This window comes from Oceanobacillus sp. Castelsardo, assembly GCF_001659985.1.
Classification (GTDB): domain Bacteria; phylum Bacillota; class Bacilli; order Bacillales; family Amphibacillaceae; genus Oceanobacillus.
This window is the reverse complement of sequence record NZ_LYCS01000011.1, coordinates 1-104981: the sequence shown is the minus strand read 5'-3', so window position 1 is coordinate 104981 and position 104981 is coordinate 1. Positions and strand designations below refer to the sequence as shown.

Sequence of the window (104981 nt, the reverse complement as noted above, 5' to 3'; positions counted from 1 at the left end):
AGCTGGGTAGCTACGTGTGGAAAGGATAAGTGCTGAAAGCATCTAAGCATGAAGCCCCCCTCAAGATGAGACTTCCCATCATTTTAAATGAGTAAGATCCCTCAGAGACGATGAGGTTAATAGGTTTGAGGTGGAAGCGTGGCGACACGTGGAGCTGACAAATACTAATCGATCGAGGACTTAACTAACTTCTTTTGATGTCTGATTCACTCTTATTTAGTTTTTAAGGTATAAACCTTAATTTAATATTATTGTCTGGTGATAATGGCGGAGAGGTCACACCTGTTCCCATACCGAACACAGAAGTTAAGCTCTCCAGCGCCGATGGTAGTTGGGGGTATCCCCTGCGAGAGTAGGACGTTGCCAGGCAAAATTGAAAGACAGGACATGATAGAAAAATCATATCCTGTCTTTTTTTTGCATAATGGATATAGCATATCATTCATCTATACATCAATAAAAACGGCTTAAAAAACATTACATTAAAGTGATAGTGTAATAATTTAAGCCCTTCAAAATAATTTAAATGAAGGGCCTAGCTTAGTGTTGCTTTTGTAGATAAGTATTTTCATACAAAGATATTTATTCTGTGATATTAATTTCATAATTAGGCAAAATTAGTACTTCTACGCGTCTATTTTTCTCCCTGTTTTCTGCACTTGTATTTGGAACAATAGGTTTGTTTTCACCATATCCTTTCGCACTGAACAGGGCAGGATTTAATTTTTTATTTTCTAGGATAAACTGCATAAAATTAATTGCTCTCATTACACTTAGATCCCAATTTGATGCATAGCTAGAATTATGAATTGGCACATCATCACTATGTCCACTAATTACAATCTCATGTGGTGGGTCGGCAACAAGTAATTCAGAAACCTCCCTTGCCACCCTTTCTCCATCTTTTTTCACTTCAGCACTACCTGAGTCAAAGAAGACATTATTTACAATCGTAATTAATAGTCCTTCATCCGTTAATTTGGTTTCTATATCCCCTTCAAGATGTTGCTCCTGGATATAGGCATTAATACTTAACTGAATTCCTTGCAACTTTTCAAGCTCGAGTTGACTATTTGTTTTACTTTTTTCCTTATTCTCATCATTTTCTTCGTTTTCATTGTCTTCCTTTTGTGTTGTAGGTATCTCAGTAGGTTGCTTATTCTGTTCTAGAATTCCAATTCCACCAGCAGAAAATTCGCTTTCAAACACTTGGGAGAGTCGTTCATATTTCTCAGCATTAATATCACTCATGGCAAAAAGTACAATAAATAATGCAACCAATAATGTCAATAAATCAGAATACGGAAGGAGCCATGACTCGTCGATGTGGTTACCTTTCTTTTTCTTTCTACGCATCATTATCCTCCGACTGATTATTTCCTTTCTTTAGTTCTTCAAGTTCCTTTGTTTCGATAAAAGCTCCTAATTTATCTCTCACCATCATCGCAGAATTTCCATTTGCAATGGATAGAATTCCCTCAACAATTAGCTCTTTTTTTCGAATTTCTTGTTTTGACTTTTCCCGTAATTTATTAGCAAACGGATGCCACAAGACATATCCAGTAAAAATTCCTAATAACGTTGCAACAAAAGCAGCAGAGATTGCATGGCCTAGCTTCTCAATATCCGTCATATCCCCTAATGCAGCAATCAATCCAATTACGGCTCCTAATACTCCAAGTGTTGGTGCATAGGTCCCTGCTTGCGTAAAGATTGCCGCACCTTCTTCATGCCTTACTTCCATTGCATCGATTTTTTCTATCAACACTTCTTTAATATAGTCTGGGGACTGCCCGTCTACAATAAGTTCAATCCCAGACTTAATAAATGGATCCTCCATGTTATTTAATTGACTTTCCAAGGACAGTATTCCTTCTTTACGAGTTTGATCTGACATCTCTCCAAACGTTTGAATTAATTCTTTATTGTCAGTTTGCTTGTTCTCCGTAAATAGTATCTTCAAGAGTGCTGGTACCTTCTTTAAAGTGTTCATTGGAAAAGCAATAGTAACGGCTGCTATCGTTCCTAAAAGGATAATTAAAATGGCAGCTGGATTGATTAAGGCACCTAGACCAACACCTTTAAGTACCATCCCAACACCAATTGCAATGATCCCTAAAATTAAACCAATGACCGATGATTTATCCATTAGTTGTTATACCTCCTTAAAGTTTGATAATAGGTTAATTTACATTAAAAACCTATCACTTAACTTATATATCGGTAAAAATAACAGGATAGTTGATAATAGGATTATATATTTTTCGGAAAGTCTATCGTTATTCAGATACCATATTCCATATTCCGTCTATAATTTTCCTTCAGCCAACACATTTTCAGCAATGTCCGTTCTCCCATGCAAAGATCTGTTCTATACGTTTATTAAATCCATCAACATTCTCTGGAACATATTTTTAGTAAATTTTTCAACCTCCATTTTGAACAAGCACTTTTAGATAAAAGCTACTATTAACAAAAGTTAACATGGGCTTTAAATCTAGTTAATAGTTATCTGTTACATTAATAATTGTATTATGGTGCGATTAGAGAGAGCTCAAAATAGGATGAATGGGCATCGTGTAGACATTACAAACATGGAGGCCTTTTTGAGTGTAAGAAACGGAGGGATTCATGGAGAAAATGCATTCCATTAATAGGTAACTAGAATTTCAATTTAAAAGCAATGGAGGAATGGGGATATGAAGAAGTTTTCTTATATATTACTATTCACTGCGATGATGTTTTTACTTGCTGCTTGTGGTGATGCGGCTAGTTCAGAAGAAAGTTCGGAATCAAGTTCTAAAGGTGATGGCCCGATTGAAATTACATATTGGTATGCATGGGGAGATAAAATAGGAGAAAACAATGAAAATCTGGTAAAGCAATTTAATGAAATGCAAGACGAAATCCGTGTTACTGCTGAATTCCAAGGTAACTATGACGAGTTACATTCGAAGACACAAGCAGCACTTGCAGCCGGTAATGCTCCAGAAGTAACACAAAATGAAATTTCTTCGATTGAAACATTTGCAAGGGCTGGTATGACTCAAGAGTTAACAACATTTGTGGAGCAAGATGCGGAAGAAGTTAATATGGAAGACTTTAACCCTGGTTTAATGGGGAACTCTTATGTAGATGACAAGCTTTATGGTCTTCCTTATTTAAGAAGCACACCGATTGTTTATATTAACAAAACCATGTTTGAAGAAAAAGGGATTGATCTAGAGTCTATCCAAACTTGGGAAGATTTTAAATCGGCAGCTGAAAAATTAACAGATAATGAACATGTTGGGATTTCGATGCCGGTAGATATTTGGTTCTATGAGGCATTTGTTGCTCAAGCTGGTGGGGAAATGTTCACTGAGAATGGCAAGGTCGCTTTTAACGGTGAAGGGGCAGTAGAAGCTTTAAACCTTTGGAAGGAAATGGTTGTAGATGGGACGATGCGTGTTCCTGGTGGAGAGCCGCAACAAGCATCTGACATGGCAAGACAGGATTTTGCTACGGGTCGTGCGGGAATGTTTTTCTCCTCTACAGCTGACTTAACCTTAATGATGCAATTAGCGGAAGAAAATGGCTATGAATTAGAAACAATCATGTTTCCTGAAAATGAAAAACGCAGTGTTCCAACTGGTGGAGCGAACTTAGTAATGACTTCTGGATTAGATGAGGAAAAACAACAAGCTGCATGGGAGTTTATTAAATTTATGACAGCTACGGAACAGACTGCTTATGCCAGCGCGTATACCGGATACTTACCAAGCAGACTTTCTGCAGTAGAGTCAGACACGATGCAAGAACTTTATAAAGAAAAACCTCAATTTAAGGTTGCAGTAGACCAATTGCAATATGGGAATGCTCGTCCAATGGTAGAAGGATATCCAGAAGTACAAAAAATTCTTATCGAAGAAATTCAACGTTTAATGCTTGATACAAGCTTGGATGCACAGGACGTGCTAGACCAAGCTGCAGAACGTTCAGCCAGTGTGATTAAATAAAAAATAGTTTCACATAGGAACGTGGTATTTCGTGTCACGTTCCTATGAATTAATTTCAACTTTAAGGAGTTATATCATGACTAAAATCCAATTGAAAAATGTCTCGAAAGCGTATGGGAATAGTAAAAAAGTGATTGATAACATGAATTTGGAAATTCGAGATGGGTCGTTTACTGTTTTGGTAGGACCGTCTGGTTGTGGGAAGTCAACGACACTCCGAATGATTGCTGGTCTGGAAGAAGTTACTTCTGGTGAAATATGGATTGGAGATCAGTTAGTAAATGAGGTGGCGCCTGGAAAAAGAGGAATCTCCATGGTTTTCCAAAACTATGCATTGTACCCAACGATGACAGTAAGAGGGAATATTGAATTTGGGTTAGAAAATATGAAAATACCAAAAGTGGAACGAAAAAAGATGGTAGAGGAAATTGCGGAGATTGTGGACCTTACTGAGTTTTTAGATAAAAGGCCACAAAACTTATCTGGTGGACAGCGCCAGCGTGTGGCATTAGCCAGAGCAATGGTGAAAAAGCCAAAGGTCTTTATTTTTGATGAGCCGTTATCTAATTTAGATGCAAAATTACGAGGGCAAATGCGGACGGAGTTAATTCAACTGCATAAACGCTTAGGAACTACTTTCATCTATGTGACCCATGACCAGGTAGAAGCGATGTCGATGGGAGATGAGATTGTCATTTTAGATAAAGGTAATATCATGCAGCAGGCGGCCCCGATGGAAGTTTACCACAATCCAGAAAATCAATTTGCAGCAAAATTTATTGGTATCCCAGCGATGAATGTTCTGCCAATAGCAATGTTAGAAAGAAATATTGGAAAGATGACAGATGGGCGAATTTTCCATGTAGGTTTCAGACCAGAACATGCGGAAATACAAACGGCAAAGCAAACGACTTCTGGAGTACACCTTCCTTGTGAAATCATGACGATGGAAACACTTGGTTCAGAGACATTATATTTGGTGAACAGTGATGCAGGGCAGTTTCAAGTGAAAAGCTTCCATAACCCATTAATGAATACGAAGAAAGTTCATGTCACCATTCCATTTGATAAATTATACTTCTTTGATACGCAAGGTAATCGAGTTTATACGGATGGGCTTCCTTTTGAATGGCGAGACGAAAAGGTTAGGGAAGAGGTGCTTGTATGAATTTAGCGAAGTCAAGTTATATAAATGAAGTATCGGAAGGGGAAAAACCAAGATCTATAAAGCTAACAAAGTGGCGCCCATATCTTCTCATTGCGCCCGCCATCATCGTTTTTCTAGTGTTTTTCATTCAACCCATTTTTTACATGATTTATTTAAGTTTTCATGAATGGAATTTCATTAGTCCTGATAAAACATTTGTTGGGCTTGAGAATTTTATAGTATTGCTGTCTGATCCAATGTTTTTACAAGTGATTCGTAACACGCTAATGTATACCTTCTTCACGGTGTTGCTTTCTATTAGTATTGCGCTTCTCATGTCTATCTGGTTAAACAGACAAGGGTGGATGTATAGTTTTGTTCAAGGGGCGGTTTTCAGTCCACATATTATTTCGCTCGTATCGATTGCGATGCTATGGATGTGGATTATGGATGCTGATTATGGTTTGTTAAACTGGGTTTTGAGTTTGGTGGGGATTAATAAAGTGCCGTGGCTAACAGAACCAAATATAGCTTTAGCTTCTCTCATTATTATCGCAGTTTGGAAAAATATCGGATATTATACATTGATTATTATTGCTGGATTGCAAAGCATTCCAAAACATTTATATGAAGCGGCTGCCTTGGATCAAACTAGTGGCATTCGACGATTTACAAAAATCACATTTCCTATGTTATCGCCCAGCTTATTTTTCTTAACGATTATTGGGATCTTGGATTCCATTAAGGTTTTTGAAACGATTAGTATTATCACAAAGGGTGGACCACTTAATTCAACGAATACTCTTGTATATTACATATATGAAAATGGCTTTATCTTTTTTAAAATTGGATATGCATCGGCGGCCGGTGTGATTTTATTAGTTATTTTAGGTATTCTAACATTGATTTATTTTAAAGCTCTGAGTAAGAGAGTTCATTACCAATAGAAGGGAATGTGTACGTTGAAAACATCCTTGCCTTTAAGATTATTGAATGTGATTGGTTTAATTATTGTTGTTGCTATCTTTGCTATGCCGTTTATTTGGATGATTTCCACAAGTTTAAAAACTTTAGGAGAAACGATGATTTTTCCACCAAAATGGATTCCAGATGAACCTATTTGGCAAAACTTCATGGATGCATGGAATTCTGGGCCGTTTCTGCAATATTTCATCAATAGTGTTATTGTCTCGGTTGGGATTTTAATCTTTCAATTTATTACGGTAATTCCTGCTGCATATGCGTTTGCAAGGTATGAATTCCGCTTCAAAAATGCCTTGTTTGGTTTAGTTATGGTGACAATGATGATTCCAGCTCAACTTATTTTCTTGCCAGTATTTCTAAATTTAAGTGAGTGGGGAATTCTTGATACGTTGTGGGGATTGATTTTACCGTTTGCGACAAGTGCATTCGGAATTTTCATGTTGCGTCAAACATTTAAGCAAGTTCCAGAAGAATTATTAGAAGCTGCACGTTTAGATAATTCGACTGATTTAAAAATTATGATGAAAATTATGGTTCCAATGGCTAAACCAACGTTGATTACATTAGGATTATTCAATTTTATTACACACTGGAATGATTATTTCTGGCCACTTGTAATGACAACAACAGAAAAAGCACGTACCCTTCCTGTTGGAATTGCACAACTACGCCAAGTGGATGGTGGGGTCGCATGGAATATTCTGATGGCCGGTAACGTTATTCTAGTCATACCAATCTTGATTATCTTTTTCTTTGCACAGCGTCATATTATTAGGGCGTTTACGTATACGGGTGTTAAATAAATACATAACATAGGTTGAGGAATGGGTTTCGGTGGGAACTCATCCTTTTTTTGTAGAGAGGAAAGTATAAACTTTATTAACATATAAAAAAGGCCCCAAGTAGGAGCCTTGTCTTAAACATATGCAATTTTTTTGATAACCTTTTCTCGGTTTGGTGTGGAGCCAATCCCGTGTGAATTCAATTGAAAGTGATTAATGTTTGAACCAATTATTTGTGCAAGACCTTTTAATTCTGGATTTCCAACACGAATGGATTGAATAGATATTTCGTTATCGTCTATTTCCAATACGCGTATACTTTGATCATCTAGGATGGCACTTGCCTGAACAAAAGTCCAATTATCTATCGTTTCAATCGAATCTATATGATTATGCCCATTTATGTAGATGCCGTTACCTTTCTTTTTGCGTAAAATATCAAGAATTGGTACTTCCGGGACAATTGATAAATATGGAAAATTTGAATTAGCTGTAGTGTCGTAAACTGGATGATGTGCAAAGATAACTACAAGTTTTTCCTCACTTTGTGCAATTTCACCTTCTAACCATTCTAATTGCATGTCACTTAAGAAACCGCTATGGTCTTCGTGATTGTGGTCTCGTGCTGTTTCTAAGGAGATAAGATTTACTTGATCGGTTTCAATGGAAATATTTTGTTTTCTGTTAGAAATGTTTAACACTTCTTTTCTTGGAATACCATATAAATCATGATTGCCAAAGGTGTGAATAAATGGTTTATCGTATTTTTGAATGATTTGATAGACTTCATGTAACTCGTCCTCTTTACCAAAATTGGTTAAATCACCGATAGAAACATAGTAATCAGCCTTTAGTTCAAAAAAAGAATGAAGAAATCTAGTATAAAATTTATTTCTAGCTTCTTTCACTTCGTTACTTTTGCCAACCATAGACGGGTAATGTAAATCTCCGATAAAAGCAATTCTCAAAATTATCATCTCCTTAATATTTGTTATCCTCATTATACTGGTAGAATATTAACGCAAAGTGGAGAGCCTGTTAAGATTGGTTAAATTTAATGTAGTCTGGAATCAGTTTCTAAGTACATACCTTTAAAAAGGTTGACGGAATAGTTAACGTTATGTTATTCTAATCTAGTCATATTTGAATAAAGAACCTTAAAATAGTGTACATGCTTAATTTAATATTTCTCTTATATCGCGGGGTGGAGCAGTCTGGTAGCTCGTCGGGCTCATAACCCGAAGGTCGTAGGTTCAAATCCTGCCCCCGCAACCAAAGAATTATTTCAATTAACTTCATCGGATTATCACCTTAAGCTAATTGAAAATTAGTCGTGCTGTAAAGTGCAACCAAGATATTCATCATACCTTTTTTAAACATCCCCTTGTAGTTGAAATTAAAGGATACTGTGAAGGAAATGAATGGTCCGGTAGTTCAGTTGGTTAGAATGCCTGCCTGTCACGCAGGAGGTCGCGGGTTCGAGTCCCGTCCGGACCGCCATTTATTTAATAAGATTACTTTCAAATACACATGATTTATTAATATAATCATGTGTTTTTTAGTATTCAAAATATACTTTAAGCTATTTTCTTTTTTAGAAAACTTGGCATTCGCCAAGCCTTTGGGTGAATGCCTTAGTTGCACTTATGCATATCTTTACGGTGGGGCGAGTAACCGGATCCCCAGACGGGAAAGATTTTATACTTTCCTTACTGCTAAAAAACATAAAACACCATTTCTTATCGCGTTAAATTTTTTCTTTTTTATTCTTTTTGCTATCATTATGTTAGTTTGAATAAAATACTTTATAGCCCTAAGATAGGGTTAAAGTTATAAAAAAGTAGGTGAATAATTGAGTAAACACCAAATTGTTTCGAATAGTGCGGAAGAAACAGAATTAATAGGAGAAAGATTAGCTTCATTACTTGAAGCAGGTGACGTTTTAACACTTGAAGGCGACCTTGGAGCTGGAAAAACAACATTCACAAAAGGGATTGCTAAAGGCTTAGGGATAAAACGTACGGTAAATAGTCCAACCTTTACGATTGTGAAGGAATATGAGGGTAGACTTCCATTGTATCATATGGATGTGTATCGATTAGAATATTCCGATGAAGATATTGGATTTGACGAGTATTTCAATGGTGATGGCGTATCTGTTGTTGAATGGGCTCAATTTATTGAAGACTATTTACCAATAGATCGACTAGATATAAGAATAAAATATAATGGGGATTCGAGGCTTTTAGAGTTTTTAACAAATAGTTCCCATTTTGAATCTAAAATTAATGAGTTGATGAGTTAGGAGTTACAGTATATGAACGTTCTTGCAATTGATACGTCTAATCAAGTAATGGGTGTTGCTCTATTAAAAGATGAAGAGGTTGTTGGAGAAATAGTTACAAACATAGCAAAAAATCATTCCGTTCGATTAATGCCTGCAATTGAGAAATTAATGGCAGAAGTTTCTCTAACGCCAGCCGATCTGGATAAAATTGTGGTAGCTAAGGGTCCGGGTTCTTATACAGGCGTTCGTATCGGTCTTTCTATAGCTAAATCAATGGCTTGGGCTTTGGGAATTCCAGTGGTGGGTGTTTCAAGTTTGGAAGTTCTAGCCTATCAAGGCCGATTTTTTGATGGATACGTGTTCCCATTTTTTGATGCAAGGCGAGGATTGGTCTATGCGGGTGTTTATGAATTCAAGGATTCTAAATTAAGATTAGTATACGAAGAAAAGAATTTGCCAATGGAAGATGCTTTATTAAAATTAAAAGGTGATAACAAAAAGGTTTTATGTTTAAGTCCGGAATTGATCAAACATAAGGATACTATTCAACATGTTTTAGGGGACTTAGCAATTATTCCAGAAGGGCCTTTTCATCTAGCGAATCCTGGATTTTTAGGTTTATCCGGCTTATATAAAGAAGGGGATAATACACATACATTAACACCTAATTATTTAAGATTAGCAGAAGCTGAGGCAAAATGGCTACAAGCGCAAAAGGAAAATAAATAAAAATGGCAGAAATGGTTATTCGAGAAATGATGCTTGCTGATGTGGAACAAGTAATGGTAGTAGAAAAAGCATCGTTTACAACACCATGGACAACGGATATCTTTTATAAGGAAATAATAGATAATGCTCATGCATATTACTATGTTGTGGAGATAGATAAGAAAATTGTCGGGTATGTTGGAATGTGGATTGTAATAGATGATGCGCAAATTACAAATATTGCTATTCTACCGGATTATCGTGGGAAAAAACTAGGTGAAAAACTATTCAACTTTGTGATGCAAATGCTTCAAAGTGTGCAAGTGAAAAGACTTTCTCTGGAAGTACGTGTGTCAAATATAGCTGCGCAAAGGTTATACCGTAAGTTTGGCTTAGTCCCCGGTGGAATTCGAAAAAATTATTATACGGATAGCGGAGAAGATGCTATTGTCATGTGGGTGAATATAGTATGAGTAAAGACACAATTATATTAGGAATTGAGACAAGTTGTGATGAAACAGCAGTTGCCATTGTAAAAAATGGGAAAGAAATCATTTCAAACGTTGTTTCTTCCCAAATTGAGAGTCATAAACGGTTTGGTGGAGTTGTACCTGAAATAGCCTCGAGACATCATGTGGAACAAATGACACTAGTGTTAGAGCAAGCATTTGATGAAGGACAGATTACATGGGATGACATTGATGCTATTGCTGTTACAGAAGGTCCAGGTCTAGTAGGAGCTCTGTTAGTAGGGGTAAATTCAGCAAAGGCTTTAGCTTTTGCAAAACAAAAGCCTTTAGTTGGTGTTCATCATATTGCGGGTCATATATATGCAAATCGCCTAGAACAGGAATTTGAATTTCCTTTATTAGCTTTAATTGTCTCTGGAGGCCATACTGAGCTTGTTTTGATGAAAGAACATGGACAATATGAAGTTATAGGAGAAACTCGTGACGATGCAGCTGGGGAAGCCTATGATAAAGTTGCACGTATGCTAGGACTTGCCTATCCGGGTGGTCCACACATTGATCGACTAGCACATGAAGGAAAAGAAACGATTGATTTTCCCCGTGCATGGTTAGAAGAAGATAGTTATGATTTTAGTTTCAGTGGATTAAAATCAGCAGTTATTAACAAAATTCACAATGCCAAACAACGTGGAGAAACTTTAAAAGATGAAGATATTGCTGCTAGTTTTCAGGCAAGTGTAATAGAGGTACTTACTAAGAAGACATTAAGAGCAGCAAAAGAATACAAGGTAAAACAGGTAATTGTTGCAGGTGGGGTTGCGGCGAATAAAGGGTTAAGAATAACTTTGATGAATGCTTTTTCGGAAACTAACATCCCTTTATATGTGCCTCCATTATCATTATGTACGGATAATGCAGCGATGATTGCAGCAGCTGGAACGGTTAATTTCTGGAACGGTAAACGTACTGGTCTTGATTTAAATGCTAATGCATCATTGTTACTAAAATAATATAAGTTATCAACATAATTGTGGAAAAGTTGTGTAAAACTTATTATTAAAGCATTTTTCATGTGAATAACATCTGTGGGTAATTTATTTGAAACCTGTGGATACTGTGCATAAATATGTTTATAACTGATGTTTTCAAGGAAAAATTAAGCTAAATCGTTGTGGATAAACAAAATACCTTACTTTTCGACAAAAAGTTATCCACAATTTAATGAATAGTAAAACTTTATAGGGTTATTTTCGTCTTATAGCTTGAACACACTTCGATTTAGATTAGAAATTTGGTGATTGTTAAATGAATAAGAAACAATCTTATTATATGCAGACAGATTTAATTATGTTATTTATTCTTTTTGTCTGTGTTAGTTTATTAGCAATTTATAATGCACAGCAATTAGAACAATATGGTGGGGAAAACTTTGTCCTTAAACAAATTGTTTGGTTTACAATTGGTGCATTATTAGTAGCGGCAATACAGTATTTTGATTTGGAACAGATCTATAAAGCAAGCCTTTATATTTATATGGCTGGGGTAGCTCTTTTAGTTATATTGTTAATAAGTCCAGAATCGATAGCAAAGCCTGTCAATGGAGCAAAAAGTTGGTTCACCTTACCTGGCCTATCGTTGCAACCTGCAGAGTTCGTAAAAATCTCGACAACTCTATATCTATCTCGTGTTATTAGTCATCATAAAGACAAATATGAAGCTAGTAATTTTAAAACGGATGCTATGTTATTGTTGAAATTAATTATCGTTACGGCTATCCCTGTACTCCTAATTATGAAGCAACCTGATTTTGGGACAGCAATGGTGTATTTATTCATATTAGGAATGATGATTATCTTATCAGGTATTAGTTGGAAAATTATATTGAGCTTAATTGCGACAGGGCTTGCAGTGGGTGGGGCTTTGCTCGGATTTATAATAAAATTCCCAGAGCTTGCACAACATGTGATAGGTATCCAACAATATCAGGTAAACCGTATACTTACCTGGTTCGATCCTACACAAACGAGTAGTGATGCAACATGGCATTTTGACCGTGCCCATATGGCTTTGGGGTCAGGACAATTATTAGGAAAAGGACTTAATGGTGTGGAAGTTTATTATTCCGAAGCACAGACAGACTTTATCTTTTCCGTAATTGGAGAGAGCTTTGGATTTATCGGAAGTGCACTTGTTATTTTCCTATATTTTATTCTTTTATATAAGTTAGTTACGTTAGGTTTAAATATAAACAAGCATTCTTCATTTGGTTCTTATTACTGCTTCGGATTTCTTAGTTTAATTCTAGTTCATGTTTTTCAAAATATTGGGATGACATTAGGGATTATGCCGATTACCGGTATTCCGTTGTTGTTAATAAGCTATGGAGGAAGTTCGGTTTTATCCACAATGATAGGACTGTCTGTTATCTATCGCATTTCTGTGGAACAAACGATTCAAAATGATTATTTATTTAAATAAACAAAAGCGGAGGCGCCCGAGTTACTGGGTGCTTCCGCTTTTGTTTATAGATAAGAAAGTATAAAAATTTAGCTCATTAAATCTTGTCATAAGGAAGGCCGCGTCCGGCTCCAGCGCCCAGTGACTAGTAGACTTCCTTCACCTCCGTACGATAAAGAAGACTTGCCGATTGGTGAAACAAGAGGCTTAGTCGCACTTATACCCTTGCGGTGAAAGTCAACATCGGTTCGGTGTTTAAGGAAGGCCGACTAAGATCGGCCTTTGCGGCCAACGTCGGCACACCTCTATGAAGAGGCGTGTTTCCTTTATCTCCTACGGCAGTGGAATGTCCGATTAAAACCGCCGCTTTGCGCGGCAACATCGGACCACCTGGCATGGCCAGGCGCAGTCTATACGTCACTAAACGGACGCTTGCGCCTTTGTTCTTATATTTCCTCTTGTAATGTAGTCCATTCTTCCATATATTCTTCCACGTTATTTTTTAATGCTATTATTTTTTCGTTTAATTCATATGATTTTTCGTGGTCTTGGAAGATTTCTGGTTTCGTCATTTTTTCCTCTATTTCTGTGATTTCTAGTTCTAACGAATCGATAAGTTCTTCTAATTCTGTAATTCTTCTTTGTTTTTTTCGTAACAAACTTTGCTGTTGCTTATCTAATTTGAAATTACGCTTCTTCTCTTTCGTCTTTTGAATCGGTTGTTTTTCTTTTTCTAATCGTTCGTGTTCGGCTTCTTCAGCTTTCTTATCTAGGTAGTAGTCGTAATCACCAAGATAGATAGAAATACTATCTCGATTCATCTCAGCAACTTGATCGGTTATTTTATTAATAAAATAACGGTCATGCGAAACAAAAATAATCGTTCCCGGAAAATCGGTTAATGCAGCTTCTAACACTTCTTTGCTATCGATATCTAAGTGGTTTGTTGGTTCATCAAGTATGAGTAGATTTGCTTTTTGCATCATGAGCTTAGCAAGAGCAAGGCGTGCTTTTTCTCCACCACTTAATGTTTGTACTGATTTTAATACTTCGTCACCGCTAAATAAGAAGTTTCCTAGAACGGTACGAATGTCCTTTTCATTAATCGTTGGGTATTCATCCCACAGCTCATTTAAAACGGTTTTGGTTGAAGATAATTCAGCTTGTTCCTGATCATAATAGCCAATTTGTACGCCAGTTCCGATTTGGATATCACCAGAAGTTTTTTGTAATTTATCTAAAACAATTTTGAGTAACGTTGTTTTTCCAACGCCGTTTGGACCAACAATAGCCACTCTTTCACCACGATTGACATCCAAATCAATATTGGAAAATAAATTCTTATTTTCCCCGTCATAATGGAAAGAGAGGTCTTTAATTTTAAGTACGTCATTTCCGCTTCTTTTTGCGATTTGGAAAGAAAAGGAAGCGGATGATTCATCCCCAAGAGGTCTGTCCATTCGTTCTATTTTTTCAAGTTGTTTTCTTCTGCTTTGCGCTCGTTTCGTTGTGGATGCTCGTACAATATTTCGCTGTATGAAATCTTCCATTTTTTTAATTTCACTTTGTTGCTTTTCAAATGCCTTCCATTCTAGTTCATATTCCTGGCTTTTTTGATCAAGATATTTACTGTAGGAACCAAAGTATTTCTTCGTCTTATGTCGAGATATTTCATAAACAATGGAGACTGTTTTATCCAAGAAATAGCGGTCATGGGACACAATTACTACGGCACCAGGATAACTATTTAAATAAACTTCTAACCACGATAATGTGTCAATATCTAAATGGTTGGTCGGCTCATCTAGTATAAGTAATGGTGGTTTTAAAAGTAGTAGTTTTCCTAATGCTAGTCTTGTTTTTTGACCACCGCTTAACTCAGTGATTGGCGTATCATAGTCATAGTTTTGGAAGTTTAATCCATTTAAGACTGCCTTAATGTCAGATTCAAATGTGTAGCCACCATTTGTTTGAAAATCAACTTGTAATCGATCGTATTCCTTTAACAAGTTGTTATAAGCTTCACTAGTAAAATCTGTTACTTGTTCCATCTTCTTTTCGACTAATCTTAATTGTTTTTCCTGTTCTAATAATGGGTTAAATACTTCAAGCATTTCATCCCAGATGGTTTTTCCAGATTCTAAAGACATATGTTGCGAAAGATAGCCAATCGTCACATCTTTAGGTTTAATTAACTCCCCTTCATCGTAGGAGAGTTCGCCTGCCATTATTTTTAATAATGTGGATTTTCCAGCACCATTTCTTCCGACAATGGCGATACGTTCCTTATCTTTAACTTCTATTTTTATATTGGACAAAATTTCTTCTGCACCAAAAGATTTTGATAGTCCATTCAGTTGCATCAGTATCATTGTGATTTCACCCCAATACTTCTAATTTTACCTTACCTGTAAATATAGAAGCAACATAATTAATTTGTGAAAAATATCACGACTTTTTGTTGTAATTCTGCTAAAATGAAAGAGACTATAGATAAAGATGATTATGAATTGAAGAGAGGAAAAGCGATGGATCAAAACAAAATACCACAAGCTACTGCTAAACGCCTGCCATTGTATTATCGTTTTTTAAATAATTTAAATCAGCAGGGGAAAAGACGCGTATCCTCAAAAGAACTGAGTGAAGCGGTGAAAGTTGATTCTGCAACCATACGTAGAGACTTTTCTTACTTTGGAGCTCTAGGTAAAAAAGGTTATGGATATAACGTAGAATACTTGCTAGGCTTTTTTCGGAGTACATTAGATCAACATGAAGTAACAGAAGTGGCATTGATTGGTGCAGGTAACCTCGGTACGGCGTTTTTAAAATATAGTTTCTTAAAAAATAATAATATACGCATTACAAAGGCATTTGATGCGGATGCTTCAAAGGTTGGAAAAGATATTGATGGGGTTCCTATTTATCATGTAGATGATATCGAGAAAGAATTAGATAACATTCGAGTTGTTATCTTAACAGTACCTGCTTCAGAGGCTGAGGAAATTGCGGAGAGGTTAGTCAAAGAAGGTGTAAACGGAATTTTAAATTTCACCCCGGCAAGAATTACTGTCCCAAGCCATGTTCGTGTTCATCATATTGATTTAGCTGTTGAATTACAATCATTAGTTTATTTCTTAAAACATTATCCATTAGAGGTAGAATAGAAGGAGTAGCGAATTCGCTACTCCTTCTTAATGTTTACATAAGAAAAATCATTTGTAATTGATCAAGCTGTTGTTGGAATTCCTCTGGTGTTAAAGAATATTGGGCAATGACGGTCGTTGTATTTAAGGCAGCATGGACAATGATAGGTGTTAAAATTCGTTTTGTTCTTACGTATAAATAGGCGAAAACAAATCCCATGGATGAATATACAAGCAAGTGTTGAAATTCTCCATGAATTGCGCCAAAGATGAAAGCGGAGAGTAAGGCTGAAATAAAAAAGTTTAACCTTTTATATAAGCTTCCAAAAATAATCTTTCTAAAAATAACTTCTTCCAGAATCGGCGCAATGATGGCAGGGATAATCATAAATAAGGGAATTGCTCTAGAGATATCCATAATATTCTGTGTATTATCTGATTCTGGTGAAATCCCTAAAACATTCATTTCAATCAAGGATGCAACAACATTTACAATATTCGCTAAGAAATAACCGATGATCGACCAAAAAATGACATTCCCTATCGTGGAAGCATCCCGGTGGAGTGGCATTTTCATATCTGTTTTAAGAAGTAAGAGTGTAATGAGTAATGCTAAACAGAAACTGAATATACTCCAATAAATGACTACTTCCGTATAGTTATCAGGATAGTAATTTAGGGCAATCATTGCTGCGGGGAAGCTCGATAATTGTGTAACAATATACGTCAATATGATATACCAATATCTTTTAGGCAATATAAAACGACTCCTTTTAATTAGTGTGAGGATGATATCTATTAGTAAGTATATTAACAACTTCCAATAGGTATAATGAGAAAGTTCATTTTTAAAGAAAAAGAGAAATTTACATCCTTCTATACATAATTGTTATTTTAACATAGGTATTTTTTTTACTATACTCAGAGGTATTCTATTAATAAAGTTTTATAATTTTTTATAGATACATTGCTTGCAATTTTTTATAGAATTCATTATTATATTAATTGGGATTAGCACTCGTGAATGTTGAGTGCTAATAATCAAAATAGATAAAATAAAAAATGAAATAGTCAAGGAGGCTAATGTACATGATTAAACCACTAGGAGATCGTGTTATTATCGAGCTTGTTGAACAAGAAGAAAAAACTGCAAGCGGTATCGTACTTCCAGACTCAGCGAAAGAAAAACCGCAAGAAGGTAAAGTTGTAGCGGTTGGTACTGGTCGTGTTTTAGACAATGGTGAAAGAGTACCTCTTGAAGTAGCAGAAGGTAACCAAATTATCTTCTCTAAATTTGCAGGTACAGAAGTGAAATACGAAGGTACTGAATACTTAATCTTACGTGAAAGTGATATCTTAGCTATCGTAGAATAAGTTAAGATTTAAAAATACTTAATAGATTATTTAAGGAGGATGTTTCATGGCTAAAGAAATTAAGTTTAATGAAGACGGACGTCGTGCAATGCTACGTGGAGTAGACACATTAGCTAATGCTGTAAAAGTAACTTTAGGGCCAAAAGGTCGTAACGTTGTTCTTGATAAAAAATTCGGTTCCCCTTTAATTACAAATGACGGTGTTACGATTGCTAAAGAAATCGAATTAGAAGATGCATTTGAAAACATGGGTGCTCAACTAGTATCTGAAGTAGCATCTAAAACAAATGATGTAGCTGGTGACGGTACAACAACTGCTACAGTTCTAGCTCAAGCAATGATTCGTGAAGGACTTAAAAACGTAACTTCTGGTGCAAACCCTGTAGGAATTCGTCGTGGTATTGAAAAAGCTGTTGCAACTGCAGTTGAAGAATTACAAAATATTTCTTCTTCCGTTAATAGCAAAGAAGAAATTGCACAAGTTGCTGCTATTTCATCTGCTGATGATGAAGTAGGTCAATTAATCGCAGAAGCAATGGAACGTGTTGGTAACGATGGTGTTATCACAATTGAAGAATCTAAAGGTTTCTCTACTGAATTAGATGTAGTAGAAGGTATGCAATTTGACCGTGGATATGCTTCTCCATATATGGTTACTGACCAAGACAAAATGGAAGCAGTTCTAGAAAATCCTTACATCCTAATTACAGATAAGAAAATCGCTAACATTCAAGAGGTTCTACCAGTGTTAGAACAAGTAGTTCAACAAGGTAAACCATTACTTATGATTGCTGAAGACGTTGAAGGGGAAGCTCTTGCTACGTTAGTAGTGAACAAACTTCGCGGAACATTTAATGCGGTAGCTGTTAAAGCTCCAGGATTCGGTGACCGTCGTAAAGCAATGCTAGAAGATATCGCTATCTTAACTGGTGGAGAAGTAATCACAGAAGATCTTGGTTTAGATCTGAAGAGCGCTGGCATTGAACAACTAGGACAAGCTGCTAAAGTTGTTGTAACAAAAGAAAATACAACAATCGTAGAAGGTTCTGGTAACCCAGAAAATATTTCCGGACGTGTAGCTCAAATCCGTGCTCAAGTAGAAGAAACTACTTCTGAATTTGATAAAGAAAAATTACAAGAGCGTCTTGCTAAGCTTTCAGGTGGAGTGGCAGTAGTTAAAGTTGGTGCTGCAACTGAAACAGAATTGAAAGAACGCAAACTACGTATTGAAGATGCATTGAACTCTACTCGTGCTGCAGTTGAAGAAGGTATTGTAGCTGGTGGTGGTACTGCATTCCTAAATATCTACAACAAAGTTGCTGAATTAAACGTTGAAGGTGATGAAGCTACTGGTGTGAGCATTGTACTTCGTGCGATTGAAGAGCCGGTACGTCAAATTGCTGAAAATGCTGGTTTAGAAGGTTCTGTAGTTGTAGAACGTCTAAAAGGCGAAAAACTTGGTATTGGATTTAACGCTGCAACAAACGAATGGGTAAACATGGTTGAAGCTGGTATCGTAGACCCTGCTAAAGTTACTCGTTCAGCACTACAAAACGCTGCATCTGTAGCTGCGATGTTCTTAACTACTGAAGCGGTAGTAGCGGACATTCCTGAAGAAGGCGGCGGCGGAATGCCTGATATGGGTGGTATGGGCGGTATGCCAGGAATGATGTAAATCATTGCCCCGTATACACTGATCTATCAAAGCTCGTGTGTTTTGAAAAACATTATAAAGAGGCTTCTATCAATTATTAAATTTGATGGAAGCCTCTTTTTGTGTTATTTATTCGAAATCGGGAAGTGACACTGCTTAACTTTTCCTTAAATAGTAATTATAAGCCGTAAAGTTACGAGAAGGGATAACCTATTTGTTATACCGTTTTTGCGTAAAATTCCCTATAGTCTGTCAATAATTATTGCTTTTCATGTGTATTACTGATAAAATAGACCTAGGTAATGACGATTAGTTAGAAAGGTTGTAAGCCATTGTTAACCCCGTCTATTATATTAGAAGACAAGCCAGCTTATACAGACCATGATCGCTTATTTAAAGAGCTCATTCAAACATTCTTCCCACAGTTCATCGAAGCATTTTTCCCCGAGTTGTTTCAGGAAATTGATTTTACCGCCGTGAAGTTCCTAGAACAAGAGGTTTTCACAGATATTTTAAAAGGTGAAAAGAGGAGAATAGATATACTTGCTGAGGTGAAATTGCAAAAAGAAGAACAATTTATCCTCATTCATATTGAGCCACAGGCAAGTTATCAAAAGGAATTCCATGAACGAATGTTTATTTCCAGCTCCCGCCTCTATGAAAAATACCGCAAACCAATCCTTCCAATTGCCGTCTTCAGTTATGATGACAAGAGAGAAATAACCGACATTTTTACTTCAAATGTTTTCCATTTTCAAGTTTTCCAATTTAATTATCTTCAAATTCATTTAATAAAAACGAATTGGCGAAAGTTTATTAAGATGGACAATCCTATAGCAGCGGCTTTATTAAGTAAAATGGGGTATACTGAGGATGAACGCGTGCAAGTCAAATTAGAATTTCTAAAAATGATTAGTAGAATGGAATTAAATCCAGCTAGAACGAATCTCTTATATGGTTTTTTCAATACTTACTTATATTTAAGCAATGAGGAGGAAAAGCGAATGAGTGAAGAAATTGCAAAACTTCCAAGAGAGGAAGCTAATCGGGTACTACGACTTCCGAACTCGTATTATGAGAAAGGAAAGAAGAAAGGGATTGAGGAAGGCATAGAAAAAGGTATAGAAAAGGGCATAGAAATAGTAATCTATAATATGCTTCAAAAAGGATTACCAGAAGAGTTAATTGCGGAGGTATCTAATGTACGAATGGAAGAAATCGTAAAGATGAAAGAAAAGATGGAACTTTGAACAGGAATAAAGGTCGCCGATACCATAGTATTTGAAATCACGAAAAAATGAAAACAACTAATGAATTATGCCTCTGTATTTTGAACTACTCCTTAATTTAACCTTGATTTATCCCCCCCTTAACACCCTTTTATTTTCCATACTGTTTTAAACAAAAAATGTTCAATCAACTATTAAAAATAAACCTGAAAGGAGTGATAAACCCCAAAATACTAATTTTTATGAACTTTTAAGGCTATGTATATTGTTTCTAGTTACTAGATTTAAATTTAAAAAGGAGGACTATTAATGGGTCATGATATTTTAGGATACAATAAAGCTGGAGAAGCAATTGCTTATGCACGTTTTAGCATGGGAAATGATAATGCCACTATATTGTACAGGTTACTTGATGCAATTGATTACCATGCAGGAGTTAGTGGATCAGGTAACAGTACTACTTTTTCAATACAGCAAATTGAAGAAGCTTTGAATGCTTATAAACAAAAATGTAGTAAGGGTAATCCAACTCTACCAAAAAATAATTTCCTAATTGGGGATCAAAAGCAAATCCAGGATTTTCTATTAAACTGCTTAGAAACAGCACAAAAAGAAGAGAGTGTAACAGTGTTTTTTGGATGATGTTTATCATCAAGGTTGTTTATTCAATCCCTCCATATTCCCTACTTTCTTTATAACTTCTACAAATAAACTTCCGTAAAATCACAATTGTCTTAGGATATGGTGTCAGTCACCTGCTACTTTGTTAAAGTGGTGGGAGACTGGGGCCATAGCCATTGGCACTGATACTCAAAAGGGAAAGCACTGTCCCGCTTTTCAACATAATTCTACTTTGATAGTACTATCTGACAATTTCGCTCATCACACATCCACTCAATGGATTGGAGATACAGGCGGGAGATAAGTGTCGCCAAGCTTCGAAATAAGGGCGACTAAGTTTCAGGTGGAATTAAAACCCTACCTGAACCAAGTCTTCTTTATCAGATAACTATCTTAAGAAATTAAGATTTTCAACAGTAAAGGATAAATTTCTATAAATGTCTTATAATAAGTCTAAATTTAGATGAGGACATATTAGATAGGGGAATTTCAATGGATTATAAAAATATTACTGTAGCAGGTAGTGGTGTTTTAGGAAGTCAGATTGCTTTCCAAACAGCTTTTAAAGGATTTAATGTATCTGTATATGATATTAATGATAAGGCATTAGAAAAAGCAAAAGAAAGATTTTATCAATTAAAATCGGCTTATCAAGAAGACTTAGGAGCAACAAAAGAAGAGGTGGATACTGCTTATAACCGATTGTCTTTTTATTCCGATTTAAAACAAGCAGTAAAAGAGGCAGATTTAGTTATTGAAGCTGTGCCTGAAGTTGAAAAAATTAAAACAGACTTTTACACAAAATTGGCAAAAGCAGCACCAGAGAAAACAGTATTCGCATCAAATTCTTCCACCTTGTTGCCAAGTCAATTTGCAGAAGTAACAGGTCGTCCGGAAAAAATTCTTAAATTTACACTTTGCTAATGAAATTTGGAAAAACAACACGGCTGAAGTTATGGGACATTCGGGAACAGATCCGAAAGTATTTGAAGATGTTATTGAATTTGCAAAAGCAATTGGAATGGTCGCTTTACCATTGCATAAAGAACAACCGGGATATATCCTAAATTCTTTGCTTGTTCCACTTTTAGATGCTGCTCAAGAACTATTGGTAAAAGGAGTTGCTGCCCCGGAAACCATCGATAAAACTTGGATGATTGCAACTGGAGCACCAAAAGGGCCATTTGCTATTTTAGATGTCGTTGGTATTAATACACCTTATAATCTTTCTCTTGCAAAAGCTAAAGCTGGAGATAAGGGTGCTGCTGAGATTGCGGAGTATTTGAAAACAGAGTTCTTAGATAAAGGAAGACTTGGGAAACAGAATCGAAAGGGATTTTATGACTATCCAAATCCTAAATTTGAAGATCCTGATTTTCTAAAATAATAATGGAACAATGGTGGGGACTATCTAAGTGTTAATAATTGGTTGAAGTAATCTTCCCTTGAAGCCTTGAAGTGTAGGATTTTATGTAAGCTAAGAGTGAAATAATAACTTTTGTTAATATAAAGGATTTAATGGAGGCTTTCATAAGTTCACTCAACTTATGAGAAGCCTCTTTTTAATATTCTTAATGTCTCCTTCTAGTCATCCATAACGACATTTGTTTGGCAATATATTCAGAGCTATAATGCTTACCGTCACGAATCCACCACATTAAAATACCTAGAATAGAAGATGCGATAATATCCTTTGAAACAGCATCTTCTGTTACTATTCTTTGTAGATCGCGCCTAGCTTGAACGAATTCCACGATAAAGTTATGGAGCTTCTTTTGGAAGGCCTTCTCTTCGAATAACACTGATATGTATTTTCGGTGTTGATAAAAATAATCCAAAAAGGTAAGCAGCTGTTCATCTAAATCTACTGGTTCTAGCTGTAGTAATGGTGACAATTTCTTAGACAAATCATTGAAGATATCATAAACTACATGCTTCAATAAATCCTGCATATCTAAATAATGCAAGTAGAATGTAGCGCGATTTAATTCTGCTTTTGCTGTTACTTTTCGAACAGTTAATTCCTGTAAATTTTGTGATTCAATTAATAATGATTTAACAGATTCTTTCAATAAACGTTTAGAGCGAATAGCACGTGGATCTTCTTTCTTTGCAGACAATTTAACCTCTCCTTTGTCTATTAAACTGATATTTTAACAACACACCTAAAAAAACTGTTGTATAGTTGACGTTCTATTAAAAACTGTTGGTGGTTTCTTCATTTAAAACTTGTTACAATTCATTTTATCGTCACCGTGTTGATAAAGTAAAGAGGAGGTCCATTCATTTCTATGGCTCAACAAATAAATAAGAAAGTATTACTGTTTGTGTTACTACTTGGAGGTTTTTTATCGATATTAAATCAAACACTTTTAAATGTTGCATTAAGTAAATTTATGGAAGTGTTCGATGTTAGTGCGACAACGGTACAGTGGTTAGCGACAGGATTCATGCTCGTTAACGGTGTATTAATTCCCGTAACGGCTTTTTTAATGAAGCGTTTTTCAACGCGTCAATTATTTATTAGCTCGATGCTATTATTATTAATTGGTTCTATTTTTTGTGCAATTGCGCCAAATTTTACGATTTTATTAATAGGACGTATGATTCAAGCAGCGGGTGCAGGTATTATTATGCCGCTCATGATGAGTGTCGTTATGTTTATCTTCCCACCTGAAAAACGGGGAAGTGCAATGGGCTTATTAGGGCTTGCTATGATTTTTGCCCCAGCGATAGCACCAACATTATCTGGCTTCGTTATTGAATATGTATCATGGCGCTGGTTGTTTATTGGGTTAATCCCTCTCGTAGGAATTATTATTTTATTAGCATTCAAATATTTAATTAACATATCTGAGGGATCACAAGCAGAATTGGATGTGTTAAGTGTTATTCTCTCAACAATTGGATTCGGACTAGTATTATATGGATTTAGTAATGCTGGTAGTCATGGCTGGGGTGATCCGATAGTGTTAACGACAATTATCGTGGGGATGTTAGTGTTAGTGTTATTTACAAGACGTCAATTACGTGCAAGTGATCCGTTTTTAAATGTACGTGTGTTCCAAAACAAGACGTTTACAATGACGTCTCTCATTAACATTATCGTAACGATGATGTTATATGCCGATATGATCTTATTACCAATCTATTTACAAGATGGTCGCGGATTTACAGCATTTGATGCCGGACTATTATTATTGCCGGGGGCTATTATCAATGCGGCCTTATCCCCTGTTACTGGAAAATGGTATGACCGATTCGGCGCGAAGCCATTATTCATCATCGGTTTAATTTTTGTTATTCCTTCAATGTGGGTTGTAACCGACTTAACAGAAACAACGACATTTACTTTCTTAATGATTCGTACGATTTTCTTACGCATCGGTTTAAGCTTTATTACAATGCCGCTGAATACGGCAGGTTTAAATGCATTACCGAAGGAACTTGTTACACATGGCACAGCCGTAAATAATACAGTTCGCCAAATTGCAGGCGCGATTGGTACAGCGATTGTCGTAACCATTTATACATCAAAGGCAACAGACTACGCAGGTGATTTAGCTACCCAAGGTGTGACAGAGGGAATTGAGGAACTGACATCTATTTTTGCCTCAAGTGATGCATACTACTTTATGATGATTTTAGCGGTTATTGCATTGGTGATAACAATCCTAACACCACTGGAAAGACCTATGTCACCTAAAAAAACGGATGAGGTGCAATAAAAATATTCAACTAATCCGACTATAATAATGTAAAGGGAACAACTTTTTCTCAAAAACAAAAAAGACAAAATAGGCAATAAATATAAATAGTTCATTATATGCGTTTTTGGGGGAGATAGCCTTTTCAACAAACTTTATTATTGGAGAAAAATAAACTATCACTGTTCATGGTAGAATATATATAATGAATACAAGTGAAGAAAATGTGAGATAGGAAGGTGCATTCTATTGGAACTTTGTTCAGAGGTATTAAACAGAATTAGTGAAAAAATATCGGATACAAGTTTTGCCACTTGGTTTAAAAAAACGTCGGCAGAAATAGAAAATGACACAATTATAGTATATGCAGATAATGAGTTTGGAAAGGACTGGCTGGAACATAACTATGATGGATTAATTTCTGAAACAGTAAAAGGAATAACTGAAAAATCATATAGCATTCAATATTGTTGTAAGTCCCAAGAATCACACACATATTCAACCAGTAATTTTTATTCAAAACAAGATAGCATTATTAATCAATTACTAAAGAGAATCGAACAACTAGAAGCTAGAGTTGGTCGGTTAGAAGATAAAGGTTAGATTTTCCTGATTTTATCGCAGGTTAAAGGGGGGAACCCATTTGCCAAACATGACAGATCCTTTATAGTTGAATTTGGACAGGGTGCCACCTTCCTATTTCAATTATAAAGGATCTTTTTATCGACAAAACACTATTTATCCACTCCCTTGTACTATAAGAATATCCTCTCACTTTTCAAATGAATAAAATATAAAACGTCCTTTAGATATCATCGAAGGCAGATTTGTTCATATATTGCGAAGGCGTTAAAGAAGTTATCTTTTTAAATACTCTTGTAAAATAATTGACGTCATTGAATCCTACCAAAAAGGCAATTTCTGTAATGGTTTTATTCCCTGTGCGCAAATATAATTTCGCCTCTTCAATCCTTTTATAATGAATGAATTGGATCAAATTCATCTTTGTTTCTTCTTTGAATTTTCGTGAAAGATAGGTGGAATTAACATGAATAGATTTAGCAACTTCTTGCAATGTTAAGGATTGATCCAAATGTAATAGAATATAATCGATAGCCTTTTTTACGATAGGATTATAGTGGCGAGTTGAACTGGTTACAACTAAATTACAGTACTCATATGGCATACTGGCTCCTAACTTATTTAATTGACGAAGGGTTGTTGCTCTTTCAATCCAAATAGCATATTTCTCAGAAATGTGATGAAGATATACTGGATGCACACCCCCTTTTTCCGTAGCGATTCTACACAATGTATTAAAAACAAGTAGAATATTCTTTGTTACACGTATCGGACTTTCTGGGAATCGATTAGAAAAGTCAAATAAATCTCTTGAATCAACAGATAACTGGGCAATTGCTTTTTTATCCCCTCTTGAAATAAGATCCATTAATTTTTTTTCACCTTCATATCTTCTTTCAATAATATGCTGGTCATCTTCTGTGACTGTCTTACGATTTCCTTGTTCGATGGAAGATACATCTAATTTCGGGGTTACTTTTTCTACGTTAATCGGTTCATGATGACAGAGTGTGACTAAAATTTCACCAATAGATTCGTATTCCTTTTTAGATATAGCTGGTAATGACTCATAGAAATGCGAAAGCTGTTTTCTTTGGCTAACGGGTAGGTGGTTATTAGCAATAATATCACTTATAAAATTGGTCTCGGAAACCCTTGAAATAAAGGGACCAACCAGAATGGACCCCTCTAAAACCTCGTTATTCCAAATATCTGTTGCGATATATTCGAGATCGTATGAATTCATGAAGTAATAGTAGCTATTGGATGTTTGATGACTTTCCAAAGGTATATTATTACTATTGTTGCTCTGTAAAACAGTAGGTATAGAATGATGAACTAACTGTAGTCGTGGGTTCCCAAATAAATCAATGAATTGGACATTTATTTTCGTTACATTATATATTGTATTGCAAATTTTATTTAACCTATTTAATAATACGTTATTCATTACAAAATCCTACTTTCGTTAAAATTAGCCAAATAATGTGCTATATAAGAAAAATATGTACGGAGTTTACCTTAAATAATATTTTATAATTGTTCGTAAGCGATATCAAATACAGATTATTTATAGGAGGCTTTTTCATATGAGAAAAGTAATGAACCTGAATCAAGATTGGAAATTCACCAAACAAGATGAAGAGAAGTCCGTTAGTTTTTCTTATCAAGATGACAACTGGGAGTCCATTGATGTTCCGCATACATGGAATGCAATAGATGGGGCTAATGGTTTTGAATATTACAAAGGCGCTTGCTGGTATCGTAAGGTATTTAAAGTGGATACCCTTGAGCAGAAAAATCGCGTTTTTATTGAATTTAATGGTTCAAATAGTATTACAGATGTTTATGTAAATGGAAAACATTTTGGTCAGCATCGCGGGGGATATTCCATCTTTCGTTTTGATATTACAGAAGCAATTGAATTTGGGAAGGAAAATATCTTGGCGGTAAAAGTGGACAATACCGTAGTAGATGATGTTTATCCACAAATGGCGGATTTTACTTTTTACGGGGGAATCTACCGAGATGTCAATTTGGTAATTGTGGATTCAACTCACTTTGATTTATTGGATTATGGTTCACAGGGAATTTATATCATGCAGGAGGAAGTTTCCAATAAACAAGCCAAATTAATGATTAAAACAAGGATAGCGAATGATAATGATGAAGAGAAAAAGGTAAGGTTATGGGTTGATGTCCTTGGGAAAGATGGAAAAACGGTTACTTATGCGGCAAAAGAAGTGGTTCTATCTGCTAATGAGACAAGGGAAGTAGAGGTACCTGCTACAATTGAACAACCAATATTATGGAACGGACGAAAAAATCCTTATCTTTATGAAGTAAAAGTATCCTTAACTAGCTATAACGATACGGTTGATGAAGTTTCTATCCCATTTGGTGTACGTTATTTCAACGTGGATCCGGAAAGTGGCTTTTTCTTAAACGGCGAACATCTTCCTTTGCATGGGGTAGCAAGACATCAGGATCGAAAGGATAAAGGATGGGCTATTACGAAAGATGATCAAGAGGAAGATATGGAATTAATTAAAGAAGTCGGTGCAACTTCCATTCGACTGGCTCATTATCAGCATGATCAATATTTCTACGACCTTTGTGATAAAGAAGGTATGGTGGTCTGGGCTGAAATTCCGTTTATTTCCATTATGTCAAAAAATGAACTAGAAGGCACGAATGCTAAACAGCAGATGATTGAGTTAATCCGCCAAAACTTTAATCATCCATCTATTATGTTCTGGGGTATCCAAAATGAAATACAAATTGGTGGAGACCGCCCGGAAGTAAGAAGGCTCGTAAAAGAATTAAACGGATTAACGAAAAAAGAAGATCCAACTCGTCTCACAACAATGGCTAACGTTATGTTCGTCGAGGATGATGATGAGTATAATTACATGACCGATATTGTTGGTTACAATAAATATTATGGCTGGTACACAGGGGAAGCAGAGGAATTCGCTGATTGGCTTGATGGTTACCATAAGCTAAATCCGAATGTAAGCGTTGGAATTTCAGAATATGGTGCAGAAGGTATTATTCAATACCATAACAATACACCACAAGTAAGGGATTACTCCGAAGAATACCACGCACTATATCATGAGAAGGTTTGGGATATCTTTTCAAAACATCCGTATATTTGGGCAACTTATTTGTGGAACATGTTTGATTTCGGGGCAAATATTCGTGATGAAGGTGGAGTGAAGGGGAGAAATAATAAAGGTTTGGTCACCTATGATCGCAAAATTAAAAAAGACGCCTTCTATCTATACAAAGCGAATTGGTCTGATGAAAAGTTTATCCATATTACGAGTAAACGATTTGTGGATCGTCCGGATGATGCCATTACTGTAAAGATTTACTCTAATTGTGATGAAGTAACGTTGTTTTCCGATGGAGAAGAAGTAGCTTCAAAAACAAGTGATCATCATGTTTTTGTGTTCGAAAATGTTTCTTTAAAAGAAGGTTTTAATGAAATCAAAGCTGTTTCCAAAGAAGAGGACATGGAGGATGTGGCAATATTTAATAAAGTAGTTGAACCAAATCCAAGCTATGTCGTTCCAAATCAAGGGGAAGGAGCGGCTGAAAACTGGTTTGTACAACCCGATGATTTGGATGACGGTACGGAATACGAAGAAATAGTGATCACCGACGATGTTTATTCCTCGCGTGATAAAATTGAAACGTTGATGGAAAATAAAGAAACTCGTGCAGTGCTTATCAAACATTTGGGGGATATTTCAGAGATGCCAGCCTACAGCATGATCAAATCAATGGATTTAAACATGGTGGCTTCCATGGCGAAAGATCAGTTCCCTGGAAAAGTAATGTATTTACTTAATAGAGATTTAACGAAGATTAATAAATAAGTTATTTTTTCCAGATAAACCTTTTGTGAACTGGAATGGCATAAACATCACATGTTCTTTGTCTTTTATTAATTTTATCTAGAACCTAGAAGTTTGTGATTTCTTCTAAAACAATAACCGTGTATTAAAAAAAAGGGATGCTAATTTTTTTACCATTTGCATCCCTTTTAAGTGATTTTTATTCCTTTTTAACTGTACCAATTCTTTATGAAAAACCGTTATTCAGTTAATGAACAGCGACCTGCTTATCATGTTTGTCGCCCAGGCATTTCTCTAATAATTTTTGGCTATATCCTAGAGATACCTGAATAATGGGACCGAGTGCGAAGGCCATAACAATGGTTCCAATTCCAATAGGCCCACCTAAGAAATAACCTACTATCGCGACAATTACTTCCATGGCGGTACGCGCGACTGTAATACTGCATCCAAATTTTTTTACAAAGAATAACATTAAACTATCCCGCGGGCCTGCACCTAAATTAGCCGAAATATAAATTCCTGCACCGATGGCTAGCAATACAATGCCAAGGACAAATTCGATAAACTGTACCGAAAAGGTATGTGGATCTGGTATGATCCAATTAAAAAAGTCGATAAATAAGCCGACAAAGATCATATTCATAAAGGTTCCGATTTTTGGGAACTCATGTAAACCAATGGAAGAAATAGTAATAATGATGACTCCCATAATAATAGACCAAAGTCCAATGGATAATCCAAAGTTTTTAAACAAACCTATGTGCAATACATCCCATGAACCTACACCAAAACGTTGGCCCTTGACTGTCAGTGCCACCCCAAGTCCCATAACCATAAGACCTACAAAAAAGAAAAGCCACTGAATGCCAATTCCCTTTTTCATCTAAACCCCTCTTTCTTTTTATGAAACAGAAAAGCCACATTATGTAAAACATAAATGGCCTCTTAATCAACAATCTATTATAACAGTTTTCTACTAATTTACGAATAGAAACACTTAAGTTGAAATATCCAATTCCTTCATATCGAAAATTTAGACGTTATTAAAGAAATTTAGTTGAAGAGTAAAACGGTGTGATAGTTCGAAATTAAGAGGTTGAAATACTAATAAACTAGTGATGGATGTTCATGAAATGATCTTAAGACCATCAGCGTTTCTAGTTATAAAAGCATTTGTAGCTTGAAATGTTGGAAATAACCTGTTATGATTTCTCTTGTGTGAAAATTTAGGACATATTATATGAATGTATTTATTTGAATTTTCTGAACAGTTATAATCTTAAAGTGAGTGTTAATATCGTAAAAAAATAAAAGGTTTTAATAACACTTAAGTCTATTAATCTTTGTTTTCAAAATTTTAATCGAAAATATATTTTTCGCAAATTATTGGAGGAACTTATTATTATGGCAAAAGAGAAGAAAGGGAAAAAAGGACTGTTTCTACGATCCTTAGATAGGATTGAATTAGTTGGAAATAAACTGCCACATCCGGCAACGTTATTTGCAATTTTGGCACTTTTCGTTATTCTGCTATCGGCAGCTTTACAACCACTGGGAATTAGTGTTGAACATCCTGGTGAAGAAGGAACAATGGTGGAAATCAAAAATCTATTAAGTGCAGAGGGAATTCAATATATATTCACAAGCATGACGGATAACTTCATCGGCTTTGCTCCTTTGGGTGTTGTACTATTAACGATGTTGGGGATAGGAGTAGCTGAACGTACTGGGCTTATTAGTGCACTATTGCGAGGATTTGTATTATCTGTTCCTAATAGATTCATTACGTTAGGATTGGTTTTCGCTGGTATTATGTCTAGTGTGGCTTCTGATGCAGGGTATGTTGTATTACCACCACTAGGAGCACTTATATTTGCGGCACTTGGTAGACATCCGCTAGCAGGATTGGCAGCAGCGTTTGCTGGGGTGTCTGGAGGATTTAGTGCTAACTTATTATTATCTGGTACGGATGCTATGCTAGGGGAGATGACTATTGCAGCAGCTGCAATCATTGACCCTGCTTATGCAGAATCAATGAACATAGCGATGAACTGGCTGTTTATTGCGGTTTCGGTGTTTGTATTAACCATTCTTGGTGCTTGGGTAACCGAACGGATTGTAGAACCTCGACTTGGCGCGTATAAAGGCGATCAAAAAGAAGAATTGGAAGTTCTTCAACCAATTGAGAAGAAAGGTCTTATCTGGGCTGGAATAGCAGCAGTTGTTGGTGTTTTGCTTGCATCATTGCTTGTATTACCTTCCAACGCACCGATGCGTGGTACAGAAGGTGATGCCATGGCCCAAATTATTCAATCACCATTTATGAGTTCATTAGTTCCGATTATCGCTATTTTATTCTTTATACCCGCCCTTACTTATGGAATTGTTACGAAATCCATTCGCAGTGATAAAGATGTTGCAAACCAAATGTCAGACACGATGGCATCTATGGGAACATTTATTGTTTTGGCATTTACTGCAGGACAGTTTGTTGCATTTTTTAATGAAACTAATATGGGACTAGTATTAGGAGTATATGGTGCGGAACTATTAGGTAGTGTTAACTTAACTGGTATTCCGTTAATACTGCTATTTATTCTAATTACAGCAGTTATTAACTTGTTTATCGGAAGTGCTTCCGCTAAATGGGCGATGATGGCGCCTGTCTTTGTACCTATTATGATGCAACTTGGGTATTCTCCTGAGCTGACACAAATGGCGTATCGCATAGCGGACTCTTCTACAAATATTATTTCGCCATTGATGACTTATTTTGCGATTATTATTGCTTTCGCACAGAAATATGATAAGAAGATGGGTATCGGTACCTTGATTTCTACGATGGTTCCATATTCTATGTTCTTCCTTATAGGCTGGACGATTATGCTCATTATCTGGATGCTATTTGGTATCCCACTTGGACCAGGTGGCCCATTGCATTATAACCCATAAACTTTTAAAAGCATTGCTTCATATGAGGCAATGCTTTTTTGTGATAGTCCATTGACATTTTACCTCCTGGGGTATAAAATGGTTGTGTAAGCAAGTTATCAGATAATGAAAAGTTGTGTTTTTTTATCCATAGATATACCCATTGGGGTAAATTGGAAGAGGTACTACAGTAAAAGAACTAAACAATATCAGCAAGTGAAATAGAGGAGAGATGAATATGGGTAAAAAGGTATTAGTTGTAGGTGAATTTAGACAAAGATTAGATGAAATTCCAAAAGATCAACCGGTTTATATTCATTGCCGCTCCGGTCAAAGAAGTTATAATATGGTAATGGCTTTACAAAATCTTGGGTACCAAAATGTGTATAATATCTCCGGTTCGTATTTAGGTGTGAACTTATATGAGTATTATAGCGATTTAGTGACTGGAAGAGATAAAATCGTAACGGAATATAATTTTAAATAAATTATTATAAAGCGCAATTTTAATAGAATAAACATGGACATTATACCCTATGATGTATAATGCAGATATTGTTTCATTCGGGGGGTGTGTATGAGTACTTACATTATAAGCACAGCTTTAATTATATTTTTCACCATATTATATAGAAGGTATTTTCCTGTATTAGGTATTCCGTGTGGGAAACCAGCTAATGGAGGGACTCAAACAGTTATTTTAGACATTAGAGATTATAATGAAGTTAGGAATAACCATCATAGTAAAGTCTGGATACCTTATGCGTACTTAAAAAGATTCAAAGAAGAGATACCTAGTGATGGGCTATTGCATGTTATCGCAAGAGACCGTCTTGAACTTAATTTAGGACTACGGTATCTTCTAAGCAAGGGGTATCAAGTGAAAAGCTATGAAATTAATAATTGCCCTTGCAAGAAAGAGGAGGAAAAATAGATGGAATACGATAAATCGGTTGTCAATCGGCTAAAACGTATCGATGGTCAGATAAAAGGTGTTTTAAATATGATTGAACAAAACAAAGATTGTAGGGATGTCATTACCCAACTGTCAGCTTCCCGAAGTGCCATTGACCGTACCATTGGTGTCATTGTTAGTATGAATTTAGAACAATGTGTGCGTGAAAATATGGAAAAAGGGGAAAGTACTGAAGATCTTGTAAAAGAAGCGGTAAATTTATTAGTAAAAAGTAGATAAAAGTTCAGGTAACTTTATAAAAGAAAAAGTTACCTGAACTTTTTCTTTTATATCACACCATACTCGCACAGGTAGGATGTGATTTTTTATCTGCAGGTAGGAATGTAAAACCACTAAAAGCCTGGCGGATATAGTTACCAAGAGAAAGGTTATAATATAAAAGATTAAAGGGACAATTTACCCATATTAATGATAATATCTATGCGATTTTACTATTCAATCCGTAGATTCTTCTCCAGGGGAAGGAGAGTTAATTGACATTAGCCCAGAAGGAGTAAGTTTTAAATACGAAAGGGAATTCCTTCTAAAATAGGTCATCACCCATTTAACCCAAATCAACTCACCGATTATAGGCGCCAGCGTATGATGGAATTGTAATAAACTTTTCTCAAAAGGAGAATCAGGATATGTACCATCATACAGGGAATTACTGGCCTGGACAAAACTATAGGTATGGAAGAAATCATGGGACATTTTATCGAGAAATAACAATCGTGGAAGCGATGGATATTGCCATGCAACAAGTTCCAGGACAGGTGGTTAAGGTAGAGTTAGATATGGAAAAGGGACGTAAAGTATATGAGGTTGATATTGTAACTTCACAAGGGATAAAATATGAGGTTTCAGTAGACGTAAATACTGGTGAAGTGGTGGAAGTTGAACTGGACTAAAACTAAGCTTATTGAAGCAATTCACCATATAGGTAGCGTCATATAAAAACTACCTTCTATAACAATGCTTTAAAGGTCATGAGTTCATTCATGACCTTATTCTTTGCATGTACGTTTCATCCTTCTCCCTTTAATTTTTATCCCCTTCCCCATTTTTATCGGAGTCAACAACAATAAAAGGCCGCATCATATCATAATCCTCATGTTCTAGAATATGACAGTGCCATACATAATACCCTGTATATGGGGCGAATCTCATGATAACACGAGTTATTTCTGCTGAAGGTGCTGCCACCGTGTCCTTCCAGCCCCGTTCATTTGGCTCGGGAGGTCTTGCATCTCCTGTATAGACGATTTTCCCGTTCGACTGATAAAGTTCCAAATCGAAAGGACGTCGGTCTAAAATTTGAAATTGGATTAAATGAATATGAATAGGATGAGTGAAATTTGTAATATTCATAAGGGACCAAATTTCTGTCGTTCCTAATTGAGGGAATACTGTCACAGGGTCCATCCATTTTTCATTATTAAGGAGAAGTAACGGTCTTCCCCATTCATCTGTTGTTCCATTTAACTTTAATGTTCTAATTGCCGTAATCTTATTGTTTTTTAAGGAAGGAATCCGTGTCAGATGCATTGGAATACGATGTAGGTCTACTTCTGAAAGTGGCAAACGCACTCTGAATTGCATAATGTCATCTGTTTCGTCTTCTGGATTGGCATTCGGTCCTAAATCATTTTTTAGAGTAATCGTCTCTCCATTATATTTCGAAAAATCAATGATAACATCGATACGTTCTGCAGGTTCAACGGATATTTTATCCATTTCTATCGTTTTTGAGAGTAACCCTCCATCTGAACCAATTTGATTAAAAGGCTGCTCAGAGTCGAGATACAATTGATAGGCTCGAGTATTTGACCCGTTTAAGATACGAAGCCGGTATTTTCTAGGTTCAACCTCTAAATATGGCCATACTTTTCCATTGACGACTATTTTATCACCGAGGAAAAATGGTGTAATCGATGGATTTGGTAAATTTTCCGGAGGGTCATCTGGTTGGCTAGGATAAAAGAGAGAACCATTATCCTGAAATGATCGATCCTGAATGATAAGTGGGATTTCGTATTTTCCTGAAGGTAAGGTAAGGGATTGTTCTTTTCTATCTCGAATAATATACATGCCTGCAAGTCCTGCATAAACATTCAGTCTTGTAATTCCCATCGCATGGTCGTGATACCATAATAAAGATGCCCGCTGATGATTCGGATATTCATAGACTTTCCTTCTAAAAAAAGGGCCAACCTCCTCAAAACCATTGGTAAACCAGGCTTCTGGGTAGCCATCACTGTCAGGCGTTGTTTCACTGCCGTGTAAATGAGTGACAGTCCGTACTTCCGGTAAATTTTCTTCATGAAAGAAAGACTCATCAACGGGTAGTAGATGTTTATTCGGAAGATTATTGTTCCATTTGACTTGAATAGGTTCGTTTTGATGAACTTCAATTGTTGGTCCCGGAAACTGACCATTATACCCCCACAAACGCGTTGGTGGTAAGTCGCGATGTAGCTTTTGACTGAATTCTTCCATGGTTACCTCATAATGAGCACCGTTTTTATCTTGTTTAATCGGCTTTAACGTTTCTGGTATTGGAAGTGAATCAACAAACTTTGTAAGCTTAGGACTCATTGTACTATCTCCTTTTTTATTTCTATACATATTAGATTATGATAAATGCCCTGTAATGGGATAGGCAGATATAATATAGTTCAAATAAAAATTTAGGAGGATAGATTAAGTCCAAGAATCAGATGGTTCCCTATATGTAGTTCATTTAAGAAACCATTAATGAGATAGCACCCACATTAAGGGTTGCTATTTTTCTTATCCGAGTTGTTTGTTTTCTAATTATTTGCTATTCTATCTGTAGTAATATGCCTCAAAATCCCCACATATTAGAAAGGATGTGCTTGAAAATACCACTAAAACCACTTTTACAAGATCAATCTTCGGAGTACGCCGCACTAACTAAAGTAATGGAAGACCCAAGTAATTATAAACCAAAATCAGACAGGAAGAATAGAAGAACAACATTACTCAGACAAATACCATTTCAGCGACTGATGGATTTGAAAGTAGATTATGCCTTCAAACAGCTTTTTGGAAATGAAAAGAATAAAGATATTACTGTTGTATTTTTAAACGCTATTTTACAAAAGACCGGTCGGAATTGTATAAAAGATATTTCCTTTTCAAACATAGAAACAGGTGGTGAGTATGTTGATGATAAACAATCAAGATTAGATTTGTTAGTGACTACTGAAGCTGATGAAAGAATTAATGTAGAAATTCAGTTTACTAATAAGTACGATATGATTAAACGCTCCATTTACTATTGGTCTAGAGTATATCAAAATCCACTACAAAAAAAGATGAGTTACAAAGGGTTGAAACCTGTAATTGCAATTAACGTCATGAATTTCAGCCTATTCGCTCAAACAGAACGATTTCATACTATGTATCATTTGTACGAGGATGAAGAGAAATTCAAGTTGACAGATGTAATAGAATTTCACTTTATTGAAATGCCTAAGTTAATGAAGGCTTGGAAAGAAGAAAAACTAGATCCATGGAATGATGTCTTAGTTAGATGGTTATTAATGCTCGGCATGGTTGATTACAGAAAAAATAAAATTTATGAAGACATTTATCATGAATTGGAGGGAATTACCATGAAGGATAAGACATTACGTAACGCTTTTCAAAATTGGGAAGAATTAAGTATGACGCAAGAACAGTATCTTGCATATGAGTCACGTTTAAAACGAATTAACGATGAAGAAGCTGCCGAACGTGACGCGGAACTTCGATTACAGGAGGCAAAAGAGAAAGCGATAAAAGAAGGAAGGAAGCAAGGGATTGAAGAAGGAATAAAGGAAGGAATAAAGGAGGGAATAAAGGAGGGAAGAGAGAAGGGAAGAGAGGAAGGAAAAGAGGAAGGAAAAAGAGAAAAAGAAGCAATAGCCAGTCGTCTTTTAGCAAAGGGAATGACGATAGAAGAAGTTGTAGAGATAACAAGGATAAGTAAAAATAAAGTTATTGAAATTCAATACTGTTTAGTAAAAAATAAGAAGTAAATATCGGAAACATGGCGGATGAAATAAAAAATGCTATTTAAAAACTTCCTTTCTTTTATGTAAAGAGTAAGGAAGTTTTTATTTGGTAAATTTTAAAAGGAATTTTATTCATGGGTAGTTCAAGTCTTGATAGGTGCAGTCGATGCTTGATTATTCGTTTCGATTGTTTCGATAAATGTTTCGATTGTTGAAGTTAAGAAAGTATCGGCTCTTCTTATAAAAACAGTTTTAACCTTACTATACTGATTTGGGAGGGAATGGCATTGGATAAGTCCGCTTTTTTCTAATTGGGTGACTGCGGATTTAGGGACAAATGTAACACCAAGTCCTACGGCAACACTACGTAGGATGGTCTCTAACGTACCGAACTCCATTACCTTTTGAGGTTTAATGTTTTGATCTTTATACCAAGCTTCTAGGCGTGCTCGGTATCCACAGCCTTTACTAAAGCATAGGAATGGTTCTTCCTTCAACTCATCCAGTGTAGATGCACGCATATCTGAAATTAAGACAAGCTCCTCTTGAAACACTTCATGTGAAATAAGATCGGGGTGGAATTCTGATTCTGTCACAAAAGCTCCGTCCAATTTATGATTTAATACTTTTTCTTCTAATGTTTCTGTGACTCCAGTAATCAACGACAAATCGACATTTTTATATTTCTTTACATAGTTAGATAAGATTTGTGGCAAATGAATGACCGTTTCAACGGTTCCGATTTCTAATTTTCCAGACGGCTCTTTTTTACTTTGAACAGCTTTTTTCATTTCATCTGTTAACAATAGGATTCTTTTGCAATAATTTAATAGCTTTTTGCCCTCAGGTGTCAAACTCATACCGCGCCGATGTCGGTTAAACAAAGGGGTATTCAGTTCTGTTTCAAGCTTATGAATTCTCGATGTAACATTCGATTGTACATAATTAAATTCTTTGGCGGCAGCCGTGATCGTACCTTTTTCAGCCACTTTCTGAAAAATCTCTAAGTCCTTAAACTCCACGATATTATCCCCTTTCCTATTTTCATATTCTAATTTTATGATATCACTTTTTTTGATGTAAATCATTATTTTTATTCGTTTTACAAGATACTAAAAATGGTAGATTATGAGAATAGATTATTTACATGAAGGGAGCTGAGGATCATTGAAAAATAGTGTATGGTTAGGAGCTTTTTTGTGTTTTATATCTGCAGTTTCATGGGGGGCAATGTTTCCTGTAGCGCATGGGGCTTTCAAATATATTGATCCTTTCTATTTTACAATTTTTCGCTATGTATCTGTTACGATTATCTTAATACCTATACTTCTATGGAGAGAAGGAAAGAAGGCCTTTCGATTGGAAGGAAAAGGCCTTAAATTATGGTTTTTCGGAACAGCGGCGTTTGTGGTCTATAATCTATTCATCTTCTGGGGAGAGGATTTATTAGGTGAACCGGGCGTAATGGTGGCATCCATTATGGAGTCATTGATGCCGATGATATCTATTGTGATTGTATGGATGCTTTCTAAAAAGAGCCCCCATCGATTCACATTAATGTGTGTACTTCTGTCCTTTATTGGTGCAGTGTTGGTCATTACGAAAGGGGATATTCGATCATTTCTTGGTGCAACGAGTGATATTATTCCATCCTTGCTTATTTTCATTGCTGTAATTGGATGGGTTGTATACACGATGGGTGGTAAAGAGTTTAGTGGTTGGTCTGCTTTGCGGTATTCGACATTAAGTTGTTTACTTGGAACGGCTACAGCGACTGTTATTGTAGTAGGGGCAACGTTGTTCGGATATATATCTTTTCCAACCGTAGAAACCATCCAAGCAACAACTCCACATTTATTGTTTATGATTATATACCCAGGTGTTATTGCGTTAGTTGGTTGGAACATCGGTGTGAGCATATTATCACCATTAAATTCGCTGTTGTTCATTAATTTTGTACCTGTCACAACACTTATCATTTCAGCGTTTCAAGGTAATCAAATAACGATATTTGATATTCTTGGCACTGTCTTTATCATTGTTTCACTTGTATCCAATAATATCTTTGTAAGAATGTCACAAAAGAAGGAATCAAAGAGATATATTCAAACCCATTTGCGTGAGCAGGAAGTTTAGAGATAACCATCAACTAAATAACGTATGAAATAGCAGGTTGAGAACAAAAATTCCCAATCTGCTATTTCTATTTTGTAGACTAAAAGACTTGGTTCCTTTAATATCTGAAACTTTTCTTTTAAAATTCCGTATATATAGATACTATTAACTTATAGAAGGTGGAGCAGTCATGAGTATCTTTAAACGAATACGTATCATTTTAGCAACTGACAACTCCCACAGCTTAAGCGGTGGGGTTCTAGGATGCGATAGATACACTGTATCTAGCACACTTCTCAATGGTACCCTTATCTTTCGTTTCGGAAAGAGTTTCTACCAAAGCACTGGTGCACTTTCACCTAAAACATTAACGGACGTATTGCGTATAGCAAGGCACTTCATTAAGCCGGCCTAAAAAGACCTCTTATGTGCTTTTCGTTCCGCTTTCTCTTGGGCGTTATCATGACCAATCAGGTTTGTTGTTACGTGACAAACCAACGTATTGTTTCACTTGCAGAATGTTTTAATCGTTCTATTTCACAATTATGCAGTTCTATAAAGTTATTCCAACCAGTATTACATAAATCAATATCAACAGAGTCAAACGTTTCATTTGTGTTCCTTATTAAAAAAGCGCTATATAAATCACGTTGGATATGAAACTCACCAAAGTCATTCCAACGTTCCGAAAGTTGTTTCTTCTCGTATTTTCCTGTTAAATGGTTAAACTGACTAGCTTTTGTGGCATAGGTATCTATCTTTTTTATCAATCTTCCTTGATAATTTAATTTTCGATCCATAATTTCGATTAGCATCGCAGGAGCACGATTGGCGATTGATTTTCCAAACCGTTTTTTTCGGTTAATCCTACCGTTTGTATGGTTTCTAGTAGTGTTTTTCGCACGTCTTTTTAGTGATTGAAATCGCATTGTTTCTACTCGTATATTCGAACCTAAGGCAAGAATATCGTTTGCTAATTTTTCATGGGACATTTTCCGTTGTACAGCCACTTTGCGATAGAGCTCTCTGTGTTTTTGACGCAACTTTTCATAACCCTTGGAGTATGTCCACGTTAATCTACCTTTTTTGATTGTTCCATTTTCGTTAAAGTTGTTGGGATTGGTACTTCGTTTAGACCTATCCATTTTACGTTGTATGATTCTTATTTCTTTTTCATCATTATGACACTCTGGAGCAAGTTCACGAAGTTCAACTCTACTTTCACTGCAAATCGCAATGGTGGATGTACCAATATCTAACCCTATACGTTTTGTTTCGTCATTAGCAATTTCGCGATTTCTTTTTACTGGTGGGCAGCCTTCTTGAATTAGTTGAACAAAATAACGAATTTTCCCTCTGACTTCCCGTTTTAAAATACGCACATACTTTGTCTTGTCTAATAAAGCTAAATGAGCATATTCATCATCATCTTTGGGTGAAATTGGCATACATAGCCAATTTTTCGGTTTGGGATTTTTCTTGGTTGGTTTGTCGCCCCAAAGAATATTTCCTTCTATATATCTCAATCCGGTTTTGTTTGATTTGTTTTCTACTGAGATATCATCATTCGAATTTTTGAAATGTACTTTTTTTGATTTTCCAAAATGAAGCTTCTCGACTGTTTGAAAAGCCCTTGTTGCAAGTTTTTGTGCCTCTAAACTACCAATATGTTCCTTGAATTTGCTTTGGACTTCCTTTACAAAGTGATGTATTCCACATTCAGAAAAGTCATAATTTAAACGAATATCCGCTAACTTTTTATTACGTTCTTTTGACTTAGTCTCACGAAGCAATGCACGATATAGCTTATCTGTTTTCACAGCTTTGTGTCGTTTCAGAGTTTCACCTAGACAAGAATTGTAGACCATTCTTGCGATTTTGAATTCTTTTCCAAGCGATGTTGTTGCCAAGCAGGAAGGTACAAAGGAAATTCCCCAAATCAAGAACAAGTACCACGGTCAACTCAAAATCCATCTTCTAGTGGAATAGATAAAGCACCGAACTTCTGTCCAAACTGTGGAGAAAAGACAAATGGTGCTAACTTTTGTTCCAATTGTGGGCAGAAGCTGATATGAATTAGAAAAGGTGCTTAAAATGAAAATATATTATGATGTTTATTAGTATAATATAAGGGGTATAGAATAATGCTCGTTTGTGTATGGGCATTCCCTTACATACCCTACATAATAATGATGTTCGAATACTTTTCCCTAAATGTCGATTATTAGGGGTTATTAGGGGACAAATGGATGTAAATTAATCGAACCAGGTGTGCTTATTTCCATTCAAACATTCATGCGCAAATAGCAAACATTGAGGCTGGGACAACTAGAGTGTTTAACCCTAAAGACGAACAATTCGCTATCTAAGCGAAGTATATTTCTGGAGCGATTATTCGCTCATCATGTTCGGTTTTCAAGTGGTTAAAATACTTTTGTCCCAGCATCTTTTTGTGTTCACTTGTATCTATGCTAATATATAGTAAAATGTTCTCGTAAGGTAAAGAAAAATAGGAGATGAATTTAGATGAAGAAATTATTTTCTATTGCTTGTATAGTATTTGTTTTTACATTAGTCGGTTGTAATGATAGTGCCCAAGAGGAAATGAATGCACAGGAAATAAAGGAATTGGTCCATGAATATAGTATTGGGGACTTCGAAGATGTGTCAGCTTCGATTACATCGGATGAATTAATTGTGATGGATAGTGATGAAAAAGAGACTTCTTATTCACTTCCAAAGGATGAATTCTTTGTTTCGATTGCACCATTTGTTAAAACAACACATCCATGTGCTGTCCACAGTTTAACAGGATGTCAGGGAGAATTAGTGAACAAGGAATTTAATGTATCTATAGAAGATAAAGATGGTAAAGTCATAGTGGACGAAACGCTGACAACCTTAGATAATGGTTTTATTGACATTTGGTTACCAAGAGATAATACATTTCACGTAAAAATAGAACATGAAGGAAAAGTATCTGAATCGGAAATTTCTACCTTTGAAGGCGATAATACTTGTATTACAACGATGCAATTAATATAGATAGAACTTTACTTTTTAAAATAAAGGCCTCTCCGATATTGGGGAGGTTTTTTGTTTTCTAAATACCCCGAACCGTTTGCTCTCTGGTTGAAGACCTTTTGGGAAAGTCAAGAACCTGGAGAGCGGTTCTTGGTATATATTTTAACTAAAATCCATCTAATGATTGCCCCGATTCCTAAACCAATTGGCAGGAATAAAAACCCTGACCACATTGGACCAATTAAGTGTCCGAAAATGGTAAGACGAGCGGAAAATATGACACCTACTGTAACAAAATAGGCTGAAAACACAAGCGGTAAATAGGCAAATGGTTTCCCATCTCCTCCACCAGCATGTTTATATGCATCCCATATGGCAAAAAAGTATAAACAAGGATAAAATAAGAGCCATAGATAGTTTGTTTCCTGAATTGCATCTTCAATTTGTAAATTAAAGCTTAGAATGATAATTGTATTAAAGTTACCCTTAACATTAACCAAAAACTCTAAGAAGACCAATAAAAAACCTTTTAGAAATTGCCTACTTAATAGTTGGTAAAAACCCGGAAGTGCTATACTCCACAGAACAGCCTCTAGCTTTTTACTTTTCTTTTGTAAGTTAATATCCATAATCTAACCTTATTTCGATAAAATCTCACGGTTAGGTGTGATTGGTGGCTGCCCAGTCCATCCGTTTTTAATTATGGGTATTGCTCTATTTCCTGCATAGTTGGCTATTTCTGATGTAGCAAGTTCTATGTTTCCATTCATTTATTTGCCACCTTTCGTTTTGATGAGTTCTCCTCTATCCACCATTCTTGGAGGCTCTTCTAACCATCCATGTTTAATCATTAAATTTGTCCCATCTTCCGCGTATAAGGCGATTTCTCCACTTAAACGGGCATAATGACTTGCAATATCCCTTCTCGTATTGGTTGAAATACTTAACCCATAAAAGCCTATACCTAAGCCAATCATTCCAGTGGTATGAAGCATCATCAGTTTATCAGAAGATACTCCAGTATCCGTTAACTCAGTTACAAGAGCGTCTGATCCCATTGGTACAGGTACATCACTGCTTTCCAATACATCTGAAAATATTTCTACATGTTTTTTTGCTATTTCAATTCCCCTCAAGAAAAAGTCTCTTACCTCTTTTTTCTCGGCTACTTGACCGAATCCCGTTAAGGTTGCAGCACCTAGGGAATTTCTTTGTAAGTTCCCGAATAAATGGGAGATTTCCACAGATAGTAATGGTCTTTTTTCGCCAAACCAACCAGTTAAGAAGTTTTGTTTTTTTACAAAGTCAATCTCTTTAGGTGCTGGAATGGTTGGGGACTCTGATAACACTCCTTTAGCTTTCATGACAGCTAATGTTTTGTGATGAAATTGATTATAATCGTTTAATACTTTTGTGAAAAAGTCATAAAGGTCTTCACGTGTAGTCATAGTTACAGCAGCTGTTGCGGCTTGCATGCCTAGCATTCCAAACTGTAAGCAATTTTGTAGCATATAATTATCTGTATATAACCTCCCTTTTGTTATATCAACATCTTCCTTTGTTATTCCGGTGGGGAGAGGTCTTTTTTCTTCATGAAAAAAGGGTTTGATGGATTCAAAGTGCTTTCTAGTTAGTTGTAATGCATCTGAAATAATCTCCTTTATTTCAGGATCCTCTACTTTTTGATTGAAATAACTCAATACAGCTATTGACAAACTATCGTTTACATATTTCCCCCATATATCTGCTAGTTCTGATGCGGTTAAGGGTTTCTTTTGCTCCATTCTAATGGTCTACCTCCACTATTCATATTGGTATCCATAGTTTGTCATTATCTAAACAAGATATACTTTTTCTGTAAATATATTTTTGTATAAAAGTGGATACATTTGGGAGATTAAAAAGGAATATTATTATTTCCTTGGGGGATAAACATGACGAGACCTTCATTGTTTAACCGGTTATTAAACAGAAAGCAATCAAAAGAAAAATCAAAAACTAGTTTTAGTACAAAAATAACGAAGAACTTAGATGATAATTTACATAATATGAAGCAATTACTTGGTGACCCCGGTGATTTAGTTATACGTGAATTAATTATTGGTGGTTTAGTAAAGAGAGCGGCTATTGTATATATAAGTGGGATTACGGACGAACAGCTAATCAACAACAATATTTTAAAAACAATCCAGTTAAATTTAAAACAAATCGATTCCAAACAAATTTTAGATCAGATTCATAAAGAAGTTGTTGCTATTACAGATATACAAAAATCAAATAATATGGATGATATTTCTTTCGCGGTTTTGAATGGGAATACGGCTTTTTATTTAGATGGTTATGAAACAGTTCTTTTAATGGGAACAACCGGTGGGGAAACACGTTCCATCGAACCCCCTGATTCCGAGACATTAATCCGTGGTCCAAAGGATGGGTTTGTTGAAAATATTGCAACAAACATGGCATTAATTCGCCGTGATATCAAAGACCCCAATTTACGATTTAAGCAACATGAAGTGGGAAAGCGATCAAAGCAAAAGCTAATTCTATGCTATGTTGAGGGCATTACGAATCCTGATTTGGTAGATGAGGTAAATCGAAGGCTGGAGACGATTGACATGGATTTTGTTTCCGATTCCTCGTATGTAGAGCAATGGATTGAAGATAGTTTTCTTTCTCCTTTTCCACAAATATTAAATACGGAGCGACCTGATAATGTATCTTACCATTTAGTGCAAGGAAAACTAGCTATTTTAGTGGATGGGACCCCATTTGCTCTAATTGCACCTGCTACTATTGGGGATTCTTTGCAATCAATGGGGGATTACAATCAAAGATGGCTAAGTGCAACATTATTAAGATTACTACGGTATTTATCCGCCTTTTTTGCATTGTTTTTGCCAGCATTATATATTGCACTCGTTTCCTATCATCCTGGGATGATACCAAGTACATTGGCGTTTTCTATTGCTGCGTCAAGGGAAGGGGTACCATTTCCAGCAGCCATTGAAGCGATACTTATGGGAATAACGTTTGAAATTTTACATGAAGCGGGGATCCGTCTGCCTAAAGTTATTGGGCAAACGATTGGCATTGTCGGTGGGTTAGTTATTGGTGATGCTGCAGTCAGTGCGGGGATAGTTAGTCCAATTATGGTCATTGTTACGGCATTAACTGCTATCGCATCCTTTAGTATACCTACCTATAGTGTTGCCATTGCCTTTCGAACGGTTCGATTTGCATTTATGATTGCAGCATCTTTCTTGGGATTATATGGAATCATTTTAGTGTACATTATGGTTAATATTCATCTTGTTAATTTAAAGAGTATTGGAGTTCCTTATAGCACTCCTTTTGCTCCTACTTTTATAAAGGATTGGAAAGACCTAATACTTAGGGCACCAATTACAAAATTAACCCAGCGTCCGACTTATCTAAGACCAATGGATAACAAGTCGGGAGACATTAAAACAGAAAAAAGGAAGGAATAGTCATTATGAGTACGTTTAAATATGGAGACAAAATGATTAAAACCCGAGATATAATGGTTCTCGTTCCTTCCATGCTTATTGCTGTCGTAGTATTGAGTTTGCCACGAATGCTAGCTGGAGTAACAAACGCGGCAGATGGTTGGATTCCTATCGTCGTTTCGGGTATAGTCGCTATCCTTTTAGCTTGGTTTGTGGCTAAATTAGCTTCTTTTTTTCCGAATCAGTCCTTTTTGGAGTATGCTTCATCATTAGTATCAAAGCCTATAGCAGTTATATTAACCTTGCTATTTGCACTCGAAGGTATATTAATAACTGCATTTGAAGTGCGTGCAATTGGGGTGATTTCTGAACAATATCTTTTCAGAAACACACCAATCGAAATTATAACGTTATCCTTTTTGTGGGTTGTTGTATATGCTGTTTCTGGATCAAGAGCTGGAATTTTTCGTTTAAACTCCTTGTTTTTACCTTTTATCTTTATTGCAGTCATTATTTTAGTCTTTTTTTCTATTGGATATATGGAATTAAGTAATGTGCTACCGGTATTTAAGACAGATGTACAAGGATACATGCAAGGAACGATGAAAAGTGCGTTATCTTATTCAGGAATTGGTGTTTTATTTTTTTACATAGCGTTTGTTAGGCAGCCAAAGAGGGCACCGGGTATGGCAGCTGTTGGAATGGGCTTTGTAGTTATGCTCTATGTTCTTATTTATTTCACATGTATTGCTGTATTTGGTTCAGCCACAGAAGTGCTTCGATTACCAATTATTGATTTAGCTAAAGCCATCGAGATTCCTGGAGGATTTTTTGAGCGAATTGAATCCGTTTTTTATGTGATATGGATTATGGGGATTTTTACAACAACAGCAATCTCATTTGACATTGCTGTTTTGGCAATAACGTTGGTCTTTCCGAAATTAAACAAAATAAAAGTGACGCTTTGTCTTACCCCGTTGATTTTTATCATTACTACAATGCCGAAAGATTATATAGAGGTCGAACAATTCGGTAATTATGTGAGTTATTTGGATCTAGGTTTAATTTTCTTTGTCACCATCTTATTATGGGGAATGTACCTCATAAGAGGAGTGAAAAAACGTGAAAAGTAGAAAAGGTATATTATTCCTGGTGGTGTTGCTACTCTTTCTATCAGGTTGTTGGGATAATGTTGAAATTGAAGAAAGAGGATTTTTATTTGGGGTTGCTATTGATTTAGCTGAGGAACAAGGTGCAAAATTTGAAATGACGGAACAATTTGTTGTTCCAGCTGGGTTAGGTACGCCTACCGAGGCCGGGGGAGGAAAGGCCTATCGGAATTTAAGTGGGGCAGGGGAAACCTTGCAAGAGATTAACGGTTATATCGGTAGGCAAGCAAATCGTGTTGTAAATATAGAACATTTGGATTTCGTTATTATTTCAAGGGAGGTTGCTGAAAAGGAGGGATCATTTGGTAATGTCATGGATGTGTTTCTTCGGTTACCGGATATGAGGCGTGGAATATTATTGGCAATTGCAGACGGCAAGGCAAGTGATTTCCTGGAGATTGAACCCGAACAAGTGAAAATCCCATCCCAATATATTAGTGAGTTAACGGAAAATAAAAGATCCTCTATTACGATAGGACCAATTAGTATGGGGAATATTCAAGAGTTAATGTTAGATGACCGAAGTTTTATGATTCCACTATTGTCAATCCTTAAAGAAAATAGTGTTGAATATGACGGCTTTGCAGTGTTTCTTGGGTACACCGATCAAATGGTGGGTATACTTGAAGGTGATGAAGCAAGGGGGGTTAATTTTATCATTGGTAAGAATCAAGGAGGAACAATTACGACAGAAATTGCAGGGGATCAGGTAAGTTTTCTAATTTTAAAAGGGAAAAGTAAGGTTCAATTAAAGAATAAAGATAAGGATGGTTTAAGGTTCCATGTGAATATAGGATTAGAGGCGCAAGTTGCCGAGTATACCGGGTCACGAGATTTAGATACTGAGAAGGAAGTAAAAAGGTTTGAGAAAGTATTAAATGAAGAAGTTAAAAAAAATGTTGAAGATGCAATTAGTTTAGTAAAAGATGAATACAAAGTGGATGTCCTTTCTCTTCATGATCATTTGCGCATGTACCATTACGATTTATGGAAGGAAGTAGAGGATAACTGGGATCATGGTGAGAATTATTTTTCGAAAAGTGATATTACCATTGATGTGAAATCCGCATTATCCAGGCCAGGGTCTTCAGCACGAACGAAAGGTAAACACGGGGAGGATTAATTCATGTGGGATTCAATCCTAGAAAGATTTCCAACGCTATTAGAGTGGTTTTATACATTGCTTGCTTTTATTGTCCCGTTTCTTGTGTATAAAGTGAATCAAGTGCTTCATGAAGCGTTGGATCCTCCGTGGAAGAGGGAAGAAAAGAAGAATAAAGAAGGTCAAGAGCAACCATCACAATGATTGGTTGCTTTTATATTGGTTTCTCAACTAAGATAGAAGGAGTGGGGAATATTACCAAAAGAGGTGTACCTATGAATATTGAAACGTTTTTATCACTTGATGCTACAGAGATGGCAACCCTTATTCGGAAAAAAGAAGTATCTGCCAAGGAATTAATGGAAATCGCCTTTAAGCGGTTGGAAGAAGTACAACCAGCCCTAAATATTGTTACACATACTAGGAAAGAACAGGCGTTAAAAGAGGCGGAGAACTTATCTATTGAAAATGCGCCATTTAATGGCGTGCCAATTTTAATGAAAAATATTAGTCAGTCAATAGAGGGGGAACCGTTGACAGCTGGTTCCAAGCTTTTACAAGGAAATATGTCAAAAGTCGATTCCTATTTTGTGAAAAGGTTTCGTGATGCTGGTTTTCATTTTATGGGACACACGAATACTCCAGAATTTGCATTGAAAAACATAACAGAGCCAAAGCTTTATGGACCTACACGAAATCCATGGAATAAGGAGTTTTCACCTGGTGGATCAAGTGGGGGTGCTTCAGCAGCAATTGCATCTGGAGTGGTTCCTCTAGCGGGTGCAAGTGATGGTGGTGGTTCGATTCGAATTCCTGCTTCATTTACAAGCCTATTTGGTTTAAAACCAACAAGAGGACGGACTCCAGTTGGACCTGGAGTTGGAAGACAATGGCAAGGGGCATCGATTGACTTTGTTTTAAGTAAAAGTGTAAGGGATAGTGCTGCAATGCTTGATGTATTGCAAGTAGTTCAGCCAGAAGCAGCTTACCAAACACCATTATTTACGGAGAATTATAAGGAAACAATGGTTAAACCTTTTAAAAAGCCATTGCGTATTGCATTTTCAACGAAGTCCCCCGTTGGAACTCCGGTCTCAAAGGATGCAAGAATAGCGGTCGAGAACTTAGTGAAAGTCTTAGAATCAGAAGGGCATTATGTGGAAGAGGTGGATGGTCCTGTCGACGGTGTGCAGCTAATGAAGGACTATTACCTAATGAACAGCGGGGAAATGAACGCAACAATTATTGGGATGGAACACGCACTTGGTAGAGAGTTGACAGCAGAAGACATGGAAATGGAATCTTGGGTACTTAACCAAGCAGGTAAGTCCGTTTCGGCGGCAATGTATTCTGAGAGTCTAGCGTCTTGGGATAAAGCAGCGGAACAAATGGTGAATTTCCATAGAATGTATGATTTATATATAACTCCTACTACAGCTTCTACCGCTCCAAGTATAGGAGAGCTCACACCAAATAAAGAAAAACACAAGAGATACGTAGAAGAAATTTCGAAAGTGAGAAATGTAGAAGAACAACAACAAATCGTCTATGATATGTTTTTACCAAGCTTAACGTATACACCATTTACTCAACTAGCGAACCTTACTGGCCAACCAGCCATGTCTGTGCCAGTTTATTTATCTGAGAATGGGTTGCCGCTTGGAGTGCAAGTGATGGCACAAAAAGGGGAAGAACATTGTTTATTACAACTAGCCTACCAATTGGAGCAGTCTGATTTATGGGTAGGTATGAAGGGTAATCCGTATTTTCAGTAATCATATTATTGGTTTCGTCATCATGACGAAACCTTTTGTGATGGATTTAAGTTGATGAAGGACAGCGCAAGTCAGGAAGACAATTTACAAATACTTCTACTGTTTTTCGCTTTGTTATTTCATGTATAGTTGATATATAAAATCTATTCGAGAGGGGCGTAGAAAAAGGTGCAAGGAATAACAGTTTATAATGAAAAAGTTGAAAAAGTGTTAACGAATATCAATAAAGTAATGATTGGAAAAGAGGATGTTGCAACACTGAGTTTAGTAGCTTTACTTGCTGAAGGCCATGTGCTTTTGGAAGATGTTCCAGGTGTTGGGAAAACTATGCTTGTAAGGGCATTAGCGAAATCACTAGATTGTGATTTTAGAAGAGTTCAATTCACCCCAGACTTACTTCCATCAGATGTAACCGGAATTTCAATTTATAATCCGAAAGAATTAGAATTCGAATTTCGACCTGGCCCAATCTTAGGTAATATCGTTCTTGCTGATGAAATAAATCGTACCTCTCCGAAGACGCAATCGTCACTCCTTGAAGCAATGGAAGAGAAGAATATTACCGTTGATGGAAATACGATCCCTCTCCAAAAGCCCTTCTTTGTTATGGCAACCCAAAACCCAATTGAATATGAAGGAACCTACCCATTACCAGAAGCGCAATTAGATCGTTTTATTTTGAAGTTAAAAATGGGGTATCCTACATTTATGGAAGAGTTAAAGATTTTAGAGCGCACCTCTAGAAACCATCCAATTGAGGGAATACAAGCTGTGATGACAAAGGAAGAATTGATTCAAGTACAACAAGAGGTAAAAGAGGTTTATATCGATAAAAGTATTCAAGAGTATATCATTCATTTAGTAACGAAGACACGTGAAGATATTGCCACCTATTTAGGGGTAAGTCCAAGGGGAGCCATTGCTTTAATGAAAGCAGCGAAGGCTTATGCATATATTTATGGTCGGGATTATGTTTTGCCAGATGATGTGAAATTTTTAGTTCCGTTTGTTTTCGGTCATCGTATTATTCTTACTTCAGAAGCAAGATACGAGGGAATGACAAGTGAAGAGGTTATTTCCCAAATTGTAAAATCAACACAAATTCCCATTCGAAAGGAATTTTAGTAAATGAAAAATTCACTAAAATTCCTTTTCAATTTATTTTTTGTTTTCATTCTAATCTCGATTTTATTTTCCTATGCCATGTTTCAAGGTGGATTTGTAAGCTGGTTTTTATTTTCTGGCTTTCTACCGATTTTTGTCTATCATATAGGTTTTCTAATGTATCCAATTAGAAATTGGCAAGTTTCTAGAAGCTTATCGAAGAAAGTGGTACATGCGGGGGAATCTATAACCGTTTCGATAAATTTGAAGCGAAATATACCATTCCCTATCTATTACTGTCTGGTAGAAGAAGTGTTTTCTCATTCTTTAAATCGGCTGGATAATGGTCAACGAAAATATGAATCAATGAATCAACCCAATAACTTAAAGCGGGATAGAAAAGTAAAAAAAGCTGTTTTGCCTTGGTTTAATCGTAATATTGAAATCACGTATACCCTTGATCAAATTCCAAGAGGGAAACATTCCTTGCAAGAAATTCGCGTGAAGACTGGAGATGTCTTTGGGTTTGTGAAAAAGGAGCATATATTCCAAGTGGAAGATGAACTATTCGTACATCCAAAACCATTATCCGTTCGAAACCTTCATTTCTTAAGTAACTCGGAACAAGGAAAATTGGCTTCCGAAGCAAATCATTCTGTAGTAAATACAAACATAGCGGTTGGGGTGCGTGAATATGAACCTGGCGATCGTTTCACTTGGATTGATTGGAAGCAGACAGCGAGAAAAAATACGATGATGACGAAGGAATTTGAACAAGAAAAAAGTTCAAATATATTGCTTGCTTTAGATAGCTGTAATAATCCATCATTAAACCCACTTGCCTTTGAGGGATCTATCGAATTAACACTAGGTCTAATAGAAGCATTCCGAAAGCAACATACGAGAGTTAATTTAATAACCATTACAGGGAAAAAAGGGAATAATTATTTTACCCTTAATAAAGAAGTCGGTTTAAGAAATAGAGTGATAGAACATTTGACTACGTTACAACCAACTGGAATGGAGTCATTTGGATTATTATTAAAAGAACAAATGCTTCGAATGAACAATGGAGATATTGTTTTTGTGATGACGACTTATATGGATGAAACATTCAAACAAACGATTGATCAAATGAGTAAACGAATGAAACAAGTGGTGGTCGTGTTTATACAATCCTCTACTTTGATCACGGAGTCTGATCGATTAACGTTACACCGATTTAAAAGGGAAGGAATAGGAACACAAATTATTACGGAAGAAAAATTAGTGAAAAAGCCAATTGAGGTGGATATAAGATGAAAGCCTTATTAAAAAGTAAATCTACGGTTATCTACACCTCACTTCTATATTTATGTGGCTGCTTCTTGTTTTTGGAATGGTTATATCCTTTACAAGATATAACAGATACGGAAAGTATAAGCGTGTTTATCTTTTATGCTTTCTTTTGTTTTCTAACTAGTTTCCTGCAATTAAAGTGGTGGCTGTCATGTCTAGTTAAGGGCATAGTCCTTCTATTTCTCATACATTGGCTCTATTTTGATCAATCCCTTTTGAATCTTGGTTGGGTGGCGCAACTGATTAAAGATTTTTCTATTAATATGGATGCCCTTATTTCTCGGGACTTATATACATTGACTCCAGTTTTTCGTAGTTTCTTATTTTTTATTTTAATCGCTTTAATGAGCTATTTGCTACATTATTGGTTTGTCCAAATGAAGCGAATCTTTCTATTTATTTTATTAACCTTCATTTATATTACAGTACTAGATACATTTACAACGTATGATGCGGCGTTATCCATTGTACGAGCATTTATTATTTCTTTAGTTGCGTTAGCGATTGCGAATCTGCTAAAAGAATTCAATCCTGCTTCTATTGGGTTTGAGTGGATGAGGAAAATAAAATCTTGGCTACTTCCACTTTTGGCCATCATCGCTTTTTCCACCCTAGTCGGGTTTGTTGTACCGAAAATTGATCCGCAATGGCCTGATCCTGTTCCTTTTATATATAGTGCGGCAGAAGAAGCAGGGGGAGGATTTGGTAATACTATTCAAAAAGTAGGATATGGAGAGGATGACTCAAGACTAGGAGGGTCATTTGTACAAGATAACACTCCAGTATTTACTGCTTATGTTCATGACCAACATTACTGGCGAATCGAGACAAGGGATATCTATACAGGAAAAGGCTGGGAGTTATCGGAGAAGCCAGACTATAAAGAACAATTAAATGGTCATATAGAATTAGAAACGTATACAGATCATGTCGAAACTAAAGAGTTAACAGGAATAATAGAAGTTCAAAATAAGTCAATCGGGAAATTGATGTATCCTTATGGAATTAATCAAGCAGAAGTTTTAACCGGTGCACAAACGGTATTTTCATTAGACTCTAATTCCGGTGCAATTCAAACAGAAAACGATTCGACTTCCGACTTGATTTATCAAATACAATATGACATACCATCCTTTGCCATTAGTCAATTGAAAAATAGTTCAGAAGAATACCCTAAAGAGATTTTAGATAAATATACACAATTGCCATCAACATTGCCAAATAGAGTAGTAGGTTTAGCGGAGGAAATAACTGCAAATGAAACGAATCGCTATGATAAAGCGAAAGCAATTGAACAGTATTTTAATCAAAATGGGTATGAATATAAAACAGAAAATATCCCAGTGCCTCAAGGAAATGAAGATTATGTGGATCAATTTTTATTTGATTCAAAAATTGGGTATTGTGATAACTTTTCAACGTCTATGGTCGTGATGCTTCGAACACTTGATATACCAGCGAGATGGGTAAAAGGATTTACTAGTGGTGACTTAATAGAAAGTAACTTTGGTAGTGAACCTGATAAGTACCAAATTACAAATGCTAACGCTCATTCTTGGGTAGAAGTATATTTTCCTGAATATGGTTGGGTGCCGTTTGAACCAACTCAAGGATTTTCTAACTTATCGGATTTCTACTTTGGAGAATCTCAAGTAGACACGGAAGCGGACGATGATGAATTAGACACTTCGGCAGATTCCGAAGAAGAAAAGGAGCAAGTAACAGAAAAACAGGAAGAGGAAGAAGCGGAAACAGCTTTTAATCTATTGCCGGAAAATCGTGACACGAATCCATTTAGTAATTGGAGTTGGCTTTTTCTTATTGTCTTTGTTGTTATTACGATAGTCTTTCTATATCTATTTAGAAATCAATGGCGGACGAAATTGGTTTCTTATAAAATGGATAAAACTGCGGACGCTAAAACATTCCAAGAAGCGTATCATCATGCCATGAAGCTTTTACAACGAAAAGGTCTTGTAAAAGATCCAAATCAGACGTTAAGGGAGTTTGCTAAAATGGTAGATGACCATTATGGAACAAGTGAAATGGGTAAACTGACAGGCTACTATGAACAACTTCTTTATAAAAATGAGTTTCCTAAGAAACATTCCGTGGAACTAACGAAATTATGGAAAGATTTAATTAATCACATAATGGGTTGACCAAGTAAACGTTGATTAGTAGAATAAAAGAAATTGTAATTGGCCTTTCGTATATCCTCGATAATATGGTTCGAAAGTTTCTACCAGAGTACCGTAAATACTCTGACTATGAAGGCGGAAAATCTAAATGGTTTGATGAAAAACTTGGATTTCTGCCTTTTTCTAGTTTTTTTACTATGAAAAGGAGAAATTCAGGTTTTTTTGTGATTAACTTCGCTTTTCATGGAATAATAACTGTAGAATGATGATGTAGTATAGTAACCTTTATAAATAGATTTAGATAGGAGTAAAATTTATGGGAAATGAAGAAATGATTTTAGTACTTGATTTTGGTAGTCAGTACAATCAACTAATTACTCGTCGAATTAGAGAATTTGGAGTGTACAGTGAATTACACTCTCATAAATTGACAGCAGAAGAAATTAAAAAAATAAATCCAAAAGGAATTATCCTATCTGGTGGACCACATAGTGTATATGGAGAAAATAGTTTTCGTCCAGATGAAAAAATTTTTGATTTAGATATACCTATTTTAGGTATTTGCTACGGAATGCAATTAATGGCTCTTCATTACGATGGAAAAGTAGAAAAATCCAAGAACCGTGAATATGGAAAAGCGCTTATCGATTTGGAAGGACAACCCGTTCTTTTCAAAGATACTCCAGCGAATCAAACGGTTTGGATGAGTCATGGAGATAAAGTAACTGCTGCTCCTGAAGGATTTCAAATTGATGCGACAAGCTCATCGACTCCAATTGCAGCAATGAGTAATCCAAATGAAAAATTATATGCCGTACAATTCCACCCAGAGGTAAGACATTCTGAATATGGAAATGATGTTCTAAGAAACTTTGTATTCGATGCATGCGGAAGTACTGGGGACTGGACGATTGAAAACTTTATCGAACAAGAAGTCGCAAACATCCAAGCTCAAGTAGGCGATAAAAACGTACTTTGTGCTCTAAGTGGTGGAGTAGACTCTTCTGTTGTTGCTGCTCTTATTCATAAAGCAATTGGCGATCAATTAACATGTATTTTCGTTGACCATGGTTTGCTTCGTAAAAATGAAGCGGACGATGTGATGAAAGTATTTGCGGATGATTTCCATATGAATATCATTAAAATCGACGCAAAAGATCGTTTCCTATCTAAATTAAAAGGTGTAGACGATCCAGAGAAGAAACGTAAGATTATTGGTAACGAATTTATTTATGTCTTTGATGATGAAGCAGCTAAACTGAAAGATATGGACTTTTTAGCTCAAGGTACGCTTTATACAGACATTATTGAAAGTGGTACCGACACAGCTCAAACGATTAAGTCACATCATAATGTTGGTGGACTTCCAGAAGATATGCAATTTGAATTGATTGAACCATTGAAAACGTTATTCAAAGATGAAGTTCGTGAACTTGGAACGCAATTAGGGATTCCAGATCACATCGTATGGCGTCAACCTTTCCCAGGTCCAGGACTTGCTATTCGTGTACTTGGAGAAGTGACGGACGAAAAGTTGGAAATCGTTCGTGAATCAGATGCTATTTTACGTGAAGAAATCGCAGCTGCAGGTTTAGACCGTGACATTTGGCAATACTTCACTGTTCTACCTAATATCAGAAGTGTTGGGGTAATGGGAGATGCGAGAACATACGACTACACCATTGGTATTCGTGCTGTTACATCTATTGATGGAATGACTTCGGATTGGGCTCGTATTCCTTGGGATGTATTAGAAAAAATTTCCACACGTATCGTAAATGAAGTAGACCATATTAACCGTGTCGTTTATGATGTAACAAGTAAGCCACCTGCTACTATTGAGTGGGAGTAATTTACTAAGAGTACTTGAAGTGAAAACGTTGATTTGACTGCATTTTGATGATACGAAAATGGATGAAACAATCAAAAATGAATAGGTTCTCCGCCAAAATTATAACAAAGGACGAGGCGGAAAAAGGGATATTGCACAAAAGCAATATCCCTTTTTTGGTGTGTCTGTGCAGGTTTTTAATACAACGCCAGTGGCTATTTTGTACAAAGCTAAACGATTACTGCTAGTATAGGGTATAAAGCAACCAATAGATGGATATTAATTTTCTACCTAGAATACTTTATAAAAATGGTACTACTCTGAATATTGTTGGAGGTATGTTATACACTCTACTTAAAAATGCTAATGACATACAGGAGGAAACTAAAATGAGAAGTATTCGGAGCTGGATTGTAGAACGTTTGCTCAAACGACTGAGTAATAAAGATAACTTTACCGATGAAAGATTATACGCTGAATTTCTTAAAGAAAAACAAATTGAAAATGAGAAACCTTATGTATTACCAAAATATATTCAGAAGAAGTTTAACATTGAAAAACAACATTTTGATGGAATGGACTGTTACATCTTTAATAAAGAAAAAAAGCCTTCAGAAAAATCCATACTCTATTTGCATGGAGGAGGTTATATAAAACAACCGTCGGTATACCACTGGAATTTTCTTTGGAAAGTAGCAAAAGAAACCAATGTTAACATATACGTTCCCATTTATCCTAAAGCACCGAATCATCAATATAAAGAGTCTTTTGACAAAATTCTTCCAATATATGAATGGATTTTAAAAACCTTGGATAAGGAAAATGTTATCTTAATGGGTGACTCTGCTGGAGGAGGATTTGCATTAGCATTAGCACAATTGCTCTTGGAAAAGGAGTTACCACAACCCCGAAAAGTCATTTTACTTTCACCTTGGCTTGATATTACGATGAAAAACCCAGATGCTTATCAATTGGAGCATAAAGATCCAATGTTAGGGATTTATGGTTTGATTCAAATGGGGAAAGCATATGCAGGAGACACTGATGGAAATAATTATTTGCTCAGCCCAATCAATGGAAAACTAAATGGATTGGGGGAAATCACTTTATTCATAGGGACACATGAAATTTTTTTACCCGATGCTAGGAAGTTCAGAGATATTGCTATTTCTAAAGGAGTTAGAATGAACTATTTTGAATATCCGAAAATGAATCATATCTTTGTGCTTTACCCAATTCCAGAGGCTAAAAAAGCGACTAAGAAAATCGTAAATATCATAAAGAATATGTAAATGGATAACCTCTTCTTGTCAGTTTTAAAAAAGTAAGTACCATTGGTTAAAGTAAAATGGACGACTTAACGATGAATCGAGAGCAAATATGAGGTAAAATAGGGTACAGAAAAGATTCAGTACATATAGAGGTGTTCAACAATGGATGAATGGTACAAACTTGATAATGCAGGGAAATTGTTTCATGCTGTATCGGAGCAAACAAATTCATCGGTCTTCCGGGTTGCTGCTATTATGAAGAAAACAGTACAGCCGGCTAAACTTCAACTTGCGCTGGACGATGTTATCAAACGCCTCCCAATGTTTGCAGTAAAGCTTCGTAAAGGTGTTTTTTGGGATTTTCTTGTAGAGAATAATGAAAAGCTTTATGTTCAGCTTGAAAGCCAATATCCATGTGCACCAATCGATCCATTAGAAACAAATGGATTCTTATTGCGTGTTACCTATTATAAAAAGCGTATTGCTGTGGAATTTTTCCATTCCGTAACAGATGGGACAGGTGCTTTGGAATTCATTAAAGCGCTTATTTATCATTATCTATCTTATCTTGGGGAAGACGTGGCCTATGAAAGTACACTAATCGATATTCATAATCAGCCAAGCTATTATGAAAGAGACGACAGTTACCAAAACTATAGGACAGATGAAAAGGCAGAGAAATTCAAAGAAACGCCTTCTTATCAGATTCGCGGCACTTCCATCGATCAAACCATTGCTGTCCATGGAAAAATGAGCGCAAGTAAAGTGCATCAGCTTGCCAAAGAGTACGGAACAACGATCACCGGTTTTGTCACTGCCATTTTAATTGCTGCTATCTATAAAGAACGATTACGGTACCGAGCATATAAAGAGGAGATAAAGATTGCTGTCCCAGTTAACTTACGGAGCCTTTTCCCTTCCAATACCCTGCGCAATTTCTTTGGTGTTGTCAATATAGGGATGTCCGTGACGGAGAAGATGACATTAGAAGAAATTATTGAAGAAACATCGAGGCAATTACGTGAGAAAATAAAAAAGGAAAGCTTGCAGAAAAGTATTAACGATCGGGTAAAATGGCAAACGAGACTGACAGCAAGATTTGTTCCGCTCCCGATTAAATACCATGCCATTCGTTATGGTTATAGGAGCTTTAGTGAGCGTACCAAAGCGATGACCTTGACAAATATGGGAAAAGTACGACTACCTGAATCCATGGAATCACATATTTCCCATATGGAAATGGTTCTCTACCCGACAAAGAAAAGCCCAATCAATGGAGGGATGATCGCGGTGGGGGATGAACTCGTAATCACATTTGCAAGAATGATACAAGAAGCGGATATTATCCGTACTTTCTTCAGAGAACTTTCCAAGACATATAATTTGGAGATAGAAGTATACTCCAATGACAGCAGGTGAAAACAATGCAACATTATTGCACAAATTGCAGTATAAATACTAAACAACCATATTGTCCGCTATGTAAACACAAGCTTTCTGAGGAATTGGAAGATGACGCGTATTATCCTGCCTACGAAACCAAAATTCAACGGCGTCGCTTTGCACAGCGCCTTGTTTTATTTATTGCGATTTTCGCAATTAGTACAAGCTTATTAATCGATTTATTAACGAAACCGAATCAATCATGGTCCTTGTATGTGCTAGGTCCCGTATTATATGGTTTATTATTGATTAATCATACCATACTCTCTAAAGCCCATACAGGTTCCAAAGTAATCTTTCAAGTTATCGCACTCTCTACTATGTTTTTTATCTTGGATGCAGCATCTGGAAGTTCAAAATGGTCGATCCATTATGTTATCCCTTTTCTCGTTATGCTTGCTACCCTGTTTGTAACCATCATTGTATTGCGAAAACCAATGAAATGGCGGGAATACATCGGGTACTTGTCAACCATGGTTATTTTAGGCTTTCTTCCTGTCATTCTTTTTCTAAGTTCCTGGTCAACGGTCTTATGGCCAAGTGCTGCAACTGCCTTATATGCCCTGCTAACGCTGATTGGGATGGTCCTATTTTCAGAAAAAACGATGAAGAATGAAATTGTGCGGAGGTTTCATTTTTGATGATGAAATATATGTGTTAAGTAGTAAAAACAAAGCATGGGAACTAAATCATTTGTAATCTTGAGTGGGAAGCAAAAATAAAACCTTAGAATCCTTGTTAAAAGGGATGCTAGGGTTTATCCTTTTGGTTAAGTTTGATTGCTTGGTTAGCGTGATTATGATAAAGTTATGATAAGTTAATTTATGATGAAGGAGTGATAATATGCCGCATATTAGACCAATTTCAGATTTGCGTAATAGTTTTGCAGATATTTCAAGGATGGTACACGAATCGTCAGAACCCATATTTTTGACTAAGAATGGTTATGGTGACATGGTGGTAATGAGCATCGAAGCATACGAAAGGAAATTGTTTGAAAGTGAAGTTTATTTTAAGTTAAAAGAAGCAGAACTGGAGGCCAAGTCTACGGATAAACGATATACACATGAAGAAGTATTTTCAGATTTAAGGTCAAGGCTTGCCAACAAGTTTGAAGATGATGTATAAACTGAAATATTTGCCTTTGGCTTTAGATGATTTAAGGGATATAACAGACTACATTACTGAGACTCTTAAAGCTCCAAAGGCTGCAATGGATTTACTGGATACTTTGGATGAATCCATATCTAGGCTTGAGCAGTTTCCCTATTCTTGCAAAGTATATCAACCTATCAAGTTCACGGATAATGAATACAGACTTTTACCAGTTAAGAATTATGCTGTTTTCTATGTAGTTAATGAAGAAGTGATTGAAATTCACAGAGTTGTTTATGCTAAAATGGATTTAACAAAGGTTATAAAGTAATCATGAGTGAAAATGAAAATAAGAACTTATCAAGAGAATATTCACCAGCCATAATTTGAAAATCCTTTAATATAGCTTAATTAAAACTTCTTTAAAATTGCTTTACTATCGTTTCTTCTCTAATCTTTCCTCTTTTCCTTTTGTATTTGGTGCTTAAATATGAAGTACGCCACAATTATTAATAGTATGACACCTATCAATTTTCTCCAATCTAATAGAATGACTTCAGAACCAAAGAGACTAAAATGATCAATAATCACACTCGACAATAATTGACCGATAATAACCATCACCATCCAATTCATCATACCAATTCTTGGCACGACAACGGCATAATAGATAAGAAAAACACCAAAAACTGCTCCAATTAGTTGACTGAAAGGTGCATCAAATGGAAGCTCAGAATGGTCGGTCCTTACGTTATTCCTTCTCTTGTTATGTTTGCAACACTGCTTGTAACCATTATTGTACTGCGAAAACCAAAATGGCGGGGCGGGAATACATTGGGTATATGACAACCATGGTTATTACAGACTTTCTTCCTGTCATTCTTTTTCTAAGCTCCTGATCAACGGTCTTATGGCCAAGTGCTGCAACTGCCTTATATGCTTTATTAACGCTGATTGGGATGGTCCTATTTTCAGAAAAAATGATGAAGAATGAAATTGTGCGGAGGTTTCATTTTTGATGATGAAATTTATGTGCTAAAGTGGTGAAACATCGCCTAATTGCACTATATTATATTGGCCAAGTAATGAGTAGAAGTAATGAATAAAGGCTATAAACCCTTAATTGATAAGGTTTACAGCCTTTTGTTTTTTAGATGACTCCTGTTTGGCTTAAAAGATGCTGGATTTGACTAATTAAATTGATTATGAAACGCATGGGAAATTACGTGTTAAGTACAAGCCTGGTATTTATACATGACAACTATATAGAAATCATTTTGTAAAAATGGTAAGGATTTGGGGTCTTTTGCTGTAAATCACCTAAAATAAACGAATGGGAAAAATAATATAAAATTCGAACAATACAAACTTTAAATTAAAAAATGTACGTTTCCTATTGACATAAATCCATTGTGTTAGTAATATAATCATGTAATTTAAATAAAAAAGCGTATAATCTCGGGGATATGGCCCAAGAGTTTCTACTAAACTACCGTAAATAGTTTGACTACGCAGAGATAATAGGAATGAAAAGATCTTTCATTGCTTTTTTTCTGTCGTAGCACTCTTGGTAACATGAGTGTTTTTTTGTTGTTTAAGTGCGTGTTCAAAAAGGAGGATAAAAAGGACCGAGAAGTTCGAGGCGGCGTAGCTTTGAGTACCGGAACGTATGCAGTTAATACGTGAGGAACGGAAAAGCAAGCCAACGAAGAAATGCGACGTGTCATTTTTACCGGACTTTTTGAACATCCTTTATAAGAAAAGCTATGAGGAGGAAAATGAATGAAAGAGTATTTTCAATTTGAAAAGCTTGGTACTAGTTATAAAACAGAGTTTACAGCTGGTTTAACGACATTTTTAGCGATGGCGTATATATTATTTGTTAATCCATCCGTCCTATCAGACGCCGGCATGGATCAGGGTGCGGTTTTTGTTGCTACTGCTGTGGCTGCTGCGGTCGGTACTTTGTTTATGGGACTTATTGCAAAGTATCCAGTAGTTCTTGCGCCGGGAATGGGATTAAATGCATTTTTTGCTTATACGGTTGTTTTAGGTTATGGAATTCCTTGGGAAACGGCGTTATCAGGAGTATTAGCTTCAGGACTTATTTTTATTGTTTTAACGTTGACAGGACTTCGGGAAATGATCATTAACGCAATTCCTTCCAACTTGAAGATGGCGGTTGGGGCTGGTATTGGTCTGTTTATTGCTTTTATTGGTCTAACAAACTCGGGGATTGTCGTAGCTAATGAAGCAACCTTTGTAGGTATTGGAGATATTACATCCCCAACTGTATTATTAACTATTTTTGGGCTCGTTATTTCTGTTATTCTTTTAACAAAAGGGATTCGGGCTGGAATATTTTATGGAATGATTATTACTGCGATTGTTGGAATGATCTTTGGTTTAGTTCCTATTCCAAAAGGCATCGGTGATATTGTAGGTGCCGTTCCAAGTATAGCTCCTACATTTGGTCAAGCATTCACCCATTTTGGTGATATCTTTACAATTGAAATGCTTGTTGTAATATTAACCTTCTTGTTCGTTGATTTTTTCGATACGGCGGGAACATTAATGGCTGTTGCTTCACAAGCGGGATTAGTAAAAGATAATAAATTACCACGTGCAGGTAAGGCATTATTTGCTGACTCTGCAGCAACGGTTGTGGGATCTGTCGTTGGTACTTCTACTACAACCTCTTTTGTAGAATCTACGGCAGGTGTTGGGGTTGGTGGTAGAACTGGGTTCACAGCAGTTGTGGCGGCAGGATTCTTTGTACTAGCGTTATTCTTTTCCCCATTACTAGGGATTATCACGACAGAAGTAACGGCACCTGCATTAATTATTGTCGGTGTGATGATGGCAAACCAGTTGAAACAAGTAGAATGGGATAAATTCGAAATTGCGGTACCTGCATTCTTTGTTGTTCTTATGATGCCATTAACATACAGTATCGCAACAGGGATTGCGGTTGGATTTATATTCTATCCCATTACTATGATTGTAAAAGGACGCGCAAAAGAAATACATCCAATTATGTATATCCTTTTCGTAATATTTGTTTTGTATTTTGTTTTCTTAAGTTAGATGTTTGCGTTGGAGCTAGACCGTTTTAAAAAGAGGTAGGACTATTTGAGTAGTTCTACCTCTTTTTGGTTATTATTTTGTAACAAAAGTCACAGAGGTTTTTGTCATATTATGGTATGATATGTTGGGGGTGATTTAGCTATGAAAAAGAGATCATTAACATGGAACTTAGGAATCATTATATTAGGTGTCATTATAGCTACTGTTATTATTAATGGCTTTACTACATATAAAACAGCTTATAATAGTCTCTATCAAGCAGCTGGTATTGAAGCCTATGGCTGTGCGAATATCACAACTGGACTATTAACGTCGGATGATATTGAGGATTTAAAAAACGGAAACCAAAATGAAGAAATCGGTGAAACGCTAAACTGGACCGTAGATCATAAGGAAATTTTTGAAAGTCATTATATTCTTAGTTTGGACGGTAAAATTCTAGCATTAGATGACAATCTAAAAGCAGACGGATTTCAAATTGGGGATAGCTTTCCAATGGATGAAAAGGCTATAGAAACTTTAAAGGAAATGAATCATTCCACCTATTCGGAAATTTATGAATACGGCGGGATTGAAAGAATTTCTGGATATGCCCCTATTTATGAGGATCATGACTCAACAAAAGAATTGGTTGCTATAAGTGTGATTGACTTCGATGCTAAAATTGTGACAGATCGTACCTGGGATGTGGTAAAAGAAGGGATTCTAGTTGGAATGATCCCTTTATTACTTGCAGCTGTTATTACTATCGTTCTAATTAGGAAGAAAACAAAACCTATTTCTAGTTTGATTGAACAGACAAATAGAATAGCTAAGGGTGATATTACGAAGCGAGAAGTAATAGTAAATAGTAATGATGAAGTTGGCGACTTAGCTCGTAATTTAGATCATATGTCAGATAATTTAAGAGAGATAATGGTAACTTTAAAGGATACATCAACCCATTTATCTAGTAATGCAAATGATACATCTATTTCTATGCAGGAGATAAAAATGGCGCTTAGTCATGTTTCTCAAAATATGGAGGAAATTGCTGCAGGCACTTCAGAAGGGGCGGACATGACAACAGATGTTTCGAGTTCATTAATGAGTTTGGCTGAGCTAATTCAATCATCGAGAGAAAAAGCGGAACTAAGTGTGAAAAGTGCAGAATACACAATGGAAACAGCGAAAACAGGGATTCAGAAGGTAAATGAAATAGTAGAACAAATGAATTCGATTAAACGTTCTTCTTCTGATACGAAACTAGCAATAGAAGAATTAAATGCCTATACAAGTGAGATTCAACAAATTACAGAAACCATTACAAGAATTGCGGAACAAACGAATCTTTTAGCCTTGAATGCCGCAATCGAGGCAGCACGGGCCGGTGAGCAAGGAAAAGGATTTGCTGTTGTCGCAAATGAAATTAGAAAACTAGCGGAACAATCAAATAAGGAAGCTTCTGAAGTGGAAAAGGTTATTTCCAAGATCACTTCTAATATTGTTGGCACGGTTGAAACGATTGAGGATAACCACAAAAATGTTGAAGCAGGTGAGAAGTCCGTTGTGGAAACGGGAGAGGCTCTTGAGAATATTCAAACTGCTGTTCTGAATATTGCAGAAGAAATAAGCGGATTGTCAGAACTAACACATGAAGAAGCAACAACATCTGAAACTATGATTCAACATGTTCAACGTTTAGAGCAGACGAATGAATCCATGGCTTCAAATGCACAAGGTGTATCTGCAGCCTCAGAAGAAACAACGGCTTCCATCGAGGAAACAGCTGATCGATCTACAAATCTTGTTGATTTATCAAATGAACTGAATAAGATTGTGAATAAATTTAAATTATAATTTAGCTGGCTAAACCGGAAATTCCATCATGGGGTTTTCGGTTTTTAAAATATAAACACATTTCATAAATAGTTGGATAAAATACACAAAAGGATAATTGCCTAAATAAAATATATAATATCTTAATGGAATCATCGATTGGAAGGAGGAATTCCATTTGAAACCATTCATTGGTGTGACGTGTTCGATGGAAGCGGACCGTTCGTATTATATGACGAAAAACGATAACATAAAGGCAATTGTAAGAGCTGGTGGTATTCCGGTTATTCTACCGTATGTATCAAAAGAAATAGATATCGTTCAAATTGCTAAACAAATCGATGGACTTTATGCAACCGGCGGATATGATATTGATCCGACCTTATTTGGGGAAGAACCTCATCGAAAACTTGGAACCATTATTCCTGAACGGGATCACTTTGAAATAGAATTAACGAAGAACATACTATCTATGGATAAGCCAATTCTTGGAGTATGCAGAGGAAGCCAAATATTAAATCTTGCAGCGGGTGGGGATATGTACCAAGATATTTATGCACAAAAGAATGACGAATTACTTCAGCATACTCAAAACTCTCCGCGTGACCACGGTTCGCATTTTGTACAGGTGTTTAAAAATTCATTGCTTTATCGTTTAACAAACAAAGAGGAAATTAAAGTGAATAGTTTTCATCATCAAGCTAATCGACTAGTTTCGAAAGAATTTCAAATAAGTGGCATAGCAAATGATGGGGTAATTGAAGCGATAGAAAGTAAAAACCACACTTTTGTATTAGGGGTACAATGGCATCCGGAATCTATGACAGATGAAGTGTCCATCAATATATATAAACACTTTATTGCTGCATGCAACCGCCAGTAAGAAAAAAAGGGTTTTGCCTTATTAATGAAGAATATATGATTATATTATATTCTTAAAATGAGGTGTAATAATGCTGCGAAATAAAGTAGCTGAATTATTTGGTATTACGTATCCTATTATTCAAGCACCAATGGCCGGTGGAATTACCACTCCAGAATTGGTATCTGCGGTTTCGAATAATGGTGGCTTAGGAATGATTGGTGCAGGATATATGAATCCGGAAAAACTAAGAACATGTATTCATGAAATTAGACAAAAAACAGAAAATAAGTTCGGTGTGAACGTCTTTGTGCCTAATGATTTTCATGTAACAGAGGAAACAATCGAAGTTTCAAAGAGATCATTAAAATCAATATATAATACTCTATCAATTGATGAAAATATGCTTTTAGAAATCCCGACACCTAAATGTATCCTTCAAAAGTATGAAAAACAATTGGAAGTCATTATAGAAGAACATGTTCCAATCTGTTCTTTCACTTTTGGGGTACCATCTAAGGAAACAATTACTAAGCTAAAAGAAAATGATATTATTTTAGTAGGAACAGCTACCACAGTAAAAGAAGCCATTTTAATAGAAAAGTTGGGAATGGATGTTGTCGTTGCGCAAGGGTATGAGGCGGGCGGGCATCGAGGTTCATTTTTAAATGACTCTGAGAATGGCGCCATTGGAACGATGTCACTTGTCCCTCAGGTAGCGGATGCAGTAGAGATTCCAGTCGTTGCTGCTGGTGGGATAATGGATAGTCGGGGGTTAAGGGCAGCGATGTTTCTAGGAGCAAAAGCTGTGCAAATGGGAACTGCATTTTTAACATGTAAGGAAAGTGGAGCGAATGAACTCCACAAGAAAGCGATTTTAAATGCAACAGAAGATGAAACGACCTTAACTCGTTGCTTTTCTGGAAAAACGGCAAGGGGTTTAAAGAATCAATTTATCCAAGAGATCAAAGAGAAGGAAACAGTACTTCCTGATTATCCGGTACAAAATTACTTAACAACGCCGATTCGGAAAGTTGCGAATGAACAGCAAAACAAGGAATATATGTCGCTTTGGTCTGGTCAAAGTCCACGACTTGCTAAAGGTCAGACTGTAGGCGAGTTGATTAACCGAATGATGGAAGGTGTTTTCTAACTAACATTCGATATGATTTAATAACTGATGTCAATGCAGAAGGATTTCAAAAAGCGGTTGAATTTAGAAGATACATGAATTGTCACGGCTTGAAACCAAAAGTAGCTGAAACACTTGCTAAAGTGTTTCAGCTGCTTCAAATAGGCATAGAAATTCATACCGAAAATAAAAGTCTAATTCCAAACCTTTTCAATGAATTCATCTCTACCCGACTTTGCTCGATCTTCTTTATATTCCTTTTCATTTTTTCTGTAAAAGTCCTGATGGTATTCCTCTGCTGGATAAAAGGTTTTCGCTGGAAGAATTTCTGTAACAACAGGTTTTGACAACATTCCACTTTGATCAAGCGTTTGTTTGGATTTTTGGGCTAATAATTTTTGTTCGCTATCATGATAAAAAATGGCTGTACGATATTGGTCGCCACGGTCATGAAATTGCCCCCCGTCGTCTGTTGGATCAATTTGCTTCCAATATAAGTCAAGTATTGTTTCATAACTAATAATAGCAGGGTCATAGGTTATTTCAACTGCTTCAAAATGACCAGTATCCCCATTTTTAACTTGTTCGTAAGTTGGATTTTCAACACACCCTCCAGTATAGCCAGAGATGACCTGATGAACACCATCCCATTGATCAAAGGGTTTAACCATACACCAGAAGCAGCCACCGGCAAATGTTGCTTTTTTTACCTTTTCCATTTATTCCCACCTCATTAATATAAATCTAGTTTACTTAGATAACTATTAAAGTATAAATCTCTTAATCACAAAGTCTTGGCTAAGACAAATTTTTCTAATAGAATAACTATATCATACCCTAAAAAGAAGGTGAAATAATGGAAGAACCTTATGTATTTAAAATCTTTTCAAACGAAAGAAAGGAAAAAAAGAAAAGATTTAGATTACTAGAGACTGGCTTCTCAAAAGATAAAATAAAAGATGAAGCAATCTTCGCCTATCCTATTAAGCATTATTCGGAATTGGAAGAAGGGGAGAGAGCTGATAATATTGGAATGATGGAGGAGAACTTCTCGGTACTGGAGATGGATGAATTTACAGTTTCCGTTGGGGATACGTTTCGAATGGGAGAGGCGATTATCCAAGTTTCACAACCAGGTAAAATACGGAGAGTAGGCAAGAAAGTAAACTTCCAGACAGGATGGTACTTTCGAGTGATTGAGGAAGGGAAGATTAAGGAGCGTACAGATTTAGAATTACTAGATAGAGCCTATCCGCAGTGGTCGATTACTGCTTGTAATGAAATCATGTTCATTAAAAAGCATGATTTGCGGAGAGCGGACGAACTTTATGAATGTGAATTACTAAGTGAGAAATGGCGGCATGTCCTTCGAAAAAGAGTTCGGGGATATTAAAAGTGTAAAAATATAGTGTGAAAGGATAAGAACCGTGGTAGTATATAATCCACGGTTCTTTAATCATCTTCTAATAGCTGAATGTCAATCTTATTTCGTCTACTTGATTCATCTATGAAACGATGAAGTTGAATGAAGACTAGGCCATTTTTATACGTTGCACTTATCTTGTCGGATCGAACCGGAAAAGGAAGGGTTATTTTACGATCAAATACACCTTGTAAAATTTCCTCTTTTATAACCGTTCCTCGTGCATGTTCTAAGTCAATGCTTCCCTTGAGTTCTAAAGTAGCGTAATTCACATAAATATCTAATTGCTTCAAATCTTTTAAACCAGGTATGTTGCCGATGCATAGGATTTCATTTTCCGTTTGATACATGTTGATTTGGGGAATATTAGGTTTAACCATTCCTTCAAAATCTTTCCAAAAGTTTTCACCAAAGAAATGATCCATGTTCTTTTTCCAGTCAGCCATTTGTTTGAAAGGATCCATTATTACACCACCTAAAAGTATGTTGTATTTAATAACATATGCATATCATTCGGGTTAGGTGCCTAGAAGGAATAGATATGATATAAAGCTATACATAGTATAAAATTAATTTGGTTAGGGGGATGTAAAATTGCTCACAAATGCTTTAATAATGGTGGCGATTATTTTTGCGGTCAATGTTGTCTACGTATCACTTATGACGATACGTATGATATTAACGCTTAAAGGTCGTACATATATTGCTGCCTTCGTAAGTATGTTTGAAGTGGTCATGTACATTGTTGGGTTAGGTCTTGTACTTGATAATTTGAATGAAATCCAGAATATAATTGCTTATGCAATCGGTTATGGGACTGGTTTAATTGTCGGATCCATCATCGAGGAAAAACTTGCACTAGGTTACATTACGGTAAATGTAGTTTCATCTAATCCGGATTTAAAATTTACGAAACGGATTCGTGACAAGGGGTATGGCGTAACTAGCTGGTCTGCATACGGAATGGACGGAGATAGATTATCCATGCAAATTCTCACCCCAAGAAGATATGAATTAAGACTTTATGAGGTAATTAAAGAAATTGATCCTAAGGCATTTATTATATCTTATGAACCGAAACGAATTCATGGTGGCTTTTGGGTGAAGCAAGTTCGTAAAGGTAGGTTATTTAATCCGAAAAAAAGGGAAATTAAACCTCAGGAACAGGTTAAACCTGAAAAAGAAAAGTAGATTGAAATTGTAAATATTTCACTTGCTGTGGAGAAGTTCTTAACAACTAAATTGATTTTGCACGACTAAACGCTTGAATTCTATTCAAGCGTATTTTTTTGTCTAAATATTTGATTGTTAAACTAAATCTAACATTTAAGATGAGTGCCCGCTGAGCATCATTTATCGTTCAAATGGTAACCCATTGGTCTAATGAATATTTGTTCCCAATAATTTCTATCACGAATGGTATTCTAAATGAAGGAGTGAGAGGATTATGCTGTTCACTTGTTCATATAAATTTTTTCATCCAATGTGGATACTAAATAAAAATAGCTAAATAATCTTCAAAAACGATAAAATGAAAAGGAAAACGGAATTTAAATGACAAAACCCGAACATTATTAAAAAACAACATTAAATTGTTCGATATTTTATTGACATTTACTATTTGGATTGGTATGCTTAAATCATCAAAAATACGATCATATTACCTCATATATTTCTGGAATAAGGCCAGAAGTTTCTACCTAGCACCGAGAATGCTGGACTATGAGGGGAGATGAAATAAATCTAGACTTTTGCTATACACTACGAGTCTATTCATCTTTCCTCATACGGGAGATGAATAGACTTTTTTTGTTTCGATAAAGAAATAGTATTAGATTTAATTAAACTTGGACTATCACCTAAAACGGATGGTATGTAGCTTGAGTTTTCTAAATAGTTACTTAAAGGGAAAGTCGAAAATTAATCTAATTTAAAATAACGTAGAGAGAGGGATTTCATGGTTCAAGTTGGTATTATAATGGGAAGTATTTCGGATTGGGAAACGATGAAACATGCTTGTAATGTTCTCGAGCAGTTAGAAATTCCATATGAAAAGGATGTTATATCTGCTCACCGTACGCCGGATAAAATGTTTGATTATGCTAAGTCGGCACGAGGCCGCGGGCTAAAGGTAATCATTGCTGGTGCTGGTGGGGCAGCTCATTTACCTGGCATGGTGGCTTCTCAAACTACTCTGCCAGTTATTGGCGTTCCTGTTCAGACGAAAACATTAAATGGACTTGATTCCTTGTTATCCATTGTTCAAATGCCAGGTGGTGTTCCAACAGCAACGGTAGCGATTGGAAAAGCCGGCGCTACGAATGCAGGTGTTCTAGCTGCCCAAATTTTAGGAACATTTGATGAAAAAGTTGCAGAAAAGCTTCAAAAATATCGCGAGGAAATGCAAGATAAAGTGGCAGAAATGAGGGAAGAACTTGCAAACAAATAAAACAATCATTCCAGCACAAACAATAGGTATTATTGGTGGCGGTCAGTTAGGAAGAATGATGGCGATGGAAGCACGTTATATGGGGTATAAAATTGCTGTACTAGATCCAACCCCTAATTGTCCTACTGCTCAAGTGGCTGACGTTCAAATTACGGCACCTTATGATGATATGGATGCCATCAAGCAATTGACCGATATAAGTGATGTGATTACGTATGAATTCGAAAATGTAGACCTTGAAGCAGCGACTTACATCGAAAGTAAAGGGAAACTTCCACAAGGTGCTTACGCTCTGGAAGTGACGCAAAATCGTGAAAAAGAAAAAACTTTAATGAGAAATTTGAATTTATCTACACCAAGATTTGCTATTGTGAGAAATGCTGAGGACTGTAAGCAGATTTTAAAAGGATTCACTTATCCTGCAGTTATTAAAACATGTCGTGGAGGTTATGACGGTAAGGGACAGTTGAAGTTAAATTCTGAAGCTGATTTAGAGGAAGCTTTAGATTTTGCTGAAAAAAATGGACATTGCATTATTGAAGATTGGATCACCTTCGATAAGGAAATCTCTGTTATTTTCACAAGATCTGTATCAGGCGATATGACGTACTTCCCTATTTCTGAAAACGAACATCGACAACATATTCTCTATAAAACTACTGTTCCGGCTGATATCAATCTTGATCTTCAACTAAAGGCAAATGAAGCGGCTCGTATCCTAGCAGAAGACATGAATATTGTAGGTACTTTTGCAATTGAAATGTTTGTCAAAGGGGATGAAATTTATTTAAATGAGATGGCTCCAAGACCGCATAATTCGGGACATTATACGATTGAAGCATGTAATATTTCACAGTTTGGGCAACACATCCGTGCTATTTGTGGATTGCCTTTAGTGAAAATTAGACAATTAAAACCAGCAATTATGGTGAATATTCTTGGTGAGAATATGAAGAAATTATTGCAAGTCATTCCAAAAAATGATGTCGGTTTTGTACACCTTTATGGTAAGGAAGAAGCAAAGGAAAAACGAAAAATGGGTCATATTACGTTTATAGGAGATACGTTAGACGAGATATTGGCTCAGATGGGGAAATTCAAGGAAGCAATTCATAAATAACGGTTTACGAGAGAATACAGCATATTAGGACATATGGAGGGGAAAGCAAATGACTAACCATACAATCAAACCTGAACAAATTGAAGAAGATAAAATCTACCAGGAAATGGGCTTAACAGATGCTGAATTTAGACTTGTTAAGGATAAGATGAACCGTTTACCAAATTATACAGAAACAAGCATTTTTTCCGTTATGTGGTCGGAGCATTGTAGCTATAAAACATCAAAGCCCCTATTAAGAAAGTTCCCGACAGTAGGCGAACATGTTCTGCAAGGTCCGGGTGAAGGTGCTGGTGTTGTTGATATCGGTGATAATCAAGCAGTTGTGTTTAAAATTGAAAGTCATAATAGTCCATCGGCAGTAGAACCGTTTGAAGGCTCGGCGACTGGTGTAGGCGGAATTCTGCGTGATGTTTTCTCTATGGGTGCTAAACCAATTGCTTCATTAAATTCTCTGCGCTTTGGAAATTTAGATAAAGATCATACTAAATGGCTTTTCAGTGAAGCTGTAAGAGGAATCGCTAGTTACGGGAATGTAGTTGATGTTCCAACTGTTGGTGGTGAAGTACAGTTTGATGAAACCTATGAAGAAAATCCGTTGGTGAATGCAATGGTTGTTGGTTTAGTTAACCATGATGACGTACAAAAAGGGGTAGCAGCAGGTGTAGGAAATACAGTAATCTATGCAGGTGGAGACACAGGAAGAGATGGAATTCATGGTGCCACATTCTCTTCTGATGTAGTAGAAAGTGAAAAGGATAATAGCTCATCCGTAGCAATTGGTGATCCAAAAATAGGGAAAAAATTAATTGCGGCTTGCTTAGAGGTTATTCATTCTGATGCACTTGTTGGCATTCAAGATATGGGAGCTGCTGGACTTACATCTTCTGCAAGTGAGATGGCAGCAAAAGCGGGTACCGGATTAGTAATGAATCTTGATCTTGTTCCACAACGTGAGGAAAATATGGATGCGTATGAAATCATGCTATCAGAGTCACAAGAAAGAATGCTCTTAGTCGTTAAAAAAGGAAAAGAACAGGAAATCCTTGATATTTTTAAAAAGCACGATGTCGATGCTGTAGCAATCGGTGAAGTAATCGAGGAACAACTTTTCCGAATTGAGCAGCATGGTGAAATCCAAGCTGAAATTCCAGTTGCGGCATTAACAGATGAAGCACCTGTTTATGAACTTCCTACGAAGGAAGCAGCTTATTATACAGAATTTCAAGCACAAGAAGAAAACGTTCCAGCAGTAGATAATCATCAAAAGATGCTTCAAACCTTATTGAAACAGCCAACAATTGCATCGAAGGAATGGGCTTATACACAATATGATGCAAAGGCGCAGGGCAATACGTTGGTCGGACCGGGATCAGATGCAGCCATCGTTCAAATCGAAGGAACGGATAAAGCAATTGCAATGACAACCGATTGTAATTCTCGCTATATATACTTGGATCCAAAAGTTGGCGGCAGTATAGCAGTTGCGGAAGCAAGCAGAAATATTATTTGCTCAGGTGCTACTCCATTAGCTATTACGGACGGGCTTAACTATGGAAACCCAACAAACCCAGAAACATTCTGGCAAATGGAACAAAGTATCGAAGGGATTCGTGAAGCTTGTTTACAATTAGAAACACCGGTTATTAGTGGTAATGTTTCACTTTATAATGAATCAAAAGGGCAAGCGATTATGCCTACACCGATTATCGGGATGGTTGGTTTATTGAAAACAACAGAACATGTAACAGCAAATCATTTTCAATCAGCTGATGATGTTATTTATCTCGTTGGAGAAACAAAAGTGGAATTTGGTGGTAGCGAGCTACAAAATGTTGTAGATGGTAAGTACTCAGGTAAGGCGCCAAGTATCAATCTCGGGGTGGAAAGTCGTCGTCAAAAACAAATTCTTGAAGCGATTCAAGCAGGTGTTGTTGCATCGGCACATGATATTTCGGAAGGTGGATTAGCTGTTGCCCTTGCAGAATCTACTTTTGGTACGAAAGGTTTGGGAGCAAAGGTGGAACTAGAAGGTAATGCAACCACTCTTTTATTTAGTGAATCACAATCCCGATTTATCGTAACAGTGAAAGCAGAAGATCAAGAGGAATTTGAAAGTATTGTGGACGATGTAAAACAAATCGGCAAGGTTACTACAGAGAGCACATTGCAAGTTTCTGTTAACAATGACGTTGTTATCGATGGAAATGTGAAAGAACTCGAGGAACTTTGGAGAGGTGCCATCCCAAGCTTGCTGAAATCCAAAGAATAAGTGAGGAATGTCCAGTGTTCGGAATTTGGGGTCATGAAAAAGCAGCAGAATTAACTTATTATGGTCTTCATGCTTTGCAACATCGTGGCCAAGAAGGAGCCGGGATTGTTGTAAACGTAGGTGGAGAATTGAAGGCCCATAAAGGTTTAAATTTAGTCAATGATGTGTTTAAGGATGTAGAATTTGACCAATTGCAAGGACGTTATGCAATTGGTCATGTAAGATACTCCACTCAAGGTCAAGATGGAATCGAAAATGTTCAACCATTATTATTCCATTCCCAAACAGAGAGCATGGCTTTAGCACACAGTGGTAATATCATCAATGCATACGAACTTCGTGGGCAACTAGAGAAGCAAGGCAGTATTCTTCAGACATCGTCAGATACCGAAATTTTAGCCCATTTAATTAAACGAGATGGTCAAGATATTAACGAAAGATCCATTAGTAAGGCATTAAATAAATTACACGGTGCTTATACGTATATTATCTTGACGAAAGATAAACTGTACGCAGCACTTGATCCACATGGTATTTTCACGCTATCTATTGGATTATTAGGAGATTCCTATGTTATTGCATCAGAAACATGTGCGTTTGACCAAATTGGTGCCACTTTTGTACGAGATGTTTTACCAGGAGAATTAATTACAATTGATAATAATGGTTTAAAATCATCCAGATTCGCCAAACAAGAAAAGCGCACTTTGTGTGCAATGGAATATGTGTACTTATCTAGACCAGATAGTAATGAAAATTATGTGAATGTTCATGCTTCACGTAAACAAATGGGAAAAGAGTTAGCTAAAGAGGCACCTGCCCCTACAAATGCAGATATTGTCATTGGGGTACCAGACTCAAGTATCTCGGCTGCTATTGGTTTTGCTGAAGAAAGTGGTTTACCTTATGAAATGGGTATTATTAAGAACCGTTATGTTGGTAGAACATTTATTAAGCCTTCGCAGGAGCTACGAGAACAAGGCGTAAAAATGAAACTTTCTCCAGTTCGCGGGATTATTGAAGGAAAAAGGGTCATTATGATTGATGATTCCATTGTCCGTGGAACAACGAGTAAACGTATTGTTCAAATGCTAAAAGATGCTGGAGCAAAAGAAGTGCATGTTCGTATTGCTTCTCCTTCCATTGAGCATCCATGTTACTACGGAATAGATATGTCAACATATGAGGAGTTAATCGCTGCTAACCATACTGCTGGTGAAATTGCAGAAATTATCGGAGCGGACAGTATTGCATTTTTATCAGAAGATGGGTTAGAAAAGGCAGTATTGAAAGATCGTTCTATTAACCAAGGATTATGCACAGCATGTATGTCTGGCGGTTATCCTATAAAGGAGAAAGAAGAAAAAAATTTTCATTTCGTGTGATTTAGAAATAAGGAAGGATGGTTTCGGCCGTCCTATTCTAATCTGAATATGAATATCTAGAGGATGTGTAAAATCAACGATGTCAGATGTATATAAACAAGCTGGAGTAGATGTAGAAAAAGGGTATGAAGCAGTGGAACGTATGAAAAAGCATATTGCAAAAACGACACGTCCCGAAGTATTAGGTGGAATTGGGGCATTTGCGGGGCTTTTTGATTTATCCAACTTTAACTATAAAGAACCAGTCATGGTTTCAGGAACAGATGGTGTTGGAACGAAATTAAAACTTGCATTTCAATTAAATAAACATGATTCTGTTGGGATCGATTTAGTTGCCATGTGTGTGAATGATATTGTTGCTCAAGGTGCACAAGCCTTATTTTTCCTAGATTATATTGCATGTGGAAAAAATGATCCCGAACGTATTGAGCAAATTGTAGCAGGGGTATCGAATGGTTGCGTGAATGCTGGAGCAGCACTTATCGGTGGAGAAACAGCAGAAATGCCTGGTATGTACAATGATGAAGAGTATGATTTAGCAGGATTTGTTGTTGGTATAGCGGAAAAATCTAAATTGATTACTGGAGAGGCGATTCAAGAAGGAGATGCTATTATTGGTCTTGCATCAAGTGGTATCCACTCGAATGGTTATTCTTTAGTGAGAAAATTAGTAGAAGGTTTAGATTTGAATGAAACACCTGAAGAATTATCAAAGTCTTTGGGAGAAACGCTACTCACTCCAACCAAAATCTATGCAAAGTCAGTTGCTAGAGTAATAGATAAACATGAAATCAGAGGGATTTCCCATATTACTGGTGGCGGATTTTTCGAAAACTTTCCAAGAATGATGCCTAAAGGATTAGGGGTAGAAATTGTATCGAATAGCTGGGAAGTACCTGAAATTTTTCCTTATTTACAAAAGCTCGGCTCTATTCCAGATGCAGAAATGTATGGTGTATTTAATATGGGTGTTGGTATGGCCTTAGTTGTAGAACAAGGTAAGGTAGAAAATGTACTCTCTATCCTTCAAGAAAATGGAGAAAAGGCATCTGTAATTGGTAAAGTTATAGCCGATGAAGGGGTGCATTTCCAATCATGAGTAAAAGAAATGCAGCCATTTTTGCCTCTGGTACAGGTAGTAATTTTGAGGCGATAATGGAAGCTGGTGATCTTTCGTGTGACATTGTCCTACTTATTTGTGATAAGCCTAAAGCAACTGTTATTCAAAAAGCAGAAAAATACCAAGTTCCTACTTTTGTCTTTAACCCAAAAGATTATGGTTCTAAAGAGGAATATGAAAAAGTATTAGTTGAAAAGCTGAAAGAAGCAAATATTTCTTGGATTTTTCTCGCAGGATATATGCGTATTGTAGGCTCAGTATTACTTCAAGCGTATGAGGGAAGAATCGTAAACATTCACCCTTCCTTATTACCTGATTTTCCCGGAAAAGACGCTATTGATCAGGCATATCACGCTGGGGTTAAAACAACAGGCGTAACCGTCCACTACATCGACTCAGGAATCGACACCGGACCAATCATCGCCCAAGAAAAAGTAGAAGTAGAAGAAAACGAAACTCTAGAATCCCTAGAAGAAAAGATACACCACGTAGAGCATCAACTATATCCAAGAGTAATAAGGGAAATAGTAAAGTAGTATTCCTCTTATTGTTTTGTGATAATGCATAGTTTTCAATTAACAAAAATGATTATCCAATAGCTCAGAATAAATAATTGTCCTTGTTATGAACATATCTTACTGGAGGTAAGTGCTGTTGATTTTCGCTCCGGGCAGTCGCTTTCCGCGGGCACGGCTTCAGCCTCCTCGCGGAAAACCACCGCTGCGGGGTCTTCAGACACGTGCTGTTCCCGCAGGAGTCGACTGCCCTCCGCTCCAATCAACTATCATAAGAGAGCATTGCTGTGTCATTAAGCAGTAAAGAGATGTTATAACATTGCAAAGCAACATCTAGCGGAGGAAATACACGGAGACTCCTGCGGGAATAGTGACCTAAGTGAGACCCCGCAGAGCGTCAGCTCGAGGAGGCTCACGGGGCACCCGCGGAAAGCGTAGTGTATTTCCGTAGCGGTAGATATAGCACTATACATAATTCTGAGTAAAAGGATACTCATATTAACAAATTAAAAATGGAAGTTTTATTATACGCTCGGGCTGCGGACCCTGTGTATTATGGGGCTACTTCGTGTAAAGGAGTCCTAATAAACTGACATACTAGACAAAGTGGAGGGTTCAACTAATGAAAAGAGCACTAATTAGTGTTTCAGATAAACAAAATATCATAGAATTTGCCAAAGGTCTCGTAGAACTAGATTATGAGATTATCTCAACTGGTGGAACATTAAGCAAAATTCAAGAAGCAGGAATCCCGGCAAAAGCAATCGACGAAGTAACTGGTTTTCCAGAAATTATGGATGGACGAGTAAAAACACTTCACCCATTAGTCCATGGAGGATTACTTGCGAAACGCTCTAACCCAGACCATATGAATCAAATGAAAGAAAATAACATCGACCCTATCGACATGGTCGTCGTAAACTTATACCCATTCAAACAAACCCTTGAAAAAGTCGGCGTATCTAAAGAAGAAATCATCGAAAACATAGATATTGGTGGCCCAACAATGCTACGTTCTGCCGCAAAGAATTTCGAGAATGTAACTGTAGTGGTGGACCCACAAGATTATGAAGATATTCTAACTTCCTTAAAAGAAAATACACTAGACTTTGAAAAACGCCAAAAACTAGCCGCAAAAGTTTTCCGACATACAGCTAACTATGACGCAATGATTGCAGAATACTTCATGGGTGAAACAAATGAAGTGTTCCCAGAGACATATACCGTTACGTATGAAAAAGTTCAAGATTTACGCTACGGTGAAAATCCACATCAAAAAGCTGCATTCTACAAACGTCCAATGGTTAAAACGATGAGCCTTGCAGCTGCAAAACAACTACACGGTAAAGAATTATCTTATAACAACATTCAAGATGCAAATGCAGCGTTAGAAATTCTCGCGGAATATGGTGCGCAAGCTGCGGCGGTTGCTGTAAAACATATGAACCCTTGTGGAATTGGTGTGGCTAATTCCATATCTGATGCGTTTAACCGTGCTTTTGCTGCAGACCCCATTTCTATTTTCGGTGGTATTGTTGCGCTAAATCAAGAAGTAGATTTACCTACTGCAGAAAAACTTAGTGAAATTTTCTTAGAAATCGTTATTGCACCAAGCTTCTCTGAGAAAGCTTTAGAAATTTTAACGAAAAAGAAAAATATTCGTTTACTTGAACTACCAATGAACGATAAAGAGGTAGTTAACCACAAACTAACTTCTGTAAATGGCGGCGTGCTAATTCAAGATCAAGACAATGGGAAACTGCAGAAAGATGATTTAAAAGTTGTCACAAAACGCCAACCGACAGAACAAGAGTTGCATGATTTGTTATTTGCTTGGAAAGCAGTGAAACATGTGAAATCTAATGCGATTGTTCTAGCTAAAGATGGCCAAACCATTGGAGTTGGTGCGGGACAAATGAACCGAGTTGGATCTGCGATAATCGCGATCGAACAAGCGGGTGAAAAAGCAAAAGGATCTGTCATGTCATCCGATGCATTTTTCCCAATGCCAGATACCGTAGAAGAAGCTGCAAAAGCCGGTGTAACAGCTATTATCCAACCAGGTGGTTCTATCCGTGACCAGGATTCCATCGATGTCTGTGATGAACATGGAATTACAATGGTGTGTACCGGAATGCGTCATTTTAAACATTAAGAGTGGAGGACTTTGAAATGAACGTTTTAGTAGTAGGAAGAGGTGGCCGTGAGCACAGTATGGTACTTGAACTTGCTAAAAGCAGTCAAGTTACGAAACTTTACGTTGCTCCAGGTAATGGCGGAATGAAAGAACAAGCTACATGTGTTCCAATTGATGAATTGGATATGGATGGCCTTGTTTCCTTCGCGAAAGAAGCTGCAATTGACTTAACAATTGTTGGACCAGAAGCGCCATTAAACGAAGGGATCGCAAATCGATTTCAGGAAGAAGGACTAAAGGTGTTTGCCCCAACAAAAGAGGCAGCTCTACTAGAAGGAAGTAAAAGTTTTGCGAAGAAGTTTATGAAAAAATACAATATACCAACAGCAGAATATGAGACTTTTACAGATGTAGAGAAAGCGACAGCATACATTGAAGAAAAAGGTGCACCAATTGTTATTAAAGCGGATGGTCTAGCGGCTGGAAAAGGTGTCGTTGTTGCAGAAACAAAAGAACAAGCTTTAAAAGCAGTGGAAGATATGCTAGTTTCCAAAACCTTTTCTGAAGCGGGTTCTAAAGTTGTTATTGAAGAATTCTTGGACGGTCGTGAATTCTCATTAATGGCATTTGTTCACGAAAACAATGTATATCCAATGGTTCCAGCACGAGATCATAAACGGGCGTTTGATCATGATGAAGGTCCTAATACTGGTGGGATGGGTTCATTTGCTCCAGTTCCTGATATTACGGAAGAGCATATCGCGTATTCCGTAGAAAATGTTCTCCAAAAAGCAGCTGATGGTTTAATGTTAGAAGGAAGACCGTTTACGGGAATTCTTTACGGTGGTTTAATTATGACGGAAGCAGGCCCGAAAGTCATTGAATTCAATACTAGATTTGGTGATCCTGAAACTCAAGTCGTTTTACCATTACTAAAAAATGATCTCGTTCAAGTATTCGTGGATATTTTAGATGGGAAAGATCCTGAATTAGAATGGGAAGATGCGTCTTGTTTAGGTACTGTTCTTGCATCTGCAGGCTATCCAGGTCCTTACAAAAAAGGAGCAGTTATTCCGACTTTTCCAGCGGTGGAGGATATGTATGTTGTCCACGCTGGAACAAAATTCGAAGGGGATACACTTGTATCTGATGGAGGTCGTGTTCTATTAGTTGGTGCAAAAGCGGCAAACTTACAAGCAGCACACCAAAAAGTGTACCAAGTATTAGACTCTATGAATAATGACAATTACTTCTACCGTAAAGATATTGGTTTGAAATAACAAAACATGAAGCACAAGTGAAGCAAAAAGGCTCCTTGTGCTTTTCTTTATAGAACCCCTTTGCAAAATTTGTCAATAAGTATTAAGAAAACACTACTATAATAAAGGTTGATAGTATGGTAGAATATTAGTAATTATAAATTAATGGAGAGCTTGCCGATGTATACAAATGAAAATAAATGGAGAAGCCGTGAACTTAGACAACATGTTAAAGTAATAGACGGTCTAGAAGCTCCTACGCTTGTACTTAAAAATAGTACTTATTTAAATGTGTTTATAAAACAATGGATAAAAGCAAATATATGGATATATCGTGATCGGATTATTTATGTTGGGGATAACATGCCAGAAAAACTAGAACAAACGGAAGTTATAGATTGTGAAGGGAAATATCTAGTTCCTGGTTATATCGAGCCACATTCCCACCCATTTCTATTATCTAACCCAGAAGAATTAGCAATGCACGCTGCCAGATACGGAACCACAACAATGATGAACGATAACCTTATGTGGCATTTTTTATTAGACAAAAAGAAAGCGTTTTCCATATTGGAAGACTTTGATCACTTACCGGTTTCCATGTATTGGTGGTCCCGATTTGATCCACAAACTGCGGTGCAAGATGAGGAAGAAATCTTCAATACGGAAGACATGTTATCATGGATTTCTCATCCTTCTGTTGTACAAGGAGGAGAGTTGACTTCTTGGCCAAGCCTGTTAGAAGGGAATGACAGATTACTATATTGGATCCAAGAAACGAAAAGACAAAGAAAGCCGGTTGAGGGACATCTTCCGGGTGCATCAGAAAAGACGTTAACGAAGATGAAATTACTTGGAGTTTCTTCTGATCATGAACCAATTACTGGTCAAGAAGTAATGAGAAGGCTCCGTTTGGGTTATAATGTATCATTAAGGAATTCATCTATCCGTCCTGATTTATCTCTTTTAGTAAAGGAGATATTAAGTCTAGGACTTTCTAATTTTGATAATCTAACATTTACAACGGATGGACCAACACCTTTATTCTCAGAAAAGGGATTTATCAATGTCTGTATCGATATTGCAATTCAAAATGGAATACCTATTGAAGAAGCTTATCGAATGGGTAGCTATAATGTAGCTAGGCATTTTCAGTTGAGTGAGACTCATGGTAGTATTGCACCTGGCCGTATTGCACATATTAATATACTGGAAAGCAAGGAAGAACCTCATCCCATTAGCGTTCTAGCAAAAGGACAATGGATAATAAAAGACAATGAGAGACAAGAACTTTCTAATAAAATTAATTGGGAGAAATATGGGATTGCTCCACTGGACTTTGAGTGGGAACTTGGAGAGAAGGATTTACAGTTTTCCATGCCAATGGGATTGGAAATGATTAATAATGTGATCGTTAAACCGTATACGATTAATGTGGATATTACACCAGAACAACTTCCGGAAAATAAAGATGACGCCTTTCTTTTATTAATTGATAAAAATGGTAAATGGAGAGTAAATACGACGATCAAAGGATTCACGAATCAACTTGGAGCTATTGCTAGTTCCTTTACTTCGTCTGGAGACTTAATCTTTATTGGTAAAAATAAAAAAGATATTTTACTAGCATGGAAGAGATTAAAAGAAATTGGTGGAGGAATTGTGCTTGTTCATAAAGGAGAAGTACTTACTGACCTTTCACTAACTCTTGGAGGAATTATGTCGATGGAATCAATGGATGTTATAATAGAGAAGGAAAGAGAATTAACAAACTATCTCAGGGAATTTGGTTATCAATTTGAAGATCCCATTTATAACATACTATTCTTATCTGCTACACATTTGCCATATATTCGAATTACCCAAAAAGGAATCATTGATATTAAGAAGAATGAAATACTCTTCCCAGCTACAATGTGTTAACATATAATAGCTGGAGCTGGACGTGGTCGAGAAACATATAAAGGTGTTGGGATAATGAGAAAACTGGTAATATTCTTTCTCGTAATACTTGTTGGGTTAGTTGGATGTTCCAATGATACGGAACAAAATAAAGAGAAAGAAAACGTAGCAGAAGATGGAAATTTTAAAAATATATATCCTTTAACAGGCTTAGGAACAAATGAACCTGTAGATAACCGTGTGATTAGTGTAATGGTTAATAACCATCCAAAGGCTAGACCACAGACCGGTTTATCTCAAGCGGATATCGTTTTTGAACTGTTAGCAGAGGGAAGTATCACGAGATTTTTAGCGTTGTATCATAGCAATTTACCAGAAGTCGTTGGACCAGTAAGAAGTGCTAGAGAATATTATTTTGAATTAGCAAATGGCTATAATGCGCTATATGTTTATCATGGAGCGGCAGATTTTGTTAATGATATGATTGTTAATCGTGGTACTGACTTTTTAAACGGATCTATTTATGATAATGATGGCTATTTATTTAAAAGAGAGTCTTTTAGAAAGGCTCCACATAATTCATATTTGCAGTTAGGTGCAGTCTATGACGTTGCAAAGGATAAAGGTTATAATATTAAAGCAGAATATCAGGCTTTACCTTTTCTATCAGTTGATGAGATAGAATCATTAACTGGAGAACAAGCTCATCATATTGAGGTGATTTACTCTAATTCTTATTCATTTGCGAATGTTCAATATGACTATAATCAAGATTCTGGTAGTTATACGAGATCTAGTGATGGAGAGAAGACAGTTGAACTTCATACAGAAATACCAATCGAGGTAGAAAATATATTGATTGTAGAGACGAGTCATCATGTGATTGATGATGCTGGGCGTAGAGAGATTGATTTAGAATCTGGAGGAAATGCGTACTTACTGCAAAAAGGATTTATAAATAAAGTGAATTGGGAGAATCGAAATGGTAGAATTGTCCCGGTAAAGGGCGATGAAGAGATTGGGTTTATACCTGGTCAAACATGGATTAATGTTGTCCCAACAAAGCCAGGATTAGAGCAAGCAGTCAAGATTTCCAACGAGTAGAGTTAGATGAATGTTCAAAAGGAGGATAAAAAGGACCGAGAAGTTCGATGCGTCATTTTTACCGGACTTTTTGAACAACCTCTTAAAGTAATAAGTAGAAGATCAGGAGGATTTACTGTGCAAATAGATAAGCTAAGAGGAGAGCAACTTGATCAATTATTTGATGCAATTCTCTCTTTAAAGGATAGAGAAGAATGCTATCGTTTCTTTGATGATATTGCTACTATGTCCGAAATTCATGCATTATCCCAACGTTTACAAGTTGCGAAAATGCTAATGGAAGGAAGTACATATAATAATATCGAAAAAGAAACAAAAGCCTCCACCGCGACCATTTCCCGAGTTCGCCGTTGCATCAACTACGGGAGCGACGGATATAAAATGGTACTTGATCGAGTATTAGAAGAAGAAAAATAATCCATTGCCAAAAGGTAGTGGATTATTTCTTTGGGATAGAAACACTCGTAATCAAGCAGAAACGCAGTGAAATTCACAAGAGAATTTAATTTGTATATAAGGATCTGTTGTCGTTTCATCCTGAAATCAACCGAGAGAAGTGTTATGACGGCATAGTACCCTCGAAATTACCTCGTAGTCAACCGAGAGAAGCGTTATGACGGCATAGTACCCTCGAAATTACCTTGGAGTCAACCGAGAGAAGCGTTATGAAGGCACAGTACCCTCGAAATTACCTTGGAGTCAACCGAGAGAAGCGTTATGACGGCATAGTACCCTCGCAATACCACGAAGTCCACCATGGGAAGTTGGATTCTAATTTCAAGGTAAGATATCATTCCTATTATAGAAAAGTGTAGATGCTGACTCCCGCCTCCTGTAACCTATAGTTTTGTGAATTGTACTTTGAGACTGGTTACACAAAGCTCGTGGACTTTTTCATACCACTTCAAAAATTTCCACCACATAACTCTAAATACTGCCTATGTTTTTTGGTATAATGGATTAATGTAATTTGAAAGATGGAGGGATATCCTTTTGAAAACAAAAATGAACGAATGGAAGCATATTTTCAAGCTCGATCCTGCGAAGGAAATTTCAGATGAACAATTGGATATCCTCTGTACATCAGGTACAGATGCCGTAATGGTTGGTGGAACAGATGACATTACGTATCAAGGAGTAGAAGATTTATTAAATCGAATGAGTCATTATTCCGTTCATAAAATACTAGAAATATCTAGAATGGACGCCATTACAACCGGTTTTGATGATTATTTCATTCCAATGGTACTCAATTCCAAAGAAAAGAAATGGATGATGGACATGCATCATCAAGGAATTAAACAACATATGGACTATATGGACTATGTTCAACCCGTTTTTGAGGGGTATTGTATTTTGAATGAAGAAGCAAAGGCTTTTCAATATACAAACAGTATGCTTCCCGATTCAGAAGATACGTTAGTGTACGCATATATGGCAGAGGAAGTTTTTCACTTGCCGATATTTTACTTGGAATACAGTGGAAAATATGGTGATGCTGAACTTGTCAAACAAGTAAGTCATCAATTAAACGATACATTGCTTTTTTATGGGGGCGGGATTGAGAATGCCGACCAAGCAAAAGAAATGAAGCAATATGCAGATGTTATTATCGTTGGTAATAGTATCTATACCGATTTTGATAAGGCACTTGAAACGGTACAAGCGGTAAATGCTTAAAATGATGGAGGTGTAAAGATGAGTCAGACGATGGATGACTTATTAAGAGGGTTAAATAAAGACCAGCGAGAAGCGGTAAAAACAACAGATGGTCCATTATTAATTATGGCTGGCGCTGGATCAGGAAAAACAAGAGTATTAACACATCGAATTGCTTATTTAATGGGTGAAAAAGATGTGGCGCCACGAAATATTTTGGCCATTACGTTTACGAATAAAGCAGCAAGAGAGATGAAAGAACGGGTCCGCAGATTAGTTGGTCCGGACAGTGAGTATATGTGGGTTTCTACGTTCCACTCCATGTGCGTTCGTATTTTGCGAAGAGATATTGATCGGATTGGCTATAATAGCAATTTCACTATTCTAGATAGTAGTGACCAATTATCTGTTGTGAAACAAGTTTTAAAAAATAAAAATATTGATCCGAAGAAATTTGACCCACGTGCAATGATTGGGCAAATTAGTGCTGCGAAGAATGAACTAATTACTCATGAACAATTTAGTAAGAATGCTGGGAATTTCTATGATAGACAAGTGGCTGAGGTCTATGAAGGTTATCAAAAAATGCTTCAAAAAAACCAGTCACTGGATTTTGATGATTTAATTATGTTGACCATCCAGTTATTCAAGCGTGTCCCAGAAGTGCTAGAGTTTTATCAACGTCGTTTTCAATATATTCATGTGGATGAGTATCAAGATACGAACCATGCGCAATACTTCTTAGTAAAACAATTAGCTAGTCGTTTTCAAAATTTATGTGTAGTAGGGGATTCCGATCAGTCCATTTATCGTTGGCGTGGAGCGGATATTTCCAACATCTTATCATTTGAAAAAGATTATCCAACGGCAAAAACGGTATTTCTAGAACAAAATTATCGTTCAACAAAATCGATTCTACAAGCAGCTAATACTGTGATAGCTAACAACCCTGGACGCAAACCAAAAAACCTTTGGACAGAAAACCCAGATGGACAAAAGATTAATTATTATCAAGGTTCCACAGAGCAGGATGAAGCATTATATATCACAAATAAAATCCAAGAACTAACGAGACAAGAAGGGTATTCTCCAAATGAAATTGCGATTTTATACCGTACGAACGCACAGTCCCGTGCAATTGAAGATACGTTCGTAAAATCAGGGATTTCATATCAAATGGTTGGCGGCACGAAGTTCTATGATCGCAAAGAAATTAAGGACATGCTTGCTTACTTACGATTGATTACGAACCCAGATGATGATATAAGTTTTGAACGTGTCGTGAATGAGCCAAAACGTGGAATAGGGAAAACCTCTATTGAAAGACTAAGAGCTTATGCAATGATAAATGATCTTTCATTCTTCCAAGTGGTTAAGGAAGTTGATTTTACGGGAGTATCTAAGAAAGCCGCAAATGCACTAGCCGAATTTGGGCAGTTAATCGATACGTTATCCCAACAACAAGAGTTCTTAACAGCTACGGATATGGTTGAACAAATATTGCAGCGGACAGGCTATGAACAGATGCTTAAAAATGAGAATACACTTGAATCTCAGTCACGTTTAGAAAACTTAGAAGAATTTATGACGGTAACGAAAGATTTTGAAGCAACTGCAGAAGATAAGACATTGGTTGCTTTTCTTACCGATTTGGCGCTTATTGCGGATATCGATAAAGTGGATGAAGAAGATCCAGATAATGAAGAAAAAGTTACGATGATGACATTGCATGCTGCTAAGGGGCTTGAGTTTCCGGTTGTATTCCTCATTGGGTTGGAAGAAGGCATCTTCCCGCATAGTCGTTCGATAATGGACCAAGAGGAAATGGAAGAGGAAAGAAGATTAGCGTATGTTGGAATAACCCGTGCGGAGAAAATTCTTTTCCTTTCACATGCCAAGATGCGAACCTTATTTGGTAGAACAAGTATGAATCCAGTCAGTCGTTTTATTAATGAAATTCCTAAAGATTTATTAGAAGGTTTGGAACAACTGAATTCATTTACATTTGGATCTTCATCCTTTGGACAGAGAAAAGACACTTCAGCACCTATGAAACGAAAAGCAGTACGTATGCAGAACACAACTGGTGCTGAAAATGAAGAGTGGGCACCAGGAAATAAAGTGAGTCATAAAAAATGGGGTGTAGGTACGGTTGTAAAAGTACAAGGAGAAGGGGATTCCATGGAATTAGATGTGGCATTCCCAGCTCCAACAGGAATTAAACGTTTATTAGCAAAATTTGCTCCGATTACAAAACAGTAGGAGGTGTGCTTTCTTTATGGATGAAAAGCAAGCACAAAAGAAAATAGAGGAACTAAAAAGTTTACTGAATCAATATAGTTACGAATATTATGTGTTGGATCAGCCATCTGTGCCTGATTCGGAATACGATGAAAAGCTAAATGAACTGCAAAAATTAGAAGAACAATTTCCACAATTCATTACAGAGGACTCCCCAACCCAACGTGTTGGTGGGGAGCCTCTGGAAGGATTTGTTAAAGTGGAGCATCGAGTTCCAATGCTTAGCTTGGGAAATGCGTTCAATGAACAAGATTTGCGAGACTTTGCGAGACGTGCTAGCCAAGGAGTCGATGGGGAAATCTCTTTTGTTTGTGAATTGAAAATTGATGGTCTTGCAGTATCTCTAACTTATGAAAATGGTAAATTTGTCCGTGGTGCAACGCGAGGAGATGGAACGGTAGGAGAAGATATTACGAATAATTTAAAAACAATCCGTAGTATCCCATTAACATTGAAAGAAGCTGAAACGTTAGAAGTACGTGGCGAAGCTTTTATGCCCCACAGTTCTTTTTTGAAATTAAATGAGCTACGAAGGGAAAATGAGGAAGAGCCTTTTGCAAATCCACGAAATGCAGCAGCTGGGTCTCTACGCCAATTAGATCCTAAAATAGCAGCTAAACGTCATTTAGATACCTTTCTTTATGCGGTTGGGGAGTGGGGAAACAATGATATTTCCACACATAGTGGTCGATTAGAAAAACTGAAAGAACTCGGTTTTAAGACGAATCCAGAGTGGAGAAAATGCTCGTCTATTGAAGAAGTAATGGAATTTGTCGAATATTGGACGAAAGAGCGTCCTAATCTGCATTATGAAATTGATGGAATTGTAATTAAAGTAGATCGTTTAGAACAACAAGAAGAATTGGGTTTTACAGCGAAAAGTCCAAGATGGGCTATTGCGTATAAATTTCCTGCCGAAGAAGTAATGACAAAACTAATTGATATTGAACTTAGTGTTGGTAGAACGGGAGTCATCACACCTACTGCTATTTTAGAGCCAGTTCGAATTGCTGGAACAACTGTACAACGTGCTTCATTGCATAATGAAGACTTAATTCGCGAACAAGACATCCGAATTGGAGATATGGTAGTTATTAAAAAAGCAGGAGACATTATTCCTAAGGTTGTCCGCGTCGTAGAGGAAAAGCGTTCGGGTGATGCAACAGAATATCATATGCCAGAGGAATGCCCTGCATGTGAGAGTGAATTAGTAAGACTAGAAGGTGAAGTAGCATTACGTTGTATTAATCCTAGTTGTCCAGCCCAATTGACAGAGGGATTAATTCATTTTGTGTCACGTAATGCGATGAATATTGATGGATTAGGTGAAAAAGTAATCATCCAGTTGTTTCAACACGGGCTTATTAAGACTTTCGCTGATTTGTATCGTTTGGAACGTGAAGAGTTATTGAAATTGGAAAGAATGGGCGAAAAGTCGGTTCAAAATCTTCTTCATGCAATAGAAGCATCGAAAGAAAATTCCTTAGAACGATTAATATTTGGATTAGGTATTCGCTTTATAGGTGCTAAGGCTGCCAAAACACTTGCAATGGAGTTTGAATCCATGGATAACCTTCGACATGTAACTTATGACGATCTCATCGCAGTGGATGAAATAGGAGAAAAGATGGCAGATGCGGTTGTTCAGTATTTCCAAGAAGAACATGTAAAAGATTTATTAATCGATTTAAAAGCATTAGGAATCAATATGGAATATAAAGGACCTAAGAAGATTGAGACAGCTAATGAAGAGAGTATTTTCACAGGAAAAACAATTGTTTTAACTGGTAAGATGGAACATTACACCCGGAATGAAGCGAAAGAACTGATTGAGGCTATGGGTGGTTCTATAACGGGAAGTGTTAGCAAAAAAACCGATATTGTCATCGCGGGTGAGGACGCTGGGTCTAAATATGATAAAGCCCAGAAACTTGGAATTACCATTTGGGATGAAGAACAATTAAAAGAAGCACTGGGGAGTAATTCATAATGAAAAGAATAAGTATCATATTAATTATCGCGCTCCTACTACTTGCAAGCTGTTCACCGAAAAATAATGATGAAGAGGAAGTAGTACAAGAAAATGAAAACAAGGAGCAACAGACGTCGATTGTTCCGAGTTATCAATTAACCGATGAAACGTATCGTATTATTCTTCCGTTTCAAACAAGTGAGGCAAGAGGGGTCATTACGAATCAAATGGGAAACCGAGTGGATATTGATGAATTGGAAGAAGGTCTCATGCGCCAATCTAAAGAAATCTTTGACCCGGGTGAATTGTTTTATCAAGAAGGACAGTATTTCTCAAAAGAACTCCTTTTTTCTATGATTGATGAATTAAATCCAAAGGTAAATAAGGAAAAGGTTGAAGAATTAGAAACAGAAGAAAAAATTGAAGTTTACAAAAAGAAACCTCGATACTTAACACATATATTAGAGCAAAATTATTTGAAGCGAAACGAAGATGATAACACGGTTGAACTAGCGGGGGTTTCTATAGGTATTGCATTAAAATCAGTCTATCGTTTCCAGACAGAAACTGGAGGACCATATTATAACGAGAAAATTCCGATGAAAGAAATGATAGAAAAAGGTCAAGAAGTGGCACAAACAGTGGTGGACCAATTAAAGAGTACGGAAAATTTCCCAGATGTACCTATTATGATTGCATTGTTTAGGGAAGCAGAAATGAATTCTCCTGTCCCAGGGAATTTCGTTTCCAAAACAGTTGTTCCTGCTGGAAAAAATAAAATAGATGATTGGGATAAAATAAATGAAAAAAATGTTCTTTTCCCGTCAGATGAGGCGAAAAAGAATTATACAGACGACAATGAAATAATAAACAGTTTTGGAAATGAAATAGCACTATTTTTCCCTAATTATGTAGGATACATTGGAAAAGGCTTTTACATTAACGATGATTTACAAAAGCTTACAATCGAGGTACCTATAGAGTTTTATGGTAAAGGGGAAATAATAGGATTTACTCAATATGTATACGGCCTTATTCAAGATATGTTTCCAAAGAACTATGATTTAGAAGTTCAGATAACTTCAAGTGCCGGTGCAGAAAGCCTAATCTATCGAGAAGCTGGAAAAGAAAAACCAGTTGTCCATATATATGATTAAGAACTAAAGCGCAAGCGCCCGTTTAGCGACGTACGGACTGCGCCTGGCCATGCCAGGTGGTCCGATGTTGCCGCGCAAAGCGGCGTTCTTAATCGGACATTCCACTGCCGTAGGAGATAAAGGAAACATGCCCCTTCATAGGGGTATGCCGACGTTGGCCGCAAAGGCCGTACTTAGTCGGCCTTCCTTTAGTACTTATATCGATGTTGACTTTCACCGCAAGGGTATAAGGGCGACTAAGCCTCTGATTTCATCAATCGGCAAGTCTTCTTTATCGCACGGAGGTGAAGGAAGTCTCGCTACGGCTTTAGCGCTGGAGCTGGACGTGGCCTTCCCAAAGACAAGATTTAATAGGCTAGATTTTTTATGCTTTCTTATTCTTTTAAAAATCATCACCTAAAAGAAATAGGTGATGATTTTCCTCTTTTAGGAAAAAATCGTAAAAAACATTTGATTAATGAGGTAGATTCTCTATAATTTTCCCAATATAAAACTATTGTACCTATGATATAATATATTTGAATACATATAATTAAAATTTCATACATAACATGATAGGATGGGTATTTTGATAGAGATTGGTTCATTTATTAAATTACAACGTACCAAGAAAGGCATGACACTAGGGGAATTAGCAGATGGTATCGTTTCTGTATCCTATTTGTCTAAAATTGAAAATCTAAAAACCCAGGCAAGTCCCGAAATTATTCAGTTACTTTGTAATAAGCTTGGGATCAAAGTAGACAATAGTAAAGAGCTAGTGATTGAGGAAAAATGCAATCAATGGTTTAGTATGCTCTTTGCAGTGAATGATAAAGAGGATATTATTGCTACCTATAAAGAACTACAAGAATTAATGGATACCAACATATCTGAAAGTCTACTCATGTTTGAAATACATAAAATTCGCTATTATCTCTTAATCGGGGAAACTTCCCAAGCACATAATAAAATAAAAGAGCTTAATGAAATTAGCGAGAATTTTGATGATATACATAAATTCTATTGGTATAAGTATAAAGGGAACTATTACTCGGTTATAGAGGATAATAGCGTTGCCTTAGAAATGTACAACCACGCTAAAGGGTTGTCTAAATTTTTAAACATAGAAGAACGTGAAGTAGCAGATGTCTACTATCTTTTGGCAGTTACTCATAGTAAGCTACGAAATACTTTAGAATCTATTGATTATGCGAACGAGGCGTTAGATGTTTATATGAAACAATATGACTTTGTTCGCTGCGCTCAATGTCATAATATTTTAGGTATATCCTATAGAAGGATAAGAATGTACGAAAAGGCAATTAAAAATTATAATTTAGCATTACATTTAGGTAAGTTGAACAATAATAAATCTATTATCCAATTGACGAACCAAAATCTTGGTCATTTGTACTCTGTAAAAGGGGATTCAGAGGAAGCGATTAAACATTATCTTGAAGTATTGAATGATGATCAAGTGTTACCGTCTAACAGATTAACAACATTAGCATCATCCGTAAGCGAGTATTATCAAACTGAAAGATATGATGAGGCAAAAGAGACGATACATGTTGCATTTCAATTAATGAAGGAGTTAAAAGAAGAAACACCTAGGTTGAGTTATTATACGATTCATATATATCACCATCTTTTAAATGAAGAGTTTGATAAATTTGAAAATGTAATGGTGAAGGAGCTTTTGCCTTATTTAAGAAAAACAAAAGACTACGCAAATATTATTATATTTAGTAGTTTGCTCGCGGATTTCTTTGAAAAACGTCAACGATACAAGGATGCGGCTAAGTATTATAAAGAAGTAAATTTTGCCTATAGGCAAATTGCTAATATATAAAAAAGGGGGACTACATGAATGAAAAAAACATTGATGATTATTGGGCTTGGTGCTTTACTAGCCACTGGGGTTGCTTTTTCAGTAATACCGAATGATTTAGCAATCGAAGTAGAACCAGGAATTTTCTTTATCGGAAATCACCTATTTAATTTCTAACTCTTGTATGTTTTATACATATTATCTATGAAGACTTAACCGGTTTAGTATTAACTATTCCGGTATTTTTTTGGTAGAGGAATAATTTATGGAGTTGTGCATCAAAATACACTTTTCTCGACACTTTTTTTACTCAACATTTGCCTATATGTGGCTATCTCTGCTATTATCATAGTGTTATAATAAAACATTATGGTTATATTGAATTGTATATAGTAAAAAACGGTTTGGAGGTTGAACCATGGCGGATATTTCAAAAGAACAAGTAAAACACGTTGCTCATCTAGCGAGATTAGCTGTTACGGAGGAAGAAGTAGAACAGTTAACAAAAGACTTAGGTGCAATTATTGAATATGCGGAACAATTAAATGAATTAGATACAGAGAATGTAGAACCTACCACTCATGTATTAGAAATGAAGAATGTCATGCGTAAAGACGAAGCAAGACAATGGATCACACAAGAGGATGCATTGAAGAATGCTCCAGACAAAAAAGACGGTCAATTCCGCGTACCATCCATTTTGGCAGAGTAGAAAGTATAAAACTTTCTACTCTGCATAAGTGCAACTAAGGTATTCGCCCAAAAGCTTGACGAATACCAAGTTTTCTAAGAATAAGGAGGAGAAAGGAAAATGTCATTATTTGACCACTCCATTAAGGAATTAGAAGAGAAACTACATAATAAAGAAATCACCGTTCAAGATTTAGTTGAAGAATCCTACAAACGTATTAAAGAAGTAGACGGTGAAGTTCATGCTTTTTTAACTTTAGATGAAGAAAATGCTAGAAGACAAGCGAAGGAATTGGATGAATCTTCTGATGCTTCTGCAAGTCTTTTTGGTATGCCTCAAGGAATCAAAGATAACATTGTAACTAAAGGCCTTCGCACTACCTGTGCAAGTCAACATTTAGATAACTTTAATGACCCACTATACGATGCAACAGTTATTCAAAAATTAGCGGAGCAAAAATCCATTACCATTGGTAAGTTAAACATGGATGAATTTGCGATGGGTTCATCCAATGAAAACTCAAGCTATACTCCAACAAGAAATCCGTGGAATACGAATCATGTTCCAGGAGGTTCTAGTGGTGGTTCTGCAGCGGCTGTTGCGGCGGGTGAGGTTTTATATGCTTTAGGATCTGACACTGGTGGTTCAATTCGCCAGCCTGCAGCTTATTGTGGTGTGGTTGGGATGAAGCCTACCTATGGTCGTGTGTCTCGCTTTGGTTTAGTAGCATTCGCTTCTTCCCTTGACCAAATTGGACCGATTACACGCTCAGTAGAAGATAATGCACGTGTAATGGAAGTGATTGCTGGCCATGACAAGCTGGATGCAACTAGTGCAAATCTGGACGTACCGAAATACACAGAAGCACTTACTGGAGATGTTCAAGGTCTTAAAATTGCAGTACCGAAAGAATATTTAGCTGAAGGAGTAAATCCTGAAGTTAAAGAAGCGGTAATGAACGCATTAAAAGTATATGAATCGCTTGGTGCAACATGGGAAGAGGTTTCTTTACCACATTCTAAATACGCATTAGCTTCCTACTATATTATCTCTTCATCTGAAGCATCTGCTAACTTAGCACGCTTTGATGGGGTTCGTTATGGTGTACGTACAGAAAATGCGGATAACATGATTGATATGTTTAAGAAATCTCGTAGTGAAGGATTTGGACAAGAAGTGAAACGTCGTATTATGCTTGGAACGTTTGCTTTAAGTTCCGGTTATTATGATGCTTACTATAAAAAAGCACAAAAAGTCCGTACATTAATTAAAAATGACTTCGATAAGATTTTTGAAGAATACGATGTTGTTATTGGACCAACAACCCCAAATCCTGCATTTAAAGTTGGAGAAAATATTGATGATCCATTAACCATGTACGCAAATGATATTTTAACAATTCCAGTAAACTTAGCAGGTGTACCGGGAATCTCCATTCCGTGTGGTTTTTCTAATGAAGGTTTACCAATTGGTTTACAAATTATTGGCAAACATTTCGATGAAAGCACGGTGTATCGTACTGCACACGCATTTGAACAAGCTACGGATTATCATACAAAACGACCTCAACTAGGGGGTAGTAACTAATGAACTTTGAAACAGTTATAGGTCTAGAAGTACACGTAGAATTAAAAACAAAATCAAAAATATTTAGCTCAAGTGTAAATGCATTTGGCTCTGAACCAAATACAAATGTAAGTCCAATTGAATTAGGGTATCCAGGAACACTTCCAGTTCTAAATGAAGAAGCAGTAAACTTCGCGATGAAAGCTGCCATGGCTTTAAACTGTGAAATTGCGACAGATACGTATTTTGATCGTAAAAACTATTTCTATCCAGATAACCCGAAAGCTTACCAAATTTCTCAAGATGAGAACCCAATTGGTGCGAATGGTTGGATTGAAATTGAAGTAAATGGCGAAAAGAAAAAGATTGGAATTACTCGTCTACATTTAGAAGAAGATGCTGGTAAATTGACTCATGGTGATGACGGATATTCTTATGTTGACTTTAACCGTCAAGGAACACCGTTAATCGAAATTGTTTCTGAGCCAGATATACGTACTCCAGAAGAGGCATATGCATACTTAGAAAAACTGAAAAATATCATTCAGTACACAGGTGTTTCTGACGTGAAAATGCAGGAAGGTTCCCTACGTTGTGATGCGAACATTTCATTACGTCCGATTGGTCAAGAAGAATTTGGTACAAAGACAGAATTAAAGAACTTAAACTCCTTTAACTTTGTACAAAAAGGTCTTGAGTTTGAAGAAAAACGTCAAGAAAAAGTTCTTTTATCAGGTGGAGAAATTCTTCAAGAAACACGTCGTTATGATGAGAAAACGAAAGAAACGATTCTAATGCGTGTGAAGGAAGGAGCGGATGATTATCGTTACTTCCCAGAGCCAGATTTAGTTCCGCTTTATATTGATGAAGAGTGGAAAGAACGTATTCGTGCAGAAATTCCTGAACTACCAGATGCACGCCGTGCGCGTTATGTGAAGGAGCTTGGATTATCTGAATACGATGCGAATGTTTTAACAAGTTCTAAAGAAATGGCGGATTTCTTTGAAGAAGCGGTTGATCATGGTGCAGATATTAAACAAGCATCCAACTGGTTAATGGGTGAAGTATCTGCTTACATGAATAAACATTTAAAAGAGCTTCATGATTTAGCGATTACTCCTAAAGCATTAGCATCGATGATTAAACTTATTGAAGATGGAACAATCTCTTCTAAAATAGCGAAGAAAGTATTTGCTGAGCTTGTTGAAAAAGGCGGCGCCCCTGAGAAGATTGTGAAGGAACAAGGACTTGTTCAAATTTCTGACCCTGAACAATTAAAAGAAATTGTAAATAAAGTCTTGGATGAAAACGAACAATCAATCATTGACTTTAAAGCAGGAAAAGGAAAAGCACTTGGCTTCTTAGTTGGTCAAATTATGAAAGCAACAAAAGGCCAAGCTAACCCACCGATGGTGAACAAGATTCTTAAGGAAGAAATTGAAAAACGTTAAATGACGGTTATGTTTTAGACTACGATTTAGATGAATCGTAGTCTAAACTTTTTTAGCAGGTAGGAGTATAAAATCTTTCCCGTCTGGCGCTCCGGTTACTCGCCCCGCCGTAAAGATATGCATAAGTGCAACTAAGTCATTCGCCCAAAGGCTGGTGAATGCCAAGTTTTCTAACATAGGAACATAAAAAACTTTAAGTTCTAGCGTAAGGAAGCTTATGCTTTCTGATTTGCCAAAAAAGTATTTTGAGACTATGATAGAATGGATAAACTAGTAATAAGGTTTGAAATCAGTAATCAAGGTCTGAAATTAGTAGATGTGAATGAATAAATAAACTATTGCAATACATGATAACTATATACAAAGACAACTTTCTTTTTGCCTTACTGTAGTACATAGTAAACAATACATATATGAACTCGAGGTAAACGTTGCAGGAGGGAGGAAGTAAAATGAAAAAGGCTAGAATCATTTATAATCCGACTTCAGGTCGTGAAATATTTAAGAAAGAATTGCCGTATGTTTTGAAAAGATTGGAATTAGCTGGTTACGAAACATCCGCCCACGCTACTACTGGTGAGGATGGAGATGCCGAAACAGCTGCAAAGTATGCACTTTCTAGAAACTTCGATTTAGTTATAGCCGCAGGTGGAGATGGAACTATTAATGAAGTGATACATGGAGTAGCTGAACAAAATCATCGGCCAAAGCTGGGTATTATTCCAACGGGAACTACAAATGACTTCGCACGAGCATTGCATATTCCACGGGATATTAAGAAAGCAGTAGACATTATTGTCGAAGGGCACTCACAACTGTTAGACATTGGTAGAGTAAATGAACATTATTTTATTAACATTGCCGGTGGAGGTAAATTAACCGAACTAACTTACGATGTTCCAGTGAAATTAAAAACAGTTCTTGGGCAGCTGGCTTATTATGTAAAAGGGATAGAGATGCTTCCTTCTTTGAAACCTGCGAGAGTTAAAATAGAATATGATGGTAACGTGATTGATGAAGATATTATGATATTTTTAGTATCTAATTCCAATTCTGTTGGCGGCTTTGAAAAGCTTGCACCAAGCGCTGATTTAAGTGATGGATATTTTGATTTAATTATATTAAAAAAAGTCAATTTAGCTGAATTTATTCGAATAGCTACCCTAGCTATTCGTGGTGCGCATTTAGAAGATTCCAATGTAATATATAAACAAGCGAAAAAAGTTACTGTTACACCACAAGAAAAAATGCAACTCAACTTAGATGGTGAATATGGCGGGCTGTTACCTGGAGAATTTATTAACTTAAAGCAGCATATAGAATTTATGGTGCCAAAGGAATTTATGAAAGAAGAAGAGAAGACTGAGGATTAAGCGTGGTCTTCTTTTTTAATGGGATTTTCTAATTCACCACTTGTATGAGGAATGCTTTTCCAGTTAAAAATATGATAAGATAGAACCTACTATAAGCGCGGTAAAGGAAGATTAACAAATGGCAAAACAAACTGCACCAGTTAAAAAAAACGAAACCATTACTTTGACTTTTGAGGATTTGACCCATGAAGGAAATGGTGTTGGCAAAGTTGATGGCTACCCATTATTTGTACCATATGGACTGCCAGGAGAAGAAGCAACGGTTAAAGTTGTGAAAGTAAACAAGAACTTTGGATACGGCAAGTTGTTAGAAGTTAAAGAAAAAAGTAAAGACAGGGTCGAACCGCCATGTAATGTATTTTATCAATGTGGTGGATGTCAACTTCAACATATGAGTTATGACTTACAACTTGAAATGAAACGAAATCAAGTGAAAAATGTTATGAAGAAAATTGCTCATCTTGAACATGTACCTGTTCACCCAACAATTGGAATGAAGGATCCATGGCGTTACCGGAACAAGGTGCAGATACCTGTAGGCGAGCGTGATGGTGAGCTAATTACTGGATTCTACCGAATGCGCAGCCACGATATTATTGATGACATGGAAACATGCGTTATTCAAGATGAAGTGAATGATCGTTCTGTTCATGCGGTACGTAGAATAGCAAACCAGTTAGGTATCGAAGCCTATGATGAAAAATCAGACCGTGGTGTTCTTAGACATATTATGGTTCGTACAGGTAGAGAAACGAACGAAACGATGATTGTTTTAGTTACTCGTACAAAGAAACTCCCACATCAGGAAGAATTCATCCGTCAATTAACGGAAACTTTTCCACATGTTAAATCAATCGTTCATAACATTAATGATCGGCGGACTAATGTTATTTTAGGGAGAAAGACGAAAGTGATATGGGGAGAGGAATACATTTATGACACGATTGGTGATATTAAATTCGCCATTTCAGCACGGTCCTTTTATCAAGTAAATCCATATCAAACAAAGGTATTATATGAAAAGGCATTAGAGGTTGCAAATATCAACGAAAATGATGTGGTCATTGATGCCTATTGTGGAATTGGGACGATTTCTTTATTTTTAGCTCAAAAAGCGAAGCGGGTTTATGGTGTGGAAGTTGTTCAAGACGCAATAAATGATGCAAAAAATAATGCTAAACTGAATGATATAACCAATGTTGAGTTTGTTGTTGGAGAAGCGGAAAAGGTCATGCCTGAGTGGAAAAATGAAGGATTAGACCCTGACGTAATTGTTGTCGATCCACCGAGAAAAGGTTGTGAACCAGAATTTCTCGAGGCTATGATTGAAATGGAACCGAAGCGAATCGTATATGTTTCTTGTAATCCATCCACGTTAGCTCGTGACTTGAGAATTTTAGAAGATGGTGGATATGAAACGAAAGAAGTACAACCAGTGGACATGTTTCCTCAGACTAATCATATTGAAGCGGTTTGTTGGTTGGAGAGGAAGTTGTCTAGTTAAAATAAACAATCCCTAATTAAAATAAACATTACCGATTTCAACACCGTTTCCGTTAAAATATACATTACCGATTTCAGAACTGCAACCAATAATTTCTCGGGTTTTCTTTAATAGAAACCCGGGATTTTTTATGCCCATAATGGAGCAAAGAGGGGAGATAAAGGAATCTTACTTCTATCACTCTTTGCTCTGCTATCCCTTGTCATTACACGTTTATTCAATATCTAACCCATGATTAATTTCAATAATTAATTCAACACGTATTCAATATTTCTTCTTATTTTCCCTTTCTTCTTTTCTCGCTTTTTTCTTCTCTCTATTCTCGGAGAACCTTATTTTAACTCTGGAAAAAAGGTGAAAAAACAGGTGGAAAATAGGTGAAAAAACGTGCATTTTTGATACGAAAAAGTGGAAAATAGGGGTTCTATAGGTAAACTTTATTTTAACTCCAACGGTGGAATGCGGGTTTGAGGTGGGGTGATTTGAGGGATGTTTATTTTAATTGCACATAGTAGAGAGAAGAAATTTAGTTGAGTTTGTAATAATTCATCCATATTGTGGAAAGGGAGATAAGAGGAAAGAATTGGTGATAACACAAATGAGGCAATGTTATACTATTAATTGAAGGTAAAGACTGGATATAAGGTGATTTATTTAGTTGTTTCTGCGATGAAATAAAGAAAAAGCGATGATTATTATCTCATTAGGGGGTTCTGTATGAGTAATAGTGTAAGGGACATAGATAGGCTGAAGTATCATGTAAAACAGTTAATAAAGGATAACTCACATAGAGAAGTTACACCACAAACCAAGTACAAGACATCTGGTATATACATGATTTATATAGATAATTTTACTAATGATAGAGTTGTTCCTGTTTATATTGGGCAATCGAAGGATATACAAAGAAGGTACAAACAACATTATTCTGAAATATTTGCCTTGAATAGACTTTCGTATGATGAATACGAACGTTATTTCTTTTCCAAAGGTTCCTCTTTTTACGAAGGGAATTTTAAATCCTGTAAGATATTCAAATATATGCTAGAAAATAATTGTTCTTTACAAGACTTTCACATGATCATTTTAGATAAGGCAGATATGGAAAACTTAGAAGATAAGGAGCAGGAGTATTTTCGGAAGTTATTGCCTTCATTTTTTGGTTTTAATCAATTAAATTCCTTTCTAAAGAGCCTTCCATATCGTTTTTCAAATACACAAATGAATGAAGAGGAAATTAATGATTATATGGATTTAATCATGGAGGATATTCAGGGCATTCACGATTATTATAATTATGGGTTTACAAAATTTAATTTTGAACATTCAATGCCTACACCTAAAGGTATTGAATATTCGTTGAATGGAAAAGAACAATGGAACAAGGATACGCTGTTAAAATTTAAAAAAGTAAATTCAAACCTTGATGACCTGTATAAACAATACAAACCTGATTATGACGAAATGAGACCAATGATTGAAAAGAAAGACAAACTATATGGGGATTATGTAGTCGCTAGATTTGAATTTAGTAGTGCTTTAGATGCTTTTAAGAGTGATATAAATAAGGAATTTAGGAAACAGAAACTATACAGTGAGAAGGCAAAAGAAAACTTTATTTACAGTGTAATTCATAATGATAAATTGTATAAAGAGCAATTCCAAGATTACTTAAAATCTAGGAAGTGTGATGTAGATTTATATCGAACTTTTCAAAACCATATAGATAAGGTTCAGAATAAATATGAAATTAAGGTTAATAAAGAAGAGCCTTATCAAGAAATTACTGATAAAATCATAGATCGGGAAGTTCAAAACAGAAGTGAAAGACACAAAATGATATTTCCATCATGCCAATTCGAGCCTTTTACTTTAGGTGATAATATTAAAGATCTTACAATGAGATTAAGCATGGATGATGACTTATTGAATACTTGTCATATAAATATTTACATATCAAATAATGGAATAAGCAGAAGTTACATTAGAAAAGACCCTGATATTCTCAGGATAGATTATTGTTACATAAATAATGAAGAAACAAAATATGAAAAACAGTATTATATTGAAAATGAGACGACAAGAAATTGTCAGTCTGGAATTGGATATTATGAACAAGACTTTTACAGTATGTTTGCATTCAGACCGGAACGGTTTAAAATTACTAGCTTAATAGATAATGAACAGGATAACTCATTTATTTCAATACTAGCTGAATTTAAGCATGGGATTAATGATTATACAATTAGAGATAAGGAATTAGTTCAATTATCTGTTGTGTTAAATGAAATTCAGCAATTAATTGATAAAGAAACAAGATTTGAAGTTGAAGTTTCAGAATCATATTCTTGCCTTGAAAAATGTCTGAATCAGGATCTACACGACAATCCGTTTGTAAAAAGGTTATTATCAAGAAAATTACCCGGAATTAGAAAGGGTCAGAAATCTAAATCCACTTCTAAGAAAGTAGTGAAACAAAACGATAAAACACATCAAACTAGAGCAGAAAAATATCAAGAGAAAATAAACGTTAGATCAAATGATAAAATTACTATATTTAATTACATCTCAAGTAAAGAGAAAGTAACTGCTAAATGTAACAATTGTTCATATGAGTGGGAAAAACGCAGTGATCACCTATTGGCAAAGCCATTCTGTCCATTATGTTGGAAATCCCAATGAGTGATACTGACCATTCACTAACAACAACTTCCGGTGTATGGAGCCTAGTATAAATCATTTGGCTGATAGCATCCTAATATTCCAATATTGCTATGTTGACCAAGGTGAATGTTGCTATGCAAAGGAGGCGGGAAGAGTAGCGGGAGGTTATGATATTGTATCTAACGTTTATTCAACTGTAAAGTCAATCCATTTTGAAGTATTCAGAAAAATATTTATTAATTCTAAACATGAGCCTCATTTCAACATGATGATGGGAGACTTTGTGATTAATGTTGGAGAAGAGTCTGCCGAACAAGAGGCTAAAAGAGAAATCCAATTGGCATTGAAGCAAGCTGCGGCTAGTCGGAACAGGTAAACAACTAATAGAAGGGGTAACGTATATGAGCAAAGAGAGCGAATTCTGTAAATGTCAAAGTAATAAGGGCGTACATGCCGTCGAAGGGGAATTTGGATATTGGCTGTATTGTACCGAATGTCATAGAAAGATAGAAGATGAATTTCATTATTATAATGAACCGGATGACATCTATTAGATTAAAATTGCCTTCCTGTAAATAGAACACTATAGGTTTGACAAAAGAACGGGGCATATTGAGAGAATATGTAGTCCAGCATAAGAGGTGTAACAATATTGGCGAGTGTTGGACATTACTTACCTTACCAGAATATGGGGTGATTGAGATGGACAAGAGAATAGAAGAATTAATTGATATTACAAGAGAAAAATACTGTTTACACAAATATTATTTACATACATTTGACATTCATCGTAATACAACAATTTTCAAAGATACGGTTTATAGACTAAGCATGGAATGGTTTCCAAATCACATTAAAAATTGGGATGATGAAACCTATAATCCAGAAGGAACAGCATGTATTGAGATAGACATCCATTCAAAAAAGACAAAACATGTGATTTTTAGTGAGGGAATTTCGACTGTTGGTGGTATGACGTTTGATTTGAATAACAGGGATGAAATCATCAAGTGGATTGAAAGGGAAACGGGTCTGATTTATGGAAGGCAGTTTGAGTTCTGGAAGGAAGAAGAAAGGGAGCTTCATTTCAAGGAATGTATAGATGGGGTTGCAGTTTCTCCATCAGGTTATATTGAATTAAAACTGGATAAAGAAGGGAGGCTCACCTTATTTTCTGTATATGGACAGTTTCCTTCTGAAGAACTTGTAAAACAAGAAAAATATTTACTTTCTCTTGAACAAGTAGAAGAGTTAGCTAAGGAACAATTGAAGTTAGTTGAGTTTCCAGTCATTGAACAAAAAAAGCTCGTTCCTGCATTTGCAATCGAGGAGATTTATATTAAAAATGATTGTTCTTCTACCTTAACCTATGAATTCTTTGTAGATGATAAGTTTTCTTTGCAAATGGACAAAGTGATAGAGTGGGATGATATTATTCAAAAACCTTTCCAAGGTAAAATACTGTCACTCATTGAAAATGTAACACCTGATCAGGCATTTCAGTGTGAACCACATCCAGATTTACGGCCAATCACAGAGGAAGAAATTAAAAAGTGTGTCAGTACCATTCAAAAATTTTTAGGTCAAGTATACACGAAGGATTCAGGAAAATGGGCATTAAAGTCGCTATATCGAGATAAGGGATACATCCATGCAACATTAAAGAAAAAGGAACAGAAAGAGCGTGTATTCAAAAGGAAAATGAAGCTATTCATTGACTCGGGTACTTATGAAGTATTGAATTACATGGATAATAAGCCGTTTTTAGAAACGTATATGGAATTAAAAGAAGTAGAAGAAATAAAGATTGCAAAAGAGGAAGCGTTTGAAAAAATAAAAGAATTGATTGAGCTGACACCATATTATGTATATGATTTTGAGCAAGGTTACTATGTATTATGTGGAAAGTTAGATTGCCAATATGCAGTAAAGGCGAATAACGGGGAAGTTATTGAATTGAACGAATTGTAGTAAGAGCAGACTGGCGGTCCAGACCAATGGATTTGTCATGGTGGAAATGGGATGCAAGAGTTGACGAAGAATACTTCTTATACCTTGCACTTCATCTTGAAAGGGAAAATCTTTGGAGTAAAGATGTTGAAACAATAGAAAAGCTATTCTCCCAAACTGAGGAAGAATATGTACCTCATAACGTAATCGGAATACAATACATAGAATCGGAAAGACGAGTAAACTATCTAAATAACCTAGTATTACAAAAAAACTCTATTCAAAAGTCTAATGCCCTCATGATTTATAGGTATTATAAAGATGACATTGAACGTGTATGTGCATATCACTTCACCACAAAAGGGTTAAAGGAAGTAAGAAACGCAATCTGCGAACAAGATGACTTTGGATATTTTTTTATGTGTTTCGAGGAGGAACACGAGCTTTCCAGAATAATATAGTAGTTACAGATTGAGTAGATTGATTATAGGTCAATTATCTATTCTAACCTCGAATAGTAGAAGGTGTTCAATTAGTAACCTAAAAAGGTTAAGAAAAATTGAATGGTAGAAACTATTTATTGAATGCAGAGAAACTAAATTTCGTAAAGGTATTTTTAATACATACCATAGAAAATGCCATTAATAAATCAAATAGGCATGTAATAAAAGGAGTAGAAAATGGCCACTTGACATCATTGGAATGACACAAACAACAAATATACAAATAATGGAGAAGATATAAATGATAGATTTTTTTGATGGAATTTTAATATCAATGGCAGGTGCAAGCGAAACAATAGAGAAATCTAAAAAAGAGAATAAGAGGAAGGAACAGCAAAGGAGAAGTAAAATGACACCAGAGGAAAGAAGCTACGAAGACACTTGTAAATTTAACAAACGTCTTTCAAGGGGATAGTTTGTAGTATGAATAACGCCGATATATTTTTCTTGTTTCTGTAACTCTTTTTTCTACTATGTCTAGTTAAAATAAACAATCCCTAATTAAAATAAACATTACCGATTTCAACACCGTTTCCGTTAAAATATACATTACCGATTTCAGAACTGCAACCAATAATTTCTCGGGTTTTCTTTAATAGAAACCCGGGATTTTTTATGCCCATAATGGAGCAAAGAGGGGAGATAAAGGAATCTTACTTCTATCACTCTTTGCTCTGCTATCCCTTGTCATTACACGTTTATTCAATATCTAACCCATGATTAATTTCAATAATTAATTCAACACGTATTCAATATTTCTTCTTATTTTCCCTTTCTTCTTTTCTCGCTTTTTTCTTCTCTCTATTCTCGGAGAACCTTATTTTAACTCTGGAAAAAAGGTGAAAAAACAGGTGGAAAATAGGTGAAAAAACGTGCATTTTTGATACGAAAAAGTGGAAAATAGGGGTTCTATAGGTAAACTTTATTTTAACTCCAACGGTGGAATGCGGGTTTGAGGTGGGGTGATTTGAGGGATGTTTATTTTAATTGCACA

The 104981-nt window shown here is 36.2% G+C and carries 90 protein-coding genes, 2 tRNA genes, 2 rRNA genes, 2 pseudogenes and 3 riboswitches; of the genes and pseudogenes, 79 read left to right on the top strand and 17 right to left on the bottom strand.

Annotation, left to right across the window (positions count from 1 at the left end; translation table 11 throughout):
- Together A9178_RS15840 and rrf are read left to right on the top strand one after the other, a co-directional pair.
- A 23S ribosomal RNA gene (locus tag A9178_RS15840) occupies positions 1-188 on the top strand; the annotation flags it as partial.
- A 66-nt stretch (positions 189-254) separates the two neighbouring features.
- A 5S ribosomal RNA gene (gene rrf, locus A9178_RS15835) occupies positions 255-369 on the top strand.
- A gap of 213 nt (positions 370-582) precedes the next feature.
- Here rrf and motB read toward each other — a convergent pair.
- Positions 583-1359 (bottom strand): flagellar motor protein MotB, encoded by a 777-nt coding sequence (gene motB / locus A9178_RS15830; RefSeq protein WP_068677028.1) that lies wholly within the window; start codon positions 1357-1359, stop codon positions 583-585.
- A complete protein-coding gene (motA, locus tag A9178_RS15825; protein WP_068677027.1) occupies positions 1349-2149 on the bottom strand; it encodes a flagellar motor stator protein MotA in 801 nt (266 codons plus the stop codon). Before motA ends, motB begins: the two co-directional genes overlap by 11 nt.
- Positions 2150-2699: 550 nt before the next feature.
- On the opposite strand from motA, the gene A9178_RS15820 reads away from it, so the two are divergent.
- From A9178_RS15820 to A9178_RS15805, 4 genes are all read left to right on the top strand, one after another.
- A complete protein-coding gene (locus A9178_RS15820; protein WP_068677026.1) occupies positions 2700-3998 on the top strand; it encodes an ABC transporter substrate-binding protein in 1299 nt (432 codons plus the stop codon).
- A gap of 76 nt (positions 3999-4074) precedes the next feature.
- On the top strand, positions 4075-5166 hold the full coding sequence (locus tag A9178_RS15815; RefSeq protein ID WP_068677025.1) for an ABC transporter ATP-binding protein: 1092 nt from the start codon (positions 4075-4077) through the stop codon (positions 5164-5166).
- Positions 5163-6092: a carbohydrate ABC transporter permease gene (locus tag A9178_RS15810; RefSeq protein ID WP_082918235.1), complete on the top strand. Its 930-nt coding sequence runs from the start codon at positions 5163-5165 to the stop codon at positions 6090-6092. Before A9178_RS15815 ends, A9178_RS15810 begins: the two co-directional genes overlap by 4 nt.
- Before the next feature lie 15 nt (positions 6093-6107).
- Positions 6108-6932: a carbohydrate ABC transporter permease gene (locus A9178_RS15805; RefSeq protein WP_231889868.1), complete on the top strand. Its 825-nt coding sequence runs from the start codon at positions 6108-6110 to the stop codon at positions 6930-6932.
- Between the two features lie 113 nt (positions 6933-7045).
- Here the strand turns inward: A9178_RS15805 and A9178_RS15800 are convergent, their stop codons facing one another.
- Positions 7046-7879, bottom strand: a complete 834-nt coding sequence (locus A9178_RS15800; RefSeq protein WP_068677017.1) for a metallophosphoesterase family protein — start codon at positions 7877-7879, stop codon at positions 7046-7048.
- A 230-nt stretch (positions 7880-8109) separates the two neighbouring features.
- On the opposite strand from A9178_RS15800, the gene A9178_RS15795 reads away from it, so the two are divergent.
- The 7 genes from A9178_RS15795 to A9178_RS15765 all read left to right on the top strand — a co-directional run bounded on the left by A9178_RS15795 (position 8110) and on the right by A9178_RS15765 (position 12854).
- Positions 8110-8186, top strand: a tRNA-Met gene (locus A9178_RS15795).
- A gap of 148 nt (positions 8187-8334) precedes the next feature.
- Positions 8335-8411: transfer RNA gene (locus tag A9178_RS15790), tRNA-Asp, on the top strand.
- 352 nt (positions 8412-8763) lie between these two features.
- Positions 8764-9216: a tRNA (adenosine(37)-N6)-threonylcarbamoyltransferase complex ATPase subunit type 1 TsaE gene (gene tsaE, locus A9178_RS15785; RefSeq protein WP_068677015.1), complete on the top strand. Its 453-nt coding sequence runs from the start codon at positions 8764-8766 to the stop codon at positions 9214-9216.
- Between the two features lie 12 nt (positions 9217-9228).
- The gene (tsaB, locus tag A9178_RS15780) at positions 9229-9927 is read left to right on the top strand and encodes a tRNA (adenosine(37)-N6)-threonylcarbamoyltransferase complex dimerization subunit type 1 TsaB (protein WP_068677013.1); all 699 of its coding nucleotides are present in this window, start codon (positions 9229-9231) and stop codon (positions 9925-9927) included.
- Positions 9928-9929: 2 nt separating this feature from the next.
- A complete protein-coding gene (rimI, locus tag A9178_RS15775; RefSeq protein ID WP_068677011.1) occupies positions 9930-10379 on the top strand; it encodes a ribosomal protein S18-alanine N-acetyltransferase in 450 nt (149 codons plus the stop codon).
- Positions 10376-11386 (top strand): tRNA (adenosine(37)-N6)-threonylcarbamoyltransferase complex transferase subunit TsaD, encoded by a 1011-nt coding sequence (gene tsaD, locus A9178_RS15770; protein WP_068677009.1) that lies wholly within the window; start codon positions 10376-10378, stop codon positions 11384-11386. The genes rimI and tsaD overlap by 4 nt, the downstream gene beginning before the upstream one ends.
- A 295-nt stretch (positions 11387-11681) precedes the next feature.
- A complete protein-coding gene (locus A9178_RS15765; RefSeq protein WP_068677007.1) occupies positions 11682-12854 on the top strand; it encodes an FtsW/RodA/SpoVE family cell cycle protein in 1173 nt (390 codons plus the stop codon).
- Between the two features lie 425 nt (positions 12855-13279).
- Here A9178_RS15765 and A9178_RS15760 read toward each other — a convergent pair whose 3' ends face one another.
- On the bottom strand, positions 13280-15205 hold the full coding sequence (locus A9178_RS15760; RefSeq protein WP_068677006.1) for an ABC transporter ATP-binding protein: 1926 nt from the start codon (positions 15203-15205) through the stop codon (positions 13280-13282).
- 156 nt (positions 15206-15361) lie between these two features.
- Here A9178_RS15760 and A9178_RS15755 point away from each other — a divergent pair, with 156 nt between their 5' ends.
- Entirely contained in the window at positions 15362-15997 is a 636-nt protein-coding gene (locus A9178_RS15755; RefSeq protein ID WP_068677005.1) for a redox-sensing transcriptional repressor Rex, read from the top strand.
- Between the two features lie 34 nt (positions 15998-16031).
- Here the strand turns inward: A9178_RS15755 and A9178_RS15750 are convergent, their stop codons facing one another.
- Positions 16032-16733, bottom strand: coding sequence for a CPBP family intramembrane glutamic endopeptidase (locus tag A9178_RS15750; RefSeq protein WP_068677003.1), 702 nt, complete (start codon positions 16731-16733; stop codon positions 16032-16034).
- Between the two features lie 332 nt (positions 16734-17065).
- Between A9178_RS15750 and groES the strand changes: the two genes are divergently transcribed.
- From groES to A9178_RS15725, 5 genes and pseudogenes are all read left to right on the top strand, one after another.
- Positions 17066-17350 (top strand): co-chaperone GroES, encoded by a 285-nt coding sequence (groES, locus tag A9178_RS15745; RefSeq protein WP_047185549.1) that lies wholly within the window; start codon positions 17066-17068, stop codon positions 17348-17350.
- A 46-nt stretch (positions 17351-17396) separates the two neighbouring features.
- The gene (gene groL / locus A9178_RS15740) at positions 17397-19025 is read left to right on the top strand and encodes a chaperonin GroEL (protein WP_068677001.1); all 1629 of its coding nucleotides are present in this window, start codon (positions 17397-17399) and stop codon (positions 19023-19025) included.
- A 311-nt stretch (positions 19026-19336) separates the two neighbouring features.
- On the top strand, positions 19337-20254 hold the full coding sequence (locus A9178_RS15735; protein WP_231889867.1) for an RpnC/YadD family protein: 918 nt from the start codon (positions 19337-19339) through the stop codon (positions 20252-20254).
- 288 nt (positions 20255-20542) lie between these two features.
- Entirely contained in the window at positions 20543-20875 is a 333-nt protein-coding gene (locus A9178_RS15730) for a hypothetical protein (RefSeq protein ID WP_068677000.1), read from the top strand.
- Positions 20876-21346: 471 nt separating this feature from the next.
- Positions 21347-22241, top strand: a pseudogene (locus tag A9178_RS15725) (3-hydroxyacyl-CoA dehydrogenase).
- Between the two features lie 184 nt (positions 22242-22425).
- On the opposite strand, the gene A9178_RS15720 reads toward A9178_RS15725, so the two are convergent.
- A complete protein-coding gene (locus A9178_RS15720; protein ID WP_068676994.1) occupies positions 22426-22974 on the bottom strand; it encodes a TetR/AcrR family transcriptional regulator in 549 nt (182 codons plus the stop codon).
- Between the two features lie 171 nt (positions 22975-23145).
- On the opposite strand from A9178_RS15720, the gene A9178_RS15715 reads away from it, so the two are divergent.
- Positions 23146-24582, top strand: coding sequence for a DHA2 family efflux MFS transporter permease subunit (locus A9178_RS15715; protein WP_068676993.1), 1437 nt, complete (start codon positions 23146-23148; stop codon positions 24580-24582).
- A 228-nt stretch (positions 24583-24810) separates the two neighbouring features.
- Positions 24811-25164: a DnaA N-terminal domain-containing protein gene (locus A9178_RS15710; RefSeq protein WP_068676991.1), complete on the top strand. Its 354-nt coding sequence runs from the start codon at positions 24811-24813 to the stop codon at positions 25162-25164.
- A gap of 202 nt (positions 25165-25366) precedes the next feature.
- Here A9178_RS15710 and A9178_RS15705 read toward each other — a convergent pair whose 3' ends face one another.
- Complete coding sequence (locus A9178_RS15705; protein WP_068676988.1) at positions 25367-26593, bottom strand: helix-turn-helix domain-containing protein; 1227 nt, start codon at positions 26591-26593, stop codon at positions 25367-25369.
- 139 nt (positions 26594-26732) lie between these two features.
- Between A9178_RS15705 and A9178_RS15700 the strand changes: the two genes are divergently transcribed.
- Entirely contained in the window at positions 26733-29030 is a 2298-nt protein-coding gene (locus A9178_RS15700; protein WP_068676983.1) for a glycoside hydrolase family 2 protein, read from the top strand.
- A gap of 226 nt (positions 29031-29256) precedes the next feature.
- Here the strand turns inward: A9178_RS15700 and A9178_RS15695 are convergent, their stop codons facing one another.
- Positions 29257-29895, bottom strand: a complete 639-nt coding sequence (locus A9178_RS15695) for a YczE/YyaS/YitT family protein (protein ID WP_068676982.1) — start codon at positions 29893-29895, stop codon at positions 29257-29259.
- 521 nt (positions 29896-30416) lie between these two features.
- Here A9178_RS15695 and A9178_RS15690 point away from each other — a divergent pair.
- The 5 genes and pseudogenes from A9178_RS15690 (at position 30417) to A9178_RS15670 (ending at position 33809) form a co-directional block, all read left to right on the top strand.
- Positions 30417-31964: an AbgT family transporter gene (locus A9178_RS15690; RefSeq protein WP_068676981.1), complete on the top strand. Its 1548-nt coding sequence runs from the start codon at positions 30417-30419 to the stop codon at positions 31962-31964.
- A 238-nt stretch (positions 31965-32202) separates the two neighbouring features.
- A pseudogene (locus A9178_RS15685) lies at positions 32203-32430 on the top strand (rhodanese-like domain-containing protein); the annotation flags it as partial.
- A 90-nt stretch (positions 32431-32520) separates the two neighbouring features.
- Positions 32521-32877: a sulfurtransferase gene (locus A9178_RS15680; RefSeq protein WP_068676970.1), complete on the top strand. Its 357-nt coding sequence runs from the start codon at positions 32521-32523 to the stop codon at positions 32875-32877.
- Positions 32878-33138: a metal-sensitive transcriptional regulator gene (locus tag A9178_RS15675; protein ID WP_068676968.1), complete on the top strand. Its 261-nt coding sequence runs from the start codon at positions 32878-32880 to the stop codon at positions 33136-33138.
- 407 nt (positions 33139-33545) lie between these two features.
- Positions 33546-33809 carry a PepSY domain-containing protein gene (locus tag A9178_RS15670; RefSeq protein WP_082918232.1) on the top strand — a complete coding sequence of 88 codons (264 nt, stop codon included), beginning with the start codon at positions 33546-33548 and terminating at the stop codon, positions 33807-33809.
- Between the two features lie 130 nt (positions 33810-33939).
- Here A9178_RS15670 and A9178_RS15665 read toward each other — a convergent pair whose 3' ends face one another.
- A complete protein-coding gene (locus A9178_RS15665; protein WP_068676962.1) occupies positions 33940-35496 on the bottom strand; it encodes a multicopper oxidase family protein in 1557 nt (518 codons plus the stop codon).
- Positions 35497-35777: 281 nt separating this feature from the next.
- On the opposite strand from A9178_RS15665, the gene A9178_RS15660 reads away from it, so the two are divergent.
- Positions 35778-36944, top strand: a complete 1167-nt coding sequence (locus tag A9178_RS15660; protein ID WP_483310466.1) for an Rpn family recombination-promoting nuclease/putative transposase — start codon at positions 35778-35780, stop codon at positions 36942-36944.
- 119 nt (positions 36945-37063) lie between these two features.
- Here the strand turns inward: A9178_RS15660 and A9178_RS15655 are convergent, their stop codons facing one another.
- Positions 37064-37942, bottom strand: a complete 879-nt coding sequence (locus tag A9178_RS15655; protein WP_068676960.1) for a LysR family transcriptional regulator — start codon at positions 37940-37942, stop codon at positions 37064-37066.
- Positions 37943-38087: 145 nt separating this feature from the next.
- On the opposite strand from A9178_RS15655, the gene A9178_RS15650 reads away from it, so the two are divergent.
- Positions 38088-39056 carry a DMT family transporter gene (locus A9178_RS15650; RefSeq protein ID WP_068676959.1) on the top strand — a complete coding sequence of 323 codons (969 nt, stop codon included), beginning with the start codon at positions 38088-38090 and terminating at the stop codon, positions 39054-39056.
- A gap of 461 nt (positions 39057-39517) precedes the next feature.
- On the opposite strand, the gene A9178_RS15645 is transcribed toward A9178_RS15650, so the two are convergent.
- A complete protein-coding gene (locus A9178_RS15645) occupies positions 39518-40978 on the bottom strand; it encodes a transposase (RefSeq protein WP_197482209.1) in 1461 nt (486 codons plus the stop codon).
- Here A9178_RS15645 and A9178_RS19720 point away from each other — a divergent pair.
- Both A9178_RS19720 and A9178_RS15640 read left to right on the top strand, forming a co-directional pair.
- Positions 40892-41110, top strand: coding sequence for a zinc ribbon domain-containing protein (locus A9178_RS19720; RefSeq protein ID WP_369801991.1), 219 nt, complete (start codon positions 40892-40894; stop codon positions 41108-41110). The two genes, A9178_RS15645 and A9178_RS19720, sit on opposite strands and share 87 nt — an antisense overlap.
- Before the next feature lie 451 nt (positions 41111-41561).
- Positions 41562-42080 (top strand): CueP family metal-binding protein, encoded by a 519-nt coding sequence (locus tag A9178_RS15640; protein WP_068676957.1) that lies wholly within the window; start codon positions 41562-41564, stop codon positions 42078-42080.
- Positions 42081-42187: 107 nt separating this feature from the next.
- Here the strand turns inward: A9178_RS15640 and A9178_RS15635 are convergent, their stop codons facing one another.
- From A9178_RS15635 to A9178_RS15630, 3 genes are read right to left on the bottom strand one after another with little or no spacing between them, the layout of a single operon-like run.
- Positions 42188-42688, bottom strand: a complete 501-nt coding sequence (locus A9178_RS15635) for a hypothetical protein (RefSeq protein ID WP_068676955.1) — start codon at positions 42686-42688, stop codon at positions 42188-42190.
- A 9-nt stretch (positions 42689-42697) separates the two neighbouring features.
- Positions 42698-42829: a hypothetical protein gene (locus A9178_RS19525; RefSeq protein ID WP_255376728.1), complete on the bottom strand. Its 132-nt coding sequence runs from the start codon at positions 42827-42829 to the stop codon at positions 42698-42700.
- Entirely contained in the window at positions 42830-43843 is a 1014-nt protein-coding gene (locus A9178_RS15630; protein WP_068676953.1) for a DUF3231 family protein, read from the bottom strand.
- A gap of 150 nt (positions 43844-43993) precedes the next feature.
- Between A9178_RS15630 and A9178_RS15625 the strand changes: the two genes are divergently transcribed.
- The 14 genes from A9178_RS15625 to A9178_RS15560 all read left to right on the top strand — a co-directional run bounded on the left by A9178_RS15625 (position 43994) and on the right by A9178_RS15560 (position 60129).
- The gene (locus A9178_RS15625) at positions 43994-45550 is read left to right on the top strand and encodes a spore germination protein (RefSeq protein ID WP_068676951.1); all 1557 of its coding nucleotides are present in this window, start codon (positions 43994-43996) and stop codon (positions 45548-45550) included.
- Between the two features lie 5 nt (positions 45551-45555).
- Positions 45556-46662 carry a GerAB/ArcD/ProY family transporter gene (locus tag A9178_RS15620; protein WP_068676949.1) on the top strand — a complete coding sequence of 369 codons (1107 nt, stop codon included), beginning with the start codon at positions 45556-45558 and terminating at the stop codon, positions 46660-46662.
- Entirely contained in the window at positions 46652-47821 is a 1170-nt protein-coding gene (locus tag A9178_RS15615; protein ID WP_068676947.1) for a Ger(x)C family spore germination protein, read from the top strand. Before A9178_RS15620 ends, A9178_RS15615 begins: the two co-directional genes overlap by 11 nt.
- Before the next feature lie 3 nt (positions 47822-47824).
- Positions 47825-48004 carry a hypothetical protein gene (locus tag A9178_RS15610; protein ID WP_068676943.1) on the top strand — a complete coding sequence of 60 codons (180 nt, stop codon included), beginning with the start codon at positions 47825-47827 and terminating at the stop codon, positions 48002-48004.
- Between the two features lie 71 nt (positions 48005-48075).
- Complete coding sequence (locus A9178_RS15605; RefSeq protein ID WP_068677030.1) at positions 48076-49575, top strand: amidase; 1500 nt, start codon at positions 48076-48078, stop codon at positions 49573-49575.
- A gap of 168 nt (positions 49576-49743) precedes the next feature.
- Complete coding sequence (locus A9178_RS15600) at positions 49744-50700, top strand: AAA family ATPase (RefSeq protein WP_068676941.1); 957 nt, start codon at positions 49744-49746, stop codon at positions 50698-50700.
- A 3-nt stretch (positions 50701-50703) separates the two neighbouring features.
- A complete protein-coding gene (locus A9178_RS15595; RefSeq protein WP_068676940.1) occupies positions 50704-51981 on the top strand; it encodes a DUF58 domain-containing protein in 1278 nt (425 codons plus the stop codon).
- Positions 51978-54179 carry a transglutaminase TgpA family protein gene (locus A9178_RS15590; protein WP_068676937.1) on the top strand — a complete coding sequence of 734 codons (2202 nt, stop codon included), beginning with the start codon at positions 51978-51980 and terminating at the stop codon, positions 54177-54179. The genes A9178_RS15595 and A9178_RS15590 overlap by 4 nt, the downstream gene beginning before the upstream one ends.
- A 27-nt stretch (positions 54180-54206) precedes the next feature.
- A riboswitch (purine riboswitch) is annotated at positions 54207-54308 on the top strand.
- Positions 54309-54474: 166 nt separating this feature from the next.
- Entirely contained in the window at positions 54475-56010 is a 1536-nt protein-coding gene (gene guaA / locus A9178_RS15585) for a glutamine-hydrolyzing GMP synthase (RefSeq protein WP_068676936.1), read from the top strand.
- A 251-nt stretch (positions 56011-56261) separates the two neighbouring features.
- Positions 56262-57281, top strand: coding sequence for an alpha/beta hydrolase fold domain-containing protein (locus A9178_RS15580; RefSeq protein WP_231889866.1), 1020 nt, complete (start codon positions 56262-56264; stop codon positions 57279-57281).
- A 141-nt stretch (positions 57282-57422) separates the two neighbouring features.
- Positions 57423-58679 carry an acyltransferase gene (locus A9178_RS15575; protein ID WP_068676932.1) on the top strand — a complete coding sequence of 419 codons (1257 nt, stop codon included), beginning with the start codon at positions 57423-57425 and terminating at the stop codon, positions 58677-58679.
- A 5-nt stretch (positions 58680-58684) separates the two neighbouring features.
- Positions 58685-59344: a DUF6320 domain-containing protein gene (locus A9178_RS15570; RefSeq protein WP_068676930.1), complete on the top strand. Its 660-nt coding sequence runs from the start codon at positions 58685-58687 to the stop codon at positions 59342-59344.
- A 202-nt stretch (positions 59345-59546) separates the two neighbouring features.
- The gene (locus tag A9178_RS15565) at positions 59547-59831 is read left to right on the top strand and encodes a type II toxin-antitoxin system Phd/YefM family antitoxin (RefSeq protein ID WP_068676925.1); all 285 of its coding nucleotides are present in this window, start codon (positions 59547-59549) and stop codon (positions 59829-59831) included.
- Positions 59803-60129 carry a type II toxin-antitoxin system RelE/ParE family toxin gene (locus A9178_RS15560; protein ID WP_197482208.1) on the top strand — a complete coding sequence of 109 codons (327 nt, stop codon included), beginning with the start codon at positions 59803-59805 and terminating at the stop codon, positions 60127-60129. The genes A9178_RS15565 and A9178_RS15560 overlap by 29 nt, the downstream gene beginning before the upstream one ends.
- Positions 60130-60248: 119 nt before the next feature.
- Here the strand turns inward: A9178_RS15560 and A9178_RS15555 are convergent, their stop codons facing one another.
- Entirely contained in the window at positions 60249-60647 is a 399-nt protein-coding gene (locus tag A9178_RS15555; RefSeq protein ID WP_068676921.1) for a DMT family transporter, read from the bottom strand.
- A 101-nt stretch (positions 60648-60748) separates the two neighbouring features.
- Here A9178_RS15555 and A9178_RS19415 point away from each other — a divergent pair, with 101 nt between their 5' ends.
- From A9178_RS19415 to A9178_RS15535, 5 genes are all read left to right on the top strand, one after another.
- On the top strand, positions 60749-60817 hold the full coding sequence (locus A9178_RS19415; protein WP_369801990.1) for a hypothetical protein: 69 nt from the start codon (positions 60749-60751) through the stop codon (positions 60815-60817).
- A 409-nt stretch (positions 60818-61226) separates the two neighbouring features.
- A riboswitch (purine riboswitch) is annotated at positions 61227-61328 on the top strand.
- Between the two features lie 252 nt (positions 61329-61580).
- Positions 61581-62885, top strand: a complete 1305-nt coding sequence (locus tag A9178_RS15550; RefSeq protein WP_068676920.1) for an NCS2 family permease — start codon at positions 61581-61583, stop codon at positions 62883-62885.
- Between the two features lie 141 nt (positions 62886-63026).
- Positions 63027-64724: a methyl-accepting chemotaxis protein gene (locus A9178_RS15545; RefSeq protein WP_068676918.1), complete on the top strand. Its 1698-nt coding sequence runs from the start codon at positions 63027-63029 to the stop codon at positions 64722-64724.
- Positions 64725-64881: 157 nt separating this feature from the next.
- Positions 64882-65586 carry a gamma-glutamyl-gamma-aminobutyrate hydrolase family protein gene (locus A9178_RS15540; RefSeq protein WP_068676916.1) on the top strand — a complete coding sequence of 235 codons (705 nt, stop codon included), beginning with the start codon at positions 64882-64884 and terminating at the stop codon, positions 65584-65586.
- Between the two features lie 70 nt (positions 65587-65656).
- Entirely contained in the window at positions 65657-66718 is a 1062-nt protein-coding gene (locus A9178_RS15535) for an NAD(P)H-dependent flavin oxidoreductase (RefSeq protein WP_068676914.1), read from the top strand.
- A 173-nt stretch (positions 66719-66891) separates the two neighbouring features.
- Here the strand turns inward: A9178_RS15535 and msrA are convergent, their stop codons facing one another.
- Positions 66892-67416, bottom strand: coding sequence for a peptide-methionine (S)-S-oxide reductase MsrA (msrA, locus tag A9178_RS15530; protein ID WP_068676912.1), 525 nt, complete (start codon positions 67414-67416; stop codon positions 66892-66894).
- A gap of 137 nt (positions 67417-67553) precedes the next feature.
- On the opposite strand from msrA, the gene A9178_RS15525 reads away from it, so the two are divergent.
- Positions 67554-68090, top strand: a complete 537-nt coding sequence (locus A9178_RS15525; RefSeq protein WP_068676910.1) for an MOSC domain-containing protein — start codon at positions 67554-67556, stop codon at positions 68088-68090.
- 59 nt (positions 68091-68149) lie between these two features.
- On the opposite strand, the gene A9178_RS15520 is transcribed toward A9178_RS15525, so the two are convergent.
- Positions 68150-68584, bottom strand: a complete 435-nt coding sequence (locus A9178_RS15520; protein ID WP_068676909.1) for an Hsp20/alpha crystallin family protein — start codon at positions 68582-68584, stop codon at positions 68150-68152.
- A gap of 130 nt (positions 68585-68714) precedes the next feature.
- Here A9178_RS15520 and A9178_RS15515 point away from each other — a divergent pair, with 130 nt between their 5' ends.
- The 28 genes from A9178_RS15515 (at position 68715) to A9178_RS19035 (ending at position 104402) form a co-directional block, all read left to right on the top strand.
- Positions 68715-69311 (top strand): DUF2179 domain-containing protein, encoded by a 597-nt coding sequence (locus tag A9178_RS15515; RefSeq protein WP_068676908.1) that lies wholly within the window; start codon positions 68715-68717, stop codon positions 69309-69311.
- Between the two features lie 454 nt (positions 69312-69765).
- Positions 69766-69863: riboswitch (purine riboswitch) on the top strand.
- A gap of 214 nt (positions 69864-70077) precedes the next feature.
- Positions 70078-70569 carry a 5-(carboxyamino)imidazole ribonucleotide mutase gene (gene purE, locus A9178_RS15510; RefSeq protein ID WP_068676907.1) on the top strand — a complete coding sequence of 164 codons (492 nt, stop codon included), beginning with the start codon at positions 70078-70080 and terminating at the stop codon, positions 70567-70569.
- On the top strand, positions 70556-71689 hold the full coding sequence (gene purK, locus A9178_RS15505; protein ID WP_068676906.1) for a 5-(carboxyamino)imidazole ribonucleotide synthase: 1134 nt from the start codon (positions 70556-70558) through the stop codon (positions 71687-71689). The genes purE and purK overlap by 14 nt, the downstream gene beginning before the upstream one ends.
- A gap of 49 nt (positions 71690-71738) precedes the next feature.
- Positions 71739-73961: a phosphoribosylformylglycinamidine synthase subunit PurL gene (gene purL, locus A9178_RS15500; protein ID WP_068676904.1), complete on the top strand. Its 2223-nt coding sequence runs from the start codon at positions 71739-71741 to the stop codon at positions 73959-73961.
- A 14-nt stretch (positions 73962-73975) separates the two neighbouring features.
- Positions 73976-75346: an amidophosphoribosyltransferase gene (gene purF, locus A9178_RS15495; protein ID WP_231889865.1), complete on the top strand. Its 1371-nt coding sequence runs from the start codon at positions 73976-73978 to the stop codon at positions 75344-75346.
- Between the two features lie 79 nt (positions 75347-75425).
- Positions 75426-76445: a phosphoribosylformylglycinamidine cyclo-ligase gene (purM, locus tag A9178_RS15490; protein ID WP_068676902.1), complete on the top strand. Its 1020-nt coding sequence runs from the start codon at positions 75426-75428 to the stop codon at positions 76443-76445.
- Positions 76442-77002, top strand: coding sequence for a phosphoribosylglycinamide formyltransferase (purN, locus tag A9178_RS15485; protein WP_068676901.1), 561 nt, complete (start codon positions 76442-76444; stop codon positions 77000-77002). Before purM ends, purN begins: the two co-directional genes overlap by 4 nt.
- A gap of 601 nt (positions 77003-77603) precedes the next feature.
- Positions 77604-79136 carry a bifunctional phosphoribosylaminoimidazolecarboxamide formyltransferase/IMP cyclohydrolase gene (gene purH, locus A9178_RS15480; RefSeq protein ID WP_068676900.1) on the top strand — a complete coding sequence of 511 codons (1533 nt, stop codon included), beginning with the start codon at positions 77604-77606 and terminating at the stop codon, positions 79134-79136.
- Between the two features lie 17 nt (positions 79137-79153).
- On the top strand, positions 79154-80398 hold the full coding sequence (gene purD, locus A9178_RS15475; RefSeq protein ID WP_068676899.1) for a phosphoribosylamine--glycine ligase: 1245 nt from the start codon (positions 79154-79156) through the stop codon (positions 80396-80398).
- A gap of 159 nt (positions 80399-80557) precedes the next feature.
- On the top strand, positions 80558-82300 hold the full coding sequence (locus tag A9178_RS15470; protein ID WP_068676898.1) for an adenine deaminase C-terminal domain-containing protein: 1743 nt from the start codon (positions 80558-80560) through the stop codon (positions 82298-82300).
- A gap of 54 nt (positions 82301-82354) precedes the next feature.
- On the top strand, positions 82355-83383 hold the full coding sequence (locus A9178_RS15465) for a DUF3048 domain-containing protein (RefSeq protein ID WP_068676896.1): 1029 nt from the start codon (positions 82355-82357) through the stop codon (positions 83381-83383).
- Positions 83384-83500: 117 nt separating this feature from the next.
- The gene (locus A9178_RS15460) at positions 83501-83800 is read left to right on the top strand and encodes a YerC/YecD family TrpR-related protein (protein WP_068676894.1); all 300 of its coding nucleotides are present in this window, start codon (positions 83501-83503) and stop codon (positions 83798-83800) included.
- 588 nt (positions 83801-84388) lie between these two features.
- Complete coding sequence (pcrB, locus tag A9178_RS15455; protein WP_068677029.1) at positions 84389-85063, top strand: heptaprenylglyceryl phosphate synthase; 675 nt, start codon at positions 84389-84391, stop codon at positions 85061-85063.
- A gap of 18 nt (positions 85064-85081) precedes the next feature.
- On the top strand, positions 85082-87304 hold the full coding sequence (pcrA, locus tag A9178_RS15450; RefSeq protein WP_068676892.1) for a DNA helicase PcrA: 2223 nt from the start codon (positions 85082-85084) through the stop codon (positions 87302-87304).
- Between the two features lie 16 nt (positions 87305-87320).
- Positions 87321-89333 carry an NAD-dependent DNA ligase LigA gene (ligA, locus tag A9178_RS15445; protein ID WP_068676890.1) on the top strand — a complete coding sequence of 671 codons (2013 nt, stop codon included), beginning with the start codon at positions 87321-87323 and terminating at the stop codon, positions 89331-89333.
- The gene (locus A9178_RS15440) at positions 89333-90472 is read left to right on the top strand and encodes a CamS family sex pheromone protein (protein WP_068676887.1); all 1140 of its coding nucleotides are present in this window, start codon (positions 89333-89335) and stop codon (positions 90470-90472) included. The genes ligA and A9178_RS15440 overlap by 1 nt, the downstream gene beginning before the upstream one ends.
- 568 nt (positions 90473-91040) lie before the next feature.
- The gene (locus A9178_RS15430) at positions 91041-92306 is read left to right on the top strand and encodes a helix-turn-helix domain-containing protein (protein WP_068676883.1); all 1266 of its coding nucleotides are present in this window, start codon (positions 91041-91043) and stop codon (positions 92304-92306) included.
- Positions 92307-92324: 18 nt separating this feature from the next.
- Complete coding sequence (locus A9178_RS19040) at positions 92325-92462, top strand: hypothetical protein (RefSeq protein ID WP_156520787.1); 138 nt, start codon at positions 92325-92327, stop codon at positions 92460-92462.
- A gap of 241 nt (positions 92463-92703) precedes the next feature.
- Entirely contained in the window at positions 92704-92997 is a 294-nt protein-coding gene (gatC, locus tag A9178_RS15425; RefSeq protein WP_068676878.1) for an Asp-tRNA(Asn)/Glu-tRNA(Gln) amidotransferase subunit GatC, read from the top strand.
- Positions 92998-93096: 99 nt separating this feature from the next.
- Positions 93097-94563 carry an Asp-tRNA(Asn)/Glu-tRNA(Gln) amidotransferase subunit GatA gene (gatA, locus tag A9178_RS15420; RefSeq protein ID WP_068676876.1) on the top strand — a complete coding sequence of 489 codons (1467 nt, stop codon included), beginning with the start codon at positions 93097-93099 and terminating at the stop codon, positions 94561-94563.
- Positions 94563-95993, top strand: a complete 1431-nt coding sequence (gatB, locus tag A9178_RS15415) for an Asp-tRNA(Asn)/Glu-tRNA(Gln) amidotransferase subunit GatB (RefSeq protein ID WP_068676875.1) — start codon at positions 94563-94565, stop codon at positions 95991-95993. The genes gatA and gatB overlap by 1 nt, the downstream gene beginning before the upstream one ends.
- A gap of 452 nt (positions 95994-96445) precedes the next feature.
- Positions 96446-97366: a diacylglycerol kinase gene (locus tag A9178_RS15410; RefSeq protein ID WP_068676873.1), complete on the top strand. Its 921-nt coding sequence runs from the start codon at positions 96446-96448 to the stop codon at positions 97364-97366.
- Positions 97367-97484: 118 nt separating this feature from the next.
- Positions 97485-98870 (top strand): 23S rRNA (uracil(1939)-C(5))-methyltransferase RlmD, encoded by a 1386-nt coding sequence (rlmD, locus tag A9178_RS15405; protein WP_068676871.1) that lies wholly within the window; start codon positions 97485-97487, stop codon positions 98868-98870.
- Between the two features lie 717 nt (positions 98871-99587).
- Positions 99588-101552 carry a GIY-YIG nuclease family protein gene (locus A9178_RS15400; RefSeq protein ID WP_068676870.1) on the top strand — a complete coding sequence of 655 codons (1965 nt, stop codon included), beginning with the start codon at positions 99588-99590 and terminating at the stop codon, positions 101550-101552.
- Between the two features lie 58 nt (positions 101553-101610).
- Positions 101611-101910 (top strand): hypothetical protein, encoded by a 300-nt coding sequence (locus A9178_RS15395; protein WP_068676868.1) that lies wholly within the window; start codon positions 101611-101613, stop codon positions 101908-101910.
- A 326-nt stretch (positions 101911-102236) separates the two neighbouring features.
- Positions 102237-103505, top strand: a complete 1269-nt coding sequence (locus A9178_RS15390) for a hypothetical protein (RefSeq protein ID WP_068676867.1) — start codon at positions 102237-102239, stop codon at positions 103503-103505.
- Positions 103506-103531: 26 nt separating this feature from the next.
- Entirely contained in the window at positions 103532-103945 is a 414-nt protein-coding gene (locus A9178_RS15385; protein WP_197482207.1) for a hypothetical protein, read from the top strand.
- A 283-nt stretch (positions 103946-104228) separates the two neighbouring features.
- Entirely contained in the window at positions 104229-104402 is a 174-nt protein-coding gene (locus A9178_RS19035; RefSeq protein ID WP_156520786.1) for a hypothetical protein, read from the top strand.
- The last annotated feature ends 579 nt before the right edge of the window (positions 104403-104981 follow it).

Excerpts from the sequence above, each read along its gene's own strand:
- A9178_RS19035 (WP_156520786.1), top strand. The coding sequence starts at position 104,229 with ATGATAGATTTTTTTGATGGAATTTTAATATCAATGGCAGGTGCAAGC.
- A9178_RS19040 (WP_156520787.1), top strand. The coding sequence starts at position 92,325 with ATGAAAAAAACATTGATGATTATTGGGCTTGGTGCTTTACTAGCCACT.
- A9178_RS15595 (WP_068676940.1), top strand. The coding sequence starts at position 50,704 with ATGAAAAATTCACTAAAATTCCTTTTCAATTTATTTTTTGTTTTCATT.
- A9178_RS15385 (WP_197482207.1), top strand. The coding sequence starts at position 103,532 with ATGGATTTGTCATGGTGGAAATGGGATGCAAGAGTTGACGAAGAATAC.
- groL (WP_068677001.1), top strand. The coding sequence starts at position 17,397 with ATGGCTAAAGAAATTAAGTTTAATGAAGACGGACGTCGTGCAATGCTA.
- A9178_RS15755 (WP_068677005.1), top strand. The coding sequence starts at position 15,362 with ATGGATCAAAACAAAATACCACAAGCTACTGCTAAACGCCTGCCATTG.
- A9178_RS15570 (WP_068676930.1), top strand. The coding sequence starts at position 58,685 with ATGCAACATTATTGCACAAATTGCAGTATAAATACTAAACAACCATAT.
- A9178_RS15610 (WP_068676943.1), top strand. The coding sequence starts at position 47,825 with ATGTGGGATTCAATCCTAGAAAGATTTCCAACGCTATTAGAGTGGTTT.
- A9178_RS15625 (WP_068676951.1), top strand. The coding sequence starts at position 43,994 with ATGACGAGACCTTCATTGTTTAACCGGTTATTAAACAGAAAGCAATCA.
- A9178_RS15670 (WP_082918232.1), top strand. The coding sequence starts at position 33,546 with ATGTACCATCATACAGGGAATTACTGGCCTGGACAAAACTATAGGTAT.
- A9178_RS15820 (WP_068677026.1), top strand. The coding sequence starts at position 2,700 with ATGAAGAAGTTTTCTTATATATTACTATTCACTGCGATGATGTTTTTA.
- gatA (WP_068676876.1), top strand. The coding sequence starts at position 93,097 with ATGTCATTATTTGACCACTCCATTAAGGAATTAGAAGAGAAACTACAT.
- A9178_RS15390 (WP_068676867.1), top strand. The coding sequence starts at position 102,237 with ATGGACAAGAGAATAGAAGAATTAATTGATATTACAAGAGAAAAATAC.
- A9178_RS15665 (WP_068676962.1), bottom strand. The coding sequence starts at position 35,496 with ATGAGTCCTAAGCTTACAAAGTTTGTTGATTCACTTCCAATACCAGAA.
- A9178_RS15765 (WP_068677007.1), top strand. The coding sequence starts at position 11,682 with ATGAATAAGAAACAATCTTATTATATGCAGACAGATTTAATTATGTTA.
- pcrA (WP_068676892.1), top strand. The coding sequence starts at position 85,082 with ATGAGTCAGACGATGGATGACTTATTAAGAGGGTTAAATAAAGACCAG.
- A9178_RS15565 (WP_068676925.1), top strand. The coding sequence starts at position 59,547 with ATGCCGCATATTAGACCAATTTCAGATTTGCGTAATAGTTTTGCAGAT.
- A9178_RS15730 (WP_068677000.1), top strand. The coding sequence starts at position 20,543 with ATGGGTCATGATATTTTAGGATACAATAAAGCTGGAGAAGCAATTGCT.
- A9178_RS15535 (WP_068676914.1), top strand. The coding sequence starts at position 65,657 with ATGCTGCGAAATAAAGTAGCTGAATTATTTGGTATTACGTATCCTATT.
- A9178_RS15545 (WP_068676918.1), top strand. The coding sequence starts at position 63,027 with ATGAAAAAGAGATCATTAACATGGAACTTAGGAATCATTATATTAGGT.
- rlmD (WP_068676871.1), top strand. The coding sequence starts at position 97,485 with ATGGCAAAACAAACTGCACCAGTTAAAAAAAACGAAACCATTACTTTG.
- A9178_RS15815 (WP_068677025.1), top strand. The coding sequence starts at position 4,075 with ATGACTAAAATCCAATTGAAAAATGTCTCGAAAGCGTATGGGAATAGT.
- A9178_RS15760 (WP_068677006.1), bottom strand. The coding sequence starts at position 15,205 with ATGATACTGATGCAACTGAATGGACTATCAAAATCTTTTGGTGCAGAA.
- A9178_RS15575 (WP_068676932.1), top strand. The coding sequence starts at position 57,423 with ATGGATGAATGGTACAAACTTGATAATGCAGGGAAATTGTTTCATGCT.
- A9178_RS15525 (WP_068676910.1), top strand. The coding sequence starts at position 67,554 with ATGGAAGAACCTTATGTATTTAAAATCTTTTCAAACGAAAGAAAGGAA.
- purN (WP_068676901.1), top strand. The coding sequence starts at position 76,442 with ATGAGTAAAAGAAATGCAGCCATTTTTGCCTCTGGTACAGGTAGTAAT.
- A9178_RS15810 (WP_082918235.1), top strand. The coding sequence starts at position 5,163 with ATGAATTTAGCGAAGTCAAGTTATATAAATGAAGTATCGGAAGGGGAA.
- A9178_RS15410 (WP_068676873.1), top strand. The coding sequence starts at position 96,446 with ATGAAAAAGGCTAGAATCATTTATAATCCGACTTCAGGTCGTGAAATA.
- purD (WP_068676899.1), top strand. The coding sequence starts at position 79,154 with ATGAACGTTTTAGTAGTAGGAAGAGGTGGCCGTGAGCACAGTATGGTA.
- A9178_RS15440 (WP_068676887.1), top strand. The coding sequence starts at position 89,333 with ATGAAAAGAATAAGTATCATATTAATTATCGCGCTCCTACTACTTGCA.
- A9178_RS15590 (WP_068676937.1), top strand. The coding sequence starts at position 51,978 with ATGAAAGCCTTATTAAAAAGTAAATCTACGGTTATCTACACCTCACTT.
- rimI (WP_068677011.1), top strand. The coding sequence starts at position 9,930 with ATGGCAGAAATGGTTATTCGAGAAATGATGCTTGCTGATGTGGAACAA.
- A9178_RS15400 (WP_068676870.1), top strand. The coding sequence starts at position 99,588 with ATGAGTAATAGTGTAAGGGACATAGATAGGCTGAAGTATCATGTAAAA.
- A9178_RS15465 (WP_068676896.1), top strand. The coding sequence starts at position 82,355 with ATGAGAAAACTGGTAATATTCTTTCTCGTAATACTTGTTGGGTTAGTT.
- A9178_RS19525 (WP_255376728.1), bottom strand. The coding sequence starts at position 42,829 with ATGAATGGAAACATAGAACTTGCTACATCAGAAATAGCCAACTATGCA.
- purL (WP_068676904.1), top strand. The coding sequence starts at position 71,739 with ATGACTAACCATACAATCAAACCTGAACAAATTGAAGAAGATAAAATC.
- tsaB (WP_068677013.1), top strand. The coding sequence starts at position 9,229 with ATGAACGTTCTTGCAATTGATACGTCTAATCAAGTAATGGGTGTTGCT.
- A9178_RS15690 (WP_068676981.1), top strand. The coding sequence starts at position 30,417 with ATGGCAAAAGAGAAGAAAGGGAAAAAAGGACTGTTTCTACGATCCTTA.
- A9178_RS15640 (WP_068676957.1), top strand. The coding sequence starts at position 41,562 with ATGAAGAAATTATTTTCTATTGCTTGTATAGTATTTGTTTTTACATTA.
- A9178_RS15470 (WP_068676898.1), top strand. The coding sequence starts at position 80,558 with ATGTATACAAATGAAAATAAATGGAGAAGCCGTGAACTTAGACAACAT.
- A9178_RS15520 (WP_068676909.1), bottom strand. The coding sequence starts at position 68,584 with ATGGATCCTTTCAAACAAATGGCTGACTGGAAAAAGAACATGGATCAT.
- msrA (WP_068676912.1), bottom strand. The coding sequence starts at position 67,416 with ATGGAAAAGGTAAAAAAAGCAACATTTGCCGGTGGCTGCTTCTGGTGT.
- gatC (WP_068676878.1), top strand. The coding sequence starts at position 92,704 with ATGGCGGATATTTCAAAAGAACAAGTAAAACACGTTGCTCATCTAGCG.
- purH (WP_068676900.1), top strand. The coding sequence starts at position 77,604 with ATGAAAAGAGCACTAATTAGTGTTTCAGATAAACAAAATATCATAGAA.
- A9178_RS15635 (WP_068676955.1), bottom strand. The coding sequence starts at position 42,688 with ATGGATATTAACTTACAAAAGAAAAGTAAAAAGCTAGAGGCTGTTCTG.
- guaA (WP_068676936.1), top strand. The coding sequence starts at position 54,475 with ATGGGAAATGAAGAAATGATTTTAGTACTTGATTTTGGTAGTCAGTAC.
- purE (WP_068676907.1), top strand. The coding sequence starts at position 70,078 with ATGGTTCAAGTTGGTATTATAATGGGAAGTATTTCGGATTGGGAAACG.
- A9178_RS15620 (WP_068676949.1), top strand. The coding sequence starts at position 45,556 with ATGAGTACGTTTAAATATGGAGACAAAATGATTAAAACCCGAGATATA.
- A9178_RS15580 (WP_231889866.1), top strand. The coding sequence starts at position 56,262 with ATGGATATTAATTTTCTACCTAGAATACTTTATAAAAATGGTACTACT.
- A9178_RS15715 (WP_068676993.1), top strand. The coding sequence starts at position 23,146 with ATGGCTCAACAAATAAATAAGAAAGTATTACTGTTTGTGTTACTACTT.
- A9178_RS15630 (WP_068676953.1), bottom strand. The coding sequence starts at position 43,843 with ATGGAGCAAAAGAAACCCTTAACCGCATCAGAACTAGCAGATATATGG.
- groES (WP_047185549.1), top strand. The coding sequence starts at position 17,066 with ATGATTAAACCACTAGGAGATCGTGTTATTATCGAGCTTGTTGAACAA.
- motA (WP_068677027.1), bottom strand. The coding sequence starts at position 2,149 with ATGGATAAATCATCGGTCATTGGTTTAATTTTAGGGATCATTGCAATT.
- A9178_RS15605 (WP_068677030.1), top strand. The coding sequence starts at position 48,076 with ATGAATATTGAAACGTTTTTATCACTTGATGCTACAGAGATGGCAACC.
- gatB (WP_068676875.1), top strand. The coding sequence starts at position 94,563 with ATGAACTTTGAAACAGTTATAGGTCTAGAAGTACACGTAGAATTAAAA.
- A9178_RS15550 (WP_068676920.1), top strand. The coding sequence starts at position 61,581 with ATGAAAGAGTATTTTCAATTTGAAAAGCTTGGTACTAGTTATAAAACA.
- A9178_RS15700 (WP_068676983.1), top strand. The coding sequence starts at position 26,733 with ATGAGAAAAGTAATGAACCTGAATCAAGATTGGAAATTCACCAAACAA.
- tsaD (WP_068677009.1), top strand. The coding sequence starts at position 10,376 with ATGAGTAAAGACACAATTATATTAGGAATTGAGACAAGTTGTGATGAA.
- A9178_RS15695 (WP_068676982.1), bottom strand. The coding sequence starts at position 29,895 with ATGAAAAAGGGAATTGGCATTCAGTGGCTTTTCTTTTTTGTAGGTCTT.
- A9178_RS15675 (WP_068676968.1), top strand. The coding sequence starts at position 32,878 with ATGGAATACGATAAATCGGTTGTCAATCGGCTAAAACGTATCGATGGT.
- A9178_RS15705 (WP_068676988.1), bottom strand. The coding sequence starts at position 26,593 with ATGAATAACGTATTATTAAATAGGTTAAATAAAATTTGCAATACAATA.
- purM (WP_068676902.1), top strand. The coding sequence starts at position 75,426 with ATGTCAGATGTATATAAACAAGCTGGAGTAGATGTAGAAAAAGGGTAT.
- pcrB (WP_068677029.1), top strand. The coding sequence starts at position 84,389 with ATGAACGAATGGAAGCATATTTTCAAGCTCGATCCTGCGAAGGAAATT.
- A9178_RS15680 (WP_068676970.1), top strand. The coding sequence starts at position 32,521 with ATGAGTACTTACATTATAAGCACAGCTTTAATTATATTTTTCACCATA.
- motB (WP_068677028.1), bottom strand. The coding sequence starts at position 1,359 with ATGATGCGTAGAAAGAAAAAGAAAGGTAACCACATCGACGAGTCATGG.
- ligA (WP_068676890.1), top strand. The coding sequence starts at position 87,321 with ATGGATGAAAAGCAAGCACAAAAGAAAATAGAGGAACTAAAAAGTTTA.